At 60.9% G+C, this 115,343-nt stretch carries 96 protein-coding genes (2 of these 96 running past the window's edge); 37 read left to right on the top strand and 59 right to left on the bottom strand.

Annotated features, from left to right (window positions below):
• Window positions 1-264, top strand: partial view of a GGDEF domain-containing protein gene (locus AC097P_RS05025; protein ID WP_479609257.1) — the end only. 819 nt of this gene lie to the left of the window's left edge; the window shows 264 of its 1,083 coding nt (coding positions 820-1,083); its start codon lies beyond the left edge, outside the window; the stop codon is at window positions 262-264.
• A 61-nt stretch (window positions 265-325) separates the two neighbouring features.
• On the opposite strand, the gene AC097P_RS05020 is transcribed toward AC097P_RS05025, so the two are convergent.
• The 5 genes from AC097P_RS05020 to def all read right to left on the bottom strand — a co-directional run bounded on the left by AC097P_RS05020 (window position 326) and on the right by def (window position 4,537).
• On the bottom strand, window positions 326-1,519 hold the full coding sequence (locus AC097P_RS05020) for a phosphoglycerate kinase (RefSeq protein ID WP_479609256.1): 1,194 nt from the start codon (window positions 1,517-1,519) through the stop codon (window positions 326-328).
• A 360-nt stretch (window positions 1,520-1,879) separates the two neighbouring features.
• Entirely contained in the window at window positions 1,880-2,242 is a 363-nt protein-coding gene (locus tag AC097P_RS05015; protein ID WP_479609255.1) for an AzlD domain-containing protein, read from the bottom strand.
• Between the two features lie 3 nt (window positions 2,243-2,245).
• Window positions 2,246-2,995, bottom strand: a complete 750-nt coding sequence (locus AC097P_RS05010; protein WP_479609254.1) for an AzlC family ABC transporter permease — start codon at window positions 2,993-2,995, stop codon at window positions 2,246-2,248.
• A gap of 14 nt (window positions 2,996-3,009) precedes the next feature.
• Window positions 3,010-4,002: a methionyl-tRNA formyltransferase gene (gene fmt / locus AC097P_RS05005; protein WP_479609253.1), complete on the bottom strand. Its 993-nt coding sequence runs from the start codon at window positions 4,000-4,002 to the stop codon at window positions 3,010-3,012.
• A 28-nt stretch (window positions 4,003-4,030) separates the two neighbouring features.
• Window positions 4,031-4,537: a peptide deformylase gene (def, locus tag AC097P_RS05000; protein ID WP_479609252.1), complete on the bottom strand. Its 507-nt coding sequence runs from the start codon at window positions 4,535-4,537 to the stop codon at window positions 4,031-4,033.
• A gap of 191 nt (window positions 4,538-4,728) precedes the next feature.
• Here def and AC097P_RS04995 point away from each other — a divergent pair, with 191 nt between their 5' ends.
• The 3 genes from AC097P_RS04995 to AC097P_RS04985 all read left to right on the top strand — a co-directional run bounded on the left by AC097P_RS04995 (window position 4,729) and on the right by AC097P_RS04985 (window position 7,799).
• The gene (locus AC097P_RS04995; RefSeq protein WP_479609251.1) at window positions 4,729-5,967 is read left to right on the top strand and encodes a LysM peptidoglycan-binding domain-containing protein; all 1,239 of its coding nucleotides are present in this window, start codon (window positions 4,729-4,731) and stop codon (window positions 5,965-5,967) included.
• Between the two features lie 60 nt (window positions 5,968-6,027).
• Window positions 6,028-7,188, top strand: a complete 1,161-nt coding sequence (gene dprA, locus AC097P_RS04990) for a DNA-processing protein DprA (RefSeq protein WP_479609250.1) — start codon at window positions 6,028-6,030, stop codon at window positions 7,186-7,188.
• A 107-nt stretch (window positions 7,189-7,295) separates the two neighbouring features.
• Complete coding sequence (locus AC097P_RS04985; protein ID WP_479609249.1) at window positions 7,296-7,799, top strand: Smg family protein; 504 nt, start codon at window positions 7,296-7,298, stop codon at window positions 7,797-7,799.
• 112 nt (window positions 7,800-7,911) lie between these two features.
• Here the strand turns inward: AC097P_RS04985 and AC097P_RS04980 are convergent, their stop codons facing one another.
• The 5 genes from AC097P_RS04980 to AC097P_RS04960 all read right to left on the bottom strand — a co-directional run bounded on the left by AC097P_RS04980 (window position 7,912) and on the right by AC097P_RS04960 (window position 17,559).
• Window positions 7,912-10,536, bottom strand: coding sequence for a DUF1631 family protein (locus tag AC097P_RS04980; RefSeq protein ID WP_479609248.1), 2,625 nt, complete (start codon window positions 10,534-10,536; stop codon window positions 7,912-7,914).
• A 14-nt stretch (window positions 10,537-10,550) separates the two neighbouring features.
• Window positions 10,551-11,504, bottom strand: coding sequence for a protein translocase subunit SecF (gene secF, locus AC097P_RS04975; protein ID WP_479609247.1), 954 nt, complete (start codon window positions 11,502-11,504; stop codon window positions 10,551-10,553).
• Between the two features lie 14 nt (window positions 11,505-11,518).
• Window positions 11,519-13,378 carry a protein translocase subunit SecD gene (gene secD, locus AC097P_RS04970; protein ID WP_479609246.1) on the bottom strand — a complete coding sequence of 620 codons (1,860 nt, stop codon included), beginning with the start codon at window positions 13,376-13,378 and terminating at the stop codon, window positions 11,519-11,521.
• A 60-nt stretch (window positions 13,379-13,438) separates the two neighbouring features.
• Window positions 13,439-13,771 carry a preprotein translocase subunit YajC gene (yajC, locus tag AC097P_RS04965; RefSeq protein WP_479609245.1) on the bottom strand — a complete coding sequence of 111 codons (333 nt, stop codon included), beginning with the start codon at window positions 13,769-13,771 and terminating at the stop codon, window positions 13,439-13,441.
• Window positions 13,772-13,911: 140 nt separating this feature from the next.
• Window positions 13,912-17,559, bottom strand: coding sequence for an indolepyruvate ferredoxin oxidoreductase family protein (locus tag AC097P_RS04960; RefSeq protein WP_479609244.1), 3,648 nt, complete (start codon window positions 17,557-17,559; stop codon window positions 13,912-13,914).
• Window positions 17,560-17,746: 187 nt separating this feature from the next.
• On the opposite strand from AC097P_RS04960, the gene AC097P_RS04955 reads away from it, so the two are divergent.
• Window positions 17,747-18,223: an Lrp/AsnC family transcriptional regulator gene (locus tag AC097P_RS04955; RefSeq protein ID WP_479609243.1), complete on the top strand. Its 477-nt coding sequence runs from the start codon at window positions 17,747-17,749 to the stop codon at window positions 18,221-18,223.
• A 110-nt stretch (window positions 18,224-18,333) separates the two neighbouring features.
• Here the strand turns inward: AC097P_RS04955 and AC097P_RS04950 are convergent, their stop codons facing one another.
• Together AC097P_RS04950 and mltA are read right to left on the bottom strand one after the other, a co-directional pair.
• A complete protein-coding gene (locus AC097P_RS04950) occupies window positions 18,334-19,284 on the bottom strand; it encodes a chemotaxis protein (protein WP_479609242.1) in 951 nt (316 codons plus the stop codon).
• A gap of 63 nt (window positions 19,285-19,347) precedes the next feature.
• A complete protein-coding gene (gene mltA / locus AC097P_RS04945; protein ID WP_479609241.1) occupies window positions 19,348-20,571 on the bottom strand; it encodes a murein transglycosylase A in 1,224 nt (407 codons plus the stop codon).
• Here mltA and AC097P_RS04940 point away from each other — a divergent pair.
• Window positions 20,504-20,698: a hypothetical protein gene (locus AC097P_RS04940; RefSeq protein WP_479609240.1), complete on the top strand. Its 195-nt coding sequence runs from the start codon at window positions 20,504-20,506 to the stop codon at window positions 20,696-20,698. The genes mltA and AC097P_RS04940 overlap by 68 nt on opposite strands.
• Window positions 20,699-20,760: 62 nt before the next feature.
• Here AC097P_RS04940 and AC097P_RS04935 read toward each other — a convergent pair whose 3' ends face one another.
• The gene (locus AC097P_RS04935; protein WP_479609239.1) at window positions 20,761-21,576 is read right to left on the bottom strand and encodes a carbon-nitrogen hydrolase family protein; all 816 of its coding nucleotides are present in this window, start codon (window positions 21,574-21,576) and stop codon (window positions 20,761-20,763) included.
• Between the two features lie 16 nt (window positions 21,577-21,592).
• The gene (locus AC097P_RS04930) at window positions 21,593-25,786 is read right to left on the bottom strand and encodes a YhdP family protein (RefSeq protein WP_479609238.1); all 4,194 of its coding nucleotides are present in this window, start codon (window positions 25,784-25,786) and stop codon (window positions 21,593-21,595) included.
• 15 nt (window positions 25,787-25,801) lie between these two features.
• Here AC097P_RS04930 and glnE point away from each other — a divergent pair, with 15 nt between their 5' ends.
• Window positions 25,802-28,543: a bifunctional [glutamate--ammonia ligase]-adenylyl-L-tyrosine phosphorylase/[glutamate--ammonia-ligase] adenylyltransferase gene (gene glnE, locus AC097P_RS04925; protein ID WP_479609237.1), complete on the top strand. Its 2,742-nt coding sequence runs from the start codon at window positions 25,802-25,804 to the stop codon at window positions 28,541-28,543.
• 7 nt (window positions 28,544-28,550) lie between these two features.
• Here glnE and AC097P_RS04920 read toward each other — a convergent pair whose 3' ends face one another.
• Window positions 28,551-29,048: an adenylyltransferase/cytidyltransferase family protein gene (locus AC097P_RS04920; protein ID WP_479609236.1), complete on the bottom strand. Its 498-nt coding sequence runs from the start codon at window positions 29,046-29,048 to the stop codon at window positions 28,551-28,553.
• A gap of 71 nt (window positions 29,049-29,119) precedes the next feature.
• Between AC097P_RS04920 and AC097P_RS04915 the strand changes: the two genes are divergently transcribed.
• The 9 genes from AC097P_RS04915 (at window position 29,120) to AC097P_RS04875 (ending at window position 37,627) form a co-directional block, all read left to right on the top strand.
• Complete coding sequence (locus AC097P_RS04915; protein ID WP_479609235.1) at window positions 29,120-30,370, top strand: HD-GYP domain-containing protein; 1,251 nt, start codon at window positions 29,120-29,122, stop codon at window positions 30,368-30,370.
• Window positions 30,371-30,514: 144 nt separating this feature from the next.
• Window positions 30,515-31,807, top strand: coding sequence for an NAD(P)/FAD-dependent oxidoreductase (locus tag AC097P_RS04910; RefSeq protein ID WP_479609234.1), 1,293 nt, complete (start codon window positions 30,515-30,517; stop codon window positions 31,805-31,807).
• A 10-nt stretch (window positions 31,808-31,817) separates the two neighbouring features.
• Window positions 31,818-32,648: a DUF1365 domain-containing protein gene (locus AC097P_RS04905; RefSeq protein WP_479609233.1), complete on the top strand. Its 831-nt coding sequence runs from the start codon at window positions 31,818-31,820 to the stop codon at window positions 32,646-32,648.
• Between the two features lie 19 nt (window positions 32,649-32,667).
• The gene (locus AC097P_RS04900; RefSeq protein WP_479609232.1) at window positions 32,668-33,906 is read left to right on the top strand and encodes a class I SAM-dependent methyltransferase; all 1,239 of its coding nucleotides are present in this window, start codon (window positions 32,668-32,670) and stop codon (window positions 33,904-33,906) included.
• Window positions 33,907-33,914: 8 nt separating this feature from the next.
• A complete protein-coding gene (locus tag AC097P_RS04895; protein ID WP_479609231.1) occupies window positions 33,915-34,499 on the top strand; it encodes a chalcone isomerase family protein in 585 nt (194 codons plus the stop codon).
• Window positions 34,496-35,782: an MFS transporter gene (locus AC097P_RS04890; RefSeq protein ID WP_479609230.1), complete on the top strand. Its 1,287-nt coding sequence runs from the start codon at window positions 34,496-34,498 to the stop codon at window positions 35,780-35,782. The genes AC097P_RS04895 and AC097P_RS04890 overlap by 4 nt, the downstream gene beginning before the upstream one ends.
• Window positions 35,779-36,315, top strand: a complete 537-nt coding sequence (locus AC097P_RS04885) for a DUF3833 domain-containing protein (protein ID WP_479609229.1) — start codon at window positions 35,779-35,781, stop codon at window positions 36,313-36,315. The genes AC097P_RS04890 and AC097P_RS04885 overlap by 4 nt, the downstream gene beginning before the upstream one ends.
• An 83-nt stretch (window positions 36,316-36,398) precedes the next feature.
• Window positions 36,399-37,190, top strand: coding sequence for an SDR family NAD(P)-dependent oxidoreductase (locus tag AC097P_RS04880; RefSeq protein WP_479609228.1), 792 nt, complete (start codon window positions 36,399-36,401; stop codon window positions 37,188-37,190).
• Window positions 37,187-37,627: a nuclear transport factor 2 family protein gene (locus tag AC097P_RS04875; RefSeq protein WP_479609227.1), complete on the top strand. Its 441-nt coding sequence runs from the start codon at window positions 37,187-37,189 to the stop codon at window positions 37,625-37,627. The genes AC097P_RS04880 and AC097P_RS04875 overlap by 4 nt, the downstream gene beginning before the upstream one ends.
• A 49-nt stretch (window positions 37,628-37,676) precedes the next feature.
• Here AC097P_RS04875 and AC097P_RS04870 read toward each other — a convergent pair whose 3' ends face one another.
• Together AC097P_RS04870 and AC097P_RS04865 are read right to left on the bottom strand one after the other, a co-directional pair.
• Window positions 37,677-37,916 (bottom strand): hypothetical protein, encoded by a 240-nt coding sequence (locus AC097P_RS04870; protein WP_479609226.1) that lies wholly within the window; start codon window positions 37,914-37,916, stop codon window positions 37,677-37,679.
• Between the two features lie 169 nt (window positions 37,917-38,085).
• Entirely contained in the window at window positions 38,086-38,700 is a 615-nt protein-coding gene (locus tag AC097P_RS04865; RefSeq protein ID WP_479609225.1) for a glutathione S-transferase C-terminal domain-containing protein, read from the bottom strand.
• 97 nt (window positions 38,701-38,797) lie between these two features.
• Between AC097P_RS04865 and purB the strand changes: the two genes are divergently transcribed.
• Together purB and AC097P_RS04855 are read left to right on the top strand one after the other, a co-directional pair.
• Complete coding sequence (gene purB, locus AC097P_RS04860; protein ID WP_479609224.1) at window positions 38,798-40,177, top strand: adenylosuccinate lyase; 1,380 nt, start codon at window positions 38,798-38,800, stop codon at window positions 40,175-40,177.
• A 79-nt stretch (window positions 40,178-40,256) separates the two neighbouring features.
• Window positions 40,257-40,817, top strand: coding sequence for a YaeQ family protein (locus AC097P_RS04855; protein ID WP_479609223.1), 561 nt, complete (start codon window positions 40,257-40,259; stop codon window positions 40,815-40,817).
• 51 nt (window positions 40,818-40,868) lie between these two features.
• Here the strand turns inward: AC097P_RS04855 and AC097P_RS04850 are convergent, their stop codons facing one another.
• Complete coding sequence (locus AC097P_RS04850) at window positions 40,869-41,279, bottom strand: DUF3717 domain-containing protein (protein ID WP_479609470.1); 411 nt, start codon at window positions 41,277-41,279, stop codon at window positions 40,869-40,871.
• 81 nt (window positions 41,280-41,360) lie between these two features.
• Between AC097P_RS04850 and AC097P_RS04845 the strand changes: the two genes are divergently transcribed.
• A complete protein-coding gene (locus AC097P_RS04845; protein WP_479609222.1) occupies window positions 41,361-41,714 on the top strand; it encodes a phage holin family protein in 354 nt (117 codons plus the stop codon).
• Here the strand turns inward: AC097P_RS04845 and AC097P_RS04840 are convergent.
• Complete coding sequence (locus tag AC097P_RS04840) at window positions 41,682-43,157, bottom strand: M48 family metalloprotease (protein WP_479609469.1); 1,476 nt, start codon at window positions 43,155-43,157, stop codon at window positions 41,682-41,684. The genes AC097P_RS04845 and AC097P_RS04840 overlap by 33 nt on opposite strands.
• A 324-nt stretch (window positions 43,158-43,481) precedes the next feature.
• Between AC097P_RS04840 and moaC the strand changes: the two genes are divergently transcribed.
• A complete protein-coding gene (gene moaC, locus AC097P_RS04835; protein WP_479609221.1) occupies window positions 43,482-43,970 on the top strand; it encodes a cyclic pyranopterin monophosphate synthase MoaC in 489 nt (162 codons plus the stop codon).
• A gap of 42 nt (window positions 43,971-44,012) precedes the next feature.
• Here moaC and AC097P_RS04830 read toward each other — a convergent pair whose 3' ends face one another.
• The 17 genes from AC097P_RS04830 to sucC form a co-directional block, all read right to left on the bottom strand.
• Window positions 44,013-45,575 (bottom strand): spermidine synthase, encoded by a 1,563-nt coding sequence (locus AC097P_RS04830; RefSeq protein WP_479609220.1) that lies wholly within the window; start codon window positions 45,573-45,575, stop codon window positions 44,013-44,015.
• A 1-nt stretch (window position 45,576) separates the two neighbouring features.
• Complete coding sequence (locus tag AC097P_RS04825; protein ID WP_479609219.1) at window positions 45,577-46,209, bottom strand: fused MFS/spermidine synthase; 633 nt, start codon at window positions 46,207-46,209, stop codon at window positions 45,577-45,579.
• Window positions 46,210-46,213: 4 nt separating this feature from the next.
• A complete protein-coding gene (locus tag AC097P_RS04820) occupies window positions 46,214-48,235 on the bottom strand; it encodes a phosphoethanolamine transferase (protein WP_479609218.1) in 2,022 nt (673 codons plus the stop codon).
• Complete coding sequence (locus AC097P_RS04815) at window positions 48,222-49,760, bottom strand: PglL family O-oligosaccharyltransferase (protein ID WP_479609217.1); 1,539 nt, start codon at window positions 49,758-49,760, stop codon at window positions 48,222-48,224. The genes AC097P_RS04820 and AC097P_RS04815 overlap by 14 nt, the downstream gene beginning before the upstream one ends.
• On the bottom strand, window positions 49,738-50,418 hold the full coding sequence (locus AC097P_RS04810) for a pilin (RefSeq protein WP_479609216.1): 681 nt from the start codon (window positions 50,416-50,418) through the stop codon (window positions 49,738-49,740). The genes AC097P_RS04815 and AC097P_RS04810 overlap by 23 nt, the downstream gene beginning before the upstream one ends.
• Window positions 50,415-51,182 carry a TfpX/TfpZ family type IV pilin accessory protein gene (gene tfpZ, locus AC097P_RS04805; protein WP_479609215.1) on the bottom strand — a complete coding sequence of 256 codons (768 nt, stop codon included), beginning with the start codon at window positions 51,180-51,182 and terminating at the stop codon, window positions 50,415-50,417. The genes AC097P_RS04810 and tfpZ overlap by 4 nt, the downstream gene beginning before the upstream one ends.
• Before the next feature lie 97 nt (window positions 51,183-51,279).
• Window positions 51,280-51,855 carry a pilin gene (locus AC097P_RS04800; protein WP_479609214.1) on the bottom strand — a complete coding sequence of 192 codons (576 nt, stop codon included), beginning with the start codon at window positions 51,853-51,855 and terminating at the stop codon, window positions 51,280-51,282.
• A 267-nt stretch (window positions 51,856-52,122) separates the two neighbouring features.
• On the bottom strand, window positions 52,123-52,698 hold the full coding sequence (locus tag AC097P_RS04795; protein WP_479609213.1) for a pilin: 576 nt from the start codon (window positions 52,696-52,698) through the stop codon (window positions 52,123-52,125).
• 177 nt (window positions 52,699-52,875) lie between these two features.
• Window positions 52,876-55,296: a GspE/PulE family protein gene (locus tag AC097P_RS04790; RefSeq protein ID WP_479609212.1), complete on the bottom strand. Its 2,421-nt coding sequence runs from the start codon at window positions 55,294-55,296 to the stop codon at window positions 52,876-52,878.
• Window positions 55,293-56,084, bottom strand: coding sequence for a 3',5'-cyclic-nucleotide phosphodiesterase (locus AC097P_RS04785; protein WP_479609211.1), 792 nt, complete (start codon window positions 56,082-56,084; stop codon window positions 55,293-55,295). Before AC097P_RS04785 ends, AC097P_RS04790 begins: the two co-directional genes overlap by 4 nt.
• Before the next feature lie 10 nt (window positions 56,085-56,094).
• Window positions 56,095-58,344, bottom strand: a complete 2,250-nt coding sequence (locus tag AC097P_RS04780; RefSeq protein ID WP_479609210.1) for a CHASE2 domain-containing protein — start codon at window positions 58,342-58,344, stop codon at window positions 56,095-56,097.
• Window positions 58,345-58,399: 55 nt separating this feature from the next.
• Window positions 58,400-59,068, bottom strand: coding sequence for an FHA domain-containing protein (locus AC097P_RS04775; RefSeq protein WP_479609209.1), 669 nt, complete (start codon window positions 59,066-59,068; stop codon window positions 58,400-58,402).
• A gap of 48 nt (window positions 59,069-59,116) precedes the next feature.
• A complete protein-coding gene (locus tag AC097P_RS04770) occupies window positions 59,117-59,902 on the bottom strand; it encodes a Stp1/IreP family PP2C-type Ser/Thr phosphatase (RefSeq protein WP_479609208.1) in 786 nt (261 codons plus the stop codon).
• 7 nt (window positions 59,903-59,909) lie between these two features.
• The gene (locus AC097P_RS04765; RefSeq protein WP_479609468.1) at window positions 59,910-62,549 is read right to left on the bottom strand and encodes a CHASE2 domain-containing serine/threonine-protein kinase; all 2,640 of its coding nucleotides are present in this window, start codon (window positions 62,547-62,549) and stop codon (window positions 59,910-59,912) included.
• Window positions 62,550-62,792: 243 nt separating this feature from the next.
• Window positions 62,793-63,464: a TerC family protein gene (locus AC097P_RS04760; protein WP_479609207.1), complete on the bottom strand. Its 672-nt coding sequence runs from the start codon at window positions 63,462-63,464 to the stop codon at window positions 62,793-62,795.
• A 122-nt stretch (window positions 63,465-63,586) separates the two neighbouring features.
• On the bottom strand, window positions 63,587-64,480 hold the full coding sequence (gene sucD, locus AC097P_RS04755) for a succinate--CoA ligase subunit alpha (RefSeq protein ID WP_394786016.1): 894 nt from the start codon (window positions 64,478-64,480) through the stop codon (window positions 63,587-63,589).
• A 5-nt stretch (window positions 64,481-64,485) separates the two neighbouring features.
• Window positions 64,486-65,649: an ADP-forming succinate--CoA ligase subunit beta gene (gene sucC / locus AC097P_RS04750; RefSeq protein WP_479609206.1), complete on the bottom strand. Its 1,164-nt coding sequence runs from the start codon at window positions 65,647-65,649 to the stop codon at window positions 64,486-64,488.
• A 183-nt stretch (window positions 65,650-65,832) separates the two neighbouring features.
• On the opposite strand from sucC, the gene argC reads away from it, so the two are divergent.
• Window positions 65,833-66,768 (top strand): N-acetyl-gamma-glutamyl-phosphate reductase, encoded by a 936-nt coding sequence (gene argC, locus AC097P_RS04745; protein ID WP_479609205.1) that lies wholly within the window; start codon window positions 65,833-65,835, stop codon window positions 66,766-66,768.
• Between the two features lie 284 nt (window positions 66,769-67,052).
• Here the strand turns inward: argC and recX are convergent, their stop codons facing one another.
• On the bottom strand, window positions 67,053-67,511 hold the full coding sequence (gene recX, locus AC097P_RS04740) for a recombination regulator RecX (RefSeq protein ID WP_479609204.1): 459 nt from the start codon (window positions 67,509-67,511) through the stop codon (window positions 67,053-67,055).
• 65 nt (window positions 67,512-67,576) lie between these two features.
• On the bottom strand, window positions 67,577-68,680 hold the full coding sequence (gene recA / locus AC097P_RS04735) for a recombinase RecA (RefSeq protein WP_479609203.1): 1,104 nt from the start codon (window positions 68,678-68,680) through the stop codon (window positions 67,577-67,579).
• A gap of 143 nt (window positions 68,681-68,823) precedes the next feature.
• Between recA and AC097P_RS04730 the strand changes: the two genes are divergently transcribed.
• The 3 genes from AC097P_RS04730 (at window position 68,824) to AC097P_RS04720 (ending at window position 71,938) form a co-directional block, all read left to right on the top strand.
• Window positions 68,824-69,309: a MarR family winged helix-turn-helix transcriptional regulator gene (locus AC097P_RS04730; protein ID WP_479609202.1), complete on the top strand. Its 486-nt coding sequence runs from the start codon at window positions 68,824-68,826 to the stop codon at window positions 69,307-69,309.
• Window positions 69,310-69,487: 178 nt separating this feature from the next.
• On the top strand, window positions 69,488-70,162 hold the full coding sequence (locus tag AC097P_RS04725; protein ID WP_209393678.1) for a response regulator: 675 nt from the start codon (window positions 69,488-69,490) through the stop codon (window positions 70,160-70,162).
• A 336-nt stretch (window positions 70,163-70,498) separates the two neighbouring features.
• Window positions 70,499-71,938 carry a sensor histidine kinase N-terminal domain-containing protein gene (locus AC097P_RS04720; protein ID WP_479609201.1) on the top strand — a complete coding sequence of 480 codons (1,440 nt, stop codon included), beginning with the start codon at window positions 70,499-70,501 and terminating at the stop codon, window positions 71,936-71,938.
• On the opposite strand, the gene AC097P_RS04715 is transcribed toward AC097P_RS04720, so the two are convergent.
• The 3 genes from AC097P_RS04715 to AC097P_RS04705 form a co-directional block, all read right to left on the bottom strand.
• The gene (locus tag AC097P_RS04715) at window positions 71,935-72,594 is read right to left on the bottom strand and encodes an SPOR domain-containing protein (RefSeq protein ID WP_479609200.1); all 660 of its coding nucleotides are present in this window, start codon (window positions 72,592-72,594) and stop codon (window positions 71,935-71,937) included. The two genes, AC097P_RS04720 and AC097P_RS04715, sit on opposite strands and share 4 nt — an antisense overlap.
• A gap of 7 nt (window positions 72,595-72,601) precedes the next feature.
• Window positions 72,602-73,486, bottom strand: coding sequence for a biotin--[acetyl-CoA-carboxylase] ligase (locus tag AC097P_RS04710; RefSeq protein WP_479609199.1), 885 nt, complete (start codon window positions 73,484-73,486; stop codon window positions 72,602-72,604).
• A gap of 126 nt (window positions 73,487-73,612) precedes the next feature.
• Entirely contained in the window at window positions 73,613-74,080 is a 468-nt protein-coding gene (locus AC097P_RS04705) for an SET domain-containing protein (protein ID WP_479609467.1), read from the bottom strand.
• Between the two features lie 151 nt (window positions 74,081-74,231).
• Between AC097P_RS04705 and AC097P_RS04700 the strand changes: the two genes are divergently transcribed.
• Window positions 74,232-77,279, top strand: a complete 3,048-nt coding sequence (locus AC097P_RS04700; protein WP_479609198.1) for a DNA topoisomerase III — start codon at window positions 74,232-74,234, stop codon at window positions 77,277-77,279.
• 317 nt (window positions 77,280-77,596) lie between these two features.
• Here the strand turns inward: AC097P_RS04700 and ypfH are convergent, their stop codons facing one another.
• The 5 genes from ypfH to tkt all read right to left on the bottom strand — a co-directional run bounded on the left by ypfH (window position 77,597) and on the right by tkt (window position 83,843).
• Complete coding sequence (gene ypfH / locus AC097P_RS04695) at window positions 77,597-78,283, bottom strand: esterase (RefSeq protein WP_479609197.1); 687 nt, start codon at window positions 78,281-78,283, stop codon at window positions 77,597-77,599.
• Between the two features lie 17 nt (window positions 78,284-78,300).
• On the bottom strand, window positions 78,301-78,699 hold the full coding sequence (locus AC097P_RS04690) for a YchJ family protein (RefSeq protein ID WP_479609196.1): 399 nt from the start codon (window positions 78,697-78,699) through the stop codon (window positions 78,301-78,303).
• Window positions 78,700-78,758: 59 nt separating this feature from the next.
• Window positions 78,759-80,660 carry an O-linked N-acetylglucosamine transferase, SPINDLY family protein gene (locus tag AC097P_RS04685; protein ID WP_479609195.1) on the bottom strand — a complete coding sequence of 634 codons (1,902 nt, stop codon included), beginning with the start codon at window positions 80,658-80,660 and terminating at the stop codon, window positions 78,759-78,761.
• 14 nt (window positions 80,661-80,674) lie between these two features.
• The gene (gap, locus tag AC097P_RS04680) at window positions 80,675-81,673 is read right to left on the bottom strand and encodes a type I glyceraldehyde-3-phosphate dehydrogenase (RefSeq protein WP_479609194.1); all 999 of its coding nucleotides are present in this window, start codon (window positions 81,671-81,673) and stop codon (window positions 80,675-80,677) included.
• A gap of 100 nt (window positions 81,674-81,773) precedes the next feature.
• Complete coding sequence (tkt, locus tag AC097P_RS04675) at window positions 81,774-83,843, bottom strand: transketolase (protein WP_479609193.1); 2,070 nt, start codon at window positions 83,841-83,843, stop codon at window positions 81,774-81,776.
• 192 nt (window positions 83,844-84,035) lie between these two features.
• Here tkt and speD point away from each other — a divergent pair, with 192 nt between their 5' ends.
• Window positions 84,036-84,419 (top strand): adenosylmethionine decarboxylase, encoded by a 384-nt coding sequence (gene speD, locus AC097P_RS04670; RefSeq protein ID WP_479609192.1) that lies wholly within the window; start codon window positions 84,036-84,038, stop codon window positions 84,417-84,419.
• On the opposite strand, the gene AC097P_RS04665 is transcribed toward speD, so the two are convergent.
• The 5 genes from AC097P_RS04665 to AC097P_RS04645 all read right to left on the bottom strand — a co-directional run bounded on the left by AC097P_RS04665 (window position 84,416) and on the right by AC097P_RS04645 (window position 89,107).
• Window positions 84,416-85,156, bottom strand: a complete 741-nt coding sequence (locus tag AC097P_RS04665) for a hypothetical protein (RefSeq protein WP_479609191.1) — start codon at window positions 85,154-85,156, stop codon at window positions 84,416-84,418. The genes speD and AC097P_RS04665 overlap by 4 nt on opposite strands.
• A 73-nt stretch (window positions 85,157-85,229) precedes the next feature.
• A complete protein-coding gene (locus AC097P_RS04660; RefSeq protein ID WP_479609190.1) occupies window positions 85,230-85,994 on the bottom strand; it encodes a ParA family protein in 765 nt (254 codons plus the stop codon).
• Window positions 85,995-86,115: 121 nt separating this feature from the next.
• The gene (locus AC097P_RS04655; RefSeq protein ID WP_479609189.1) at window positions 86,116-86,721 is read right to left on the bottom strand and encodes a hypothetical protein; all 606 of its coding nucleotides are present in this window, start codon (window positions 86,719-86,721) and stop codon (window positions 86,116-86,118) included.
• Between the two features lie 24 nt (window positions 86,722-86,745).
• A complete protein-coding gene (locus AC097P_RS04650) occupies window positions 86,746-88,590 on the bottom strand; it encodes a M48 family metallopeptidase (protein ID WP_479609188.1) in 1,845 nt (614 codons plus the stop codon).
• Between the two features lie 193 nt (window positions 88,591-88,783).
• Window positions 88,784-89,107, bottom strand: a complete 324-nt coding sequence (locus AC097P_RS04645) for a hypothetical protein (RefSeq protein WP_479609187.1) — start codon at window positions 89,105-89,107, stop codon at window positions 88,784-88,786.
• Window positions 89,108-89,323: 216 nt separating this feature from the next.
• Between AC097P_RS04645 and AC097P_RS04640 the strand changes: the two genes are divergently transcribed.
• Window positions 89,324-90,253 carry a LysR family transcriptional regulator gene (locus AC097P_RS04640; protein WP_479609186.1) on the top strand — a complete coding sequence of 310 codons (930 nt, stop codon included), beginning with the start codon at window positions 89,324-89,326 and terminating at the stop codon, window positions 90,251-90,253.
• A gap of 44 nt (window positions 90,254-90,297) precedes the next feature.
• Here AC097P_RS04640 and AC097P_RS04635 read toward each other — a convergent pair whose 3' ends face one another.
• Both AC097P_RS04635 and AC097P_RS04630 read right to left on the bottom strand, forming a co-directional pair.
• Window positions 90,298-91,962, bottom strand: a complete 1,665-nt coding sequence (locus AC097P_RS04635) for an FAD-dependent oxidoreductase (protein ID WP_479609185.1) — start codon at window positions 91,960-91,962, stop codon at window positions 90,298-90,300.
• Between the two features lie 131 nt (window positions 91,963-92,093).
• Window positions 92,094-94,442, bottom strand: coding sequence for a TonB-dependent receptor plug domain-containing protein (locus tag AC097P_RS04630; protein ID WP_479609184.1), 2,349 nt, complete (start codon window positions 94,440-94,442; stop codon window positions 92,094-92,096).
• Between the two features lie 268 nt (window positions 94,443-94,710).
• On the opposite strand from AC097P_RS04630, the gene AC097P_RS04625 reads away from it, so the two are divergent.
• From AC097P_RS04625 to AC097P_RS04615, 3 genes are all read left to right on the top strand, one after another.
• The gene (locus tag AC097P_RS04625) at window positions 94,711-94,914 is read left to right on the top strand and encodes a hypothetical protein (RefSeq protein WP_479609183.1); all 204 of its coding nucleotides are present in this window, start codon (window positions 94,711-94,713) and stop codon (window positions 94,912-94,914) included.
• A 324-nt stretch (window positions 94,915-95,238) separates the two neighbouring features.
• Window positions 95,239-96,150: a diguanylate cyclase gene (locus tag AC097P_RS04620; RefSeq protein ID WP_479609182.1), complete on the top strand. Its 912-nt coding sequence runs from the start codon at window positions 95,239-95,241 to the stop codon at window positions 96,148-96,150.
• Window positions 96,147-100,475, top strand: coding sequence for a response regulator (locus AC097P_RS04615; protein ID WP_479609181.1), 4,329 nt, complete (start codon window positions 96,147-96,149; stop codon window positions 100,473-100,475). Before AC097P_RS04620 ends, AC097P_RS04615 begins: the two co-directional genes overlap by 4 nt.
• Before the next feature lie 19 nt (window positions 100,476-100,494).
• Here the strand turns inward: AC097P_RS04615 and AC097P_RS04610 are convergent, their stop codons facing one another.
• The 4 genes from AC097P_RS04610 to AC097P_RS04595 form a co-directional block, all read right to left on the bottom strand.
• A complete protein-coding gene (locus AC097P_RS04610) occupies window positions 100,495-102,144 on the bottom strand; it encodes a polyamine aminopropyltransferase (RefSeq protein ID WP_479609180.1) in 1,650 nt (549 codons plus the stop codon).
• A complete protein-coding gene (locus AC097P_RS04605; RefSeq protein ID WP_295778186.1) occupies window positions 102,145-102,363 on the bottom strand; it encodes a DUF350 domain-containing protein in 219 nt (72 codons plus the stop codon).
• Window positions 102,364-102,398: 35 nt separating this feature from the next.
• On the bottom strand, window positions 102,399-103,901 hold the full coding sequence (locus AC097P_RS04600) for a DUF4178 domain-containing protein (RefSeq protein WP_479609179.1): 1,503 nt from the start codon (window positions 103,899-103,901) through the stop codon (window positions 102,399-102,401).
• Between the two features lie 367 nt (window positions 103,902-104,268).
• Window positions 104,269-105,315, bottom strand: coding sequence for an SPFH domain-containing protein (locus tag AC097P_RS04595; RefSeq protein WP_479609178.1), 1,047 nt, complete (start codon window positions 105,313-105,315; stop codon window positions 104,269-104,271).
• A 104-nt stretch (window positions 105,316-105,419) separates the two neighbouring features.
• On the opposite strand from AC097P_RS04595, the gene AC097P_RS04590 reads away from it, so the two are divergent.
• The 3 genes from AC097P_RS04590 to AC097P_RS04580 all read left to right on the top strand — a co-directional run bounded on the left by AC097P_RS04590 (window position 105,420) and on the right by AC097P_RS04580 (window position 110,640).
• Window positions 105,420-106,541, top strand: a complete 1,122-nt coding sequence (locus AC097P_RS04590; protein WP_479609177.1) for an NADH:flavin oxidoreductase/NADH oxidase — start codon at window positions 105,420-105,422, stop codon at window positions 106,539-106,541.
• A 206-nt stretch (window positions 106,542-106,747) separates the two neighbouring features.
• Window positions 106,748-107,500: an NF038120 family PEP-CTERM protein gene (locus AC097P_RS04585; protein ID WP_479609176.1), complete on the top strand. Its 753-nt coding sequence runs from the start codon at window positions 106,748-106,750 to the stop codon at window positions 107,498-107,500.
• On the top strand, window positions 107,497-110,640 hold the full coding sequence (locus AC097P_RS04580) for a S8 family serine peptidase (RefSeq protein ID WP_479609175.1): 3,144 nt from the start codon (window positions 107,497-107,499) through the stop codon (window positions 110,638-110,640). Before AC097P_RS04585 ends, AC097P_RS04580 begins: the two co-directional genes overlap by 4 nt.
• Before the next feature lie 130 nt (window positions 110,641-110,770).
• On the opposite strand, the gene AC097P_RS04575 is transcribed toward AC097P_RS04580, so the two are convergent.
• Window positions 110,771-111,208, bottom strand: coding sequence for a hypothetical protein (locus tag AC097P_RS04575; RefSeq protein ID WP_479609174.1), 438 nt, complete (start codon window positions 111,206-111,208; stop codon window positions 110,771-110,773).
• A 98-nt stretch (window positions 111,209-111,306) separates the two neighbouring features.
• Entirely contained in the window at window positions 111,307-112,197 is an 891-nt protein-coding gene (locus tag AC097P_RS04570) for a DMT family transporter (RefSeq protein ID WP_479609173.1), read from the bottom strand.
• A gap of 65 nt (window positions 112,198-112,262) precedes the next feature.
• On the opposite strand from AC097P_RS04570, the gene AC097P_RS04565 reads away from it, so the two are divergent.
• The 4 genes in view from AC097P_RS04565 to AC097P_RS04550 are tightly spaced (at most 30 nt apart) and all read left to right on the top strand, a layout consistent with a single transcriptional unit that may run on beyond the window.
• On the top strand, window positions 112,263-113,219 hold the full coding sequence (locus AC097P_RS04565) for a LysR family transcriptional regulator (protein ID WP_479609172.1): 957 nt from the start codon (window positions 112,263-112,265) through the stop codon (window positions 113,217-113,219).
• Window positions 113,216-114,043, top strand: coding sequence for a nucleotidyltransferase family protein (locus AC097P_RS04560; RefSeq protein WP_479609171.1), 828 nt, complete (start codon window positions 113,216-113,218; stop codon window positions 114,041-114,043). Before AC097P_RS04565 ends, AC097P_RS04560 begins: the two co-directional genes overlap by 4 nt.
• 30 nt (window positions 114,044-114,073) lie before the next feature.
• Entirely contained in the window at window positions 114,074-114,790 is a 717-nt protein-coding gene (locus AC097P_RS04555) for a c-type cytochrome (RefSeq protein WP_479609170.1), read from the top strand.
• A gap of 15 nt (window positions 114,791-114,805) precedes the next feature.
• Window positions 114,806-115,343: the beginning of a c-type cytochrome gene (locus tag AC097P_RS04550; protein ID WP_479609169.1), read on the top strand. It continues 770 nt past the right edge of the window; only the first 538 of its 1,308 coding nucleotides appear in the window; its start codon is at window positions 114,806-114,808; its stop codon lies beyond the right edge, outside the window.

The raw sequence follows: 115,343 nt of genomic DNA, 5'->3' as shown, positions 1-115,343 counted from the left end.
CACGATGCTGCGGTGGCAGCTGTCGAGCGCTTCCGCACCGCAATGGCGGCTTTCGAATTCCCGCAGGCTGGCACGATCACCGCCAGCGTGGGTGTCACCGAGATCGTTACCGGTGACTCACCGGCCGCAGCTTGCGAGCGGGCCGACCAAGCCGTTTACTACGCCAAGCACCATGGACGCAACCAGGTCTGCAGCGAGCCTGACCTGGTGCGCCGCGGTCTGCTCAAGGTCGACCTGAAGGTCGGCGACATCGAGTTGTTTTAAGCCTTTTGGGGCTGTAGCCCTCGCCGGGAGAGCGTAAGCCGCTCACAATTTGATAGCAGCCTTAGGCAGCTGCGCGGCGAGTCAGCACTTCAAACGCCGGCAAAGTCTTGCCCTCCAACACTTCGAGGAAGGCGCCGCCACCGGTGCTGATGTAACCCACCTGCTTCTCGATGCCGTACTTGGCAATAGCCGCCAGCGTGTCGCCACCGCCGGCAATGGAAAAGGCGCTGGACTCGGCAATCGCCTGCGCAATCACCTTGGTACCGTTCTCAAAGGCGGCGAATTCGAACACGCCAACCGGGCCGTTCCAGACGATGGTGCCCGCCTTCTTCAGCTGGCCGGCCAGGGCTTGCGCGGTTTGCGGGCCGATGTCGAGGATCAGGTCGTCGTCTGCCACGTCGGTCGCGGACTTGATGGTGGCCGGTGCATCGGCAGCGAAGGTCTTGGCAGTCACCACATCGGTAGGAATCGGCACCGCGGCGCCGCGCGCCTTCATGGCTTCGATGACGGCCTTGGCCTGGTCCAGCAAGTCTGGTTCGGCCAAGCTCTTGCCGATCTTCAGGCCGGCGGCCAACATGAAGGTGTTGGCGATGCCACCGCCGACGATCAGCTGGTCGACGTTCTCAGCCAGGCTCTTCAAAATGGTCAGCTTGGTCGACACCTTGGAGCCGGCGACGATGGCGACCAGTGGGCGTTTAGGAGCCAGCAGGGCCTTGCTGATGGCATCCATTTCAGCGGCCAGCAGCGGACCGGCGCAGGCAACGGGCGCGAACTGGGCGATGCCGTAGGTTGAGGCCTCAGCACGGTGTGCGGTGCCAAAGGCGTCGTGTACAAAGATGTCACACAGCGCGGCCATTTTCTTGGCCAGGTCTTCGTTGTTCTTCTTCTCACCCTTGTTGACGCGGCAGTTTTCCAGCATCACCAGTTGACCGGGTTTGACATCCACGCCCTCGGTCCAATTGGCCAGCACGGGGATGTCACGCCCCATCAATTCACCCATGCGTTTGGCGACCGGGGCCAAGGAGTCTTCGGGTTTGAATTCGCCTTCGGTGGGGCGGCCCAAGTGGCTGGTCACCATGACGGCGGCACCGGCGTCCAGCGCCATCTGGATGCACGGCACGCTGGCGCGCACGCGGGTGTCTTCAGTGATGTTGCCGGCGTCATCTTGCGGCACGTTCAGGTCGGCACGGATGAAAACGCGTTTGCCAGCCACTTGGCCGCGCGCGCACAGATCGGAGAAACGGATGACGTTCATGGTGGAAGCCTCAAAGGAAGTTGGGAAAACGGTGCAGCGCCGTACCGTGCTGTTGGCGGATTGTAGAAGGCGCGGTGGCGGGCTTTTGAGAGTGCTGCTTTGGGACGCTGTAGCCCGTGGGAGTGGGGAATGCCGGGGGCCTCAGAGGCGCTGCGCTTGCCAAGTCGGCCCCCGGCACTCCCCACTCCCACGGTGGTTACGGTAGTTGCAGTAGGTGCGGTGGTATCGAGAGGCGCACCGAGTGCTACACGCTCGCGGCGCAAGGGGTGTGTGCGGGGCCGACTTGGCAAGCGCAGCGCCTCTGAGGCCCCGCACACACCCCTTGCGCCGCGCCACCAGCCACTACGACTGGAACTGGTTTCACCAACCTAGCCCGATGTGCAACGGCAGGTAAACCGCCATGCCAACCACGATAGTCCCCAACACCACCTGCCCAGCCCCCTTGCGCCAGAAAAAGTAGGCCACACCTGCCATAGCCGCATACAGGCGGGCGTCAAACACCGTGTGGATCAGAATGCCCTGTGTCATCACAATCTCCGGCACGATGACGGCCGACAACGCTGCGATCGGTGCATATTGCAAACCCCGTTGCGCCCAGTGCGGCAAGGTCCACGGCTTGCTGGAAATGAAGAAAAAGGAGCGTGAGATCACACTGACGCCGGCCATCAGCACGATGGTCAGCAGGGTCCAGGGGTCGGTGTCGCCGCTGAAGAATCCGTCCATGGCTCAGTGACCTCCACCAGTTGGTGCTGCATGTTGTTGGTACAAGGCCGTCTTTTCCAGCAGCAGGCAGACCACGACGGATGCCGCAATTGCCGTCAAAATATTGAGCTTCAGCGGCAGCGCAAAGGCCGCTACAGCCGCCGACCCCGCCACCGCGGCCGATATCCACCGTAGCCTCGTCGACGCCAGCGAACACAGCATGCCAAGCAGCGCCAGAATGCCGGCAAAACCCAGCCCCCATTGGGCCGGTATCGCATTGGCCAGCACCACCCCCAAGATGCTGAACGAAGTCCAGCTGATCCAGTTCAGGCCACCGTTGCCGACCAGATAGGCCATCTGGCCCAGGCGCTCGTCTTCTGTGACGCCAGGATGGTGGAAGCGCTTGACGAACAGCACATAGGTCAGGTCGCCAGTCAGGTACCCGGCCAAGAGGCGGTCACGCAGCGGCAAATGCATCACATAGGCCCGCATGTGCACGCTGAACACGACAAAGCGCAGGTTCACACACAGGGCTGTGGCCAGCACCACCCAGATGGGCGCGCCAGCCAAAATCAGCGGAATGGCGGCCAGCTGTGAACTGCCGGCAAATACGATAGCGGCCATCAAGAGCGCCTCGGCCGTGCTCATGCCGGACTTGACCATGGCAACACCAGTCATCAGGCCCCAGGCGGCAATGCCGGTAGCCACGCCCATCATGTCGGCTACGCCCTGGCGGAACTCGGGGTGGTTGAAGCTTTGGCGGCGCAGCAGCATGGTTAAAGGTGTTGCTAAGCGCCTACTACGGGCACGGGTAGCAAGTCAAACCGCATGCCGGCCTGCACGTCAAAGCCGCGCAGAAAGTCTGCCACGGCCAAGCGCTTACCGCCGGGGCGTTGCAGTTCAGTCAGCCTCACTATCGTTTGCATAGCAGCAACTTCAATACCCGCGGGGGCTGCAGCCAGAATGGTTCCGGGTTCTTGGTCTGTGCCGCCATCGGCCTGCAGTGCACCCCAGACCTTGATCACCTCACCATTCAGCATGGCCGTAGCGCCAGGAAAGGGGTTGAAGGCCCGCACCCGCCGGACAATGCACGCGGCGTCCTGGCGCCAGTCGATGGCGGCCTCGTGCTTCTCGATCTTGTGGGCGTAGGTGATGCCGGCCGCTGGCTGCGGCACCGGCTCCAGACGCCCGGCAGCGGCCATGTCCAACGCCATGACGATCAGATCACCCCCCAGGGCCGCCATGCGGTCGTGCAGGGATGCGGTGGTGTCGGTGGGCAGGATGTCCATGCTGTTGACCAGCAACATGTCGCCAGTGTCAAGACCGGCGTCCATTTGCATGATTGTCACTCCGGTTTCGGTGTCGCCGGCTTCAATCGCACGGTGTATGGGTGCTGCGCCGCGCCAACGGGGCAATAAAGAGCCATGGATGTTGAGGCAACCGAGCTTGTTTTGGACAGCCAAATCATCGAGGACCCACTGCGGAAGAATCAGGCCGTAGGCGGCCACCACCATCACGTCCGCTTGCGCATCGGCAATCGCTTGGCGGGCTGCGGCGGCATCCTCAGGGTACTTGCCATCCAACCGCAAGCTGCGCGGTTGGGCGACAGGTATGCCGTGCTCCACGGCGAACTGCTTGACGGCGGAGGCTTGCAGCTTCATGCCGCGGCCAGCGGGCCGATCCGGCTGGCTTAACACCAAGTCGATGGTGTGGCCGCTGGCATGCAGACGCTCCAATGCTACGCGGGCAAACTCCGGCGTGCCTGCAAAGATGACCCTCAATGCGGGCTCCCGCTGGACGGGCAAACCCTCATTTGGCCTCCTCGCGTTGGGCCTTGATCATCTTGGTCTTGATGCGGTTGCGCTTGAGCGGCGACAGATATTCGACAAACACCTTGCCCATCAAATGGTCCATCTCGTGCTGTATGCAGACGGCCAGCAGTTCATCGGCTTCTATGACGCGGACAGTGCCGGTAAGGTCCTGCGCGCGCACATGCACGGCATCGAAGCGCTGCACGCCATCGTAAATGCCGGGCACCGACAGGCAGCCCTCTTCGTTGAGGTGGGTCTCAGGGCTGGTCCACACCAGTTCGGGGTTGATCAAGACCACAGGCTCGTCGCGCTCCTCGGAGATGTCGATAACGATGACGCGCTCATGCACATCGACCTGGGTGGCCGCCAGGCCTATGCCTTTTGCGTCGTACATGGTCTCCAGCATGTTGGCAACCAAGGTCTTGATGCGCTCATCGACGGAGGCCACCGGTTTGGCGATTTTGAGCAGTTTGGGGTCGGGGTAGCAAAGTATTGGCAGCAACATATGATCGGTTGGCGACAGAGCCGCGCGCTTACGCACTGCAGTCTGTCCCGCAAGTTTTCGGGAATGTGGCTATTTTCGCCACTTTTGGGCCTTTGCGCACCGCGAGTTGGCTAAAAACGTTGCCGAATCAAGGGCTTGAGCGCAAAATCGCGCGTAACTTATCAAGTTCTTCTCTGGAAATGCAGCACCTTATGACGACACACCTAAAAGGCGAATCGACCATGGCCATCGCTAAGTTCGCCAAGCTGGCTGCGCTGACCACACTGGCCAGTGCCTTGGTGGGCGCCCCAGGATGGGCGCAAAACTACCCCATCACGGCCGCGCAGAAGGACACCGCCAAGGCCGTCGCCCAAAAAGGCGTGCCTTTGAGCGAACTCGCCGCCAATGCGCCTGAGCGCTACACGATCAAGTCAGGGGACACGCTGTGGGCGATTTCCCGCCTGTACCTGAAGAGCCCCTGGCGCTGGCCAGAGTTGTGGGGCATGAACATCGACCAGATCAAAAATCCGCACCGCATTTATCCGGGCCAGGTTTTGGTCTTGGAACGCAAGAACGGACTGGCCACCCTGCGCCTGGAAGGCGGCGAACAAACCGACCCGCCTACGGTAAAGGTAGAGCCCCGTACACGCTATGAAATGCTGTCCGACCTGGCCCTGCCGACATTGCGGTCCAGCGTCATTGAGGCCTTCTTGGCCGAGCCCATCATCGTTGACGAAGCCGGCCTGCGGTCGGCACCGCGGATCGTGGCCGCTCAGGACAGCCGTGTGCTAATCACCGGCGGTGACCGCGTCTATGCCCGCGGGCCGGAGGGTACACCGCTGCTGGACGACCAGCCCAAGGACCAGTACTTCCGCGTATTCCGCAACGCCACCCCGCTGAAAGACCCGGGCACCGGTGAAATACTGGGCTACGAGGCCCACTATGTCGGCAAGGCCGTGTTGGCCCGCAGTGAAGGCAGTACCGACGCCGAAGACGGCAAGGGCAAAACCACCCAGGCCGTGGTGCCAGCGACCATCGACATCATCACCGCCAAGGAAGAAATGCGCGTTGGCGACCGTTTGATTCCCGAGCCACCGCGCCAGCTGCAGACCTACACGCCCCATGCGCCCCCGGAACAGATGGAAGGCCGTATCGTGTCGGTCTACGGTAACGCAGTGGTCAACGCCGGACAAAACCAGGTGGTTGCCATCAACAAGGGCACGGCGGATGGCATGGACACCGGCACCGTGCTGGCCATACTGAAAGACGGCGCTCGCCTCGTCGACAAGACGGATGGCAACCGCACACCGATGAAGTTGCCCGACGAACGCAACGGCTTGCTGATGGTGTTCCGCACGTTCGAGCGCCTCTCGTACGCACTGATTTTGGAAATCACCGACGGCGTGCGGGTGGGTGACCGCCTGGTCAACCCCCGCAACAGTAACAACTGACCAAACAGCTTGAACAGGCGCGGCACTGGACACGGTGTCCGCCTGGTCTGCAGCCCTGTAATGGAACACGCCGAACTCGCCGCTTGGCTGCGGCTGCAACTGACACCTGGCGTGGGCAATGCCAGTGCGCGCAAGCTGCTGACCGCCTTCGGCTTACCCCAACACATCTTCGATGCGTCCATTTCGGCACTGGAGCAAGTCGTAAGTGCAGGACAAAGCACCGCGTTGAAGCAGACACCCGCCGAATGGTCGGAGTTGCTGGATACCACATGGACCTGGCTGGGTGCCAAGCCGGACGCACACCGGGTGCTCGCCCTGGGTGATGCCGCTTATCCCCAATCGCTGCTGAATATGGAAGATCCACCGCTGTTGCTATACGCGATGGGGTCGCCGGGCGTGTGGGACCGTGGCGGTCTGGCAAGCAGCATGGCGCACAGCCTGGCGGTCGTGGGCAGCCGCAACCCAACGCCGCAGGGCGCAACCAATGCCCGCCAGTTTTCGCAGGCGCTAGCGCAAGCCGGTTTGACGATCGTGTCGGGTCTGGCTTTGGGCGTTGACGGTGCTGCACACGAAGGCGCCCTTGCCGGTGCGCCTGAAGAGCAACTTGCAACCATCGCCGTAGTGGGCACCGGGCTGGACCGGGTCTACCCCCGCCAACACCGGGACCTTGCACACCGCATCGCCCAGCGCGGTGTCATGCTCAGCGAATACCCCTTGGGTACACCACCCCTGTCGGCCAATTTTCCGCGGCGCAACCGCATCATCGCTGGCCTGTCCAGCGGTACGTTGGTTGTGGAGGCGGCGCTGCAGTCGGGTTCGCTGATCACCGCACGACTGGCTTCCGAGCAGGGCAAGGAGGTGTTTGCCATACCCGGCTCGATCCACTCCACACAGGCACGCGGGTGCCACGCGCTGATCAAGCAGGGCGCCAAGCTAGTGGAAAGCGCGCAGGACGTGCTGGAAGAGATGCCGGCCGCAACGCCGCGCCGCGCCGATTCGAACGCAGCGGTAGACAGCTCTGCAGCTATGCACGGCGGGGAGGACGCCACCGACGACCCCTTGCTGGACGCTCTGGGATTCGATCCGATAGGGCTTGACGCGCTGCTGGCCCGCACCGGACTGGACACGCCGCGCCTGCAGGCTCGGCTGATGGAGCTGGAAATCCACGGCCTGGTAGCCCGGCTGCCCGGTGGACTGTTTCAGCGTAGCGCTCTGGCCTGAATCCCTGCACCTAAGCCTCCTGCGGCCCATCGCACCCCTAAACGCGAAAAAGCAGGGAAAGTCCGATCCGCACAGACTGTCGCGATTTTCTGCGCTATATTGGGACCATGTTTGAAGTACTTGTCTTCGTTTATGAAAACTACTACGCAGGTGACAGCTGCCCCGAACCAGCCCACCTGGAGCGCAAGCTCAACGCGGTAGGGTTTGATTCGGAAGAAATTTCGGACGCGCTGAACTGGCTCAACGGCCTTAACACCGCTGCGCGGGGCTCCAACGGGTTCGTTGGCGAGACCCCACAAATGCCAACGCCCGAGCCTTGGCTGCGCGAGCCCTGCTCGACCAGCGTGCGCATCTACCCGGCGGCAGAGCAAATTCACCTGGGTTCCGAATGCCTGGGGTTTATCAGTTTTCTGGAATCCGCCGGCGTGCTGCCCGCGTCTATGCGGGAAGTGGTTATCGAACGGGCCATGGCAGCCCCGGGTGTGCCGGTGGCACTGGATGACCTAAAGATCATCATCCTGATGGTGTACTGGAGTTTTGGGCAGGAACCCGATGCGCTGGTGCTGGATGAGCTATGCGACGACGGGAATGCGTTGCGCGTAGCGCACTAAATTCTGTTGCCCCCACGCTCTGCCGCTGCGCGGGTCGCTGCCCCCTGAGGGGGCTAACTCGCCTTGGGGCAGCCGGGCGGCGAGTTGTTCCCTCTAACCACGCTTTCGGACGTCAAGCCATCAGCCGCTCAGGGTTCGCTTCGATCTTGGACAAGGCGTCGCGCGTGGCGCGTACCGTCAACGTTTCCTCTTCCTGCGGCAACAACAGACCGGCCTGCAGGTAGGCGGCCAGGCGGCCGCCCTGTATCAAATAGCTTTTGCCCGAACTGGACGCAAACAAGTTCAGGTGCTTGCGGTCACTGCGCCATGCAAATTGCACCTGGGTGATCTGGTTGTTGTGGTCCAGCGTGTACCAAGAGCCCAACTGCAGTTCCTGTGCCCAGGCCAGCATGGCAGCGCTGGGCTTGGAGCCACCATTGCCCACAACTTCGATGGCCGATGCATCAATGCCTAGCATCATCTCTATGCTTTCGGCGTCCAGCGGTAAGTCACCCAGCCCGTCCTCCGACACAAAGTCTTCCAGATTGCCCAGCCGGTTGGCCATGGCATCGATCTTGGCCTGGGGAATGGCCTGCGTCTTGGACAGGAAGGCATCGGCCAGCGTGTCGCTGACGGTCTTGATGTGAACATCCTGCTCGGACGGTGCCATGGCCAGCAGCGTCATGCCGGAGCGCAGGCGCAACAGCAAATTCGGCAGGTCCTGGATTACGCGTGCACGGTCTGCGCGGTTGGGCTTGGCACTGGCAGCCCATACCAGATCGGTGGCCGATTTCTTGAGTAGCAGGGTGTCCTTGTGCTGAGGTCCCTTGCGCACAGCGGCCACTGCTAGCACCTCAGCCCAGACCTTGAACAGGTACTCACGAATCTCGTCGCGCACTGGTATGTCCTTGAGCATGTTGCGCATCTCAATCGTGTACTGAATGGCCAGGGTTTCTTTTTGTTCCACCTGCTGCGCCACGCTGACTACCTTCTGTGTGGTGCCTTTTTCGGTCAAGAACTTAGACAGGAATTTCTGGAATTCCTCATAAACCACCTGGTAGACCTTCTTACCGGTCTCCGGGTATTGCTCGATGACCTGGACGATGCGCTTGACTTCAAGCTCCATGGCATTGCCCTGGACCCCTGCCGAATCAAAGCCCATCACCACCGAACCCATGCGGTCGATCAGCAGACGGGCCGGGTGCGACGTGGTGCCCAGAAAGTCGGGGTCTTCCAGCGCCATGCGCAACACGGGCATCTGCAGCCGGGCAAACCAGACCCGGATACCCGGTGGGATACGCTCTTCGGCCAAAATGGCCTGGAACATCAATGCCACGATCTCAATCGTCGCCTTTTCGCCCTTGGTCTCGGCCTTCTTTTTCAGCTCAACCGTTTTTTCCCGCAGGTCATCCGCGACACGGGCCACACCTGCCGGACTGTAATCTTCATATAGTGTGCCGCCCGCCGCATAGCCACCGGCTTGGCCGGGCTGCCTTGGCACCAGGGCCGCAGCCAACGCGGGCGCCGGTGCATGGTGGTGGGCGGTACCGGTAAAGTCGCCGCCAGCTTGGCTGACGAACAGACGCCGGATCTGGCCAATCACCCCCTGGGCTCGGTTGCGGGCCCGCGCCATCGGCGAATTGGCCGTCATCATGCGCGTTTCATCCGCCGCAGAATGCCCCTGACCCATGCTGTTCTGCATGCCGGACGACTGCTTCCAGAATGGGGTGGGGGAAGACGAAGACGACGGGCCAGGACCGGAGGTCGGCTCCACACCTCCCGCACCGTTGTCGGGTGTGCGGGCGCCCCAACCGAGTCGCCCACCAAAAAATCCACCGCCCGATCGCTGCTGCTGTCCAGCGCCATCGGCATCGGGACGGCGACCAGCATGACCCTGGTTGCCGCCCTGCGAGCCCGAGGATTGCCCGGACGGGCCTCCCTGTCCGTAGCCACCACTTTGGGGGTAACCCCCGCCATAGTTGCCGCCCTGCCCAAAATCCCCTTGGCCGCTGTTTCCGCTACCTTCAGCTGGCGCTTGCGGCTTGCCCTGCACAGCAGGGGGTTGTGAACGCGCCGGCTGACGCGCACCCGCTCCGCGGGAAGGACCCTTGACGCGGTCCTTGAGCTCGATCGTGGGCATCACGCCCTTTTTGATCAACAGATCATTGGCACTGGCATAGGCGGCAGTGAGTCGCTCGATCAGCAACTTCTGCACCACTTCATTGACCATGGCCCAAGAGTCGCCGGGCATGCCCGCGTTGGCCCACTGCTCGACCATCAAGAGCACCAGGACTTCCGGCCGCAGCACGTCATTGGTGGCTAATTCTTCGGTGTCTTCCAGGTACTGCATGCGCAGCTTCAGGTCTTCCAGCTGGGAGCTGACCTTCTCCATGACGGCCATGACCATGCGCGACGCCAGGATCTTGTTCTCTACAACCTCGGTGCCCACCAGTTGCAGGCCCATGACCTCGGAGCTGGCGGATTTCTTCTTTCCGGGAGGGTCCAGGCCCTCGCGCCAGACCTTCATCGTACCTTCCAGCCACAAGGGCCTGCAGGTCTTGTAGGCCATCCAGACGTCGCGACGCTCCTGGCTCTCGCGCGCGTTGGACGGAGCATCCATCAGGGTGGTGATCTGCTCAAGCACAGCACCACCAATTTCGGTCATGGCCTGACCGGCTTCGCCCAGAAAACGCTCACGCAACGCCCGGGCGAACTGCTGCCGGGGGGAGAGGTTGGACGAACGGGGTGCGATGGCCATAAATCAGCAAATGCTCAGACCGTAGCGCCCGCATTAGGGTCCGCAGGATCTCCTTCTTTCTTGATCGGAGCCTTGATCAGGTCTTCACGCTGGATGCCCAGCCACATGGCAATAGCGGCGGCAACGAATACCGAGGAATAGATGCCGAACAAGATGCCAATGGTCAGCGCCAGCGCAAAGTAGTGCAGCGTGGCGCCGCCAAACAGGAGCATAGACAGCACCATCAGCTGCGTACAACCGTGCGTGATGATGGTGCGGCTGATGGTCGACGTGATCGCGTTGTCGATGACCTGCTGGGTGTTCATCTTTCGGAAGCGACGGAAATTCTCGCGGATTCGGTCAAAGATCACAACCGACTCGTTGACCGAGTACCCCAGCACGGCAAGTACCGCAGCCAGAACCGGCAGCGAAAACTCCCACTGGAAGAAAGCGAAAAATCCCAGAATGATGATCACATCGTGCAAGTTGGCAATGATGGCTGCCACGGCAAACTTCCACTCAAAGCGGATGGCCAAGTACAGCATGATGCCGGCGATCACGAAGGCCAGCGCCTTGAGGCCATCGGCCGCCAGTTCACCGCCGACTTGCGGCCCCACGAACTCGGTGCGGCGCAATGTCGCGCTGGCATCGGCCGCCTTCAGGGATTCCAGCACCCGTTCGCTTTGCGCCCCCGAAGTACTGCCCTTTTGCACTGGCATACGGATCAGGATATCTTGCGCGGTGCCAAAGTTCTGGACTTGAACGTCCTGGATACCCAGGGCTGCAACCTTGTCGCGAACGGCATTGATGTCCACGGCCTGCGAATAGCTGACTTCCATCAGCGTACCGCCGGTGAATTCCACCGACAAATGCAAACCGCGCGAAAAAAGGAAGAAGACGGCCGCCAAAAAAGTAATCAGCGAGACCAGGTTAAACACCAGCGCATTCCGCATGAACGGAATGTCGCGGCGGATTTTGAAAAATTCCATGCTACCGAATCCCTTTAGTTTGTCGTGACCTGATTGCCGGAATCAGGCCGCCAAACCGTCCCAATGGACACATTTTTTAATTTCTTCTGCCGACCGTACCACAAATTTACCACGCCCCGGGAGAAGAAGACCCCCGAGAACATGCTGGTCAGGATACCCAGGCAGTGCACCACCGCGAAGCCTCGTACCGGGCCGGAGCCAAACGTCAACAGGGCCACGCCCGCGATCAGCGTCGTGACGTTGGAGTCGATGATGGTCGCCCAGGCGCGGTCATAACCGGCGTGGATGGCCGCCTGCGGCGAGGCGCCGCCCCGCAATTCCTCGCGCACCCGCTCGTTAATCAGCACGTTGGCGTCAATCGCCATACCCAACACCAGCGCCATCGCGGCCATACCGGGTAATGTCAACGTAGCCTGCAACATCGACAGCACGGCCACCAGCAGCAACAGGTTGAGGGCCAACGCAACGCTGGAGATCACGCCAAACAGCATGTAATAGATGCACATGAATACAGCCACCGCAGCAAAGCCCCAGGTCACACTGTTGAAGCCTTTGGCGATATTTTCTGCGCCGAGGCTTGGGCCAATCGTGCGCTCTTCAATAATTTCCATGGGAGCGGCTAAGGCGCCCGCACGCAACAGTAACGATAGCGAGTTTGTTTCTTCTGACGTGAAGTTTCCGGTGATTTGGAAGCTGCTGCCAAATTCGCCCTGAATACGCGCCACCGAAATCGCCTCGCCCTTGCCCCGCTCAAACAGAATAATCGCCATCAGCTTGCCAACGTTCTGGCGCGTCAGGTCTCGCATGACGCGTCCACCTACGCTATCGAGATCAATGCTGACGGCAGGTCGCTGGTTCTGGTCAAACGTGGACTTCGCGCCGTTGAGCCTGTCACCCGTAAGGATGACTTGCTTCTTGACGACCACTGGCTTGCCGTCGCGCTCCAGGTATTTCTCGCTGCCAAAAGGCACGATCCCTGTCTGGGCTTCACTGCTTTCATCCACCATGCGCACTTCTAAAGTAGCGGTGCGGCCCAGGATGTCCTTTGCCTTGGCAGTATCTTGCACGCCCGGCAGCTGCACAACAATGCGGTCCAGCCCCTGCTGCTGGATGACTGGCTCGGCAACGCCCAGTTCATTGATACGGTTGTGCAGCGTGGTGATGTTTTGTTTCAGCGCCTGCTCCTGCACCTCACGCGCCGCCACGAGTTGAATACTGGCGACCATCTTCACATCGGTACCTTCCGTGGTCTCAACCGTCGTCAGATCCTTGAACTGGTCCTGGATGATGCGCCGGGCCGTCTCTGCGGTTGCCGTGTCACGGAAACGTATCTCTATGGTTTGCCCGTTACGGCTGATACCTCCATGCCGCACGTTCTTTTCGCGAAATGTGGTGCGAATATCACCTGCCAGGGACTCGGCCCGCTTGGACAGTGCCGCCGGCATGTCAACTTGGAGCATGAAGTGCACGCCGCCCCGCAAATCCAGCCCCAAATACATGGGCGATGCGTGCAACGATGTCAACCATGCCGGGGACCTCGACAACAAATTTAAGGCTACGACGTAAACAGGATCTGAACCCACCGGGTTCAGCGCCTTTTGGATGGCGTCTTTGGCCTTGAGTTGCACATCAGTGCTTGGGAAGCGCGCCCGGATGGACGCGCCCTCCAGAGTCACCACCTCAGCGGCAATGCCAGCCGTCTTCAACGCCTCTTCGATACGGGTCAATACCACCGCATCAAGCTTGGTCGACGCCTTGGCAGCCGACACCTGGACGGCCGGGGACTCACCAAACACATTTGGCAGCGCAAACAGGCCGCCCACCAACAGTGCGATCACAATGATCGCGTATTTCCACACCGGGTAACGGTTCATGATCGCGCGTCAGTCTAGAGAGGTAAATAGTAGATAGAGAAAAGCTTCGAAAGCTAACACTTACTTGATAGAGCCCTTGGGCAGAACCTGGACCACCGCGCTGCGCTGGATCTGGATTTCTACGCCGCTGGCCACTTCCAGCCCCAAGTAGTTGTCGCCAATCTTGCTGATCTTGCCCAACACGCCACCGGCAGTCACCACTTCGTCACCCTTGGCAACCGCCTCGATCATCGCGCGGTGTTCCTTCTGCTTCTTCATCTGGGGGCGGATCATCACAAAGTAAAGGACCACAAACATCAAAACCAGCGGCAGCATGCCCATCAGCGACGACTGCATGTCACCCCCGGCAGCAGCAGCGGGAGCAGTTTGGGCAAAAGCAGAGGAAATAAACACAGGCTAACTCCACAAAACAAGAGACAAGAAAAAGCGGGCTACCCCAAAAGAGGTGGCAACCAAATGTATGGACAACCCTTGATTGTAGTCGGGCGGGGTCAAATGCTGCCTTTTTGGGCCACAACTAATCCCCACACCATTCAAGCGGGCCGGTGAAACCGCTCCAATAACACCGACCACTGCTGACGCGCAGCCGCCAGATGGCGGGCTTTCACGTGGCCATAGCCGCGGATCTGCTCCGGCAGGCGGGCGAAGGCCACCGCCGCGTCCCGGTTATCAGCGCTGAGCTTCGGCAACAGGCCCTGCACCGCATCCTTGTACTCCTGCACCAGCGCGCGCTCGTGACGGCGTTCTTCGGTGTAGCCAAAGATGTCCAGCGGACCACCGCGCAACACCTTCAGCGGCGCCAGCAGACGAAACGCGCTTTGCATCCATTGGCCGTAGCTGCGCTTTTGCAGTTCACCGGCTGCGTTTGTCTTGGCCAACAGCGGCGGTGCCAAGTGGTAATTCAGCTTGAAGTCGCCTTCAAACTGGGCGTTCACCTTGGCCAGGAAGGTTTTATCGGTGTGCAGGCGCGCTACTTCGTACTCGTCCTTGTAGGCCATGACCTTGAACAAATAGCGGGCCACGGCCTGCGTCAGCGGCAGGGCTTCGCGCTTGGCTGCGTCTGACGCGGGCGCAATGGCTGATTCGGCTTTACGCACGGTATCGACAAAGCTGGCATAGCTGGCCGCGTAGGCCGCGTTCTGGTACCCGGTCAAGAACTCGACCCGCTTGGCCACCAGCTCGTCCACCGACTGTGCGGTCCGCGGCGTGAAGGCGATGACCTGACCCGGGTTCAGCAGCTTTTGCACGGCCGGCCAATCCAGCGCGGCCTGACGGCCCCAGGCGAAGGCGGTCTTGTTGTTCTCGATGGCCACGCCATTGAGTTCGATCGCCCGCATCAACGAGGCATGTTCCAGCGGGATCCAGCCCTTTTGCCAGGCGTAGCCCAGCATGATGGGGTTGGTGTAAATGCTGTCGCCCAGGAAATGGGTGGCCATGGCGTCGGCATCAAACGCGCCGACACCTTCTTCGCCCACGGCATTGGCGATCTCCGCCAGGCAGTCCTGCCCGGGGTTGGCCCAGTTGGGGTTGTTGACGAAGGCCGCGGTCGGTGCGCTGTGCGAATTCAGCGCCACGTGGGTGCGGCCCTGGCGCATGCGCATCGTGGTTTCCTTGCCGGCCACGACGATGGGATCACAGCCAATGACCAGATCGGCCGATGCCATGCTGACACGCGTGGTGCGGATGTCGTCTTGCGAGGCAGCGATCAGCACATGGCTCCAGGTGGCACCGCCCTTCTGGGCCAGACCACCGGCGTCCTGCGTGACGATACCCTTGCCTTCCAGATGCGCGGCCACGCCCAGCAGTTGGCCGATGGTGATGACGCCGGTACCACCGACGCCGGCCACGATGATGCCCCAGGCACCGCCGCTGGCGCTGCCATCTGCTGCATGCATGGCAGCGCTCAGTTGGGGAATGCGCGGCACCGGCAAAGTGGCCACATCGGTCGCAACCGCAGACTTGCTCTTGGACTTCTTGCGCAGGCTGCCGCCCTCGACGGTGATGAAGCTGGGGCAGAAGCCCTTGACGCAGCTGATGTCCTTGTTGCAGGTGCTCTGGTTGATCTGGCGCTTGCGACCAAACTCGGTTTCCAGTGGCTCCACACTGACGCAATTGCTCTTGGCACCACAGTCGCCACAGCCTTCACACACCAGCTCGTTGATGACCACGCGCTTGGCCGGGTCGACCATCGTGCCCCGCTTGCGGCGACGGCGTTTTTCGGTGGCGCAGGTCTGGTCGTAGATGATGACGGTTGTGCCCTTGATCTCGCGGAACTCTTTCTGGATGTCGTCCAGCAAGTCGCGGTGGTGCACGGTTACGCCCTGCGCCAACTCGACGCCGTCGTACTTCTCGGGCTCGTCAGTCACGACCACGATCTTGATGGCACCTTCGGCCCGCATGCTCTGCGCAATCTGCACCACGGAATGGCCTTCGGCACGTTCACCGACCTGCTGGCCGCCGGTCATGGCGACCGCGTCGTTGTACAGAATCTTGTAGGTGATGTTGACACCCGCGGCGATGCTCTGGCGCACCGCCAGCAGCCCGCTGTGGAAGTAGGTGCCATCACCCAGGTTGGCGAACATGTGCTGGTCATGGCTGAACGGCTGCTGGCCCACCCATGGCACGCCCTCGCCGCCCATTTGCGTAAAGCCCACGGTGGCGCGGTCCATCCATATCGTCATGAAGTGGCAGCCAATGCCTGCCATGGCGCGCGAGCCTTCCGGCACCTGGGTGCTGGTGTTGTGCGGGCAGCCGGAGCAGAACCAGGGCTGGCGGTCGGTCAGCTTGATGTCGGCCTTGGCGCGGTTCACCTCCAGCACATGCATGGCGCTTTCCTTGGCGCTCAGGATGGCGAGTTGTGCGTCGATGCGGGCGGCAGTGTCGGCGTCCACACCCATCATCTTGATGCGCTTGGCAATGGCGCGCGCGATGATGGCGGGCGACAAATCGGCATTGGCACGCAACAACGTGTTGTCGCTGGGGTTGGGCATGCCCCACTCTCCACCGCTGCCAAAACCGGAGCCATCGGACTCCATCTCGTTGAACTTGCCCAGCACGCGGGGGCGCACGTCGGCGCGCCAGTTGTACAGGCCTTCCTTCAACTGGTATTCGATGACCTGGCGTTTTTCCTCAACGACCAGAATCTCTTGCAGGCCGGTGGCGAATTCGCGGGTCAACTGCGCTTCCAGCGGCCACACCACGCCGACCTTGTGCAGGCGGATGCCGATGCGCCGGCAAGTCGCGTCGTCCAGCCCCAGGTCCAGCAGGGCCTGGCGTGTGTCGTTGTAGGCCTTGCCGCTGGCGATCAGGCCAAAGCGGTCGTTCGGTCCTTCAATGACGTTGTAGTTCAGGCGGTTGGCGCGGATATAGGCCAGCGCGGCGTACCACTTGTAATCAAACAGGCGGGCTTCCTGCTCCAGCGCATGGTCGGGCCAGCGGATGTGCAGGCCGCCGTTGGGAATCACGAAATCGGTAGGAATCTTGATCTGCACACGGTCCGGATCGATCATGGCCGTGGCGCTGGATTCGACAATCTCCTGGATGGTCTTCATGCCGGTCCAGACGCCCGAGAAGCGGCTTAGCGCAAAAGCATGGATGCCCAGGTCCAGAATCTCCTGCACATTGGCGGGGAAAAACACCGGCGTGCCGCAGGCCTTGAAGATGTGGTCGCTCTGGTGCGCGGCGGTGGAGCTTTTGGAAATATGGTCATCACCGGCCACCGCAATCACACCACCCCACTCGGTGGTTCCCGCCATATTGGCGTGTTTGAACACATCAGAGCAACGGTCCACACCCGGGCCCTTGCCGTACCAGATGCCAAACACGCCGTCGTACTTGTTGCTGCCCTTGGGTGCAAAGCCCAGTTGCTGTGTGCCCCACAGCGCGGTGGCGGCCAGCTCTTCGTTGACGCCGGGCTGGAACACCACATGGTGCGCCTTCAGATACTTCTCGGCCTTTACCAGCGACTGGTCATACGTACCCAGTGGCGAACCGCGGTAGCCGCTGATGAAACCGGCTGTGTTCTTGCCGACTGCCAGGTCGCGCACACGCTGCAGCATGGGCAGCTTGACCAGGGCCTGCACACCACTCATGAAGGCATGGCCGTAATCCAGGGAATATTTGTCGTCTAGCGTGACGGTTTCCAGGGCCTTGCGGACGTGTTCGGGTAGCGGTGCGTTCATGGCGGTTTGTCTCCGGGCTGGCGGTGTGGTGGCTGGCGCAAGGGGACTCGCTGGCACAGTTCAAACTGGTCCGCGAGGCCTTCTCTTGTTGGACGATCAGTGTAGGCACATTGGGCTGGTATGTCTTTGCGTTCTGTGCCCAAACAAACCCGGCTTGAGAAAGAATATTGCTGCAAAATGCCAATATATGGAACAACTGGACAAATTTGACCTTGCAATCCTCGGCGCGCTGCAAAACGACGGCCGGCTGAGCAACACTGAACTCGCCGGCCGCGTCGGACTGTCCACCGCGCCGTGCTGGCGCCGCGTGCGGGCGCTGGAGGAAGCTGGCTTTATCAAGGGGTACCGCGCCGAGCTGGACCGTCAGAAATTGGGCCTGGGTGTGCTGGCCTTTGTGCGGCTAGACGCCGAGCGCAATACCGGGGACTCAACCCGCGCGTTGGAAGAAGCGATACAGAAACTGCCGCAGATCGTCAGCTGCCACTACATCAGTGGCTCGGGCACGTTTGAGCTGCAGGTGATTTGCCAGGATCTGGACAGCTTCTCCCGCTTTGCACGCGAGAGCCTGATCAACCTGCCCCATGTGAAGGACCTGCACACCAGCTTCTCGCTGGGCGAGGTCAAAGCCAGCAGCGCGCTGCCGCTGGACCATTTGAAGACCTGATGGAATGGCATTTTGGCCGCCAGCCCTCGTGGATATAGCGTAACCAGCTATGTAATTGATAGCAATTTTCGGCGGCCATCCACCCGCGCGGTGGCGCAGCCTGGTGCTGTCTACCGCGCCAGCACCGTGCGTATGGTGTTGCCCAGCTCTTCAGCCGCAAACTTGGCAATATAGGCGTCGGCACCCACACTCTTCACATGGCCCTCGTTGGCCGAGCCGGTCAATGAGGAATGGATGATGACCGGGATGCCCTTGAAGCGCCCATCCTGCTTGATATTGCGGGTCAGCGTAAAGCCGTCCATGACCGGCATCTCCAGGTCCGTCAGCACCACCGAAACCTTGTCCTGTATGGTCTTGCCCTCGGCCTGGGCATTGGCGGTCATGGTCTCCAGCATGTCCCAGGCTTCCTTGCCGGTCTTGGTCATCACGTAGGGCACGCCCATGGCTTTGAGGCCCTGCTCAATCATCAGGCGGGCTACGGGGGAGTCGTCTGCGGCCAGCAACACGGTGCCGGGCGGCAGCTTGACGGCACCAACCTTGGAACCGTCAACATCTGAACTGTGCTCGTTGGGCATCACGTCGCGCAGGATCTGCTCCACGTCCAACACCTGCGCCAGGCGGGTGTTTTCGGCATTGCCATCCAGCCGCGCAATGCTGGTTACCAGGCCGCCGCCACTGCTCTCGGCCGACAGCACATGCTTCCACTCCAGGCGCACGATCTCGTTGACCTCTTCCACGGCAAAGGCTTGTGTGGTGCGCGCAAATTCGGTGACCAGCAGGATGCCCAGGCCCTTGGTGGGGTTGCAGCCCACCACCTTGGGCAGGTTGATGACGGTGATCATCTGGCCGCGGATATTGGCCACGCCCATAACAGTGGGCGGCATGTTGACCATGGACGTGATCTCGGGCATGACCAGTATCTCGCGCACCTTGAACACGTTGATGCCGAACAGCTCGCGGCGCTCCGTGCCGGGGGCCTGACCTAGACGGAACAGCAGCAACTCGAACATGCTGTTGGAAGCCAGATTGGTCCGCTCATCAATATCCCGCATGGTGCTCATGGCGTGTTCCCCAGTGTTCGGTGGTGGTTAGAGGGCAGAAACGGTCACGTCATCATAGTAGCGTTATCTGGCCGATTTGGGCCACAAAACCCACAACTGCAAAGGCTGGCGCAGGCGCCCCGCGAGTTCGCCCGCCTCGGGGCCCCAGCCAACAAAATAATCGGCCCGCACCGCGCCGGTGATGGCACTGCCGGTGTCCTGCGCCAGCACCAACTTTTGCAGCGTAGTCTGTGGGCCACTAGACGCCAGCCACAGTGGTGTGCCATACGGAATACTGGTCGGGTCTACCGCGATGGAGCGCCCAGGGGTCAATGCCACGCCCTGGGCGCCGCGCGGCCCCTCGCTGGAATCACGTGCGGCAATAGCCTCTTCGCGAAAGAAGACCACGCGCGGGTTGCTCCACAGCAGTTCTTGCTGGCGCTGCGGGTTCTGCATCAGCCAGGCTTTGATGCCGGGCCAGGATGCATCGCGGATCAGGTTTTGGTCCAGCAGCCAGCGGCCCACGCTGCGGTAGGGCTGGTCGTTAGTGCCGGCATAGGCCAGGCGCACCCAGCGCTCGCTGCCGTCGGGCTGCGTGATGCGGATGCGGCCGGAGCCTTGTATCTGCAGCACCAGCGCGTCCACCGGGTCGGCCAGGTAGGCAATAGCCCTGCCCTGCAGTGCGGCCTGGGCCTCGGGCAACGTGTCAATCTCTTGGCGCGTATACCAAGGCTTGCGCTGCGCCAGGCTGGCGGGGGGCTGGTACAGCGGTACCGAGAAAGTGGCGTTGGGCAGGCGGCTGGCCTCCAGTACGGGTTCATAGTAGGCGGTCAGCAAGCCGGTGGCTTCGCCCTGCTGCGTTTCCACGCGCATGGGCTGCAATCGGTTTTGCATCCAAGCGCGTTGCTCGTCGGCGCTGCCAATGCTGAGGCGGCGGATCTCGGGGCACAGCGGGCCAAACGCTCCGCCGGGGCGCTCACAGCTCTTGAGCCAGGCGTTCCAGGCCTCAAACAAGTTGTCGTCGGCAAAGCCGGGCAGGTCGGTCCACGGCACCGGCACCCAGCGGCCCTTGGGCTGGTTCAGCGTGCCGGGCGCTGTCTCCGCCGGCACCGGGCTGCGCGTGGGCTCTGTGCGCGTAGCGGCCGGCGGTGGCCCATACAGCGGCACGCTGCCGCAGGCGACCAGAGTTCCTACAATAGCGGCCAACCACCCGGCGGTTAAAAGTCGCTGCACCATCACCATGACATTGCTATTGTTGGAAGCCCTGGGCGCAGGGTTGTTGTTCGTTGGGATCATCTGGTGGACCATGTTTTCGGGGCGCAAGGGGGGCGAACTGCCGGCCGACACCCGCGACGACCCCGCGCAACAGTCGGGCGCTGGAGACCAGGCCCAGCAGCCTTCAGCCGCCAAGACCCCAAGCAAAATTGACCGCTAGCCCTCGTGGGCTGTGCGTAAGCAGCTATGTTTTTCATAGCATCTTCAGAGCCTGTTGAAGCATTACAGCAGCCGGTGCTGCAACGCCGGTAGCTGGGCGCGGCGCTGCTGCAGTGTGTGCGGGCTCAACTCGGCACACACCACACCTGGGCCATGCGCCCGCTGCGCCAAAATCTCGCCCCACGGGTCCACCAGCATGGACTGGCCCCAGGTGCGCCGGCCGTTGGGGTGTTCGCCGCCCTGGGCGGCAGCGCCCACATAGGCCAGGTTCTCGATGGCGCGGGCGCGCAGCAGCACCTCCCAGTGCGCCTGGCCGGTGGTGTGGGTGAAGGCGCTGGGCACCAAGAGCAGGTCCACACCATCGCGGGCATAGCCCCGGTACAGCTCGGCAAAGCGCAGGTCGTAGCAGACGCTCAGACCCACCTGCCACAGGTGGCCGTCTTTGGATGGCAGCGCAAAGCGGGTCGGCTGCGCCCCCTGGTCCAGCACACGTGATTCGTCATACGACTCGACGCCGTTGTCGAAGCGAAAGAGGTGTATCTTGTCGTAGCGCGCCGCACACTCACCCAGGGGGTTGAAGACCAACGCGCTGTTGTAAACCCGCTCGGGGCTGGACGCTGACAGCGGCAGTGTGCCGCCAACTATCCACAGGCCCAGCGTGCGCGCCGTGTCGGCCAGAAACCGCTGGATGGGGCCGGTGCCAAAGGCCTCCTGTATCGCCAGCTTGTCACTGTCGTGGTGGCCGATCAGGCAAAAATATTCGGGCAGCACGGCCAGCTCTGCGCCTTCACGTGCGGCCTGCTCCAAGAGGGCACCGGCCTGTTGCAGATTCTCGGCCAACACGCCGGTGGACACCATCTGGATGGCGGCTAACTTCATACGGGGACTCCAGACATCAGGGAGCAGCCGGCGCACTGGCGGCCGGCGACGGGGTGTTTTTATGGTCGACCTTGGTGACGCGAGGGTCAAGCCAGGTGCCGTCCACAAGGAGCTCAAAGGTCGCGGCCTCGATCAATGGTTTGCGCAGGATCAGCTGGGCCAGAAAGGTACTCAGGCCAATGACCGGGTTGATCGCGGCATAGGCCAGGGAGGCGCTGCCGGCATTGATCTCGGGCACCACCACGACCTTGAGGTTTTGGGTTTCCTTGGCAATGTCGGCCTTGCCCTCGATGAACACAACGGCGTTGACGCCCTTCATCTTCAGGTTGTTGGTGTGCGCTATGCCCTGGACGATGCTGACATCGCCGCCGAAGGAGTCGAACGCAAACCCGTCGCTGAATACATCGCGGAAATCCAGCGTCAGGCGGCGCGGCAACGACTGCAGGCTCAGCACGCCCAACAGCTTGGCAATGCCGGGGTCGGTTTTGAGGAACTGGCCGCTTTCTACATTGATGTTGAAATTGCCACCCAGGCTGGGGTAGTCCAGTGTGATGGGTGAGCCCAGCCAGGCGACCTGGCCTTCGATAAGACCCTTGCCCCTGTTCACGACGTCCTTCATGCCAAAGCGGGTCAACAGCCTGCCAGAGTCGCTGATGTCCAGTTTGAAGTTCAACGCGGTGCGCCTGCGCTCCTTGATGCTGCGGGCTGCCGCCGGCCCAGGCTGGGCACTGACATTGGTCCAGTTGCCCGAGGCGGTCAGCGTGGCCTCCGGCGTGCTGATGTTGAAACGGTTCAGCCGCCATTCGCGGGGCAGGTCCCGCGCCACCGCAGACGCGCCGGCGCCGACATTGACCGCGTCGATTTCGACCCGGCCCAGCTTCTTGCCACGCAGTTCGAAATCTTCAACCACGATGTCCAGCGCCGGAATACTGGCGGGTTGCTCGTCCAGCGCGTTCTCCACCTCTTGCGCTGTGCTCTGCGCCACCGCCAGCCGGGACAGCCGGGCATACAGGCGACCCGCGTTGGACCCGGACGATTGTCGGTATTCCACATAGCCATTGATCTCGGAAGCGTCCATGTTGGCACGCCACATTAGGCCGTCGCGCCCGCCACCGATCACCACATTGTTGAGCTTGCGCCCACCCACGGTGAGCTCGCGGGCGCGCACGGCCAGGCTGTTGGGCAAATAGCCCATGCTGGCCGGGACACTATTACTGGTGGTGGCCGTCGTGCCGACCGTGGCGCTGGCGACCGCGGTGGCCGACAAGTCTGCACCCGCAGCACGCGACAGAATCTCGGACCAGGCGTCGACATCGACCGTGGCCAGGTTGATGTTGGCCGCCACGCCTTCAGCGGGCAATGGCGCCGATTCATCGGATGCCAGCCCCACGGCCACCGAGCCGCGCAGCACACGGGCGTCGGGCCCGGACACGTCGCGCACGAAGACCACGTTGACCAGCTTGCCAACATCGACCTGCAACTGGTCTTGGGCATGCACAGCACCGTCACTGCCCGCCACTAGCGACGCCCGCACGGCCGAGGTCTCGACGCGCAGCGGCAGCGCGGCGTCTGCCGTTTTGGCGAATGGTGCGGGCAGCGTCAAGGCCATGCCGACCAGATTGCTGTTGATCTGCAGCTCGGGGATGCCACCGCGTATGCCCAGCGTGGCGGTATAAGCCGCCGTGCCATTGGCGTACGGCGCCAGCCGGGCTGCAATGCCCAGTTCACGCGCCTGCCGAAGGCCGTCGGACGAGGCCGTGCCCTGCAGGCGCAGCAGCTGGGGGCCCTGGACTTTTCCCGGCGCCGTACTGGAGCTGTTGATGCCGCCCTCTAAGCGCACATCGCCGCCCAGTGCCTTGGCCTGAGCGCCGGTCAGTGAGAAGCCGGTCTCCGAAAAATTGATGACGCCGCGCGCGCGCGACAGGCGCGGCGTCTCGGGTGTGACCTGCAACTCGTTGCCGCCCAGCGTAATGGCGCCACGTACCGTGGCCTTGTCCACCGCGGCAATCGGAAACGCCAGTTTGAACTTGAAATCGGACGGGCCGCTGGCCGTGGCGCGCTCCAGCGCCTTGCCCATCAGCGTATTCAGCGGCGACGCGTTGACGAAGCTAAGCACATCGCCCAGAGGACCCTGGGCCTCGGCGGTGACCGATACCGTGGCGCCCTGGTACAGGCTGTCCACGACCGCATCCGCCTTGCTGATGTGCAGGCCTGGCACACCCTGCACACCGCTGCTGGCGCCCTTGACCTGCAGCACGGCTCGGTCGATGACGAGTTCGCCCGACAGGTCGGTCAGCGCCGGCCACTGCGGCGTGTCCTTGGGCAGCAGAAAGGATGGCACATAGGCAAACGTGGCTTTGTGGATGTCGGCGGAGATGCGGAAATCGCCCTGCTTTGCCGCCGTGAACGGGAAGTCGTGCAAATTGCCCTTGACCTTGAACTTGACGTTGGAGGCCGTGCCGCTGGTGACGGCTTCGCGTACATAGTCCCGCACCGGCTGGTGGATGCCCAGTGGCAAGTAGCGGTGGACCTTGGTGCCATCGGCACGGCTCAGGTTGCCCTGCAAATCCAGGATGCCAGGGAACCGGCCCGCGCCGTGCGCCGTACCTTGCGCTGCGCTGGCAGCATGTGCAGCGGTGCCAGTGGTGGCTGCCGTCGGTGCTGTTTGCCATTTGAGCTGCAGTTCCCCCTGTGCATCTGCATTGCTGAAGCGCAGCGTCGGGATAGACAGGCTGATGTTGCCGGCGTCCAGCTTCCACTGCACCTCGCCGTCCAGCGCATTGAAAGCTAGCACCGGCTGGTCGAACACACCCGGCAGGTCGAGGGCGCCATTTTTGATCTCCAGCGTAGCGCGGCCACCGCCTTGGTTGAGGTCGAAATCAATGTCCGCGCCCGAGAAACCCGGTCGCGTACCGGTGTCGCCGGACAGGGACGCGATCTCCAACTGCACGACGCGACCCTTTGCGGAAAAACGGGTGGGTTCGCCAATGGGTCCCTGCCAACTGGCCAGCACCTGTTCAACCAGGCCCTTGGGCGCCAACTGCGCCATCTGCCTGCGCAAGGCCTCGTTCAGTGGCAGGCTATCGGCAATCTGTGCCATGGCCGCCAGATCGAGCCGGTCGGCGACCAGTTCGCCGCGCGGTGGCTTGTTTTTGTCGCCGGCGAAAAGCGCCACGCGTACATTGCCACCGGGCCAGCGCAGGCCGTCGTCGGTCTGGAATTGCAGGGCCTGGGTCGAAAACTCAACGCCGCCCTCAAGGGCCTTGGCGCCCAGCCGACCAGTAATGCCGCGCAGGGCCAATGCGTCCAGCTTGGGACCCAGGGTGACCTTGACGCCATCCAGCGCAAGGTCCGCCGTAGCGCCGGTTACCGTGCCACGCGCCACGTCGACCCAGGCGCGCAGCGAACCCTTACCCTGCTCCAAGTCCACCCCCAGGTTGGCATACAGGCGCAGCTGGCCCACATCCACCTGCGTGAAATGGGCGTAGACCTGGCCCTGCCAGTCCTGCCAGTCGCTGGCGCGGCGGGTGAGCAGCGGTTGTTTGAAGACGCCCATCAGGCTCAGCCGCTCGCCCCAATGGGCTGGCGGTGTGGCGTCCAGGCGCATGGCGTGGGTGCGGTGCTGGTTGCGCAGCACCCAATTCACATCGGTCAGGGCCAACGTGGGTACGTTGCGCATTTCGTCGGTCCAGCTCACTTTGCCATGGCGAATGACCAGCTCGGGCTGGGAGAGCACCCAGTCCGCACCGCCACTGTCGGCCCCGTCGCCTTTGGGCAAGGGCAGGCCTGCCACCCAGATACGGCCATCGCTGGAGCGGCGTACATCCAATTCAGGGCTGTCCACCGTCAGCTGCTCGAAACTCAAAGCCAGCAGGGAACGGGCGGACAGCGCGGCCAATACGGACGGCAATTTAAGGGCCTCGCGGCCCTGGCTGTCGAGCAGCCGTACATCGTCCAGCTCCAGTGACGGGATCAATCCATTGGAGCGCGCCACGATGCCACCGATGCGCACCGTAACCCCCAATATGCGAGAGGCCTGTTGCTCCAGCGTTGGGCGAAATTCCGCAATTCGCGGCACAATCACAAAATGCAGCGCACCCCAGACCATGAGCAACGCCACCCACGCTGAAACCACCACCCAAAACGCTGCGCGCACCACGAAGGCACCGACCCTGAGGACGGGTGAGGATTGTGTCTTCAATTCAGTCATCGCAGTCGGAGCACCATGTCAGGAATTATGACCCGCAATGGACTATCCGATCGGGCAGAGGGTTCCCGCTTTACCCAACGGATACGCCGCCGCTACGCCGCGCAAATGGCTCAATTGCCAGACGGTGCACCCGCGCTGCAGACGATGCAGGCACTGTTTGACGGGCTGCAATCCGCCGGCGCGGACACGGGCACAGCATTGCGCACCGTGCGCCAGCTGGTACTGGAGCGACTGATTTTTCTGGATTGCAACGGCGAGACCGACCTGGCCACGGTGACTACGGTGATGACGACGCTGGCCGAATTTGCACTGGACACCGCCTACCGCGCCAGCACCCAGACGCTGGACGCCATGCACGGTGCGCCGCTATCCGCGCAGGGCACGCGGGCTGATCTGTGCATCGTCGGCATGGGCAAGCTGGGTGCGCGCGAACTCAACGTGTCCAGCGACATCGACCTGATCTACATCTATGACCAGGATGGCGAGACCGCTGGCAATGCGGACGGCCGCGGCCGTATTTCCAACCAGGAGTACTTTGGCAAGATGGTGCGCGCCATCTTCGCGCTGGTGGGCGATACAACCGAGCACGGCTTCGTATTTCGCGTCGACCTGGCGTTGCGCCCCAATGGCAACTCGGGGCCACCGGTGGTGTCGCTCGGGGCGCTGGAGGAATACTTCCATGTGCAGGGGCGCGAGTGGGAGCGCTTTGCATGGCTCAAGAGCCGGGTCGTGGCACCCAGCCAGGCTGTTCGCTCCAGTTGCGCCCAGGGCCTGCGGGCGGTGGTGTCGCCCTTTGTATTTAGGCGCTACCTGGACTACAACGTGTTTGACGCCTTGCGCGTGCTGCACCGCCATATCCGTGACCACGCCACCAAACGCAGCGCCGGCAAGCCCGAACGCAGCAACGACGTCAAACTGTCGCGCGGCGGCATTCGCGAGATCGAATTCACGGTGCAGTTGCTGCAGGTGGTGCGTGGCGGCCAGTTCCCCGAGTTGCGTACCCGCCCGACGCTGAGCGCCTTGCAACGGCTGGTAACGGCAGGCCTGATGCCACAAGCCGCTGCCGATGCCTTGGGCCGTGCGTATACCTTTTTGCGCCAGGTCGAACACCGCATCCAGTACCTGGACGATCAGCAGACCCATATCCTGCCCACCAACGATGCCGATCTGGAGTGGATTGCGCAGACGCTGGGTTTTGCCAACAGCTGCGCGTTTTTACATGAACTCAATAACCACCGCGAGGTGGTCGCGCAGGAGTTTGATGCGCTGTTGGGTGGTGCCAACAAAGAGTGCCGCGGCTGCGGGGGTGCAACGGCCCCGACCGGTGGTGGCGATTTCGATGAACTGCTGGCCGAGCTCAGCGGGCAATTCAAGACGCGCATTGCGCATTGGCGCGAACACCCTCGGGTGCTTGCCCTGCGCGAGGAATCACGTGTCCGCCTGTCCCGTCTGGTGTTGCGCACGGCGCAATGGGTGGCCGAAGGCAAGGTGCCCGAAGAGGCCGCCGTGCGTCTGGCCGACTGGATGGAACCCCTGCTGCGCCGGGAAAGTTATCTTGCCCTGCTGCTGGAGCGCCCCAATGTGCATGAACGCCTGCTGCACATGCTGGGCGCGGCACGCTGGCCGGCGCGCTACCTGCTCAAGCATCCCGGCGTTATCGACGAACTGGCTGGCAACGCGATGTTTGAAGAGCGTTTTGACCCACAAGGATTTGAGGCGGAGCTGGACCGGCGGCGCGCATCCTTGCAAGGTACGGGTGAGGACGACGACGAGACCCTGCTCAACCTGCTGCGTCGCGCGCACCACGCCGAGGTGTTTCGCATCCTGGCCCGCGACGTCGAAGGCCGTCTGGGCGTGGAGGAAGTGGCCGATGACCTGAGCGCATTGGCCGACGCCGTGCTGCGCGTCACCACCCGCTGGTGCTGGGACCGCCTGAAGAACAGACACCAGGCCGACTGTCGATTCGGGATTATTGCCTACGGCAAACTTGGCGGCAAGGAGTTGGGTTACGGCAGCGACCTGGACATTGTGTTCGTCTACGACGACGCGGACGAACGCGCTGGCGAGGTCTATGGCGCGCTGGTGCGCAAGCTGATCAACTGGCTGACCGTGAAGACGGGCGAGGGCGACCTGTACGAGATCGACACTGCGTTGCGTCCCAACGGCAACTCGGGCCTGCTGGTCACGAGCTTTACCGCCTATGCCAACTACCAACAGCAACGCGGCAGCAATACCGCATGGACCTGGGAGCACCAGGCCATGACCCGCGCGCGCTGCGTGCTGGGCGATGCCGCGCTCCAAGCCGGCTTTGATTCGGTGCGTGAGGCGGTAATTGGTGCGCAGCGCGACAGCTTGGGCCTGCGCGGCGAGATCGGCAGCATGCGCGCCAAGGTGCGCGCGAGCCACCCGGTGCGGGGTGATCAGTTTGACATCAAGCACAGCCCGGGCGGTATGGTGGATGTGGAGTTCGCCGTGCAGTTTTTGGTGCTGTCGCAGGGTTGCAGGCATCCGGAGTTGCTGGCCAATGTCGGCAATATCGCGCTGTTGCTACGGGCCGAGGCCTGCAGCCTGTTGCCGCCCGGTGTGGGTGCGGGCGCGGCAAAGGCCTACCGCACGTTGCGACAGATACAGCACCGTGCCCGGCTCAACGAAGAGCCCACGCAGGTGGAACAATCCCAGGTGAAAAGTGAGCGCGCAGCCGGCTTGGCCCTGTGGGCGGCCGTATTCGGTGCCGGCGCTGTGGCCGGGCTGGGGTAGGCGCGGTTCAGCGTGCCGACCGGATTCTCTTGACCAGCGCCGTCGTGGAATAGCCGGCTACAAAGGGCAGGGCCAGCGCATGGCCGCCCCAGGACTCCACCAACGCTGTTTCGGGCAGCGTGGCCATGTCGTAGTCGCCGCCCTTGACCAAGATGTCGGGGCGGATCTCACCAACCAGCGCCACTGGCGTGTCTTCGTCAAACCAGGTTACCAGGCTGACCGCCTGCTGGCTGGCCATGACGATGGCACGGTCCGCCTCGGCATTCAGCGGCCGGTCATCACCCTTGCCCAGCCGGCGCACCGAGGCGTCGGTATTCAACGCCACGATCAGGCTGCCGCCCAGCGCACGGGCCTGTGCCAGGTAGACAACATGGCCGCGGTGAATAACGTCAAACACGCCATTGGTGAAGACCCAGGGTTTGGGCAAACGGGCCAGTTGCTGGGCTACGTCTTCGCGCGAACAGATCTTGGCCAGAAAGGCCGGGGCAGTGTCAGGGGCGTGCATAGCGCCATGTTATCAGGCGCCATGCAGGCGGGGTGGGCGCTTAAGAAGTAGGCCACTTATGCCGATCAGGCATGCATAATTCCCTGGTACCCATGCACCTTGTTCCCGTCAGCGTTGAATCCATACGCATCAACCAACCCCTGCCGTTTCCTTTAATGGACAGGAACGGGGTTTTGCTGGCCAAGCGTTCCTTCGTCATCGACTCCAAGGAAGATCTGGCAGAAATTGCGCAACGTGGCGGTGGCCTGTACATCGACGTCGCCGACTCCGAGGCCCACCACCGGGCCTATGTGGGGCGCCTGCACAGCCTGGTACGCACCGGCAAATCGCTGGGCGAGATTGCCGACGCCAAGATCACCGGCGACCTGTTGGACAACCGCCATGCGCAAGAAAATGAGCGTCCGGACTGGCTGGATCTGCAAGTGCAGGCCAGTGCCTTGCTGCGCGACACGCATACGGCCCACTTCATGGAAAAGCTGGAGCGGCTGAACAACCAGCTCAACCGCCACTCGCGCGATAACCCGGACGGCACGCTGTTTGCGCTGATGCAGCTCTCGGCCACCGAGGTCCGTATGTACAGCGCCACTCACGCCATGCTGGTCGTTGTCATGTGCGGCCTGGCGGCGCGCGAGGTGTTGAAGTGGTCCCCAGAGCAGCAAGACTCCCTGTCCAAAGCGTGTCTGACGATGAACCTGAGCATGACCGGGTTGCAGGACCAGTTGACCCGGCAATCGGAGGCGCCGTCGCCGGTGCAGCGCAGGGCGATTGAGGTCCATGCCCAGAAATCGGTCGAGATGTTGACAGAGATGGGCGTGGTCGATGCGCTCTGGCTGGATGCCGTGCGCGACCACCACACCAAGGTCCCGGGCCCCTTGCCATCGCGGGCACCAGGGCAACAGTTGGCCCGGCTGATTCAGCGGGCCGACATGTTCGCCGCCCGGCTGGCACCGCGAACCGGTCGGGTGCCGGTTTCGCCGGCCGCAGCCATGCAGGCCTGCTACTTCGACGAAAACCGCCAGGTCGACGACGCTGGCGCCGCACTGATCAAGGCTGTGGGCATCTACCAGCCCGGCTCTTTTGTTCGGCTGGCAACCGACGAGGTGGCCGTGGTCATCAAGCGCGGCCAGAACACCAGCACGCCGCGGGTGGCCGTGCTGGTCAACCGTAGCGGCATGCCGACGCTGGAGCCCACGATACGTGAGACCAGCACGCGCGATTACCGCATCGTGGCCAGCGTGGCGCACCGCGATGTCAAGGTCCAGATCAACTTGGAGCGCCTGCTCCCACTGACCGCAGCCCCCGCATCCGACCGCCCCTGGTAGCGGTTTCTTGGTGCCTCGCCTGCACCGCGGCGTTCATCCCTGATTTAGTATTTATCCCTACTTTGAAAGTGGATAAAACTTCTTTGGCCGATAAGTTACTATACAGTCATAAAATTACCAATCAGTTCAAATTTAGGTTTATCCATGAAAATCGCCATCGTCGGCTCCGGCATTTCAGCCTTGGGTGTAGCCCATGCGCTGCGCGGACAGGCTGAAATCAGCCTGTTTGAGGCCGGCAGCTACTTTGGCGGACACACAAACACTGTCGACCTGACGTTGGATGGACCCACCGGTGCCACCACATTCGGTGTGGATACGGGATTTCTGGTGTTTAACGAACGCACGTATCCGCGCCTGATCCAGCTGTTTGCCGACCTGCAGGTGCCTACAGCCCGCTCCGACATGTCTTTCTCGGTGCAGGTGCCCGGCGCGAACGGTCAAGCGCCACTGGAGTGGAGCGGCTCGTCGCTGAACACCGTGTTTGCCCAGCGCCGCAACCTCGTCAGCCCGCGCTTTTTGCGCATGCTGCGCGACGTGCTGCGCTTCAACACACTGTGCACCGACATAGCGCTGCGCAATGCCGAGACCGAGCTGATGCAGCCACTGGCCGGCTTTCTGGAACAGCACCGCCTATCCGATGAATTCCGCGACTGGTACTTTTTGCCGATGCTGGGCTGCATCTGGAGCTGCCCTACCGACCAGATGCTGCAGTTCCCGGTCGCCACGATGATCCGCTTCTGCCACAACCACGGCCTGATCCAGGTCAGCAACCGCCCGCAGTGGTGGACCGTGGCCGGCGGCGCGCGGCAATACGTCGAAAAGATCGTGGCGCAGATCCCGGACAAACGCCTCAACACGCCGGTGCACCGCATCACGCGCGACGCAGAGGGTGTCAGCATCCACGCCAACGGCCAGTCCGAGCGCTTTGACAAGGTCGTGCTGGCCTGCCATTCGGACCAGTCACTGGCGCTGCTGGCTGACCCCAGCCCCGCCGAGCAGCAGACGCTGGGCGCCATACGCTACCAAGCCAACCGCGCGGTGCTGCACACCGATGCCTCGGTGCTGCCACGCTCCCGCCGGGCCTGGGCGGCGTGGAATTACCAACGCGCGGCAACCAACGGCCGCGATACAGCACAGGTGTGCCTGCACTACCTGATCAATATGTTGCAGCCGGTGCCGTTCACGCAGCCGGTCGTGGTGTCGCTGAACCCAGTTGCGGAGATAGACCCCGCCCACGTGCACGCCAGCTTTGACTATGCCCACCCGGTGTTCGATGTGGTCGCAATCCGCGCCCAGGGCCAAGTACCTGCGCTGCAGGGCCAGCACAACACCTATTTCTGCGGCGCCTGGACCGGCTACGGTTTCCATGAAGACGGCCTGAAATCGGGTCTGGCCGTGGCAGACCATCTGCACGCCGCGTTGAACCTTACGCTGTAGCGCACCCACCATGCCCGCATCCGCACCAGCCCCCGCAATGCCCCTGGCGATACCCCAGATCGGCTTTGGGCAGGTGCGCCACACACGCCTGGCGCCGGTGCGAAATGCCTTTGTTTACGGAAACTACTTCCTGATGCTGCCGATGCGCAGCCTGCAGACCAACGGCAACAGCAACGACAGCGCGCTGGCCCGCAACCGCTTTGCCCCTCTGAGTTTTTATGACGCCGACCATGGTGATGGCCGTGGCCCGGAGCAAGGCGGTGCGCTGGCCTGGCTGGATGCCCTGCTGGAGGCAGAGGGCATTGGCAGTACGCGCAGCGGCGCCCACCCCGACCCGGCCGATGGTGAGGTCTGGCTGCACTGCTACCCGCGCGTGCTGGGCCACACGTTCAAACCCGTCAGCTTCTGGTATTGCCACCGCAAGGACGGCCGACTGCGCGCCATCGTCGTGGAGGTGAACAACACTTTTGGCGAGCGCCACTGCTACCTGCTGGACAAGCCGCAGTTCGGTGTGGAACTGCGTGCGGCCAAGGTTTTCCACGTGTCGCCGTTTGCGCCCGTGGAGGGCGGTTACCGCTTCCGTTTCATGTTCACGGCGGACCGCAGCCAGACCGTGGCCCGCATCGACTTTGACGACGCCAGCGGCCCGTTGATAGAGACCAGCGTCAGCGGCAAGTTGGAGCCGCTGAACCGCCAAACCGTGCGCCGCGCGCTGTGGTGCTACCCCGCGATGACCGTGGGCGTGGTGCTGCGCATCCACTGGCAAGCCTTCAAGCTGCTGTGCAAAAAAACCCCGTTCTTTGGCAAGCCGCTGCCACCGACCACTTTTACTACCCGCTGACCCCTGACCGAGTCCCACCATGAACAGCATCCACAGCGCAACAGCATCCAGCACATCCACCATCCCCAGGGGCACACCGCCGGCGGCCCGCACCGTGTTGCGCCTGCTGCAAAATCTGCGCCATGGCACGCTGACGCTGCAGTTTCCCGATGGCAGCATGCAGCGCTTTGGCAAGGGTGACGATGCGCCCCACGCCACACTGAACCTGCACAACTGGAAAGTCTGCGCGGCGGCGCTGAAGTCGGGTGACATAGGCTTTGCCGAATCCTTCATCGCTGGCGACTGGAGCACACCGAACCTGGTGGACCTGCTGCGCGTGCTGGTGCAGAACCGCGCCGAGGTCGAAAGCGTCATCTACGGCACCTGGGCCGGGCGCCTGCTGTACCGCGTCAAGCACCTGCTGAACCGCAACACCAAGAGCAACAGCCAGAAGAACATCCACGCCCACTACGACCTGGGCAATACCTTCTACCGCATGTGGCTGGACGAGACGATGAACTACTCCAGTGCACTGTTCAACGGCGACTTCACACAGTCCATGGCGCAGGCCCAAAACGCCAAGGTGCGCCGCGCGCTGGACCAGGCCCGCGTGAAGCCGGTTGACCGGGTGCTGGAAATCGGCTGCGGCTGGGGCGCGCTGGCCGAGATGGGGACTGTGGAATACGGCGCTCACGTCACCGGTGTCACCTTGAGCAGCGAGCAACTCAGCTCCGCCAAGGAGCGCCTGCACCGTGTCGGCAAGACCCAGCAGGCGGACTTGCGGCTGCAGGATTACCGCGACATCACCGATGCGCCGTTTGACGCCATCTGCTCCATCGAAATGGTCGAAGCCGTGGGCCGCGAATACTGGCCTACCTACTTCGACACCGTGTCCCGTCTGCTCAAACCCGGCGGCTACGCCTGTATCCAAAGCATCGTCATAGACGACGCACTGTTCGATCGTTATGTGGGCTCTACCGACTTCATACAACAATACATTTTCCCCGGAGGCTGCCTACCCTGCCCACGCGAATTCCGCCGCCAGGCCCAGGTCGCAGGCCTGGAAGTAGTGGAGGAATTGGCGTTTGGCCACGACTATGCCGAGACGCTGAACCGCTGGCGCGAGGCCTTCATGGTGCAGCGCGCCCAGGTGCTCAAGATCGGCTTTGACACCCGTTTCCTCCACATCTGGGAGTTTTACCTGGCCTATTGCGAAGCGGCGTTTCTGGAAGACAACATCGACGTGGTGCAGTACACATTGCGCAAGCCTGGGGGCTGAACATGCCAATGAACCGCCGCACCGCGATCCTCGCCAGCGCAGCCGGCAGCCTGGGCACGCTGGCGCTTACTCTGCCTGCCCCGGTGGCTGCGCAGGAACCCGCGCCACCCGCAACCAACCCGCCACCCGAGCTGGCAGCGGAGTTGCCCGGCGCGGTGTGGGTCGGCGCTGCGCGCCTGCGGGTCTTTACCTTCAATGTCTACGACGCAGCCCTGTGGGTGGCACCCGGCTTCAGCGCCAGCCGCTATGCGCAGTCGGCGTTTGGCTTGCAGTTGACTTACCTGCGGAGCCTGGAGGGCAACGCGATTGCACAGCGATCGTTGGTGGAGATGCGCCGGGGCGCCACGTTGACACCCGCACAGGAGCAGCGCTGGCTCGCAGCAATGGAGCAGAGCTTCCCAGACGTCAAGGCCGGTGACCGCATCACGGGACTGCACCAACCCGGCGTGGGTGCGCGTTTCTGGTTCAACGGTGGGGCGCGCGGCACGGTGGCCGACCCTGAATTCAGCCGCCTGTTCTTTGGCATCTGGCTGGCAGAGACCACCAGCGAACCCCGTCTGCGCACGGCGCTGCTGGGCAAAGCTGCGCCATGACCACGGCCCACGTGCCCGGCATGGCCTTCACCTGGCGCCAGGGCTGGCGCTATGGCTTGATGGGCCTGCCGCTGGCTTTCGTTGCGCTGCCGCTGTACGTGCTGTTGCCCAACCACTATGCACGCGAATTTGGCGTGCCGCTGGCCACATTGGGCGTGTTACTGCTGGCCGCTCGATTGTTCGACGCCATCATTGATCCGCTGCTGGGGCGCTGGAGTGATGGGCTGTTTGCCCGCTCGCCGGTGGCGGTGTTGCGTTGGGGTGCCGTGGCCGCGGTAGCACTGGGCCTGGGTTTTGCGGCGCTGTTTTTTCCTCCGGTACGGGGGCTGCATCCGCTGCTGGCCTGGGCGGCAGCGGCGTTGGCGCTGACCTATGCCGCCTACAGCGCGCTGAGTGTGCTGCACCAGTCGTGGGGCGCGCGCCTGGGTGGCGATGAGGTGCAGCGCAGCCGCATCGTTGCATGGCGCGAGGGGCTGGGCCTGGTGGGGGTAGTCGTAGCGTCGGTTAGCCCTGTAGCCCTCGGATTACCTAGCACTACCGCTCTTCTTTTTATAGCGTTGGTGCTGGCTTGGTTGGCCTGGGGCCGGGCCGTGGCGCCTGCATTAACGCCCATAGCTTCCGCCGCCGCGCCAGCCGCCCGCCCCAGCATGGCCTTGCCGCTGAGACGCCCCGCGTTCCGGGCGCTGTTGGCGGTGTTTGTCGTCAACGGCATTGCCAGCGCCTTGCCAGCCACGCTACTGCTGTTCTTCGTGCAGGACCGACTGCAGGCACCACCCAGTTGGGAGCCACTGTTTCTGGGCAGCTATTTCGTCTGCGCTGCGTTGGCGATTCCGCTGTGGCTGCAATTGGTGGGACGCATCGGCTTGGCGCGCACCTGGGGCGTGGGCATGCTGCTGGCGATTGCCGTGTTTGTGTTTGCGCTAGGCCTGGGCGCGGGAGATTTTGCCGGTTTTCTGGTGGTGTGCGCGCTGTCCGGCGTGGCGCTGGGCACGGATCTGGCGCTGCCCGCGGCGCTGTTGGCCGGCACGATTGCCGACAACGGCGACCGCGGCCATGCGGAGGGCGCCTACTTTGGCTGGTGGAACTTTGCGACCAAGCTGAACCTGGCACTGGCCGCCGGTGTGGCCCTGCCGGTGCTGGGCGCGCTGGGCTACGTGCCCGGCACGCGCGACCCGCAGGCCTTGCAGGTGCTGAGCATGGCGTACTGCCTGCTGCCCTGCGCGCTCAAACTTCTGGCAGCCACACTGTTGTACACCCTCATCCTTCGGAGAAAACCCCTATGAAAAGACGCTTGATGCTGGCCCTGGCCGGCGCTGGTTCTGCACTGCTGTTGGGCGGTTGCGCCTCCCAGTCCATCGACCACTACGCCAACCAGCAACCCATGCTGGACCTGCAGCAGTACTTCAACGGCACGCTGGACGCCTATGGCGTCTTCACCGACCGCTCGGGTGCTGTCGTCAAGCGCTTCACGGTGCTGATGCAGTGCAGCTGGACCGGCGACGATGGCGTGCTGAACGAAGACTTCAGCTACTCCGACGGTAGCAAGCAGACCCGCATCTGGCGGCTGAAGAAGACCGACAACGGCCGCTTTGTTGGCCGCGCCGATGACGTGGTGGGTGAAGCGGTGGGCGAAAGCCAAGGCAATGCCTTCCACTGGACCTACACAATGAGCCTGCCGGTCGACAAAAGTGTCTATGAAGTCCAGTTCGATGACTGGATGTATTTGGTGACTGACAAGGTCCTGCTGAACAAGGCCACGATGTCCAAATTCGGCGTGCGCCTCGGTGAGGTCACCTTGTCCTTCACCAAGCGCTAGGGCACACATTCTTAAGCCAAACAAGGCTGCAGCCCTCGCGCAGCGTGCGTAACCAGCTATCAAATTCAGAGCAATTTTCAACCATGTCCCTGCTGAACACATTCCTGCCGCCGCTGAACCCGCCCCAGGGGGACTGGGCTGGCAAGACCGTGTGGATTGTCGGCGCGTCCAGCGGCATAGGCCAAGCCACGGCGGCGGCGCTGCACGGGCTGGGGGCGCGTGTCGTGGTGTCGGCACGCAAGGCCGAGGCACTGGCCGCCTTTGTCGACGCCCACCCCGGCAGCCGCGCGCTGGCACTGGACGTGACCCAACGCCAGGCGGTACAAGCGCGGACGGCCCAGCTGCTGGCCCAGGGCCCGCTGGATTGCGTGGTGTATTGCGCCGGCCACTACAACGCCATGCGCGCCGATGCGCTGGACGTGGACGACATGCTGCGCCACAACGCGGTCAACTACATCGGTGCCCTGTACCTGCTGGACGCCGTGCTGCCGGCGCTGCTGGCGCGCGGTATCGGCCACATCAGCCTAGTGGGCAGCGTGGCCGGCTACCGCGGCCTGCCCAATAGCCTGGCCTATGGCCCGACCAAGGCGGCTCTGATCAACCTGGCCGAGACGCTGTACCTGGACCTGCACAGCAAGGGCCTGGGCGTGTCCATCATCAACCCCGGTTTTGTGCAGACGCCACTGACCGCCAGCAACGATTTCACGATGCCGGCGCTGCTGACGCCCGAGCAGGCGGCGCAGGCCATTCTCAAGGGCTGGGCAGGTGGCGCGTTTGAGATCCATTTCCCCAAGCGGTTCACGCTGTGGCTGAAGGCGCTGCGGATTCTGCCCAACCGGCTGTTTTTTCAACTGGTTCGCCGGATCGCACCATGAATGACTCCGCCCCGTCCGCTGTAGCTGCCATCGTTACGTTTTTTGAATCGTTGACACCCGACAGCGTGGGGCAACTGGCCACGCTATATGACGCCAACGCCCGCTTTGTGGACCCGTTCAACGACGTGCAAGAGCTGGCGGCTATCGACGCCATCTTCCGCCACATGTTTGTCGCGCTGGAAGAGCCCCGCTTTGTCGTGACCGGGCAGGTGGTACAGGACAACCAGTGCTTTTTGCTGTGGGATTTTCACTTCCGCTTCAAGCGCTTTGACCGTGGCACCGCGCAGACCATACACGGCACGTCCCACCTGGTGTTTTCAGAGGCCGGCCTGGTGACCTTGCACCGGGATTATTGGGATGCCGCGCAGGAGTTGTACGAAAAACTGCCGTTGGTGGGCAGCCTGATGCGCTGGCTGAAGAAACGCGCCAACACCTGAGCCGGCTCAGGCAAGGGCCGACACCGATGCGCAAAAAGCGGACCGACGCCTAACCTGCGAAAGAACTGGGCTGGAAGGCGCTGGGTTGAAACGCACTGGGCTGGAATTCTGGCGTTCGGCGCGGTTCCCACCAGGAGCGGATGGAGGCAAATATGTTGCGGCAGCCGCCACAGCGGTATTTGCCAGTGGCCTGCATGGCACCACTGGGCCCGCGGTCGATCACCTGCTGGTAACTGGTGGCACCACATTCGTGGCACTTGTACTGGGTCTTGGTCTTAAAGGTCGCCATAGGAGGGCCACTGTATTCCTCCGCACAGACTTTGGGAAGTCCAATAATGTAAAGCGATGTGTATTTCGCCCCCACGCTCCACCGCTGCGCGGGTCGCTGCCCCCCGAGGGGGCTAATTTCCCTTGGGGCGGCCCGGCGGGAAATTGTTCGCCTCGACGAACATGGCTGCTCAGGCGGGAATGGTGTCGGCGAAGCTGGGGCGCTGCATCAGCTTGTCGTGCAGGCGGACCAGGTTGGGGTAGTCGGTGCGCCAGTCGATCTGCGGGAAGCGGAAATCGAGGTAACCGAGTGCGCAGCCAACAGCAATGTCGGCCAGGCTGAAGTGGATGCCGCCGCAAAAGGGCTTGTCGCCCAGACCTTGGCTCATGGCCTTGACAGTGGCGGTGACCTTGGCCAGTTGGCGGTCGATCCAGACCTGGCTGCGTTGGGCCTTGGTGCGGCCGGTCCAGGTGGCTTCGAGCCGCGCCAAAATGGAGGCGTCCATCAGGCCGTCAGCCAGGGCTTCCCAAGTCTTGATCTCGGCGCGCTCACGGCCCACCGGCGGGATCAGCTTGCCGACCGGCGACAGCGTATCCAGGTACTCAACGATGACGCGAGAATCGAACAGGGCTTCAGCCCCCTCCATGATCAGGCAGGGCACCTTTCCCAGCGGGTTGGACTCGGCGATCGTGGTGCTAGCGCTCCAGACGTCCTCGGGCACAAACGCATAGTCCAGTTTCTTCTCGGCCATGACTACGCGCACTTTGCGAACATAAGGGCTAGAGGTGGATCCGAGTAATTTCATGCGTGTTCTACAGTTTCAGGAGTGTTCATTCTATCCATCGGGGGTCGCCAGAGCGGCAGTTAGGGGTGGATGGTGGCGTACAACCTACAATTCGCCCATGACTTTTTCCTCCATTTCCGCACTTTCACCACTAGACGGCCGCTATGCCGCCAAGCTTGCCCAACTGCGCCCGCTGATGAGCGAACAGGGCTATATGCACCGCCGGGTGCAGGTGGAGGTGGCCTGGTTCATCAAACTCAGCGATGCGGGCTTTAGCGAATTCAAGCCGCTGACCCCAGGAGCGCGCACTTACTTGCTGGGCCTGGTCAAGAATTTCTCGGAAACCGACGGCGAGGCCATCAAGGCGATCGAGAAGACCACCAACCACGACGTCAAGGCGGTGGAGTACTGGATCAAGTCCAAGTTCGAGGCGCGGCCCGAGCTGGTCTCCGCGCAGGAATTCGTGCACTTTGCGTGCACCAGTGAGGACATCAACAACACCAGCCACGCGCTGCAGCTCAAGGGCGCACGCGACCTGGTGCTGCTGCCCGCGCTGGACGCCGTGATCGCCAAGCTGCGCGCCATGGCCCACGGCTTTGCCGACGTGCCCATGCTCAGCCGAACCCACGGCCAGACCGCCAGCCCCACCACCGTGGGCAAAGAGGTTGCCAACGTCGTCGTACGCCTGGCCGCCGCGCGCGACAAGATCGCAGCCATCAAGATCATGGCCAAGATGAATGGCGCGGTGGGCAACTACAACGCCCACCTGTCGGCCTGGCCCGATTTCGACTGGGAGGCCTTTAGCCGCAGCGTTATCGAAACCCCCGAGCCGCTGGGACTGGGCCTGACCTTCCAGCCCTACAGCATCCAGATCGAGCCGCACGACTACATGGCCGAGTTGTTTGACGCGGTTGCGCGGGCCGACACCATCCTGATCGACTGGGCGCGCGACGTCTGGGGCTATGTGAGCCTAGGCTACTTCAAGCAAAAGCTCAAGGACGGCGAAGTGGGATCCAGCACGATGCCACATAAGGTCAACCCCATCGACTTCGAGAACGCCGAAGGCAATCTGGGCCTGGCCAATGCGCTGCTTAAGCACCTCAGCGAAAAGCTGCCCATCAGCCGCTGGCAGCGCGACCTGACGGACTCCACCGTGCTGCGCAACATGGGCGTGGCCATCGGTTATGCCGTGCTGGCCTACCAGTCGCTGCTGACCGGGCTGAACAAGCTGGAAATCAACGAAGAGGCCATCGCCGCCGACCTGGACGCGTCGTGGGAAGTGCTGGCCGAGCCCATCCAGACCGTGATGCGCCGCTTTGGTCTGCCCCAGCCGTACGAACAGCTGAAGAAATTCACCCGCGGTGCGGCAATGACCCGCGAGTTGATGCAAGGCTTTATCGCCGGGCTGGCGATTCCCGAAGCGGAAAAAGAGCGGCTATTGGCGATGACGCCCGGCAGCTACACCGGCATGGCTGCCGAACTGGCAAAGCGCGTCTGAGACCAACCCATTAGACCAAAAGCGCCTCCAGCCCCCGTAAAAAGGGCGTGAGGCGCTTTGTTTTTGATAGCAAGCAATCATGGCACTCAAGTCCACCATCTATAAAGCCAATGTGCAGATCGCTGACATTGAACACAGCTACTACGCCGACCACGCGCTGACGCTGGCCCGCCACCCCAGCGAGACCGACGAGCGCATGATGATCCGCCTGGCCGCTCTGGCCTTCAACGCCTACAAGCTGCAAAGCGAATGCAACGGCGACGGCGTGCTCGCCTTTGGGGCGGGCCTGTCCGACGTGGAAGATCCGGACGTGTCGCTGACCGACTTCACCGGCCACAAACGCCTGTGGATCGAGGTGGGCCAGCCCGAGGACAAACCCATCAGCAAGGCCTGCAACAAGGCAGACGCGGTGCTGCTGTACTGCTTTGCCCACTCCGCCGAGATCTGGTGGAAGGGCATTGAGACCAAGCTGACTCGGCTGGACAGGCTGCAGGTCTGGCGCGTGCCCACGCTCGCGTCACAAGCCCTGGCCCAACTGGCCCAGCGCAGCATGCAATTGCAGGCCACAGTACAGGAAGGTGTGCTGACGCTGGGCGACGACAAAACCACGGTGGATATCGAACCCATACGGTGGAAATAGCCGCTAGCCCTCACAGGATGGGCGTAAGCAGCTACTAATTTTGTAGCAATCTCAGAGACGTTCCGAGGCCCGCTCGGCGTACTTGTTGAAGCGCCAGGCCGTGCCCTCGGCCGTGATCCGGTACCAGGTGTCGCGCTTTTCCACCGGGTCCATGCCCGGCCACAGCTGCACTTCTTCGAAGGTGCGGCCGCAACCCTTGCACAGTTCGTCTCCCTGGCTGGTCGAGCAGATGGCGATACACGGCGTATCCGGCGTGCTGTCGTACCAAGCCAACCACGCCGCGTAAGCCGCCGCCGAGCATGCCACCACGTCCACCTCCGAACGGCGCTCGTACACCATGCAGGCATACACCTCCGCCAGCGCACGCGTCGGCGCCGGCAGCGTCACGCCGTCGGGGGATGGCTCGCGGGCGCGCCAGAAGTTAATGGCTGATTCGATGTCGGTGATGTGGATGGGGGGCAAGGCGGCGCAGCTCGGAATGGATCGGGGCAAGGGACGCGCATCATAGCCCGACGGTCGTTGCCGAGTGCTATTCTTGCAACCATGAAACTCATCGCAAAATGGTTGCTCAGCGCAGCCTCTCTGCTGGCCGTGGCCTACCTGTATAGCGGCGTGCAGATCCAAAGCTATTCTTCTGCATTGATCGCAGCCCTGGTCATTGGGCTTTTGAACGCCGTACTGCGGCCCGTCCTGGTGATTTTGACGCTGCCGGTGACCGTGGTGACGCTGGGGTTGTTTCTGTTTGTCATTAACGCGCTGATGTTTTGGGCTGCGGCCAGCCTGCTGGCGGGCTTTAGCGTGAGCGGCTTCGCGGCGGCGCTGATCGGCTCGCTGATCTACACGCTGCTGGGCATCGTCATCGACTCAGCGCTCCAGCGCCTGTTCCCGAACAATTGACTCCACCTGGCGGGTGCGGGTGTCCACGATGGACGCCTCGAAGTGGTCGGTTCCTTCGCCGCCCTTGCGGGCCCATTCCTGCGCAGTCTTGAAGCGGCTCAGCGCGGCCGGGTAGTCCAGCTGGGCAACACTGATCTCCGCCTGGGCGCGAATGGAGCTTAGCGTGCGGCCTTCTGCGGCATACGTGCTGGACAGCAATTGCCAGGCCTGGGCATCGCGCGGGTGGTCGGCCACCCAGGTTTGCAGGTTTTGGGAGGTAGCTGCCAAGCTGTTCACCTGGCGGGTGCTGCCTCCCGCGGGGAGTGCAGCTGTACCCAGCTGCAACTGGGCTTGCGCCATCAGGAACAGTTCGGCGCGGCTGGTGATCGCTTTGGCCGAAGCGCTGTCAGTATTCTGGAGCAGGCGAAGGGCACCAGCCCCATCGGTTTGCGCCAACTTGAGTTCCACGCCCAACAAGCGGGCCAGGCGGGATGCGGCCGCATCCTTGCGCACGCTGTCGGTCAGGCGCGACCACAAGGCCTGGGCGGCCTTGTAGTCTCGCAATTTAGTCGCGGCAAGGGTGGCGCCGTACAGGGTGCCAGCCTGCTGGGCGGAAGACAGCTTGGCCAAGTTGTCGCTCTCCGCATCAATCGACCACGTGCGCAAGGCATCGACGGTGGAATTGGACAATACCCGCGCACGGGCAGCCACCATGGCGTGGTCAGCTTCCTGCACGTTTTTGCGCGCCGTCCGAGGAGCCGGCGCTGCGGAGTCTGGGAGTTCGATACGCGACTGCATATCGGCCATGCGCTCGGTGCTCAGTGGGTGGCTGCGCAGGTAGGGGAAATTGCCCGCGTCGTTCAACCGGGACGATTGTTGCAGCTTAGCGAACATGGAGACAAAGCCCTCGGGCGCAAAACCTGCCTGGGTAGACACGGTAAAGCCCACCCGATCAGCCTCGCGCTCCATGTCACGCGAAAAGTTGAGTTGGGTCTGCGCGCTGACCGCCTGGCTGCCCGCAAGGACTGCATTGGCCGCGTTGGGGCTCTTGCTGGCTGCTAGTACACCCAGAATCATGGCACCGAGCAACCACGGCGCCTGCTGGCTCTGGCGCGTCATCATGCGGGAAATATGGCGCTGCGTGACGTGGCTCAGTTCGTGGGCCAACACAGAAGCCAATTCGTCTCGGCTGGTCACAATGCCCATCAAGCCAAGGTGCAGGCCAAAGTACGCACCGGGCAGCGCAAAGGCATTGACCGAACGGTCCTTGCCCATCAGGATTTCCCAGGCATAGGCTTCGTCCAGTTCGGGCGACAGTTCGCCGCGCTGGCGGGCAGCCGCCAGAAGTGGCTGCCAGATTCCCTGCACGTACTCCATCAACACCGCGTCGTCCAGGTAATCCGGGTCGCGGTAGAGTTCGCGGGCGATACGATCGCCCAGGCGGCGCTCGGCGCTGGGGGTCATGTCGGTGCCATCGCCGAGGTTGGGGAGGCCGGTGGTGGAGGGCGTGGTGGCTACGCTGCTTGTCTGCGCATAAACCGCCGGGACAAACCCGCTTGCTGCAATATAGATAGCAAGCTGTCCAACAACGGCGAGGGCTAGAGGATAATTTTTCTTAAGGTGTTTTTTCAAAATGGGTCCAATGGCATGGTGGCTGCCGCAGAAATTGGCTGTCGTGTCCGTTCGGATATTCAAGGTTAACTTGCGAAAACTCCCTGCTGCGTCAAGGACAGGTAAAGTTCACCCTCTCCCAGTTTGGGCCATCCCCGCTATTTTGAAGACTCCAAAGTGCAGAACCTTACCCATTTTGATGCCCAGGGCCAAGCCCACATGGTCGATGTGGCCGGCAAGCAAGCCACCCACAGGATCGCTAGGGCCAGCGGGCGCATAGAGATGTTGCCCACGACCTTGGCCTTGATCGAATCGGGCAACGCAAAGAAGGGCGATGTGCTGGGCATAGCTCGCATTGCTGGGATCCAGGGTGCCAAGAAGACCAGCGACCTCATCCCTCTGTGCCATCCTATTGCCCTGACCCGTGTGGCGGTGGAGTTCACCATCGCTCAAGCCACGGAAACCCAGTCCGCTCATGTGCAGTGCGATGTCACCGCGGAAACCGTCGGCTCCACCGGCGTGGAAATGGAAGCGCTGACTGCCGTGCAGGTCGCCCTGCTCACCATCTACGACATGTGCAAGGCCGTTGACCGCGGCATGGTCATCACAGAGGTCAAGCTGTTGGAAAAACATGGGGGCAAGTCAGGGAGTTTTGTGGCTGACTGAAGTTGCTTGCCTCGCATAACATACTGCGACGAACACAACCCCTCAATTACGATATCGACCTCGTCGGTACTCCACAAGCATATTGTCGTCCGTAATAATCTCGGGGACTCGCCCTAGTTTCTTGAGGTCGTCCTCAATCATCACAAACGGCGTGCTTGCAAACTTCTGGATTTGAAGCGAGTCAGCCTTGAAAGCAGGTTTACCGTCAATCGTCACATCTCTTAGCTTCTCCCACGTCACGGGTGCGCTGACTGCCTGAAAACAATTCCAGTCTGCTGCATAAATAAAATTCTCATACCGCCTCACCTGCGGAAACACTTGCGTCGCCGTGTAAAACGCATCGACCGAACCCGTGGCGTTGAAAGTCAAAACGCCTTGGGGAGACAAGTGTTGCTGCAATAGTCGCATCATTTCCTGTGATAGCAGCATGCTGCTATTGGAACGCCAATGCCAAGTGGTGTTCATCAAAATGATGTCATAGCGCTCCTGCGAATGGAATTGCAGCCATCGCCTTGCATCATCCGCATGTAATTTAACTCGGGGATCTTGCAGCGCACGCGCTTGGGGAGGAAAGGCTTGTGCCATTTGCATGTAGCCTGGGTTGATTTCAATGACATCTATATCCTTGATACCAGGAAATCCCTCCAGTACCGTCAACCAAGAGCCGATTGACAAACCGATGACAAGCGCTCGCTTTGCGCCGGGCTGCAATATATGCATTGCCATCGGACGCTGAAGCCCGTTGGTGTTGCGCTCTATATCAACATTTACTTTGCCGTCGTACACATTCCCACCATAGACGCCAAAATCCACAAAACGCGACGTCCTTGTCAAAACTACATCTTCCTTTGAAATTGCAATGATCCCATGTCGGTTCTCTAGCACCGCGTGAACTTTTTTTGGTCCGAAACTTGAAAATTCACGGGCAAATGAATTCGGGTCTTGTAAGCTCTGTCGCCCTATCGCCAACAAGACCATGCATGTCATCAACACCCCGACTGCCCAAGCTCGCCCGAACGTCATTTTGTAAAGCCAGATGGAGAAAACAGCAATAACTACCAGCACGCAGCCCAATAAGAAGAAGACCTGTGAGACGGTAAAGATGTCCAGCAAGATATAACCCGTAACAAGGGGGCCAATGGCAGCGCCCATCACATTGAGTAAGTACACCTTTGAAAAGTGTTTGCCTTTTTGCGTCCCACTCCACGCAGAATCCTTCGGAGTTCCTAAATGGTGGGTAATAGGGAAAAGCACAGACAAGCCCGCCGCCGTCACAAACATACCCAACGGCGCGGACAAATCGCTCAAAATAAATTCCCCGGACAGCATATACGCCTGCGGAGCCAAAACGGCTAACACGGCGCAAATGCATAGCGTGACCACACTGTGCCTCTCAATATCGGAGTGATCATTCAACCGGCAGATGCGCTTACCCAATTGTGCGCCAGCAGCAATGCCCAGCAGGTACACCGTCAAAACGAAGCCAAACGCCTGAGGCGTGCTCTGGTTTGCATAACCGTACAACCGTACCCAGGCAATTTCTAGCGATAGGCTACAAAAGCCCGTCCAAAAGCTGATGAATCTTGCGGCTCTAATATTTGTCATATCAAATGCGCCCTAACTGAAATGATTTTTTGCGCCTTTGAATCCAGTAGGCAATGATCGCGCAGCCACAGCAAAGCAAATTGGTAGCAGCAGCGCTGTAGGCGCTTATACGCAGGCCATACTGCATGAATAACACGGCTCCCACCATCCATGTGCCAAATGCTGCGCCAAGCGTATTGAAAAAGTAAAGCATCCCAACCGAGACACCAACATTTTCGCGGGTTTCGTCAAATTCCACTGTGAGAAGTGGAAGTGTGGTTCCCATGATCGAGGTGGGCACCAATAGCAAAATCATGGCCACGGCACAGATGCTCCAATAACTCCAGCCCAACGCATTCAGGCTCGGCAAAAAACCCAGCAGCAAAGGACTACTGACACCAATGATGCTCAGCATTAGCTCCGCTGCCGCGTACCATTGCACCCTTTGTTGCGGGTAATGGTCGGCCAGCCAACCGCCTGCGGCGCCTCCTAAACCAATGCCCAGCATGAATGTGGAGACAATCAGCGTGACCGAATCAATGTCCACCCCGAGGCCGTTGAACAGATAGCGCTGCCAGACCAACTGATACACCAAGGCAGCGCTGCCAGAAGCAAAGAACGTCAAAAGCAGCAAAAGAGAGATGAGTCGATTCATAGTTTCAAAGGGCTTTCGCTAGATGTCGTGGGGCAGATATTCGGCATTGGTCGGCTTGCTTTGCAATCTGAAAGTCGACCCAGAGCATATCGGGTGACACGACCATTTGAGGGTGCGCTAAAACTGGAGCGCTCAGGAAACTCGGGGCGCTACCGGTCTGCATTGCATTTTCCGAGGCTAGGCCCTCCATTAAATCCAGCATAGTTCTGTACACCGCCTGGGTGGTGTAAGGTTGGTTCACATGTGCGGCCAACTGTGGCAATACTGCCGGATATTGGGTACGGTACTCGGCGCTGAGCCACACCAATGCCGGTACTTCATAGGCTCGCGCCATCGTGCGATTGAGCGCGTTTGTCTTGCAGTCCGGCGCTGACAAACCTTGCCCGTGGTCCGAGACATACACAAGCACTGCCGATCGCCCCAATGCCTCCAAGGAACCAATCACTTCCTCAAGCACGAAATCGGTGTAGAGCACGCTGTTGCGATAGGCATTGTGGATTGCTTCTGGGGTACCCGCGTTCGCTTCCTGCAGGACACTCTGTTGTAGAGATGGTTGAAAACGGTCGAATTCCTTTGGGTAACGGTGCGCGAACTGGAAATGACTCCCCATGGTGTGGAGCACTACAAAAACTTTGGAGGACTGCTGCAAGTGCCTGCGCAACACAGGCAGCAATACATCATCATAGGAGCCAGGGCGGGCAAATGTTGAAGGGTTAAAAAATGCCACTCTCTGTGCTTCTTTTGCGTAGATCGCCACTGGGCCGTCGTATTTCCCACCCGAGGTTTGGTTCGAGAGCCAAGCTGTTCGAAAGCCCGACCGCTGAGCGATCTGAATGATGGAAGACGTGGCGTTGGGGTTAGCCTTGCCATCAGGCCAATACAAGGGTTGATCCGTCAGGATACTGGGCACTGCATAGCGGGTAGCGTTTGACTGAGCCACAACATTCGTAAACGGAATCAGACCTTGATCTTTCAAAAGTCTAGTCTGTAACCGAGGGGTAGTTGGTGCGGAGGCAGGACTGAACAATTGCCAATCTTCCCGACTTGACGACTCGCCCAAAACCAACACCACGACCTCCGGCCCCGTTGTGCCGGGCTTGAAGTGCAAAGCCTGCGTACTGCTGCTCATCTTTGCTATGGCAGTTTGCACAACACGCTGCTCAGCAGCATGCTGTTTGTAGGCCCATCCCAATTCGTAGGGGTAAGCCCACGCCAAGTCCGAGGCGGATTGAGATTGTCCGCTCTGGAACAGATCTGAAACACCAGAGCCAGATTCACGCGCGGTCAAAACAAACGCTGGCACCGGCGAAGAGATTGCATTGAAAAAAATTGCCATCGCAAGAGCAGGAGCGCCGAAGACCAAGCGTTGCTTTGTCGACCAACTGCATTGCGGGCGATGCCTTAGCCAAATATAGACTGCATAGAACACGCCATTTAGGGCTACAAACAATGCATAGAAGGCCCACGGCAACGTCAGAAAGAACTCCATCAATTCACGCGGCGTGCTTTCTAGGAAGATCCCTACCAATGAACTAGTGATAGGCGTAATGTTTACAAAGCGAACCGCCAGTGAAACGGGCATCCACCACAGGCAGGAAACCCACAACACCAGCCAGGAACGCGAAAACTTCGAGAACAAGCTGAAATACAAGGCCGTCAAGCACAAGCACTTGCGCAATCGCTCTTCCAAATCAATGTGGTAAGTAGTAGGGTACTGCACCCGTTCCCACGGCAGCATGTTCGGTAGATTCACTATAAGAATCAACGTCAAGAGCACCCACCAACTGACTGACGCATTTGAACCAATAGGCGCAGTCGACCCCGGCCAGAAACGCTTCTTCCAAAAACTCACAAGAATCCTATCTATAGAGATTCGTATTTCAGACGACCAGCCTAGCCACTTAGAAAGGGAATCCAACAGGGTGCTGAATGACCGGGCGATTATGCCCACACGCAGAAATGGCCAAGCGCGACGGAAGTTAGCAGTTGTGCGTTCAATCTTCAGCGACACGTTATGGAGTTTCATGGCGAGATGACGCTCTCGCCCAAGCTACCTGTTCCTGCGGGAAGGCTGCCTTAAACCTTTGCAAGTAGTACAACGCCTCGTCATACTGCCCCAACAGAGTGGCACTCTCGACGATTTTTTCGACCACTCGAGGCTCTGGTGAAAAATGGAGTAGTCGCTTTGCCATGCCGTTGAGCTGCGAAGCATTCTCTGCCGTGAGCGGCGTAGTGGTAAGTTCGGCAAATTGCACCTCTTTTTGAAACAACCAGGAACTGCGCACCTTCTCCAGGGTGTCGTCGCGGTAGGCTATTGCGCGGTCGGCTTGCTGCAGGTACAACTGACTGACGCGCCAGTAGCCCCAAGCCACAAATGTCAAAACTGCTATTAAAACAATAGCGCTATATCCACTTTTTACGGAGGCTAACACATGAAAATCCGCAGCGCTATTTGTGGAACGGGCTTGCGTGGGCCACAAGAGCCACATGCTCAGACCCACACCCATCTGAAACGGGCCGTACCAAAGCGGATACTCCAACATGCTGTGCAGGCCAATGACGGCAAGCACACCCCAGGCCATTTGACGGGTAGGGTCTGTCTCGCGCCAGGGCTTGGCCCGCGCGACACACCATACCACCATAGCGCAAAACGCGGTCGCAAACGGCATGCCCAATTCCACCGCCAGATGCAGCGGCAAGTTGTGTGCATTGTCCAAAATATCGCAGAAGCGCTCCGCAGGGTACAGCGTGATGAAGTGCGCATAGCTTAGCTCGCCCCAGCCCCAACCCAACCACGGTTTTTGGGCGATCAACGTCAGCACGTTAGACCACAAAACCCGACGACTGTTACAGCCCTGCGCGTCGGCCAAACGACCAAACAAACCGCCGCTGGTCACCCCTGTCACCGCCGTCAGCAGCCAGGGCAGCGTCAGCACCGCGATGAAGTAGACGAACAAGGCCTGCGCAGCAAACACCGATTGTCGCCCCTGTCCATGCAGGGCAGGCCGCCCCCACCATGCGGTGAACAGCACAATCAGCAACCACTGAAACAACCCCGTGCGCGAGCTGCTAACCGCATTGCCAACGGCCAGCAGCACCATCACCAGTTGAGCAAACCCGGGTAGACGCCAAACGCGGCTACCGGGCGCCTGCGCACCCAGCTGGGTTTCGAGGGCTATGAGCGCTATCAGGCCAATGCTGGTCAGGGTAGCAAAGTGGTTGCGCTGGCGCAAATTGCCAAAAGCCTCACCGGCATGGGTCAGGCTAACCCATGGACTCAATGTATGAGCCCATCCAAAATATTGCACCAGCCCAAACGCCGCACTAATACTTGCAGCCAGCACCCAAGCTGTAGCAGTCAGTTCGGCAGGGGGGATACGACGCATTAGCAACAGGTTGGCCGTACAAAAAGCAGATATCAGCCATGGCAAGACACCGGGCGCAGGCCCTGATGTGAACGGGTTGAGCCAGGGCAAGACCAGCAGCAGCCCCATGAACCATAGGTGCAGACGACCGTAGTTCAGCGCCCTAGCGGCACTGTGCAGGGGCATATTTTGCGAGCATAGTGCCGACTGCTGGCGGTGTGCCAGTGCTAAGCGTGGTTCCTACTACGCGTGTGGCAGAAGTGCAGGCCCAAACGACGTCTCCCACGATGGGCGGAACTGCTGCTAGCGCTGTTGCCAGGGTTATGGCATTGCCTGCCCCGGCTGCGGTTTGCACATATGGCGATAGCAACAACAAATTTTGAGTCGCACCAACACCCACGCTGTTGGCCCGATAGGTAATAGAGATAACGCCGGTTTGAGCAGCAGCACCAGCACCAGGGCAAGCGGCGGCGGCGGCCACTGCGCCGACACAAACCGAGGTCACGTATTTGCTGTTTGCGCCAGAGCCCCCGGCTTGAATATTCCAGTTGTCAGTTGCTCGCAACAAGTCTGCCGGCGTGTTGATGCTGTCGCCCGCCACAGCCAACTTTGCGCCCGCACCGATCAAAAAGCCTTCGGTTACACGCGTGCGCACTGTGTAGTCTTGATAGGCAGGCAAAGCGACCGCAGCCAAAATACCAATAATGGCAACCACGATCATCATTTCGACCAGGGTAAATCCGTTGTACATTACGCGTTTCATTGCAAACCCCTTGGTTGGAAATTGTCGAATAGTGCCCGTATTCGCATTTACATAATACAGCCTTGGGAGCTGCCCGCTCAATACCCGTCGCCGCGCAGAAAACCCTGAATCTGTCCCTGCTTGTCGAGTATGGCCACCCAGTCTTGTCGACCCATGACAGGCAAATACAGCCACTGGGCCATGTCGGCACCGAGCTCGGTGGCCAGAGCGCGTGCGTTCGCGGCTTGTGAGGGTTGCTTTTGCAAAAACACTGCTAGCGGTTTCGCACGTGATAGCGCCTTTAGCGCCGCAGCACCTTCGTAAAGTAGGTAGAACTCAGGCCGTTCGGCAAAGTCGCGTCCGCCCTGAAGCGACTCAAACAATACCGTCTTCCTCTCCTCAGCATCTTTAGGTTCGCGTAGTGCCACCGTGACCGGTCCCGAAAACCAGCCCGGTTGCAGCGCCGCCGGCAACCCTGCGATGGAAGCTCCGCGCAGATCAGGCGCCGCCACCACTTTGAAACGGTCTACCTCTTGCACCAGAAACAAGGGCCGTGCCTGCCACACGGTCCACAACCCATAGCCCATGGCGGCCAATTGGATCAGCACCACCAGTCCCAGATCGCGCCACAGCTCGCTACGCGGCTTTGCAGGGTTGTACAACACCAGGGTCAACAAAGGCCCGCACACCACATCCACTGAGACAATCAACAAAAACAACTCTCGACCACCCGACAATTCGCGGTAGGGAAACGGGTACCACAGACCAAATACCAGCCCGGCCGCGAACGCTGCGAACACTAGACTACACAGCAAGTGAAGGCTGGCAGCCTTGAGGGCGGCTGAGGCGCGAGGTGGGAGGTTCATACGGCTGAAGGCAATTTCCAGGGGATAGGCGTTCAAAAAATAGAGCGCCAAGGCGCTCTATTGCGATTGCGTCACGATCCGCAGGGTGTGGGCGCTATCAGCGGCATGCTGAAGGCGCAAACTTGGCTGCCAAGGTGCCTGGAGTGATGCCGGTCATGTTCTGCGCATTAGCGGAAGTTTGACTTTGCGAGGCACATCCCCAGTCCAGCACGCCGCCAGCGGGTGGAGTAGCGGCCAAATCTGTACCCAGCTGGACGGCGGCCGATGCGCTGGTTGAAGTACCTGCCACTGTGCGGCGGAAAGGCGCCAAGACCAACGTGCCAGAAGTACCCAGAGTGCTCGCAATAAAGGTGACCGTAATTTCACCTTGCGTCGCGCCAGCGGCTCCATTCATGTTGACCGATGAGACATATTTACTGTTGACGCCGGTGCCCGCCGCTCCACCGTTTTGCGTATTCCAAGTGGTTGCCGTCGTGGTCAGTTCACTCGCAGTCGAACCGTCGGTTCCAACTTGTTGCTTAGCAGACTCGGCAAGGTTCAAACCTTCCGTTACGCGAGCGCGAATGGTGTAGTCCTGATAGGCGGGCAAAGCCACAGCGGCCAAAATACCGATGATTGCGACCACGATCATCAATTCGATCAGGGTAAAACCCTTCTGCAGAGAATGCTTCATATGAAACTCCTTGGTTGATGGAGAAATGCCTATTAATTCAGCAAGCTCCGTGCCAGGCGCTCTAGAGCCTTAATTCTCACGCAGCCTCGGGAATAGTGACAAAAGTAGCACAACGTTGGAGCAAGTTTTGGTGGGATAGCATGCGGCGTGACACTAGCGTCACGCTTCTACTAAAACAGGTCAATCAACTTGAACGCCACAAAGAAAAAAAGAGCGCCGAAGCGCTCTTTTTCAATATTCTCACAACCCGCAAGCTGCGGGGTGTTATTAGCGGCAAGCTGAGGGTGCGTATTTGGCTGCCAAGGAGCCTGGAGTGATGCCGGTCATGTTCTGCGCATTGGCGGAAGCTTGGGTAAGTGAAGCACATCCCCAATCCAGCACGCCACCTGCGGGTGGAGTAGCGGCCAAATCTGTACCCAGTTTGACGGCGGCCGATGCGCTGGTTGAAGTACCTGCCACTGTGCGGCGGAAAGGCGCCAAGACCAAGGTGCCAGAAGTACCCAGAGTGGACGCAATAAAGGTAACAATAATTTCACCTTGCGTCGCGCCAGGGGCTCCAGTCATGTTGACAGATGAGACATATTTACTGTTGACGCCGGTTCCAGCCGCACCACCGTTTTGCGCATTCCAAGTGGTCGCCAACGTGGTCAGGTCGGTCGCAGTCGTACCGTCGGTTCCTACTTGTGACTTAGCAGACTCGGCAAGGCTCAAACCTTCCGTTACGCGAGCGCGGATGGTGTAGTCCTGATAGGCAGGCAAAGCCACAGCAGCCAAAATGCCGATGATCGCGACCACGATCATCAGTTCGATTAGGGTAAAACCCTGTTGCAGAGAACGCTTCATATGAAACTCCTTGGTGAAAAGTTGAACTAACAATAACTGTTTAGCAGCATTCGTGCCAGGGGTTTCAGGTCTTCAAACGGCGGTTAGCTACCGCAATTGCGACAAAAGCGGAGTAAACCATGGGCAATTTTTGGCGCAACATTGTTTGGCATGACACTATTGTCATGTTCTCTATAACTACTTGATACACACCTGCCGAACCATCTTCAAATCCGTCAGGCCCATCATGACCTTTTCCATGCCGTCCATCTTCAGGGTCCGCATGCCGCCCTCGACGGCAGACGCAAAGAGCTCGGCTACCCGGGCGCGTTCCTGGATGAGCTTCTTGACACCGTCGTCGGCCACCAATAGTTCATGCAAGCCGATACGCCCTTTGTACCCGGTCTTGTTGCACTTGTCGCAACCGACGGCCTTGTACAGTTTGACCTTGCCATCTTCCCCATAGGTCTTGAGCCAGCTGTCTTCCAGCTTTTTACGCTCACCTTCCAGATCGGCCTTCCATGCTTTGGAATGGCGCAACTCCTCCGCATACTCAGTCAAGAATAGCTTGAACTCGTCTGCGTTGGGCACGTAGGCGGCCTTGCAATCGCACAGCTTCTTGGCTAGCCGTTGCGCCAGGATGCCGAGCAGCGCATCCGCAAAGTTAAAAGGGTCCATGCCCATGTCCATCAAGCGCGTAATGGATTCAGGCGCCGAGTTGGTGTGCAGCGTAGAGAAAACCAGGTGGCCTGTGAGCGAGGCCTCCACGCCCATGGAAACCGTTTCCTTGTCGCGAGACTCGCCGACCATGATGATGTCGGGGTCGGCCCGCAAGAAAGCCCGCATGATCAGCGCAAAGTCGATACCGGCCTTTTTGTTGATCTGAACCTGGCGAAGGCCCTTTTGGGTAATTTCAACCGGGTCTTCCGCCGTCCAGATTTTGGTGTCTGGGGTATTGAGAAACTTGAGGATAGAGTGCAGGGTGGTCGTCTTGCCCGAACCGGTGGGGCCGCATACGTAGAACAGGCCATAGGGCTTGCTAACCGTCGCCTCGAGCCGCTCCTTGTTGTGGGGGGTAAGGCCCAACTTATCCATGGGGATAGGTTCGCCAGCCGCCAGAATTCGCATGACCACGTCTTCCACGCCGCCAGCGGACGGAATGGTGGCGACCCGCAATTCAATGTCCAGCGGGCCGTACTTCTTGAATTTTATTTTGCCGTCTTGCGGCTTGCGGCGCTCGGAAATATCCAGATCGCACATGATCTTCAGCCGCGTGACCATGGCCGAGCGAAAGTGGGCGGGCACTTCCACATAAGGCACCAGGCTTCCGTCAATGCGAAAGCGGATGCCTGTTTTAAACTTGCCCGGCATGGGCTCTATATGGATGTCAGACACTTTCTGGTTGTAGGCATCGATGATGACTTTGTTGACAAACTTGACCAGTTCGTTATCCGCAGCCGCGGACTCCAGAGAATCATCGTTGGAGCCGTCATCAATAGGCCCGCCATCCATATCGGCCAACAGCTGATCGATGGTACTGGTGTCGGCGACGGCACCAAAGAGTTGGGCGAGCGTCTCCAGAAACTCGGTCTGCGTGGTTACCCGGTAGGAGAATTTCGCAATACGCGGGAATACCTGTGGCACCACGCGTGAGCCGCGCACGGCCTCGGGGTCCATGCACATGATGACCAGCCCTTCCGGTGACTCTTCAAGCGGAATCCAACCCTGCTCTTCAATGAAGTCACGTTTGAGCGAGCCATGCAGCATTTCCGAACGGATACGCCCACTGTTGAACGCCTCGTACTGCACGCCAAAAAACTTTGCGAGTGAGGGACCGATTTGAAGCGGTCTAATCTTGTACTGCGCCATGAGCAGGTGCTCAACGGACTTACCCTCTGATCGCGCATCCGAGATGCACTGGCCCAACTCTTCATCCGTCAGCAGGCCATCGGCCACCAGGGCGTCATACTTGGTGGCCTTTTTTGGCGGAGCGACTGTCGCCCCATTGGCGCGCTGCCGTATGGCAGTGGCCAGCGTTTTACACAGTTCGGAGACGCCGTCGACCTCTAGGTCACCAAAGGGCTCGTCACTCTTGTTGTTGATGACCTGCAATACACCATGCAGGGTCTTGCCTTCCAGAATGGGAGCTACCAGCATTTGCTTGGTGCGGTAGCCCGAGCGTTTGTCGACCACTTTCAGAAAAGTCAGAGCCGGGTGGATCTGTTTGAGGGCCTCGTCGTCGTACACATCCGGCAAGTTCAGCGATGTGCGACTGAATGCCACATACCCTGCGATGCTTTGCGGTGAGATGGGCAGTTTCAGGTCGCTGCTGCTATTGAGTCCAGTCTTGATCTTGGAAACAATAGCACTCTGGTCTTCATTAACCGCGTACAAAGTCAGCCGATCCGCGTTCAACAATTTACAGATATCCTGACTGGCCTCGAGCATGATCTGCTCCAGGTTTTCGGTGTCGTGAATACGGGCAGTAACGTGGTGCAGTTGCCTATAGAACAGGGCTTCGAAGGTCATACCCCGTTTTTGAGACGGCTGCTTCTGCGATTCAAAAAAAGCTTGTTCGGATGCCTTGTCCGATGCGCCCGGCGTCACTACGGCGCTCATATATCAAACTCCTGACCAGCATGCATTCTTCGGATGTCGTGGGTAACGTTGGGGCCAAATGGTTGGGTTTGGTCAAACCGTTGTATCTCGGCCATGATGAGTTCTGTCTCTGCAGGTTTGGTGTGGGTGATATAGATAGGGTAGTTTTTGCCCTTGGCTATGCAATCCAGTTCGTTTGCCAGCACTGTTGGAGACAAATGCAAACTGCGTTTGGCAAGGTCCTTTTCGCGGTTGCTGAATGCAGTTTCTATGACTAGCATGGCAACGTTGAGTTGGTTGACGCGATCCCAAAACGCCTGGTTTCGCTCAGTGTCCCCGGTAAACACCCAGCAACCATGTCCGGATGTGATCGCAAAGCCGGCTGCTGGCACCGTATGCACAGCCGGTAGAACTTCAACATACTTGTCCGATAACTGTATTGTTTGCCCTACCTTGATTTCATGAAAGCTGATAAAGGGTGCCTCTGGCGTTGGGATACGGGAAAAGTCCGGCCAGATGACGTTGTTGAAGATATGAGCCCTGAGGGCTTGAATCGTTCCCGCCAGGGCATGAACTTTTAACGGCGTCTTGCGCTGCGCTGCGATGGCATCAACCATGAGCGGCAGAGCAGCTACGTGGTCCAAGTGGGAGTGTGTCAAGAGCACATGGTCGATGCCACGCATTTCATCCAGCGTCAGATCCCCAACCCCGGTCCCCGCATCGACGAGGATTTCGCCATCAATGAGGAACGATGTAGTCCTACAGTCTTTGGCGATGGCCCCAGAGCATCCTAGTACACGAACTTTCACGGCGCACGCCTCACTTGGTTTCGAAGTTGGTTGCCCCGTCCCATTCAGGATCGAATGGGAGTAGACGCATGGAGGCTACCCGCTCGGAATACATTTGGTAAAGGAATTTTTTGGCGTTCATGCGCATTAAATTGATCATCAGGACATCAGCCTGGTCCCAGTTCTGGGCTCTATACGCCTTGATGAAGGACACCCAGGTTTTAAGTTCTGTTGCCGCAGCATCACTCAACTGCGGGGTCGGTGCCATCGGCCAGAATATGGCAACCGCTTGCTCCTTGCCTTTAACACGGACCCGGTCCAGCTCTTGCCACACAAAGTCAGCAGCCTGTTTACGCGTTGACTCGCTCACAACGATGTCGACGCCGTAAGCTTTGGACAAACCTTCGAGCCGCGAGCCCAAATTCACAGCATCGCCAATTACGGTATAGGCTCGACGGATATTGGAGCCCATGTCTCCTACACACATTGTTCCTGTGTTGAGGCCAATTCCGATGCCGATCTCCGGCAATCCTCGAGCCCGATGGTCCGCATTAATACCACGTACCGCACTGGCCATCTCCATAGCCGACTTCACTGCAAGATTGGCGTGCTCAGGCGTCTCGACCGGTGCGCCCCAAAAAGCCATGACGCAATCGCCCATGTATTTGTCAATGGTGCCCCTATTGGCACGGATCAGGGTGGTCAACTCGCTGAAAACGCCCGTCAACAATTCCTGAAGCTGGGTCGGTTCCATTTGCTCCGACATCTTTGTAAAGCCCCGCATGTCACAAAACATGACCGTCAGCTCTCGGCTGGTGGCCTTCATGCTGTAGCTATCGGGGTCCTTGACCATTTCGTCAACCAGCTCGGGAGGCACATAGGTTCCAAACAGGTGCGCCAACTCACGTTTGGAGCGGCTCTCCACAAAGTAGCCGTAACTCATGTTCAGTGCAAAAGCCGTCAGGGTCATGACCAGCGCAGCCGCCAGTGGCATCACCAAGCCAAAACCCAGATAGAGCCAGGTGTTTATGCCCGTAACGGTCACTAAAACCCCAACGCTGAGAAGCACCGCGCGCGGGGCTGACAACAGCGGCAAACCTACGGCCAGCAGTAAACCTGCAATGGTGAGCACGAATACGTCATAGCCCACCGCATAATCCGGCCTGAGCGTAACCTTATCATCCAACCACCCGGATATCAGGTTCGCGTGCGCCTCCACACCCGGATAAACCTGGCCTACTGGCGTTACCCGCAAGTCCAGCAATCCTGGCGCCGTTGTGCCGACCAGAACGATTTTGTCTTTCAGACTGTCGACCGGTAGCCGACCAGCCAACACATCCGCAGCTGACACATACCGAAACGAGCCGCCTTTTACACCGCCCGGTCCCCGATAGGGCACCAAGGTCCCAATGTGCTTGTCGACCGGTATGGTCAACGAGGACTTTCCTTCCTTTAGCAGAATCCTATCCAAGCCTTGGTAGCTGCGGGCAAGCCACTGCTCGTCGGAGAAGCCTGGCACTACCCTCGGTGACCCGGCCAATCGGCGGAACATCGCAAGCGCTAACGATTCATAGTATTGCCCCTGGTATTCCGCAAGCAGCGGCAATGAGCGCACGACGCCGTCAATGTCTGGCGTGGTGTTGAAATGTCCCGCCACGGGCGCGGCCTTGGCGAGAATATCGATATTGGAGCCATAGCCAGTCCAGGCATAGGCCTCAACATTGCGGCCTTTTAGATCCCCCTTGTCCATCACTGGCGCGGGCAGAGTGCCCACGGTCCGGCCATCGCCATCGCTGCTAAAGTAATAGCCTAAAACGATGGGGCGGGTTTCGAGCAACTTGGCAAACAGTGCGTCGTAATCCAGTTCCGGCTGCAACTGCTTGAGCCGTTCAGAAAACCCCGCCTGGTCTTTTAGTTCATTGCGCGCCAGATCGTTAAGGCGGCTCAGGCCCGAGCTATCGTCTGGCTCGGCAAAGACAATATCGAAGCCAAGTAAGGCTATATGTTGTTGGCTAAAAAGAATGTCGACCAGGCGGCCTAGCTTGTTACGCCCCCACGGGAAGCGGCCCACTTCGGCTAGGCTCTTTTCATCGATGTCCACAACAACGATCCGCTCATCCATCGTCTTGGGCATCGTCGCACGCAGGCGGGTGTCATAAATGACATCGTCCATCCTTTGCATCGTGCCAAACGACATGATCCCGGTGGCGTGGAGCAATACCAATACCAGCGGGATCAGCGTAACCGCAATCCGTTGCCAATGTTTAGCTACCGTTTTCATGCGCATCACCTCGAAAACTGGCGCGCAATGGACTCAGCCAAAATAGCGCAGACCTTCAGGTCTGTACGAATTGCATCTGGGTGCCAGCCAACTCGATCAGATCTCCATTTTTCAACGCGACCGGATCGGCCTTGATAGGTGCGCCATTCAATGTGGGGTTGCCGGCACCCTCCACATGGTGTACGACAAATCCCTGCTGGCGGCGGGTAATAGCGGCAACGGCAACACCGGGCTTGCCAATCGTCGTGACGACTTTAGTCAATGGAACTTCACGTCCTGACGCCGCGCCCGACAAAACTTTGATCGACGCGTTGAAGGCGCCCATGCCCATGGAGTCTCCGCCCGATACATACGCCGCTGGCCGCGGTGGCGCGGGGGGGACTCCTCCTGGAGGCCGGGCCTTAACCACCATGGTCTTATCAAAGTTATCGGCTTCACCATCGCCGACAAACTTGATTTTGTATTTCCCAATTTCAATGCTATCGCCGTTCTGCAGTTGCTGCTTCTTGACGGCTTTGCCATTCAAATAGGTGCCATTGGTGCTGTTGAGATCTTCCAGCACCACGTCACCGCCACTCATCTGAAGCACCGCGTGTTCACCGCTGACAGCCAAGTTGTCGATCACGATATCGTTGTACGGCCTGCGACCCAAGGTTGTCTTGTCCTTGGTGAGCTGTACTTCCTTGATCACGACCTCATCGATCGAAACGATCATTTTCGGCATGATCGACTCCTTTTTCTGTAATTTGTTTCTGGAAAACGCTGCTGCATCTTACTTCCCCAACCATCGTGCGATTAAACCGCGCTTTTCTGGCGCCTCATGCACTTCAATCAACAGTACCGAAATATTGTCTCGGCCGCCGTTTTCATTAGCGTGATCAATCAGCTGGGTCGCCTTTTGCTCAAGTGTCAATTCCGAAGTAACAATTTTACTGATCGCGTCATCGTCGATCATGTCGGACAGCCCGTCCGAACACATCAGGTAGAGATCACCGACCTGCACCTGGTGTTCATTGACCTCCAACAACACGGACTCATCAACACCCAGTGCCCGAGTCACCAAGTTTTTGATGGAAGAGGTAGCAGCCTGCTCGGGGGTTATCAGTCCGGCGTCCATTTGCTCTTGCAACAGCGAATGGTCTTTTGTCACTTGCTCCAGCAGACCGGCCCGTAGGCGGTAGCACCGTGAGTCGCCAATATGCCCCAGTACCAATTTGTCGTCCCGGAACACACCAACAACGAGCGTAGTACCCATTCCGGCGTAGTTCGCGTTGGAATTTGCGGAATTGAAAATGGAGCGGTTGGCGTTGTCAACGCAAATTTCCATCGCACGGCGCACCTCTTTAGCCTTAACGCCGTTTCCCGCTTCGGTAAGCCACCGGCTGAGCTCGGATTTGATGAAAGCAGTCGCCATACCGCTAGCGATCTCGCCGGCGTTGTAGCCACCCATCCCGTCGGCCAAGACCGCTGTGAGGGAAGCCTCGTCGTACGCCACCGAGTCTTCGTTGTTATCGCGCGCCCGGCCGGGGTCTGTCTTTGCACAAAAATGGTAGTTCATGGGGTACTCAATCCGCTTCGCCGGGTTTCTTCACCCGTTGAACGACAGTTTTCTCAAAATCCGCTGCGGATGCGGGTACGGTTGCATTGAAGTCGACTTTACCTTGACCGCTGCCGGATGTGCCCGGCACAGTCGATGTAAAAGCCACGGTTTTCTCGGGGGCTGGCTCTCCAGGCGTGCGAGACATGACTGAAGGAGCGGTTGGTGCTGACCCGGACATCTGATTTATGACGCTACGCAGATCCGCAGCAAACTGGTCGCCTGTCTGGTAGCGCGTCTCAGGCCTCTTGCTCAACGACAGCGCCACCACATCGGCCAAGTTTGGCGGCAATTCCGGTCGAATAATGCGTATATCGGGCGCTTCCTCGTTGGCTATCTTGTACATCAACTCAGACATCGAATCGCCGCGGAATGGTAACACCCCCGCCAACATCTGGAACAACATGACCCCTAGCGAATACAGGTCTGAGCGGCCGTCCACTTTTTTGCCAGCTAATTGCTCCGGCGACATGAAGCTTGGTGTCCCGAGCACGAGACCCGTTTTAGTCTTGCTCGAGTCGGTGATACGAGCGATGCCAAAGTCAGTGACCTTGACGGTATCGCTCTGTACCTCGTACATGATGTTGGCCGGCTTGATGTCGCGGTGCACCACATTTTGCTTGTGTGCGTAAGCCAAAGCCTCCGCGACGCGCGCCACAATGCTCAATACGATAGGCACAGCCAGTAAATGGTCCCCCTTGCAGTGATCCGCCAGATCCTTGCCCTTGAGGAATTCCATCGCGATGTAGGCCAGATCGTGTTCCTCGCCTGCGTCGAAAATGGTCACGATGTTCTGGTGTTGCAGGCGCCCCGCTGTTTCAGCCTCGCGGAAGAAGCGCTCCCGTGCATCCACCAGTTCGTCGCCCGCAAACTCCTGGCTCAACGCCATGGTTTTGATGGCCACCACCCGGCCAATTTTTGGATCTTTGCCCAGGTATACGACGCCCATAGCGCCTTTGCCCAATTCTTTCTCGACTTGGTAGCGGCCCAGCATCGGCTTCTCTACCGCACCACCATCCAGCAACATCGTGCCACCCGGGTGTCCGCCAGCGCCGCCCAGCATAACGGTCTCGGACAGGTTCTTGGCGCGGTTGAGCTTGGCCTTGACATCCTTGTAGTTTTTGTCAAAAGCAGCCATGTGCTCGTAGACAGCCTCGGCTTTGTTGAACTGGCGCTTACGCTCGAAGTCCATGGCCAGGCTGTACAAATTGCCCATCACAGCTTCGTTCATTGGGACGCGGCGGAACCTGTCAAACGCCATGTCCAGCTGACCTTGACCCTGCAAAGCAAGACCCATCATGCGGTTGGTCTCAGCGGACTCTTCGTCTGCCTGGACTTTGCCGGCTTCGGTGACAAGGAAGCGCTTGGTCGTTAGTGCCAAGTGGCCCAGCACCAACAGGGTAGCCGGGTAGACCAACTCCAGCCAAATGGCGGATGTCGACAACAGACCAAACTCCAGGGCAATCAAAACGACGAACAATATCGCCGTAGCAGTCGCGGCCATGCCAGCAGAGAGCCGCGGCAATGCAAAGATCACGTAGGCAGCAATTAGTAGGAACAGGCCAGAGGTTGCCAAGGCACCCCAAGTCGGCTGGACAATGAAGTGCTCATTTAGGATGCTGGATGTGATGTGGGCAATAGTTTCTGCTGGCGTTAGTCCCGGATAGCCTGGCACAGGGAATAGCGTTCCAACACCCACAGCTGTGGCCCCGATTACCACTATCTTGTTTGCATATTTTGACGTCGGGATTTTCTCGCTCAGCACATCGTAAAAAGAATCAACGGCGAAGGCTGGTCGGCCATCGCGACCCTTATAGAACTGCGGAAGCATTAATGCCGACTCGTCAGTTTTAACCCGCAGCTTCCCTATTTGCACGGACTGCCCGGCGTTCATGCGGACGTCACTGGCCGACAAATTCAAGCTTTTGGCGGCAGCCAACAAAGACATTGAAGGGACTGCCTTTCCATAATAATTTACCAATAACGGCTCGCGACGAATGGCTCCATCCACTGGATCCACGTAAGGGTTGAGGTGTCCAACACCCGCCGCCACACTTCCGATGGCAGCGATGGGCTCTTGTGCACGCACTGAAGATATAGAAAATCCGGTGGGATCTTCCAATGCGCTTTTGAGGGCGAAGTCCGGCAAAACTGTGTCAGGCTTGCCCTGCTGATCGCCCAGCGTGAAAAACGACGGGAGTAATACATTCCCTGCGTTTTTTATACTGCGCGCCAGAATGGCATCGGTATCCAGCGCAGTTTCAGCTTCAGCAATCAACGCGGTCAGTTGTTCATTGGTCGCCGACGCATCCGGTGACGAACCCAATGCGGTCTTCATCTTGCGTATGAAGGCCAAGCCTGGGTCCACTTGCGGTTCCGAAAAGAAAACCGTATGAACAATGGTCTTGGCCTTGGCCGCGGCCAGCTTGTCGATCAGCTTGGCATGGATGTCCCGGGACCAGGGCCAGCGGCCCAGGTTGGCAATACTTTGGTCGTCGATGGCAATAACGGCTATGCGGTCAGACGGCTGGCGAGACGTGGTGGTGCTGGCGAAGTCGTAGAAACGCCGTTCGAGCGTGCCAATGAAATCGGTCGCCGCATTGAGCACGATGACCCCGACGACGATCGCTACGCCTGCAAACCAGTCGGCCCGCCAGAACGGACCCGATTTTGAAAAAGAAGATTTCGCCACGTGCCAGCCCTACCCCTCTATGCACTGATGCCGGTCCAAACCACCCAACCACACACACCCCATCTCCTCACGGAGGCAGAGGCCGACATTAGCAGATGCCGTTCGTTCCGACAAGCGACTTATTCCAACAACGTCTTCTTTTTGATAGCGCCATCTTCATTAAGGGTGCCGTTTTCCGAGTTTTTTCCCCAAGCCTATGACCAGGACTGCGCCCAGAGCAGCGCCGACGTAATGCAACCAAGGGTAATCAACTGAGACCGAGCGAAGTGCCGCATCGCTGACGATGGTCTCACCTCCGACCCACCCAATCAAAGCCGCTCCCAATGTGATGATGACGGGGAAGCGTTCCATCAGACGGATCATCAAGGTGCTACCGAAGATCACCATGGGGATACTGATCGCCAGTCCCAGGATCAACAGAACCATGTCACCTTTGGCTGCAGCAGCCACCGCAATCACGTTGTCCAGGCTCATGACCAAATCAGCGATCAGGATCGTGCGCACAGCCGCCATCAGGCTGCCAGTGCCAGACGCGCCGTGTTCGGCGTCTTCCTCATCCATCAACAGCTGGACACCAATCCATAACAACAGCAGGCCACCGACAATCTGCAGAAACGACATGGCCAAAAGCTTGGCCGCCACCACGGTCAGCGCAATGCGCAGTACGACCGCGGCTCCAGACCCGAAGAAGACCGCTTTCCTTTGCTGCTCTGGCGGCAAGGAGCGTGCTGCCAACGCAATAACGACCGCGTTGTCGCCTGACAAAATGATATTGATCCAAACAATCTTGAGCAGACCGATCCAGAAGTCCGCGCTTTGTAGCCATTCCATCTTTGCAACTCCTGTATTTCAAAATGCAAGAAGCGCTCTAAACATGCTGTTCGGAGCGCTTCCCTGGTGTCCTGCTCAGGGCAGCGGTCGTCGTGCAGCCGCAATCCCTGACTGCGGTGTGATTACAACAGTGCCTTGAGCAGCTTCGCCATTTCGGACGGATTACGTGTCACTGTAAAACCACACTCTTCCATCACCGCAAGCTTGGCGTCGGCCGTATCCGCACCGCCAGAAATCAAGGCGCCAGCATGGCCCATGCGCTTGCCGGGAGGCGCAGTCACACCCGCGATAAAGCCCACGATGGGTTTCTTCATGTTCAGCTTGCACCAGCGGGCAGCTTCGGCTTCATCGGGTCCGCCGATTTCGCCGATCATGATGACGGCGTCGGTGTCCGGATCATCATTGAAGGCGCGCATCACGTCGATGTGCTTCAGACCGTTGATGGGGTCACCGCCAATACCAACCGCGCTGGACTGCCCCAGACCGATTTCGGTCAATTGGGCCACCGCTTCATAGGTCAGCGTGCCGGAGCGGCTGACCACACCAATACGACCCTTGCGGTGGATGTGGCCGGGCATGATGCCGATCTTGATTTCGTCAGGGGTGATCAAACCGGGGCAGTTAGGGCCCAACAGCAGGGTCTTCTTGCCGCCGGCCGCTTCCTTGGCTTTCATGCGGTTACGCACTTCCAGCATGTCACGGACGGGGATGCCTTCAGTGATACAGATCGCCAGGTCCAGGTCGGCCTCAACGGCTTCCCAGATGGCGGCCGCGGCGCCAGCCGGTGGCACGTAAATTACCGACACGGTAGCACCGGTTTCCGAAGCCGCTTCCTTGACGGACGCGTAGATGGGGATGTTGAAGATGGACTCGCCAGCCTTCTTGGGGTTCACGCCTGCGACAAAACAGTTCTTGCCGTTCGCGTATTCCTGGCACTTCTCGGTATGGAACTGGCCGGTCTTGCCGGTGATACCCTGGGTAATGACCTTGGTGTCTTTGTTGATGAAGATCGACATGATGATTAACCCTTTACCGCTTTAACAGCTGCCTGCGCAGCCTCTGCCATGGTGTCCACCGAGATGATGGGCAGGCCGCTTTCGGCCAGCATCTTCTTGCCCAAATCTTCGTTTGTGCCCTTCATGCGCACGACCAGCGGCACATTCAGGTTGGTCGCCTTGCAGGCGGTGATCACGCCGGTGGCGATGGTGTCGCATTTCATGATGCCGCCGAAGATGTTGACCAGAATGGCCTTGACCTTGGGGTTCTTCAGCATGATCTTGAAGGCTTCTGTCACCTTTTCGGGGGTGGCACCGCCACCCACGTCCAGGAAGTTGGCCGGCTCAGCGCCAAACAGCTTGATGGTGTCCATGGTCGCCATGGCCAAGCCAGCGCCGTTGACCAGGCAACCGATGTTGCCGTCCAGGCTGATATAGGCCAGGTCGAACTTGGAAGCTTCCACTTCGGCCGGATCTTCTTCGTCCAGATCGCGGTAAGCCACCACTTCGGGGTGGCGGAACAGGGCGTTGGAGTCAAAGTTGAACTTGGCGTCCAAGGCCATCACATTGCCCTTGCTGTCGCGGTTCAACGGATTGATTTCGACCAGCGACGCGTCGGTGTCCATGTAGCACTTGTAGAGCTTCTGGAAAATGTCCACGGCCTGCGCGGTGGAGTCAGCGGGCATTCCGATGGCATCCGAAATCTTCTTGGCCTGCTCGGCACCCAGACCGGTCAGCGGGTCGATGAACTCGGTGATGATCTTCTCGGGTGTGGAATGCGCCACTTCCTCGATGTCCATGCCGCCTTCGCTGGAAGCGATGAACGCCAGCTTTTGCGTGGCGCGGTCGGTCACGATGGACACGTAGTATTCTTTGTTGATGTCAGCGCCGTCTTCGATGTAGAGGCGGCGGACTTTTTGGCCTTCTGGGCCAGTTTGGTGCGTTTTGAGCTGCATGCCGAGGATCTCACCCGCGATGCGCTTGACGTCTTCGATGGTCTTGGCGACCTTGACACCGCCACCCTTGCCACGCCCACCGGCGTGGATTTGCGCCTTGACGACCCAGACAGGTCCTCCGAGCTTTTGGGCAGCTTCCACCGCCTCTTGTACTGTGAAGGCGGGGATGCCGCGGGGCACCGGCACACCGAATTGGCGCAAAATTTCTTTGCCTTGGTATTCGTGGATTTTCATGACGTCTCTTTGGGAGCTGGAGAATTTTCACCAAATTGCAACAATTTTGTTACAAACCTGGCACTGGACACATCAACTCCGAAATGTATCATGTTGCAATGCACCAATCTGATCGCTGCCTGACAGCGCTTTTCTGGTGCGCCACCCGGCTACTCTCCTCAACCCGTTGATCTCCTATTTGATATGAAGCGAATTTTTATTGATGGCGAAGCCGGCACCACCGGCCTGTTGATCCGAGAACGGCTGCAAACCACGCCGGGCGTGGAAGTCATGCGCATAGACCCTGCCTTGCGCAAGGACGCCATAGCCAAACAAGCCTTGATGGAGCAGGCCGATCTGGTCGTGCTGTGCCTGCACGACGAAGCGGCCGTGGAATCGGTCGCCATGGTGGACGCGATTGAGCGGAGAACCGGGCGCCCTGGACCCCGCATGGTTGATGCGTCTACCGCGCACCGCACGGCGCCTGGCTGGGTTTACGGTTTTCCAGAATTGACACCTACCCAGCGCGAAGCCGTGGTCCAGGCACGGCGTGTGGCCAACCCTGGCTGCTACGCCACGGGTGCGATTGCACTGATTCGCCCACTGGTGGATGCGGGCCTGGTGCCTGCCGATTTCCCCGTGTGCCTGCCTTCTATCAGCGGCTATTCCGGCGGCGGCAGGGCCATGATCGAGGCTTACGAAGCTGGCAATGCGCCACCGATGGAGCTGTATGGCCTGGGGTTGAAGCACAAGCACATTCCCGAAATCATGCGCTACACGGGCTTAACCCGCAGACCCTTGTTCGTACCTTCGGTGGGTAACTTCAAGCAGGGCATGCTGGTGCAGTTGCCATTGCACCTGGACACTTTGCCCGGCACGCCTACGGCACAGGATTTGCACGATGCCTTGAAGAAGCATTACGAAGGCAGCGAGTGGGTGACAGTAGAAGCCGCCACGGCCGACCAGAAGTTGGATGCCGTAGCCTTGAACGACAGCAACAAGATGGAACTGCGGGTGTTTGCCAATGATGCGGAGGCCGATGGCTTTGCGCATGCGGTTCTGGTGGCGCGGCTGGATAACCTGGGCAAGGGTGCGTCTGGTGCTGCGGTGCAAAACATCAAGTTGATGTTGGGGCTTTAAAAGAGCTGAGGCTGCTGGCTCCGGCCCGACAGGGCGGCGCGTTTTGCTCCGTGTCCCCCGGCCATGCAAGCATGGCCTCCTCCTTTACCTGCGCAAAACGCGCCGCCCTGTCGGGCCTTCGGGTTTGGGGCGCTCCACGATTTCAGACTTCCTTCGGTGCGCGCACCCGCTTTCGAGCTGATGGCACGGGGTATGGGTTTTGCGCAGGTAAAGGAGGAGCCCGCGTAGCGGGCGGGGGACACGGAGCAAAACCCATACCCCGTGTCATCAGCGGGCGAACGCAGTTAATCCTCGTCCCCGCCGCCGAACACCACGCGCCGAATAGCGTCCCCACCAAAGCCGCGGCTGGTCAAAAAACGCATTTGTTTCCCGCGCTCCGCCGCATCTACCGGCGGTTCACCAAACTTCTTGCGCCAGACTTCACGCGCCCGGTCCACTTCGGTAGCGCGCAGTTTCTCCACCGCATCCAGTACAGCCTCGGGCGCCAAACCCTTGCCCTGCAGCTCCTGACGGATCCGCGCCGTGCCCAACTTGGCAGAACGGCGGTTCAGCACCGACTCCACGACGCGCTGCTCGTTGATAAAACCCTTGGCCTGCAACTCGTCCAACGCCTTCGCCAAGGCGCCTGGCTCTTCCTCGAATGAGGCCAGCTTGCGCTCCAGCTCAGCCCGGGAATACTCCCGGCCGCTGAGCAGCCGCAACGCCCGGCCTTTCAGGGACAAGGGTGGTGTGGTCGTGACCATGCCAACGCTTCCAAAAAAATTCAGCTACAAAATCGCTATTGTTTTTATAGCTGCTTACGCTCTCCCTACGCGGGCTGCTCGGCTTTTTTGCTTGCAGCCTTGGGCTTGGCTTCGGGTTCTGCAGCGGCCACCGGCAACAGGGGGATGCCCAGCGATTCGCGCACCTTGTTTTCGATTTCGATCGACAGCGCCGCGTTTTCACGCAAGAACTCGCGGGCGTTGTCACGGCCCTGGCCGATCTTTTCACCCTTGTAGGCATACCAGGCGCCGGACTTTTCCAGGATGTTGGCGGTCACGCCCATGTCGATGATTTCGCCGTGGCGGCTGATGCCTTCACCGAACAAAATATCGAACTCTGCCGTCTTGAATGGAGGGCTGACCTTGTTCTTGACGACCTTGACCTTGGTCTCGTTGCCGATGGCCTCGTCACCCTTCTTGATGGTGCCGGTACGGCGGATATCCAAGCGCACGGAAGCATAAAACTTCAGCGCATTGCCGCCGGTGGTGGTCTCGGGGCTGCCGAACATCACGCCGATCTTCATGCGGATCTGGTTGATGAAAATGACCATGCAGTTGGTCTTCTTGATGTGGGCGGTCAGCTTGCGCAGGGCCTGGCTCATCAGACGCGCTTGCAGGCCGGGCAGGGAATCGCCCATTTCGCCTTCCAGCTCGGCCTTGGGCGTCAAAGCGGCGACCGAGTCGACGACGATCAGGTCCACCGCGCCGGAGCGGACCAGGCTGTCGACGATTTCCAGTGCCTGTTCACCGGTGTCGGGCTGGCTGATCAGCAGGTCGGGCAGGTTGACGCCCAGCTTCTGCGCGTACTGGATGTCCAGTGCGTGCTCGGCATCCACAAAGGCGCAGGTGCCGCCCTGTTTTTGCATCTCGGCAATCACCTGCAGCGTCAGCGTGGTCTTGCCGCTAGATTCGGGGCCATAGATCTCGACGACACGGCCGCGGGGCAGGCCGCCGACGCCCAGCGCAATGTCCAGCCCCAGCGAACCGGTGGACACCACCTGGATGTCTTCAATCACTTCGCCTTCACCCAGGCGCATGATGGTGCCCTTGCCGAACTGCTTTTCGATTTGAGCCAGGGCAACCTGCAGGGCCTTGGCTTTTTCAGGGTTGGCGCTGTTCATGCTGTTGGGGGTCTTGACGGGTGCATCCATGGGAAATCTCCTTGAAAATCAATGTTGGGGCGCATGTCAGCCGTTGGGATTAATCACAGGCTGGATGCTTGAACAGTAGTTTAACGGCATGGGTTGAAATCCGTAAACAACTTTATTAGTCAGTTTGCATTACTATTAATAGCATGACTGAATGGACCTCCTCTCACCCCGGCAGCGGCTGGCGCCAGGCCCACATGGGCCATTGGCTACGCTTGGCATTGGAGCGCTTTGACGCGCGCGTCCTGGCGCTGATGGCCCACCACCCCGGCGTGCCGCTGGGGTTGGCCAATCTGGTCACGCGCGGGCAGGTAGGGGCGGCGCACATCCACATCACCCGCCACCTGGCCACCGAGGGGTCGCGCCTGACCGAGCTGGCCCGCAGTGCCGGCATGAGCAAGCAGGCCATGGGCACACTGGTAAACCAGTGCGAGGCCTGGGGCATGGTCACCCGCGAACCTGACCCCGTGGATGCACGGGCGCAGCAACTGCGCTTTACCGCCACCGGCCTGGCCTGGCTGGAGGCCTACCGCGCGGCCGTGGAGCAGGCCGAACTGGAATTACGCCAGGCAGTAGGCGACGAAGTAGCCACCGTATTGGCCATTGGCCTGGAAGCCTACAGCGGAGCGTAGCGCCCGCCTGTAAGCGCCAAGCCAAGAGGGCACGCCTAGAATGGAGAAAACACGTCCACACCCGCCTTTGCGCAATGCTGCGACGACTACAACGAGGAGCAACTATGTACCCCCAAGCTCACGCTACCCCCCAAGGGGGCGCATGCCACCCTAGAGGCGGCTCGTCGGGAGGCATGACATGCGGATATTGATTGCCGAAGACGACCAGGTCTTGGCTGATGGCCTGTTGCGGGCTCTGCGCGGTGCCGGCGCGGCAGTCGACCATGTCGCCAGCGGCACCGAAGCCGATGCTGCCTTGATGACCAACACCGAGTTCGACCTGCTGATCCTCGACCTGGGCCTGCCCAAGATGCATGGCTTGGAGGTGCTCAAAAAGCTGCGCGGGCGCGGCTCCTCACTACCGGTTTTGATCCTGACCGCAGCCGACGCCGTGGATGAACGCGTCAAGGGCCTGGACTACGGCGCCGACGACTACATGGCCAAACCCTTCAGCCTGCAGGAACTGGAAGCCCGCGTGCGTGCCCTGGTGCGCCGCGGCGCGGGTGCCACCAGCAGCACCATCAAACACGGCCCGCTGACCTATGACCAGGCCGGGCGCGTGGCCACGATAGACGGCAAGATGGTGGAGCTATCCGCCCGCGAGCTGGGCCTGCTGGAGGTGCTGCTGCAGCGCGCCGGGCGCCTCGTCAGCAAGGACCAGCTGGTGGAACGCCTGTGCGAATGGGGCGAAGAGGTCAGTAACAACGCGATCGAGGTGTATATCCACCGGTTGCGCAAGAAGATCGAGAAAGGCCCGATCCGCATCGCCACCGTGCGCGGCCTGGGTTACTGCCTTGAGAAAATTGCCCCCTGAGATGGCCCCCACGCTCCGCCGCTGCGCGGGTCGCTGCCCCCCGAGGGGGCTAAATCCGCTTGGGGCGGCCCGGCGCGGATTTGCGGCCCACACCTTCCGCCGCTGCGCGGGTCGCTGCCCCCCGAGGGGGCTAAATCCGCTTGGGGCGGCCCGGCGCGGATTTGCGGCCCACACCTTCCGCCGCTGCGCGGGTCGCTGCCCCCCGAAGGGGCTAAATCCGCTTGGGGCGGTCCGGCGTGAGACTCCAATTGCTATTGTATTAGGAGCGGCTTACGCACATCCGACGGGGGCTATCGGCCAATTTTGCTTAAAGCCTCGCTGTCCAGGAAAGGCCGCATGAAGATCTTCCAGCGCGAGCAACGCAGCCTGTTCGGGGAGATCCTGGACTGGATGCTGACGCCGCTGCTGCTGCTGTGGCCGGTCAGCCTGGTACTGACCTGGCTGGTGGCCCAGGGCATTGCCGGCAAGCCTTTTGACCGCGCGCTGGAGTACAACGTCGGCGCGTTGGCCCAGTTGGTCACCGTCAACCCGAACAACAAAGCGCAGTTTGTACTGCCCCTGCCGGCACGCGAACTGCTGCGCGCCGACGACAACGACACCGTGTATTACCAGGTGCTGGGCAGCGCCGGTGAGTACCTCAGCGGCGAGAAGGCCCTGCCCCCGCCGCCGGAGGAAGAAAAACCCATACCGGGTGAAGTCCGCTTACGCAACGACGAGTTCAATGGCGCTGACATCAAGGTCGCCTACACCTGGGTCAAGCTGGACGTGCCTGACAGCAAGCCGGCCCTGGTGCAAGTGGCTGAGACCATGGAGAAGCGCTCGGTGCTGGCCACCGAAATCGTCAAGGGCGTGATGCTGCCGCAGTTTGTGATCTTGCCGCTGGCCGTGCTGCTGGTCTGGCTGGCGCTGGTGCAGGCCATCAAACCGCTGCACCACCTCGAAGAGCGCATCCGCGCGCGCAGCCCCGACGACCTGAGCCCGCTGGATGCCGAGGCCGTTCCGCTGGAGGTGGCGCCACTGGTGTCCTCCGTCAACGATTTGCTGATGCGGCTGAAAGACTCGGTCGCCACACAAAAGCGCTTCTTGGCCGACGCTGCACACCAACTGAAAACACCACTGGCAGGCCTGCGCATGCAGGCCGACCTGGCCCAGCGCGCGGATGCCAGCGCCGAAGACCTGAAGCAATCGCTGCGCCAGATCGGCCGCTCCAGCATCCGCGCCACGCACACCGTCAACCAGTTGCTGGCGCTGGCCCGGGCCGAGAGCAGCGGCACGGCGATGAGCCAGCAACCCTGCAACCTGGTGCGCCTGACGATGGACGTGGTGCGCGACTGTGTGCCGCGCGCGATGGACAAGCTGATCGACGTGGGCTACGAAGGTGCGGAGCCCGACGATGCGGATGTGAACCTGCAGGGCAACCCGACGCTGCTGAAGGAAATGGTGCGCAACCTGATGGACAACGCCATCAACTACACGCCGTCCCATGCCGACAAGCCGGGCGTGATCACCGTGCGCGTGCTCAAGGACCCGTTCAGCAAGGTGCTGGTATTACAGGTAGAGGATTCGGGCCCCGGCATACCCGTGCCAGAGCGCGAGCTGGTGTTCCAACCCTTTTACCGAGTGCTAGGCACCGAGGCCGATGGCTCAGGCCTGGGCCTGTCCATCGTGCTGGAAATTGCCCGCCAGCACCAGGCCACGGTGACGATCGAAGACAGCCGGCCCGGTCAGATACCACCCGGCACCTGCTTTACGGTGCGCTTTGGACAACTAGGCTAGTTGCAGCTGTGGAGCGTGCGGCCGGCCAGGGCGGTTTTGACGTCGGCCAGACGGGTCTTGGTGTCCAGCGTGACGGCCGGCAGCTTGAGCTGGGCTTGTGTACCTTCCTGGCGTTCCTGCACCACCTTGGCAGTGCGGATGCCGCGCAGCGACATCTTGGCCAGCTCCGCCACCGCATCGGCCTGGGTGTCAAAGCCGCCCAGCGACAGGCCCAGTTCCAGGTCCGGGTTATTCAGGTTTTGCGGCACCAGCTTCATCGTTGCCAGTTCGCCGCGCTTCTTGGCCAGTTGCTCGGCATTGGCAAATTTGCCCATGTAGACAATCCAGCGCGCCGACACCGGTACCGATTCCAACTGCCAGCTGCCCGGTGTCAGCGCCGATTCCAGCGCGCGGCGCAGGGTCGCGGCCTGTGCTTCGTCGAACGGCCCGGCCGCCAGGCACTCTTTAGGGCTCAGCTCGGCCTGTGCCTGGGTCTCGGCCCGCTTGGCCTCGGCCGGTGTCAGCACCTGTATGGCCTCGGGGCGGATCTGCTGGGCCAGGCGCTGGGGCTCCTGCTGCTGGGCCGGGGCGAAGCCGTAGGCGCGCAGCAGGCCATTGCTCCACGCAAAATAGACACCGTTGGCCAGGATCAAAAGCAGTACGAGCAGTCGCAGCATGGTGGCGTCAGGAGGGGTTGGCGGGCGGCAGCGGCACGGGGCGCACACTGACTTCCGCGCTGGTGATTTTCTTCAGGCCATTGTCGGTGTGCAGTAGCAAGGCTCCGGCGGCATCCACGCCCCGGGCCATGCCGGTCGTGCCGTCGCTGCAGGCCAACGCACGGCCGTACAGCAGGTCCCGCGCATGGAAGCCTGTGCGCAGCGGGCCGAAACCCTCGGTCTCGAACCGCAGCACCGCCCGCACCAAGGGCGCGGCCACCAGTGCCAATGCGCCGGGCGCATCCACGTCCGGCAACAGCTCGCACAGGGCTGCGGGTGGGGTGCTGAGACCCTGGCCATCGGGCGGCAGGATGTTGATGCCAACGCCGATGACGGCGTACCGCGCCTCGCCCCTAACGTCACCGCCGGGCCGCCCCAAGGAGACGGAGACCCACTCGGGGGGCAGCGCAGTACGCGAAGCGACAAGCGTGGGGGCGACATTGGCGGTTTCGATCAGGATGCCGGCCAGCTTGCGGTCTTGCAGCCACACGTCATTGGGCCACTTCAGCTGCAAGGCGGGGTGCAGGCTTTCCACAACCGACAGCCCCACGGCCAGTGACAGGCCGGACCAGTCCGCAGGCGCCAGCGGCAAACCGAGGGAAAAAGTCAACGACGGTAGGGGCGCATTGATTGCGGTGTCACCACCGCTGGACCAGGTGCGGCCCAGGCGGCCACGCCCCGCACTTTGGCGCTCTGCCACCAGCAGAACCGGCTCCAGCTGGCCCGCGCGGGCTCGGCGCATCAGTTCCGAGTTGGTGGAATCGATCTCAGGAAGGATCTCTACCGAAAAAGTGGGCAACAGTGGCGACACCGCCTCCCAGATGGCTTCAGCCTGCCAACGCACCACCCTCATCTCAGTCGTTCCAACGAACGCTACGGCAGAACCTGCCACTACCAGGAATGCCGTGGAACCGGCTTTGCCGGGCCACAGGCGTTGCCCCCTTGAGGGGGAGGCGGCGGCAGCCGACTCGGGGGTGTTTCATCGCTTGCCGCGTTTGGGGGCCAGCAGCGTGCCGCGGCAGTTGGGCGAGCCACACCAGCAAGGGTGCTCGGCCTTGAGCTTCTTGGTGTAGGGCTCGTCCAGGATCAGGCCGTAGTCGTAGAAAAGTTCTTCACCGGGCGCGATGTCGCGCAACGCCTTGATGAAGACACGGCCATCGACCTCATCGGCCTCGCAGTTGCCGTCACACGAATGGTTGATCCAGCGCGACGAGTTGCCTCCGACCTTGGCGTCAATGACATGCTTCTCGTCAATGTGGAAGTAGAACGTGTGGTTGGGGTCATTCGGGTCATGCGGGTGGCGTGCCTGGGCTTCTTTCCAGGTGATGATTTCGCCCACGTATTCGATGATGGTCTCGCCCTCACCAATGTCCTGGAGTGCGAATACGCCCTTACCGTGCACGCCGGAGCGCCGGGTTTGAATGCGGCGGTTGTCACCTCGGGGCATGGTTTTGCTGCTGCTCACGTTTTGCTCTCTTTTCTGCACGTCTGGACCGGAACCCAAAAAATTTGGTATGGTGAATCGTATGGGCGCGCATGTGTGCGCCTGCGTGTGTGGGCGCGCACCTGCGCGCACGCGAGAACTGGATTGTAGTCAGATGAAAACCCTAGTCATAGCCGAGAAGCCTTCCGTCGCCCAAGACATCGTGCGGGCGCTAACGCCCACCGCCGGCAAGTTCGAAAAACACGACGAATACTTTGAGAGCGACGGCTACGTCGTCTCCAGCGCCGTCGGCCATCTGGTGGAAATCCAGGCGCCAGAAGAATTCGACGTCAAACGTGGCAAGTGGAGCTTTGCCAACCTGCCGGTGATTCCGCCGCACTTTGACCTGAAGCCGGTGGACAAGACCAAGACGCGCCTGAACGCCGTCGTCAAGCTGGCCAAACGCAAGGATGTGGACAAACTCATCAACGCCTGTGACGCGGGCCGCGAGGGTGAGCTGATCTTCCGCCTGATCGAACAATACGCCGGTGGGGCCAAGCCGCTGGGTAAGCCCGTCAGCCGCCTGTGGCTGCAATCCATGACGCCCCAAGCCATACGCGACGGTTTTGGCGCGCTGCGTACCGACAAACAGATGCAACCCCTGGCCGACGCCGCCCGTTGCCGCAGTGAGGCCGACTGGCTGGTCGGCATCAACGGCACGCGCGCCATGACGGCGTTCAATTCGCGCGACGGCGGTTTCTTTTTGACCACGGTGGGCCGGGTGCAGACGCCTACCCTGTCCGTGGTGGTGGAGCGCGAAGAGCAGATCCGCAAGTTCATCAGCCGCGACTACTGGGAAATCCACGCATCCTTCGGCGCCCAGGCGGGTGAGTACGCCGCCAAGTGGTTCAACCCCGCGCACAAGAAAGACGCGGAAGATGCCGAGAAAAAGGCCGACCGTGTCTGGAGCCAGCGCGAGGCGCAGGCTATTGCCGACGCCGTGCGCGGCCAGCAGGCTACCGTCACCGAAGAAAGCAAACCGACGACGCAAGCCAGCCCCCTGCTGTTTGACCTGACCAGTTTGCAGCGCGAGGCCAATGGCAAGTTTGGCTACTCCGCCAAGACCACGCTGTCCATTGCTCAGTCTTTATACGAGCGCCACAAGGCCTTGACCTACCCGCGTACCGATTCGCGCAATCTGCCCGAAGACTACGTGGCTGTGGTCAAAGACACGATGGCCATGCTGGCCGACAGCGGCATGAAACACCTGGCACCGTTTGCGGCCCAGGCCGTCAAGGGTGGTTATGTGAAACCCAGCAAGCGGATTTTTGACAACGCCAAGGTGTCGGATCACTTTGCGATCATCCCCACGCTACAGGCACCGAGTGGCCTGTCTGAAGCCGAGCAGAAGATTTATGACCTGGTGGTGCGCCGCTTCCTGGCCATCTTCTTCCCCAGCGCCGAATACCAGGTCACGACCCGCATAACAACTGTTACCCCCACGCTTGCCGCTGCGCGTGCTGCGCTGCCCCCCGGGGGGGCTAATTTTCCTAGGGGCGGCCCGTCGGAAAATTCCGCCGCCAGCCACAACTTCAAGACCGAAGGCAAGGTGCTGGTCAAGCCGGGCTGGCTGGCCATCTACGGCAAGGAAGCCGCCGACGAAGTGGCCGATGCCAAGGACGGCGACAAGGGCCAGAGCCTGGTGCCGGTGGAGCCCGGCGAGAAGGCCAAGACCGAAACGGTAGACCCCAAGGGCCTCAAAACCCGCCCTCCGGCCCGCTACTCCGAAGCCACGCTGCTGGGCGCCATGGAAGGCGCCGGCAAGACGGTCGAAGACGACGAGCTACGCGAAGCCATGCAGGAAAAGGGCCTGGGCACGCCAGCCACCCGCTCATCCATCATCGAAGGCTTGATCGCCGAAAAATACATGCTGCGCGAAGGTCGCGAGCTGATCCCCACCGCCAAGGCCTTCCAGTTGATGACGCTGTTGCGCGGCCTGGATGTGCAGGAGCTGACCAAGGCCGAGCTGACCGGTGAATGGGAATACAAGCTGGCGCAGATGGAGCAGGGCAAGATGAGCCGCACGGCGTTCATGGCCGAGATCGCGTCCATGACCGAGCGCATGGTCAAGAAGGCCAAGGAGTACGACCGCGACACCATCCCCGGCGACTACGCGACGCTGCACGCACCCTGCCCCAACTGCGGCGGCATTGTCAAGGAAAACTACCGCCGATATACATGCGTCGGCCGGCCGGCCGACGTGGCACCTGCACCGGGTGGCGCAGAAGAAGGCTGCGGCTTCTCGTTCGGCAAATCACCTGCCGGGCGCACCTTTGAGGTGGCCGAGGTGGAGCAATTCCTGCGCGACCGCAAAATCGGCCCGCTGGACGGTTTCCGCTCCAAGGCCGGTTGGCCCTTTGTGGCCGAGATGGTCATCAAGTTCGACGACGAGACCAAGAACTACAAGCTGGAGTTCGATTTCGGCGACGACAAGAAAGGCGAGGAGAGCGGCGAGATCATCGACTTCTCGGGCCAGGAATCCTTGGGCAAATGCCCCAAGTGCGGTGGCTCTGTCTTCGAGCATGGCAAGAATTACGTCTGCGAAAAATCGGTGCCTACGCTGGCCCAATCCACACCCAGCTGCGACTTCAAAACCGGCCAGATCATCCTGCAGCAACCCATCGAGCGCACGCAAATGGTCAAGCTGCTGGAGACCGGCAAGACCGACCTCTTGGACAAGTTTGTGTCGATGCGCACACGCCGTGCCTTCAAGGCCATGCTGGCCTGGGATGCCGAGGCGGGCAAGGTGAATTTCGAGTTTGCACCCAGCAAATTCCCGCCGCGCAAGACGGCGGCCAAGTCCACGGCTGCTACAAAAACAGGAGCTGGTTACGCAAGCGGCGCGGGGGCTGCAGCCAAGAAAGCACCTGCAAAGAAAGCCGCCGCCAAGGCCGTCAAAGAGGCCAAGCCCAAGGCCCCGCGCAAGACCACGGCCGCCAGCGGCAAGCTACCCAGCGCGGAATTGGCTGCTGTGATCGGTAGCGACCCGATCGCACGGCCCGCGGTGGTCAAGGCCTTGTGGGACTACATCAAGGCCAATGGCTTGCAGGATGCAGCCAACAAGCGCGCCATCAACGCCGATGCCAAGCTGTTGCCGGTGTTCGGCAAGCCGCAGGTGACGATGTTTGAACTGGCCGGTATTGTTGGCAAGCACCTGAGCTAGTGGGGTCTACACATGCAAAAGGCGATAGGGATTGCGGTGATGGCGTACCTTGCTGCGCCCCGCAGACGCCGAGCGCATGCAGGGATTGTTCGAGAAGGGCAGTAACGTTGCCAAAGCAGCGGCGTCAGGTGGTGCAGGTGCAACGGACATTCAGGGCCAGGCCCTCAGAGGCGTGGCTGAGCAAGCCCAATCCCAAAGCCTCCGGACCCGGTTGAGCGCTCGCTGGCCTATTGCAACAAGTATTCGCCGCTGCCCTGCAAGCTGTACGCAGTCAACGACGACGTGGTCTTCACTCTCGAGTGGTAGGGGTGCGCCCGTCAGTGGATGGACCGCGACGGCGGCACGTCCTCGCTCGCCTTGGCCCACCACTGGTGCGGAATATGGGTGCTGAGCTTGGTGATCGCCAACTCAACCACATCCGGGTGCAGCGCCTGGCCAACGAAGGGTAAAACCTCGGCCGTGATGTCGCAGCCCATATCGCGCAACAGGTGGGCGGCGACAAAGCTGTGGCTGTAGGGGGTCACAGTGTCGTCTTTCCCATGCAAAAAGTGGATGGTGGTAACGGCAGGCGGCTCGATGGGCAGCGTCGTGAAGCGGCCACCGATGGCGACTACGCGGCTGACCAGCATGGGTTGAGGCTTGCTCAACTCCAGCACCATCTCTGCACCTTGCGACAGACCTACCAGAGCCGTGGCAGCGGCTGCTACGCCACTACGCTCCTGCCATTCCCGCACAGCAGTCTGCAGCGCTGGCAAGGCCTGCGCCACACGGGCAGCGCGGTTCTCTTCTGTGAGGCCGGCCGTGGCAAACCATTCAAAGCCCTGGGGTGTAGCTGCTGGGCTGTCGGCCTGCAAGGACACGATGGTCGCCTGCGGAAAGGTCTCGCACAGACGCTCGCCCAGGGGCAGTAGCGATGCCGCTTCGGCACCAGCGCCATGGAACAGCACAATCAACTGCGCCGCCGCGTCGGCGGGCTCCTGGATCACAAGTGAAAAATCGGGCATGGTAGCGGGGGTGGATTTTAGGGGGTGTCGTCGGGCGTGTGGCCGTCAATGTAATACCAACGCCCTTGTTCGCGCACGAAGCGGCTCAATTCGTGCATGCGCTCGGCGCGGCCATTGACCTTGCAGCGGGCGACGAACTCGACCACACCGGCATCACCGTTGGACTCGGCATGGCGCACCTCCAGCCCCAGCCATTTGATGGGTTGCAACTCCAGATCACCCGGAGCGGTGGACGGGTGCCAAGTGGCCACCAGGTAGTCGATGAGGCCCAGCACGTAGGCGCTGTAGCGTGAGCGCATCAAGGCCTCAGGTGTGGCGGCGTGCACACCGTCTTTCAGGCCCTGGTGCAGAAGACCGCAACAGACAGCCAGATCCAGTCCACTGCCGCAGGGGCAATCTATTTTTTTTATCACCACAGCATCGCCCTCATCGCGTTCAAGTCACTGTGAATGTAACGCCACTAGCAAGGCTGACACTACCGGCTTAACCGCAATAGATGGGTGCCCAGTGCGGTAACCGTATCTACGTCGCTGAACAACGGTGTTCTACGCTCCGCCATGAACCGCTTGACCTGGGCGCGGGTAGTGCCGTCTGACGCCATGCGTTCGACCAGCGCAATAAACTGGTCGGTGGATGTCGCTACCCATTCGCCCATGCCCATCGCGCGCAACGTTGCGCTGGCAAAGCGGCTACGCATGTATTCCCCTTCGAACGCAACGATGGGGGTGGCCCGTTCCACGGCCTGCATGACCGTGTTGAAACCTGAGAACCCGATACTGTCCAGATAGACGTCGGCGCGGTCCAGAAATGCGAAGAAGCCCGCCTGGGGCTGCCAAGGGACGAAAGTCACACAGGCGTCGAAGTCCAGTCCCGCCGTCTGGAATGCGATGCGTAAGCGCTGCTCCAACAGCCGCGTCAATGGCTGCGATTCGTTGCCAAAGAAAACCAGTTTGCAGGGCTGGCAGCGGCGGGCAATCTCTACAAACACGGCATCATGCTGGGGGGCGTATTTGAAGGGTGTTCCGGGGCACAGCAACACCTTGTCACTCGGCTGTATGCCCCAGGCTGCAAAGTCCGGCCTGCTCGGTGCTGTGCCGAACGGCTTGTAACAACAGCCCATGCGCGGCAGTAGCAACAGGGTTTCGCTGTAGTGTTCGGCCGCTCCGGGTGGCTCGAAAGCCTCTGCACCGATGTACCCATCGATCGTTGGCAGGCCAGTGGTCAAGGGATGGCCCCACGATGCCAGTTGCACGCGCGCCAGGCGCAACGCAGACAGACGCACCGTGGTCGAGTCCATCCCGATTTCGGGGTAAATGACAACGTCCAGTCGGGCATCCGACACGGCCTTGGCCCATGCCGTCCACGACCCGAGGCCGTGGTGCAGCGCATGGACTCGCCGCGTAGCCCACTGGGTTTCAGCATCCTGAACGGCACCAGTGTGAAATATCTGCAACTCGAATACGGCAGGGTCCAGGTGTTCAATCCAGCCTCGCAACAATGCATGCCACACCGAGTGGCCGTGCACGTGGGCGGAAACGATGCCCACGCGGCACTTGCCTGGGTGCGCCGCTGCAGTTCCGGGCACGCCTACCTTGGCGCTCCAAGCGGCCATCAACTTGGCGCACAGGTCACCGTAGCGTGTCAGCACCTCCCGGTGGTTAGCCGCGATATAGGCCAGAAAGTATGGCTGCTGCGCCCCCACGGCTAAATAGGCATTCGCAGCGTAGGTGCCCAGCAATTGGGTTTTCATCTTGTCCAGTTCACGTGAAAAGGCATGTGGAGCCTCCCCGTGTTCCGCTTCGTGCTGCGCAATGACCGGCAGCTGGGCCATGGCGTGGCCCCAGCGTGCCTGCACGTAGGCCGGGTTCAAACGGACAGCGGCCTGGTAGGCTTTGCGCGCACCGGCAACATCACCGCACCCGGTCAGCGCGTTGCCAAGCCAATACTGGGCGTCCGCCTGTTTGGGTGCAAAGGCCAGCAGGCGTTGCAGCAGGTCGGCCGCATCCGGCCACTGGCCCTGGTCGATGCGCATCATCGCAAGGTTGAAATACGCTGGCCCCAAATCGGGCTTCAATTGCAAGGCCAGGGACAGGCAGCGGTCTGCCTCAGGCAAGCGGCCAGTGCCCTTCAGCAGGCTTCCCAGGTTGGCATACGCCTCCGCGAGTCCAGGGTTCAGGGCCACCGCGCGGCGGTAGTGCTGCTCTGCCGCCGCGAGGTCGCCGCTTTCACGCAGCTGGTTGCCACGCGCGAACGTGTCCCGGGCCTGCGCCTTGTCTTCAGTCGACGCCTGGCTCGCCATCAGCAGCAGCGTGGCAATGTCGCTGTCAGCCGGTTGCGCCTGCGCCCGACGGCGCCACGAACGCAACCACTTGAACATCAGATCTCAGCCGCTTACTTGGCGACGACGCGAACCATCTCCAAGCACTTGTTCGAGTAGCCCCATTCGTTGTCATACCAGCTGACCAGTTTGACGAATGTCCCGTCCAACGCGATGCTGGCGTCGGCGTCAAACACGCTGGTGCAGGTCTCGCCGCGGAAATCGGTTGCGACAACCTTGTCTTCGGTGTAGCCCAGCACGCCCTTGAGCGCGCCCTGCGACTGGGCCTTCATTTCGGCGCAGATTTCAGCCAGGGTGGCGGGGCTGTTCAGTTCACATGTCAAATCCACCACGGACACATCGCTGGTCGGCACGCGGAAGGACATGCCGGTGAGCTTCTTGTTCAGCTCAGGGATCACAACACCCACGGCCTTGGCAGCGCCAGTGCTGGAGGGGATGATGTTTTCCAGAATACCGCGGCCGCCGCGCCAGTCTTTGTTGCTGGGGCCGTCCACGGTCTTTTGGGTGGCAGTGGCTGCGTGCACCGTAGTCATCAGTCCGCGCTTGATGCCCCACTTGTCATGCACGACTTTGGCCAGAGGTGCCAGGCAGTTGGTGGTGCAAGATGCGTTGGAGATGATGGCCTCGCCCTTGTAAGTGCCATGGTTGACGCCGTAGACGAACATGGGGGTGTCGTCTTTGGAAGGGGCGGAGAAGATGACCTTCTTCGCGCCAGCGGCCAGATGCTTTTCGCCACCGGCCTTGTCCAGGAAGATGCCGGTGGATTCGATGACGATGTCGGCACCGACGTCAGCCCATTTCAGATTGGTCGGGTCTTTTTCCTGGGTCAGGCGAATCTTCTTGCCGTTCACGATCAGGGTATTGCCGTCAACCGCCACGGTGCCCTTGAAGCGACCGTGCACGCTGTCGTACTGCAGCATGTACGCCAGGTACTCAGGCTCCAGCAGGTCATTGATGGCGACCACTTCAATGTCGCTGAAATTTTGAATGGCGGAACGCAACACATTGCGTCCGATGCGGCCGAAGCCGTTGATACCGATCTTGATAGTCATAGTTTGCTCCTGAAAAAAGAACCTAAATCCGCTCGTCGCGACCAACCGTCGGCTCTGCCACCCCACTGCAGAGTGCTTAAACCGGTCGCACCGAACGGTGCTACTTACTCAATACCTGTTGAACCGTATCCGCCACATTCTCAGCCGTGAAGCCAAAGTGCTTGAAAAGTACCGGCGCTGGGGCAGACTCACCGAAAGTATCCAGGCCGACAACAGCGGACACGCCGTATTTCCACCAACCATCGGTAGAACCCATTTCCACCGCAACGCGGGGTAGGCCCGCGGGCAGCACTTCGGACTTGTAGGCGGCGCTTTGGGTGTCGAAGGTGGTGTTGGAGGGCATGGAGACCACGCGCACCGCAATCTTGCGCTCGGCCAAAACCTTTTGTGCGTGCAACGCCAATTGCACTTCGGAACCGGTGGCAATGATGACGGCCTGGGCCTTCTTCTTCAGCCCCACTTCGGTGGGTTCTGCCAATACGTAGGCGCCCTTGCTGATGGCGTCGATGCCGCTGGCATCCGGCGCTGCAGCCGAGTCACCCTTGGGTGCGTAGCTGATGTTCTGGCGGCTCAAGAGCAGCGCAGTGGGTTTGTTCTTGTTTTGCAACGCCACGGTCCAGGCCACGGCGGTTTCAGCCGTATCGCCCGGACGCCACACGTCCAGGTTGGGGATCAGGCGCAGGCTGGCGGCGTGTTCGACGGACTGGTGGGTTGGGCCGTCTTCGCCCAGGCCAATGGAGTCGTGCGTGAACACGTGGATCACGCGCTGCTTCATCAGCGCAGCCATACGGATGGCGTTGCGGCTGTAGTCGCTGAAGGTCAGGAAGGTGCCGCCGTAGGGAATGAAACCACCGTGCAGCGCGACGCCGTTCATGATGGCGGCCATGCCGAATTCGCGCACGCCGTAATTGATGTGGCGGCCACCCTGGCCGGCCTCGTTCTTCACCACGGCGCCCGTCAACGCATCAAAGCGCAGGTTGGGCGTGGACTTGGTGTTGGTCAGGTTGGAGCCGGTCAGGTCGGCAGAGCCGCCCAGCAACTCGGGCAACGCGGCGGTGAAGGCCTCCAGTGCCAGCTGTGACGCCTTGCGCGACGCAACAGTCTCTGCCTTGGTGTGCGCCGCGATCACGGTGTCCACAGCGGTCTGCACAAAATTCTTGGGCAGGTCGCCCTTCATGCGGCGCACCAGCTCTTTGGCCAATGCCGGGAAAGCAGCTTGGTAAGCGGCGAACTTTTCCTTCCACACGGCTTCGGCGGCCTTGCCGGCTTCCTTGGCGTCCCAATCACCGTACACCTCCTTGGGGATGACGAACGGTGCGTGGCTCCAGCCAATGGATTCGCGGGTCAGCTTGATTTCTTCGGCACCCAGCGGCTCGCCGTGGGCTTTGGCGGTGTTGGCGCGGTTGGGGCTGCCCTTGCCGATGTGGGTCTTGCAGATGACCAGCGTGGGGCGGTCGTCAGTCTTTTTGGCCTCAGCAATTGCGGTGGACACTGCGTTGACGTCGTGGCCGTCGATCGGGCCGATCACGTTCCAGCCGTAGGCCACAAAACGCTGGGCCGTGTTGTCGATGAACCAAGGTGCGACCTGGCCGTCGATGGAGATGCCGTTGTCGTCGTACAGCGCGATCAACTTGCCCAGTTTCCAGGCGCCAGCCAGCGCGGCGGCTTCGTGGCTGATGCCTTCCATCAGGCAGCCGTCACCCATGAAGACATAGGTGTGGTGGTCGACCACTGCATGGCCTTCACGGTTGAATTCGCTGGCCAACAACTTCTCTGCGAGTGCCATGCCAACCGCATTGGTCAGGCCCTGGCCCAAGGGACCAGTGGTAGTTTCGACGCCAGGGGTGATGCCCGCTTCGGGGTGCCCGGCGGTCTTACTGTGCAACTGGCGGAAGTTCTTCAACTCACCGATCGGCAGCTTGTAGCCGGTCAGGTGCAAGAGCGCATAGATCAGCATGGAGCCGTGGCCGTTGGACAGCACAAAACGGTCACGGTTCAACCAGTTGGGGTTGCTGGGGTTGTGGCTCAGGTGTTGCCCCCACAGTGCAACCGCCATGTCGGCCATCCCCATGGGCGCGCCGGGGTGGCCGGAGTTGGCGGCTTGGACGGCGTCCATTGCGAGGGCACGGATGGCGTTGGCCATTTGCTGGGTGTTTTGCGTGGGGGCCATGGGCTGGGCGACTCCGGGTTGGGGTGAGAGGACTAGGGGAAACCCGGCATTTTACAGTTGCCCCCACGCTCCACCGCTTCGCGGGTAGCTCTCCCCCCAGAGAGCCAAATCCGCTCGGGGCCGATTTGTTGCTCCATAACCCCCGCTGCTGAGGACTTGGTACATCCAAAATCATCTACAGTCGCCCCATCCATGCAAGGCCTCCACCTCACCGCCGATCTCAGCGATTGCCAATGCGACAGCCTGTGGCTGACCGATGCTGCGCGGCTGCTGGAGCGTTGTGTGCAAGAAGTCGTGCAAGCGGGCCTGCAGGCCGTCAACCAAATGGCCCATACATTCCCCGCCACCGAACAAGGCCCCGGCGGCGTGACGGCCACCGTGCTGCTGGCCGAATCTCACCTGTGCGTGCACACCTGGCCCGAGCAAAAGGGCGTGACGGTGGATGTGTATGTGTGCAATTTTGGTGCCGACCACTCGGCCAAGGCACAGCAGCTGATGGACGCGCTGGTTGCGCTCTTTGCGCCGCAACAAGCGCTGCGCCAGGCGCTGCAGCGGGGAAGCGCAGTGCCCGACTAGTAGTTCAACCGCACGGGCCGCGCAAACCAGGCGAACACGCCAACGGCTAGCAGCAGGCTCGCCACCCACACCAGCGTGCGCCAGCGCTTGCCGCCGGGCTTGATGATCTCGATGCTGTCGATGAACACGGTCTCGCAGGCGCCATTGCCGGTGTCTGTCCGCACGGTGCTGGTGCCGCGTTTGAAGTCCATGCCGTGTTGGTGCGAATATTCAGCCAAATGCCCGCGGAAGTGGATCTGGTCACCCACCCGCACGGTGCGAAGCTTTTTGGCAATATCGGCTTGGTCGGTCAACAGGTGGTTATTGGATATGGCAGCCTGGTCGAAGGCTGCGTAGGCCGCGTCGGACCGCGTGCTGAAGTTACACGTGAATTGCCCGCTGGAAAAACTGATATCGGCATACGACCCATTGCGCGCATTGGTGCCCCACACTACACACAGGTCCACGATGTTGAGGTTGTCGTTCCACTCCCGGTGGAGGTAGTCCCACCAGCTTTTGGCGTCGTGCTTGCTGACAACCAGGCCCACCAGGTCGTACTCAAACAGCGGCTGTATCGTGTAGGTGACCCCATTGCTGGTCGTCTGGTATGCGGCCTGGCGGACCGGTTTTTGCACCGGCTCGTCCTGCAGTGCGGGCACCAGCTCGGCCGGTGGCGGCAGCGCATCGCTGTTCCAAAGCGCCACGCCCAGCAACAGCAAATTGGCGACCAGCAGCCATTTGAGTGTTTGATCACGCATACCGGTTGCTATTATGTTGATAGCTGCCTGGGCATATCCGACGAGGGCTAGCGACCTATTTTTCTTAAGCGTGTCACGCCAAAGCGTCGTGCAGCGCCACAAACTCCTGCGTCAGCGTATGGCTGGGGTCCAGGAAAATCATGGGCATGGATTGCTCGTGCGACTCACGGATGCGCACCGACGAGCGCAGGTAAGGCTGCAGCACCGGGAGGCCCTCGTCGATCAGTTCCTGCACCATGCGCTGGGGCAGGTTGGCGCGGGCCTGGAACTGGTTGACGATGATGCCTTCGACCTCCAGGTCGGCATTGTGGTCGGCCTTGATCTCGGCCACGTTCTCCAGCAGCGTGTACAGCGCGCGGCGCGAGAAATCGTCGCAGTCAAACGGGATCAGGCAACCCTGTGCCGCAATCAGCGCGCAGCGGGTGTAGAAGTTCAGCGCGGGTGGCGTGTCGATATAAATCTGGTCGTAGTCTTCGGCCAACAGTTCCAGCGCATCGCGCAGCTTGTAGATCTTGTGGCGCGATTCCAGCTTGCTGTGCAGCTCATCCAAGAGCGGGCTGGATGGCATCACGTCCAAGCCTTCCCACTGCGTGTTGACGATGTATTCGCTGGCGCCCTTATCGCGTATCGTGAATTTCAAACTCTGCTCAAAGAACTCGGCTACGTTGGGCAAATCATCGGGCATGTCAGCACCCAGCAGGTAACGGGTGGAGTTGCCCTGCGAGTCCAGGTCGATCACTAACGTGCGTTTGCCCTGCCAAGCACTAATAGCCGCCAGGTTGCAGGTGATGGTGGACTTGCCGACGCCCCCTTTTTGGTTGAAAACAACATGCTGCATGAGAGTGCCTTGAGAGAGTGTGTAGGAGAAAGGGGCCAAGCAAGAGGGATGCCCGGGCGCGCAAGTTTAGCGGGCGATCACGACAGATCTGTGGCGCAACCGGTGCACGACCGTCACCTGTTCAGCGCGACACCAACGCCGCGTAGGCCTTACGGGTGGCGGGTGCTACCGATTCCAGCACTTTCTCGTACGGTGTCTGGTGGCGCAGCACCAGCCGAGTCGACGCTACGTTCTTGGATTTACAGAACCAGTGGCAGCTGTGTTGCATCAAAAACAGCTCGGCCAGCAGCGTAAAGGCCTTGTCCTTGGGCGCCACGCTGGCGTCGCTGTTGATGGCCTCGCAGATGCCCTTGGCGTGCACCGCCAGCGCCAGCCGAAAGTCAAAGGTACTGCCTGGCAGCCAGCTGCGCGTGTAGAAAACAGACAGCGGCAGCTTGCTGGCGCGGGTCCGCTCAGCGTCCAGCCGCCCGAAATCGGCCACGAAGCGCTTGAACTGCTCGCACAGCGCCGCCTCGGTGGTGGTCAGCATGCTCCAGATCTGGTGCTGGCGCTCCGATGTGGCCTCGCCCAGCGCGCGCATGTAGCCTTCGGTCAGGGTTTCCATCAGCTTTTCAATCTGGTACTGGCCCAGGTGGCTGCCCAAGAGCACGATGCGTTGGTGTTCGTCGCGGCGTTGGAAGAAATAGGCCACACCGGCCAATGTCAGCAAGAGTAGTAAAAAATCCATGGTTTTGCTTGCTTGCCAGGTTGCTTAGTTCGACCGGCGCATGACTTGGTGGCGCTGCCAGTACTGGCCCACAACCGCATTGAACGCGTCTTTTTGCTTGCCCAGCCCAGGCAGCTTGATCTTCAGCGTCTTGGCGCCCATCACACCTTTTTCGTGCAGCGTCACGGTCAGGCTGTCGCCAAAACTGCTTTCGTTGTACTGCAGCGCTTTGACGCTGTCCCATTCCACCAGCGGCTCGTCGCCAGCGGGGGCGATGCCGCTGTAGTTGACCTCCACCGTGGCACCGTCCTTGAGTTTGAAAACGATGGGCGGGAAGTACTTCAGCACCAGTTCGCGCTCCTGGTCATTGGCGGGCTCATAGCGGTAGGCCAAGGCCTGCTCGTGGTTTTGTGCGAACTGCTGCTCGTAGGCCGACCACAGGCGCTGCTCGATGGCATCCGCAGAGGCAATTTCGTCAGCCCAGGTGGTGGCGGGCGTCTGCAGCACGATAGCGCCATACGCATCCGGCTCCACCGGGTGGCCAACCTGTTGCATGCGCTGGGCCATTGGCGGGTGGCTGTCAAACGGGTGCGGAATGTGGGCCACGCGCATGTCGTCAACGAAATCTATCGATGCGGCATAGGGCCGCAGGCCCTGGGCTACAGCAGTAGCGATGCCCAGCGTGTTATCCAGCTTGTGGTTGCGTTCAAACAGCGCGCGCTCGGTATTGTTGCGGTAGTGGTCGTAGGCGGCGATCTTGACCAGCGACTGCGCAATGGCCTCGGGCGACACCAGCTTGGCGGCCGCGCGATCCGCCTTGAATTCGCGCTCGCGGCTGTTGCGCGACAGCGCGATCTGGAACACCATGCGGTAGAACTGCATGAAGTGGTAGACCACAACCGTGAAGCCACCTTCCTGCATGCCCTGCACATAGTGGTCATACTGCTGCAGCTTGGGTCCCAGCTGGGCACTGGCACGCGTGTCGCCCCCACGGAAGTGGGCCAGCTCATGGCCGAGCACGGCATCGGCCTCTTGCATGCTCAGCACGCGCAGCAGCGGAATGCTGACAAACAGCGAGCGGCCTTTAAGCTCCTTGCCGCCCACCGTCAGCGGCGCCTCGGTCACGAAGAAGTTGGTGTCGATACCGGCCACGATATGGTCGGGCGGCGCAGTCTTCAGGCGTGCGGCCATATGGCGTATGCGCTTCCACAGGCGCGGTGCATCGGACTCGGTGACGCATTCGCCGTCCACGGCATTGTTACGGGGCAAGCGCTGGAAGATTCTCTGAATCAGCAACGCCACGCCCGCCAGCACCAGCAGGCCAACGACGACGATCAGTTTGATGTAGTACTTGTGGGCGAAGAAAGCCGTCACCCAGAACGAGAGCCACACCCCCATTACGCCCTGCAACACCACTTCGGCCGCGCTGGCCAGCGTCATCAGCCGCCAGCCGATGACAAAGCTGGCGTGCTGCCATTCGCGGTTGACAAAAGCCAGGCCGCCGAGGGCACCGATGACCACCAACAACACGGCCCCACCCAGCAGCGTCCACAGCGCGGCGCGCTGCATGGCGTTGAACTGCCATAGCTCCCCATAGCGCTCACACGCATCAGCGCGAAATTCCTGGGCTTCGGGTGCGCGGTTGCTGCAAATCGTAGACAGCGGGTTGCGGGCATAGAAGGCGATGAAGGCCTGCTTATCGTCGCTGGAAGCGTCCTTGTTGGCATACGCCTTCTCCTGAACCGACCGCTGCATGCCTGCGTCGCGGTCATGGTTGGCGTAGCGCACAAAACCGAAGGTCAACGCCGGGATCAGAAACAGCGCCAGCGCGGCATAGAGCAAAACCTTGAGCAGCTCCTGGCGCAGCGCAGCGTCGGATGGTGTAACCATAGTTTGTCCCGCTCCCGTGGGTGTGTGCTGCAGGTCAAACCGCTGAACCGCATGCTTGGTGGGCATTTTAGGGCGCGCCCCAAACAAAAAATCCCGCCTCATGGGCGGGATTGCGTCTGGCACCCGGGTTGACCGGGAGCCAGTCCCGGGGTCAACCCGGTTGGTGCGTGTTAGCGCTTGTTAGTGCAGGCTATTAACCGCGATCGCCCATCGGAGGCAAAGTACCAGCCTTTTGGGCTTGCAGGACGTCGGCCTTCACAGCGGAACGGGTCACGCTGCTGGATACGGCGGACTCACGCACGGTGGAGTCTTCGCCATGGGCGGGTGGGTTGCCGGCTTGCACAGCTGCGGCGTATTCGGACTTGACGAAGCTACGGCTCAGCACGCTGGGAGGCGATTGCTTGAAGAACGAGCTGGTAGCCACATTGTTCAGGCGGCTGGTGTCAGCGGCGAAGCTGGTGCTGGCGCCCAGGGCGGCAACGAGGATCAGGGCGGTGGTGGCGATTGCGTTTTTCATGATGATTTTTCCTTCAAAAGTTGTTAGACATTTCCGGGCAGGTCGGGGGCGGTTAGGCCTTGGCTTGTCCAGCCTCGGTGAGTCGTCTATTTGTGTTTCGGCTCATCGATGGGTTGAACTGTACGCCGATTACGACAATTAAAAACCATCGGGTCAGTAATTCATCATTGCTAAAAGTGAAATAATCAAGGGGTTGAAAACTTACTCATTGCACATATGGACCGGCTTTTATCGATGCGGGTGTTCCAGCGGGTCGTGGATGACGGCGGTTTTGCCGCCGCGGCGCGCTCGCTGGACATGTCGCCGGCCACGGTGACACGGCTGTTTGGCGACCTGGAGCAGCACCTGGGCGCCCGGCTGATGCAGCGCACCACGCGCAAGCTGGCGTTGACTGAAGCCGGCGAGGTCTACCTGCTGCGGGTGCGCAGCATCCTCAACGAGATCGATGACGCCGAATCCGCCGTGGGCACCAGCACCATGGAGCTGCAGGGCACGGTGCATGTGCTGGCCTCGCCGGTGTTGGCCTCGTATTTTCTGGCGCCGCATATTGCCGCATGGCGCCAACGCCACCCCCACGTGGCGCTGGAGATCGCGGTAGACCCGTTCCCGCAGCGGCGGGTGGACGAATTCGACGTGACCTTCATGGCCGTGGACGAGGAATACGACGGCAACGTCGTGGCCCGGCCGCTGTCGAGCACCGAGTGGATTTTGTGCGCCGCGCCCAGCTACCTGCAGCGCAGGGGCGCGCCACGCCAGCCGCAAGATCTGCAGCGCCACGACTACCTGAAGTTTCCGCGCCAGCAGGGTGGCGGCTTCAGCAACCGGCGGCTGCGGCTGCGGCCGGTGGATGGCACTGGCGAACCGGTGGAGGTGGACGTGCCGGTGGCCCTGCAGTCGGTCAGCCTGGATGTGCTGTACCGCGCGGCGCTGGATGGCGCCGGCATCGCTGTGCTGTCGCGCCTGCTGGTGGCGCCGCACCTGACCAGCGGCGCGTTGGTGCAGGTGCTGCCAGACTGGATCTACGGCCGCCTGACGGTATACGCGGCGGTGCCATCCCGCAAGCTGATCCCGGCCCGCACCCGGGCGTTCTTGACCTTCATTGGCGACCTGATGACCGCCCGCACCGTGCACACGCCGGGTGCGTAAGGGGCGGCAAGCCACACGCAGTGGGCGGCTGTGGGGTCCACGGGTCAGACTGCTGAATGCCCCAGCGTGAACGCCTCTTCAAACACCGAATAACCGGCCCAGTCGCTGTGGGCAAAGCGCAGGCGCTCCCACGCGGGTACCGCACGGGCCGGGTAACGGTTCACATTTTGCTTCGATTTTGATAGCTTTTTACGCTCGCTGGTCGAGGGCTGCAGCCCGATTTGCCCATTCATCTGGGGTACCGGAACAGCCATGGCGTGGCCGTAGCGGGTGATGTCCAGCTGCGTGGTCTTGGCGGCCAGATCGGGATGGGCCACCGACAGCTCGGCCAAGATAGTGGCGCGCCAACTGGTCCAGGGCTGGTTCAACAGCAGCTTGCGCCCGGCAGCGGCGCCACCCGCCACATCGCCCAGCGCCCGGTAGTGGGTCAGCACGGTGGGGCCGGGCACGGTTTGCAGGCTTTGGTGCGTGGCATCGACATAACCCAGACCGACGCCGCCCTCGGCTCCGCTGTACAGCACATTGTCCCAGCTGGGTGCGGGCCCGGGTCGGTCGTGCAGCGGACGGTCCAGATGCAAATTGGCCACCAGCCACGGCGCATAGACCACCTGGCGGGCGGCCTGGCGCAGAAACTCGGGCGGATTCTGCACCACGCGCGCCGCCACAAACACGGGCAGCGCCACCACCACCTGCTCGGCCTGCCAGCGCTCCATCGCTTGGGTGGCGGTGTTGAAAGCGTCCACCTCCACACCGTGTTTGGCGCTGGTGATGCGCAGCACCACGCGCCCGGTGTGCAGGCGCGCGCCCAGCGGTGCGGCCATGCGCCGGGTCAGCCAGGCATTGCCCTCGGGCCAGGTCAGCAGGCCTTCGCGCTCCACACCTTCGCTGCCCGGGACGTGGAAGCCGTGGCGGCTGGCAAAGTAGTGGATGCCGGCCCAGGCCGACACGGTGGCAATGCCGGCGCCGTAGTCGTCGCGGCAGCAATAGTCCAGGTACCAACGCAGGTGGCGGTCATGCAGGCCGTGCTGGTCCAGATATGCTGCGAAAGTAATAGCAGCAAGTTCAGACTGCACGGGGGCTAGCCGCCTGTTTTGCACAGGCAGGGTCCAGCGGGCGGCTGTGCGCAGCTGCTCGACTAGTACCGCAAATTTCTGGTACTGAACCAGCGTGTCTTCACCCACGCCATGTTGCGGCAGCAGGCCCTCTTGCCACTGGCCATTGAAGAACAGCCGCTCTTGCGGGCTATGGCACAGGTGGCGCTCGTCGTACTGCCAGCGGCCCGCCACGCGCTTGCGCAGGCCCAGCTCTTCCAGCAGGTCCTGCACCTCGGGCGCGTCGTCGCCGGGTAGCGGCAGGTAGTGCGCACCCAGCGGGCAGGTGATGCCACCCAGTTCGCCACCACGGCTGTTGCCGCCGGCCGTGTCTTCCAGCTCCAGCAACACAAAGTCGTCCATGCCCTGCAGCCGCAGTGCGCGCGCCGCCGCCAGGCCAGCCACACCGCCCCCGGCAATTAGCACGCGGGTCGTGAAGGTTTTTAACGGTGTGGGCCAGGGCTTACCCGAAGCAAGAAGATCCCGCATGCGGTGGCCGCGCTCGGGCTGCGCGCCGGCGAAGCCACCGGTGATGTGGACATGTGGATCTGGGGCTTTGCATCCGGCCGCGGCCCATGCGGTGCCGACGCCAGCGGTCAAAAAGTGGCGTCGCTGCATGCAACGGATGATAGTCCGCTACAACCCCCAGGAGTCTGGGTGGCAGGGCGTTTTGCGCAGGTAAAGGGGGAGCCCGGCACGGGCGGAGGACACGGAGCAAAACGCCCTGCCACCCAGCCTCCGCCAGCCTCCTACAGCTTGATCTCCAGCCGGGCTTGCAAGCTCACAAACGAGGGGTTGATAGTCTGCGTGGTTTCACGCACAGTCTGCCCCAGCGCATTGTTCGACAACAGGCTGCCACCGCTCACATAGTCGCGGCCGGCAAAGTTGCTGGCCGATATGCGCAGCTGGTAGCGCGGGTTGATGGTCCACAGCGCATAGGCGTCGGCCACCAACTTGTTGCTCTGGTAGACGGTCTGGTCATCGCTAAGTCGGGTCGTGAATTGTGGCGTCCAGTTGATGTTGCCGCCGATCTTCAGCGGCAAGCCGGCCAATTGGTAGTCAGCGCCCAGATTGGCGGTGCCGTCGGGTTGCTGGTCCAGCCGGTTGTCAGGGCCGGGGACGCCGTCCACGCTGGATCGGAACAGGCTGAGGTTGGTCCGCACGTCGATCTTGGGCGCGTTGGCAAACATCTCGCTCAAGCGGAACTTGGCTTCCAACTCTATGCCCTGCGTCGTTGCATTGCCGATGTTTTGTTTGCGCGCCACCCAGCGGGGCACATCGGCCCAACTGACAGTCTCCAGCGTAGTCTGGCTGCGCATCAGGTTCTGGATCTGGCGCACAAACACATTGGCGCTGAGCAGACCACCGCCGGGCACATAGTGTTCAAAGGCCAGGTCGATACCCGAAGCCAGCTCGGGCTGCAGGTAGGCATTGCCGGCGCGGTCCGGATGCACCTCGGTATTGGCGCCGCGGTTCAGGTACAGGCCGTTGATGCTGGGCCGCGCGATCAGGTCCTGCAAATTGGGCGAGCGGTAACTGCGCGTCAGGCTCAGGCGGAACTGGTCCTTGGACGCCAGATCAGGCCGCCACACCGTGTGGATCAGCGGCGTGACGACCTGGCTTTCGTTGCTGACATTGGGCGCATCGGCGCTGACGCTGCCCGTGGTGGTGATGCCCTCCCAGCGCACACCGGCATGCGCCGCCCAATGCGGGTTCACCGTCCACTCGTCCTGCACGTACAGCGCAGCCCGTAGGCTGGAGGCGCTGAGGTTGCCGTCGAAATCGCTGAGCGGTGATTCGCCATTGAGCAGCTGCGTGGCGGTCTCGTTGCGTCGGTTGGATTCCAGCTCCAGTCCCGTGACCAGGCTGTGGTCTTCGGCCACGGTGCGCGCGTATTTGAGTTGCGTGCTGAGCGTCGTGTCCTGCTGCTCAGAGTGCTGGTTGGACACCGCCACGGTGCCGCGTGCGCTGCTGAGGTTTTGCCGGGTCGAGTCATTGGTCCATGCGCTTTGTCCGGCATTGGCGCTCAGGCGCAGGCTGGCACCGTCGTCCAGCTTGTGCATCCAGACACCGGCCAGGCGCGCGGTGGCAAAACGGCTGTCGGTGCTACCAGTACTGGTATCAAAGGGCAGGTCGGCGGTCGCGCCGCCCGTCGTGGTCTGCGTGATGCGCGTTGTGCTGCTGCCGCTGTTGCGCGTGGTGGCCAGCATCGGCATCAGTGTGAACGAGTCGCCACTGCTGCCACGCCACTGCAGGCGGACATTGGCGTGTACGCCGTCGCTTACGCCGTTGCTGGACGCAACGTCCGTCTGGCGCACCGTGCTGCCATCGACCAGGTTCTCAGTCAAGGTTTGGTTGACGGCATCATTGGCGCGCGCGTTGTGCGTAGCCGAGACAGAGAAGTTGTAGACCAGATCGCCAAACGTGTCGTTGCGCGTCCACGCCACATTCGGCGCTGCGTTGCCGTTCTCCAGCCCCAGGCCCAGCTTCAGCATATCGACCTGCTTGCTGTACCCACCGCGGGTGATGATGTTGATGGTGCCGGCAATGGCTCGTGCACCGGTCTCTGCGGTGGGGCCACGCAAAATTTCAATGCGTTCAATTTGCTCGGGTGGCAAATCATCCAACGAAAAGCCACGCGGCACGCGTTCGCCGTCGATCAGTATCTGCGTATAGCCATTGCCCAGGCCACGCATGCGCGGCGCGCCACCACGCCCAGGCCGGCCCTGCACGGTGACGCCGGGCAGGCGCTTCAATAGTTCGCCCATCGACGAGTCGCCGTAGAGCTCTATGTCTTCACGGCCGACGATGATCTTTGCGGCGGTGGACAGGCGCCGCGCCTCGGTTTCGTTGGGTCCTTTGATCTCGACAGGTTTGAGTTTGACCGATGGTGCCTGGGCGGGGTCTGCACCGGATGCTGGTTCAGGGGTCGTTGCAGTAGGGCCAGGGTTAGCGGTGCCGGTTGCCGTCTGAGCACTCAAGCCGCCGCTCCATGCCAGTAGCAACAAGGCCGCTATGCCGGCCGATACGCTGTATGGGCGTTTCGCATGGGTAGCGTGGCTTACATTCGGGTGATGTCTGTTCTGGCTGCGGGTCACGGGATCTACTCTTACGATTGGGCTTCAAGCTGCTTGTGTGCTGTGCATTAGAAGGCAAATGCATGGACGCACGGTTACGCGCGGGTAAAGTTGGGTGAAGGCATCGGCTTGAACAAAGGGCCAACCTTTTACACGTACGTGATGCACCGCACAGAGCGGGAGGAACAGCGTATTTAGGATACGACGACGCACGCAGCGCCCAGTCGACCCGACCCCATCTCGTCGGGATTTGCACATGGAGCGTTCCACTCAACCGGGAAGGATAACGATGAAACGCATCATCTGCATAGGTGCACAGTCTGTCTCAGTAACCGAACTGAATGCGCCACCGCAGTTCGTTGAAATGCCGTGTCGCCGCGATGGCGACGAGACACAGTACCGAACTTTCTTCCGCGTTGCGCCGCGTGAGACATCTGCGCTCTCTTGTCAACAGCTGCCGCTGTTTGAGGAAGACATGGCTACGGCAAGCTAAGAGCTTCGTCTAAGGGTTCAATCCCAGCCCAGCTCTTGACAGTTGCGCTGAGCCAAAAAACCTCCATAATCGGCTCGGAGTATCACAACCCGAACTGAATTGAGGTGGCCACGCATGCAACTTTGCTGGAATTTGGCAGTGCCACCACGGCGGCAAACTCGCTGTTCTAGGCACCCGCACTACTCAATGTAGTAGACAACGGTATGTGGGCTTGATGCGGCGCAAAAGCGAATCGATCGCCATGAAGCCACCCGGATCATTGGATCCGAATGGGCGCTGCTTGCTCCGTTTCTGGCCCGATTCCATCCAATCGGCAAGCGCGCCATGACAACCATAGCCAACGCGTCTTTTACGATTTTGGTCATCGATGACGACGCTTCCATGGTTGATTTTCTGTCGTTACTCTTGGGCGACAAAGGCACCGTTGTCGGTGCGCTCAGTGGCGAGACGGGCATCGCAATGGCTCATTCAACCAAGCCTGACCTCATCCTGCTGGATGTTTCGATGGATGGAATGGATGGATTTGAAGTTTGCCGTCGCCTCAAGGCGGAACCGGAGACAAGTGGGATACCAATACTGTTTGTCACGGCGGGCGATGACGAAGACGTAGAAGTCAAGGCACTGCAACTCGGGGCTGTCGACTTTATTGCAAAACCGCTCCGATCCGCCATTGTTCGCGCGCGTGTTGACACCCACTTGGCGCTGAGAAGAAGCGCGATGATGATGGAGGAATTGGCCCACCTCGATGGGCTCACGGCACTGTTTAACCGGCGCTTTTTCGACGGTCGTCTGGAAACAGAAATCGCCCGGCATCGCAGGCAAAGGCAACCCTTGTCCATTGCGCTTATCGATGTGGACCACTTCAAGAAGTACAACGACAACCTGGGACACCAGCGCGGTGATGACTGCCTGCGTGAAGTGGCGAAAGCGTTGTCGGGCTGTACACGCCGACCGGGCGAGATAGTGGCGCGGTACGGTGGCGAGGAGTTTGTGGTCATCATCCCCGACTCGCCCGCTGAGGATGCTCTGAAATATGGCCTATGGCTCTGCCAAAAAGTCGAAGCGCTTCACTTGGCGCATCCCGATTCCGTGACCCAATACGTAACCATCAGCGTAGGAATCGTTTCACAGATTCCAGGTGCCGACGCGAACGCACGCCAGCTTATCGAATTGGCAGACCGGGCGCTCTACACCGCAAAGCAAGCCGGGCGCAATCGTTGCGTGGTAGCCGAGTGATCAATTCCACCGCAGCCAACCAAGTCCGTTGGGGTCAAGGGGCCAGCGCGTTTATCGCCATTGCGCTTGGAGCCATCGGTATTGGCCTATTCACCCTTCAACCATTGGTTACATCACCACTATTGAAGTTGATTCAGAGGATGGGCCTGAACACGCCAATGATGTTTGTGGCATGCGGCGCTGTGCTCGCCTTGTCGCCCCACCAAGTTGGCAACCGGTTATCAAACGCTGCACGCTTGGTCTCGGCATGCGGGCTGGCCTATGCACTGGCGTTGCTCACGCAAAGTTTGCTGGACGTTCCATTGGGACTGGCTTTTGTACGCGGAACCGTCACGCCCACCACAGAGAATCCTTTTCCGGGCCTGCCGGCGCCCAATACCTGCGCTTGCTTCGTCATCGCGTTCCTGAGCCTACTTCTTTTTTGGACCAAGCAACGCAGCTTCCACTCCGCCCGATTTCTTTCGTGGGCTGGCGGCACGATTGTTTTCATTGCCCTCCTAGCCGCGCTCAGCTATGCATTGGAGTTGGGCGCCCTGTACCGTATCGTACGTTTCAACAACATGCTCCCGACAACTGCATTCGGGCTGGGGGCTGTCGGCGCTGGATTGATCTTCCTCCGATACGGTCTCGCACATTCCAAGGACGATTCAGTCACAGCGACTAGCCGCAACATCAGTTCACGTGTGGCCGCCATCCTGTTGTTTGTGGTGACCAGCATCGCCGCGGCCGGATTTGGATTGCTACGGGGCGGCCTGGAACAGGCCGTGCTGGACAACATTGCGCTGTCGGCCACGGCCAACGCAACCTCATTGGAGAACACCCTCAACAGCAGGTTGTGGTTTCCAAAAACTATCGTCACACGCCCATCCGTTGTCGAGACGATGGGTACACTGGCCAAGACGCGCAACGACCCCAAGGCCATTGCATTCCTGGGCAACGTCGGCGCAAGTTTCTTGACAGCGGGTATCGCCCAAGTCCGTTTCTACGGGCCTGACGGCGCCCCGCTTGTAGAGGCCGGCCAGTCGGTAATAGGCGCATCCGTCGTAAAAATCAGACTGAATGTTCCTGGCCAGATCGTCTTTTTGCACTGGAACAATGGCTACGCCATGTCTGTCGAAAACGCGGTTATGGCTGGCGACAAAATGGTCGGCCGGGTCATTGTGGAGGAGAGACTCCCAACCTTCGACAAGCTGATTGCCGAAATCCAAAAGAAAGGCGTATCTGCGGACATTCTGCTGTGTGGCAGAGAGGGCGATACCGCTGTTTGTGCTCCCAGCCTCCTCTATGCCGATGCCAAGCGCATCCCGATGTTCAGCGCGGAGGGCAGACCCAGTTTTCCAATTAGTCGCGCACTGCTAGGCGAGACCGGTACCCTGCGTGTCAAGGACCTACGGCAAGTTCCAGTGCTTGCGGCATATTCACCGGTTGGCACATTCGACCTCGGCATGGTCGTCAAGATCGACGAAGCGACGGTATACACGCCGATGCGTGAGCGTTTTACCGAACTGGCTGCGGTCGTGATCGCAACCATTCTGCTCGGCGTGGGGGCGATCGGCTTGCAGGTCCAGCCTGTGCTGAAGCGGCTGGTCAAAGAGCAAACGCGCAACCGCGTCATTCTTGTCAATTCAAACGATGCATTTATTGCGCTGGACGAAACCGGCGTCGTACAGGATTGGAATGCAAAGGCCGTGGAAATTTTTGGCTGGTCTGAGACAGAGGCTGTGGGCAGGAGTTTGTCCCAACTCATCATTCCCGAGCATCTTCGCTCGGCGCACGAAGAGGGGTTAAGAAGGTTTGCGCTCAGTGGTGTTGGGCCTGTGCTCAATAAGACGATCGAAGTCCAAGCGATCCGCAAAGACCAATCGACCTTCCCGGTTGAGCTTTCGGTAACGGGATACCGGGACGGTGATCGGTACGTGTCCAACGCCTTCGTGCGTGACATCTCCGCACGCAAGGAGGCTGAGCGCAAACTTGCCGAAAGCGAAGAATTCTTGCGCAACGTGACGGATAACATTCCGGCATATGTCGCATATGCGGATGTGTCAGAACGATACCGTTTTGCAAACGCAATCCATATGACAAACCTTGGTGCTAGCGCAGACGCCATAGTTGGTAAAGAGATTCGCAGCGTGGTGGGCGAAGAAATGTACGAACGCATGAGCCCGCACATCCACGCTGCGCTGGCGGGGCAAACGGTGCATTTCGAATTGTCAACCGGTGCCGCCAAAACTGGTGTGTTCACCCATCTCATGTTCGACTTTTCACCGGCATGGGACAGCAACGGAAGTGTCGTCGGCTTTCACATTTTGGCCACCGACATCAGCGCGCGCAAGAATGCGGAGTTGATGCAGGCGGAAAGTGAAAAAAGGGCGGATCTGGCGAACCGTGCCAAGAGCGAATTCCTTGCCAACATGAGCCACGAAATTCGCACGCCCATGAATGCCGTTTTGGGGATCAGCCATCTGCTTGAGACAACGCAACTGACGGTGGACCAACGCAATTACGTGGGCATGATCCAAAAGTCAGGAACACTTCTTTTAAGCATCTTGAATGATGTGCTGGACTTTTCCAAGATTGAGGCAGGCCATCTCGAAGTCGTCGCCTACCCATTTGTTCTGAATGAGACCTTGTCCTCTATTGCAACGCTGATGACAGTGAACGCAGGTGAAAAGCCGATTGAACTGGCGCTGGGAGTTTCAAAGGACGTACCGTCGGAGGTCAACGGAGACCGGTTCCGACTGGAACAAATTTTGGCCAACGTAATCAGCAACGCAATCAAATTTACCGAGGCAGGAGAGGTCGGATTGCTCGTGGAGGTAGCCGATACCTTACCTACCGGCGAAGTGCTTCTGCGCTTCACGGTTCACGACACCGGCATAGGAATGACCGGGGAGCAGGTCGGGAAGGTTTTCAGCGCTTTTGAGCAAGCCGACGCGTCCACGACTCGACGATTTGGAGGCACCGGTCTGGGGCTCACTATTTCCAGGCGACTTGCCCGTCTTATGGGTGGCGATATATCGGTCGTCAGCACGGTAGGGGGAGGTAGCGCCTTTCAACTTGACTTGCCGTTCAGAAGCATTGCACCGGCCGCGCAAAACGCGCTTTACGCAGGCTTCGCACGCCCCCTGCGCATACTCGTGGTTGACGACAATGCGACGAGTCGGACCTATCTCTGCAAGACCATTGAGCGCTGGGGGTGGTCTGCTCTCGGTGCCGAATCTGGTGTGGAAGCAATCCGGCTGGTCGAAGAGAGCGCAAATTCCACGCCGTACGACGCGGTTATTTCCGACTTTGATATGCCGGGCATGGGCGGTACCGAAACCATGGCAGGAATCCGTCGACAAGAGTGGGCCGCAAAGATTCCACTGATACTCATGGTCAATGCGTTCCACCGGAACAAGCTGCCCGATGGTGTTCACGCTATCGCCGACGCAGTCCTGTTGAAACCGGTTACCGGCTCAAGCCTGTTTGATACCTTGCACACGATGCTATCTGCAGAGTGCGGGCGGCAACCGTCCAATCTCACAGTCGTAGCAGCGGCCAAAACCAGTTCTCTGTCGAGTATGGAAATACTGTTGGTGGAAGACAATGAGCTCAACCAGATTGTTGCCAACGGCATCCTGGTTCAGGCCGGAGCCATCGTGACGCTTGCGACAAATGGGGCTATTGCCGTCGATATTCTGAAAGCGCGGCCGAACCACTTTGACATCATCCTCATGGATGTACAGATGCCCGTTATGGATGGTTTCGAGGCGTCCCGGATCATCAAACAGACCATGGGCGTCGCGACCCCGATCGTCGCTATGACGGCTGGGGTCATGGCGGACGAACGGGAGAAGTGCGCAGCCGCAGGCATGGTCGATTTCATCGGCAAGCCCATCGAAGTGGATCGCATGATCGCAACCATCCTTGTCCGAGCCCGCAAGGTGCGCGCCCCCCGCGCTGCGCCGGTGGTAGTCGAAGCCAATCGAACAGGTGAGTTCGAGATTTCTGACTTGCTTGAGCTAGGCGCGAAGGATCCGGCGCAACGCAAGGCCCTTGTCCGCCTGGTATCCGGAGTTATAGAGCGGTCCACAAGCGATCTTGAACGCGCCCAAGACTGCTGGCAAAACGGAGAGCCCGACCAGGCGGCGCGGATGCTGCACACTCTGCGGGGTTCAATCGGAAGCTTAGGTGCAAAGCGTTTTACCTCTTCGGCGCTGGTGCTTGAGAAAGCGATTCGCAGCAAAGAGGGAACGACAACGCTGTGGGAAACCACCACACAGGATTTGCAAAGAACGGTGGAGAAGGCGCGCGAATGGTTGAAGACGACCGAGGTGACGTAGTGACTGCCTTCGGACGCGACTACTGCGCCACGCGCCCCCACTCCTGCTCGTAGGTCGTCACCAATACCTGGTTCGACAACCGGTTTATCTCGGCCGGCACACGCGCCATGTCTTTCGGAAAGTCGAACAACAGCGGCAGGGTATTCAAGCCCAGATAACGCAAGCCCTCGGGCAAGCTGGCCGGCATGTGCCAGGGCCGGTGGCTGGCGATGATGTAGCCCCACTCACCAAAGCTTGGCACGTTGGCGTGGTAAGGCGTAGCGTGCAAACCCACTGATTCAATTGTGGTGGCAACGGTCCAGAAACTCTGGCGCGCCACCAAGGGTGACGTGGTCTGTATCACCGCAAAACCACTGGCCGACAAACGCTGGGACAGCAGCGAATAGAAGCTGTTGGTGTAGAGCTTGCCGATAGAGAAGTTGGTAGGGTCGGGGAAGTCCACGATGATGACATCGAACACTTCCTGCTCGGCCAGCGAGGCCCCCATGCTCCCCTCTGCGCGTGGTTCGCTGCCCCCGGCGGGGGCGCTTACACCTTGGGGCGGCCCGGCGGTGCTCGGCTCATCTTTCCCCTGCAACCACTGGAACGCATCCGTGTTGACGATGCGCAGCTTGGGTGAGCTGAGTGACCCGGCGTTGAGCTTGGCCATGGCCGGGTCCTTGGCGAACAGGCCGGTCATGTTCGGGTCCAGCTCGACCAGGGTCACGCTTTCCACGCTGGGGTATTTGAGGATTTCGCGCACGGCCATGCCGTCGCCACCACCCAGCACGGCCACCTTGCGCGGCGCGCCAAAGGCGGACATGGCGGGGTGGACCAGGGCCTCGTGGTAGCGGTATTCGTCGCGTTCGGCAAACTGCAGGTTGCCGTTCAGGAACAGCTTGTGCCCGGTGCGGCCGTTGGTGACGACGATGCGCTGGTAGGACGATGTGGCGGCCAGCACGATGCGGTCGTGGTAGAACTTGTCTTCGGCCAACGTGGTGATGTGGTCAGCGACCGCAAAGCCTGCGCCCAGTGCCGCGACCGACACCACGCAGGCTGTTGTGTGGGCTGCGAAATGCCGCAGCTCGTGGCGGAACACCCACAACGTCCAGAATGCCACCGCAGCATTCAGCAACCCAAACAACAGGCCGGTGCGTATAAGACCCAGCTGCGGCACCAGCAGCAGCGGGAACGCCACCGACACGGCCAGCGCGCCCAGGTAATCGAACGTCAGCACCTGCGACACCAAATCTTTGAGCGCCACCTCGCGCTTGAGGATGCGCATGACCAGCGGGATCTCCAGCCCCACCAGGATGCCGACCACGCCGACCATGGCATACAGCAAGAAGCGGAAGGCGCCCGGCATGTACGCGTTGGACAAAAACAGCAGGCCGGGCATGCAGCCGCCCGCCAGGGCCACCATCAGCTCGATGCGCAAGAAGTGCGCGGGCAACTGGCGGTCAAAAAAGCGCGACAACCATGAGCCCACGCCCATCGCAAACAGATAGCAGCCGATAACGGTGGAGAACTGCAGGACCGAGTCGCCCAGCAGGTAAGAGGCCAGCGCACCGGCGGCCAGCTCGTACACCAGGCCGCAAGCCGCCACGACAAATACGCTGGCGAGCAGCGTGACTTCCAGGGGTCTGGGTGCGCCCCGTGCGGGCGCCTCTATCGAATCCGACAAATCCAATTAATGAATAGCTGCTGCGATGATCACGCAAATGCCCAGACTCATGGAGGCTACGACCAGCGCCAGAGCCACGTTTTGCTTCTCGACAATCTCGCCCCACAAATCGTAAGGCGTGATCTTGTCGATGATGATGAAGCACAGCCAAAAGATGATCACGCCCATCAGTGCGAACACCAGGGAGCTGAGCACGACGCCCGGTTTTATCATTTCAAAGCCCATGGGACTCTCCTATCAATATATAAAAATGGGATGCGTCACTTGTGACCTCCTCCGCCTGAAGACCCGCCAAACGAACCACCCGAACTGCGCGAGCTGGATGACGAAGAACAGTTCTCTACCTGGGGGTTGCAGCTGGAGCAGGTGCTGAGCAGGGACAGCAGTATCAGCGTGACGACAACGATCACGATGATGGTGCCTATGCCTATGCTCTTCGCGGCGCTGAACGGTGCGACATCGCGCTTGAGCAGGTCTTGCTTGCTTTCCAGCTTGAAGGCCTTGGCCACGACTTCGCTAGCGATCTGGTCTCCGCTGGACCATACCACCTCGGTCGGGGTTTTCTCCATGGAGAGCATGCGTTTGCCGTTGGAGAAATCCTTGTTCTCGGTCTTCTGGCCGCGCTGCACCTGCCAATAGAACTCGCCACAGACGTAATTGGTCTCAGCGGTATAGCTGTACTTCAGCGGGTAGTTCGTGCCCATGTAGGTGGCGCTACGCGCCTCCGAGCTGGACATGGTGGGCGCACCGGTGGTGGGGCGCACCAGGCTCCAACCTTCTTCAGAATCCACCAAAAAACTGAAGCCTCGCTTTTGGTTGTAGAGCAGGTATTCGCTCCAGCCAAAGTGTTCGTCATCGCCCGGCGCCACACCCATGCGGTGCTGGAAACCCACCACCTGCCACAGCACGCCCTGCAGCTGGCCGGTGCTGCCCAGCGGGATCAGCGGCTGCACCGGCTCGTCTTGTATGGCGGACTTGAGCTCGCCACCTAGCCCCGAGCTGAGGTCGATAACGCTGTTGCAACTGCCGCACGTGATGCTCTTGCTGGTGGCCAGCGCAACGGTGACCGGTGCGCCGCAATGCGGGCAATTGAATACACGGGCTTTTTCTTCTTTGGACGATTCGTCCTTCAGCCCCTTGAGCTCCAGATCGTCCAGCAGCACGGCCGTGCCTTGCGACACAGTAGGCGGTGTGCCGGTGTAGTCGATGCTGATGACTTCGCCGGCCGCACTGCGCAGTTCGACCACATCAAAGGGTTGGCCCAGCGGCGGCAGTTTGGGCAGCTCGCCCTGGGCACTGATCAGCACGGCCGATGCATTGCTTGCTACGCTGAAAGGCTTGCCGTTGACGCCCACCTGGTTGCCCACCACATAGCGGTCGGCCGGCGGCATATTGCGCTGCTGGGTGTTGGGCTGGGTGAAGACGTAGGCGCCGTTGTCTTCGGCCAGCCAGCCGGACGTGCCGTCGTCAAACATCGCATTCCACTCGGCCCAGGTGCCATCGGCAGTCTTGTACTGCAGGCGCCCTATCAGCGTGAAATTGCGTTTCTGGTACTTGCCGGTGGCAAACAGTTGCAGCGGGCTGTGGTCGTCAAACAGCTCGGCCATCTTGCCGATGCGGGCCAGCACATCACCATTGCGCACCACCGTGCTCTGGCAGTAGCCGCAGACGGCGTGTGTGGATTGTGCGGAGCGGAACTCTACCGGGGCGCCGCAGCCGGGGCAGGGGGCGGAGTAGCGGCGTTGGGTGGGTTCGGTGGCCATGTTGTGGTTTTGGGGGCCTGTTGGCTAGAGCCGTACTGGGGGGATTTTGCTCTGCGGGGCTTCCTCACCTCCCCCCTCACACCCCCCGCCCTCTCTCGCCCCCACCGGGGCGAAAGAGGGAGCTGAACAGCCATATTTGGCCGCGTATGCAAACAAGGGGGAGTGCACGTGCCGTTTAGCGTTGAAGCCGGTGGCCGCGCCGCACATGACCCCACGCCAATTGGCGCGTGTACGTGCCACCTTCAAAGACAAGGCCAAATATGGCTGTTCAGCTCCCCTTTCCGCCCTGGCGAGGGTGGAAAGGGGCGGGGGGGATAGGGGGTGGTGTGAGGAAGCCCCGCAGGGAATCAAAGCCACGGGCTAACCACTAGGCTAGCTTCTTCAACAACTCCGCCTTCTTGGCGTCAAACTCTTCGGCCGTCAGGATGCCCTTGGCCTTCAGATCCCCCAGCTTCTCCAGCGTGGCGATGATGTCATTGGGGTTGATAGTCGCGGCCGCTTGCACCGCTGCGGCCTGCGCAGCAGCTTGTGGATTGCCTTGCAAACCGGCTTGCAGGTTTTGCGCCAGCACCTGGCCCAGCGCCACACCGGCACCCAGGCCCATGGCATCGCCAGCCACACCGCCACCACCGCCGCCGCCTTCGGCAAATTTGGGAATGGCTTGTGCGGTCTGGTATTGCATGAACTTGCCCATGTCGTTGCCGACCATGCCCATGCCGATCTTCTGGTCCAGGATCTTTTGCAGCTCTTCGGGCAGCGAGACACTTTGCACCGTCATGTTCTCGAGCCTTAGGCCCAACTTGGCCATCTCGGGGTCGAGCGTGGTGCGCAGCGCTTTGGCAAACTCGATCTGGTTGGAGGCCAGATCCAGGAAGGGGATGCCGCTGGCGGCTATGGCGGTGCTGATGTTTTGCAACACCAGGCCGCGCAACTGGCCGTCCAGTTCGGACACCGTGTATTCCTCACGGGTGCCAGAGATTTCGGTGTGGAACAGCTTGGGGTCGGTGACGCGGAAGGCGTAGTTACCAAAGGCGCGGATGCGCACGGCGCCAAAGTCCTTGTCGCGGATCGTGATGGGCTGGGGCGTGCCCCACTTCTGGTCGATCTGTTGGCGTGTGCTGAAGAAGTACACATCGCTCTTGAAGGGGGACTCAAACAGCTTGTCCCAGTTCTTCAAATAGGTCAGTACCGGCAGGGTCTGCGTGGTGAGCTTGTAGGTGCCGGGGCCAAAGACGTCGGCCACTTTGCCTTCATTGACGAAGATGGCCATTTGCGACTCGCGTACGGTAAGCGAGCCGCCGTTCTGGATTTCCATGTCCCGCATAGGAAAGCGCCACGCCAACGTGCCATCGCCCTCTTCGGTCCACTGGATGATGTCTATGAACTGTTTCTTGATGAAATCCATAAGAGCCATGGTGAGGACCTCCTTCTATACGGTTAACACAGAACCGGCCGCAATGATACACAGCAAGTAACCCTATGTGTCGCCCCAAATGTTGTGTGGACTATGCTGACGACATGAGCCTACTCTTCACCCCTTACACCCTACCATCGCCCCGCGGCGGCCTGCCGCTGGCCAACAGAATCGTCGTCGCGCCCATGTGCCAATATGCCGCCGACAACGGCGAAACCACCGACTGGCATTTGGTGCACTGGGCCAATCTGCTCAATAGCGGCGCCGCACTCTTTACTATCGAAGCCACTGCTGTGGTGCCTGAAGGCCGCATCACCCCGGCCTGCCTGGGCCTGTGGGATGACCGCACCGAGGCAGCGCTGGCAGACACCCTGCAACGCGCCCGCAAACTGGCCCCGCCGGTGCCGGTGTGCATACAACTGGCGCACGCCGGGCGCAAGGCATCCAGCGCCTTGCCGTGGAAGGGCGCGCAATTGCTGTCCAGCGCGCAAGGGGGCTGGGAAACCTTTGGTCCATCGGCCCTGCCGCAGCTGGCCACCGAACCTCCGCCTACCGAAATGACACGCGCGCATATGGACCACGTGCGCAACGCCTTTGTCCAGGCGGCGCAGCGGGCCGACCGCTTGGGGATCGAAGCCATAGAACTGCATGGTGCCCACGGCTATCTGATCCATGAGTTTCTATCTCCCATTGCCAATCAGCGGACCGACGAATACGGCGGCAGCTTTGACAACCGCATCCGCTTCCCGCTGGAAATCTTTGCCGCAATGCGCGCTGCCTACACCGGCGTCCTGGGCATACGCATCTCGGCCAGCGACTGGGTCGAGGGTGCTTGGGACGTGACCCAGAGCGCCGAGTTCGCGAAGCGCATCAAGGCGCTGGGCTGCGACTTCATCCACGTGTCGTCCGGTGGCGTGTCGCCCGCGCAAAAGATCGCGCTGGGGGCCGGCTACCAGGTGCCATTTGCACGCGATATTCGCAGTGCCAGCGGCCTGCCCACCATTGCCGTGGGGCTGATCACCGATGCGCACCAGGCCGAGTCCGTGCTGCAGTCCGCAGAGGCAGACTTGGTGGCGCTGGCCCGCGCCTTTTTGTATGAGCCGCGCTGGGGTTGGCATGCAGCCGCGGCACTGGGCGGCGAGGTGACGGCGAGAGAGAACTACTGGCGCAGCCTGCCGCGTGAGGCGCAGGCCGTGTTTGGAAAGGTGTCAGTGGGCGTGCGATAGCGCACAGACGCCGACCTTGGGTTTAAATTGTTACAAGTCAGAAACACTTTATTGCGAATTGCTTACTGGTACTTACCCTCGATTTGACCCCTAAATTGCGGGGCGGTGGTTACTATGCGCCTTCGCCGCTGGAAACCGCCCGTTCGACGACCGTTGGACATGCCATTTCATGCGGCATTTTCTTTTACCAAAGTAAAGGTTTTCCCATGAAACATGTTTTCCGTCGCGTGGTCGCCGTTGCGGCCGTAGCCCTAAGTGCCAGCGCCGCCCAGGCTACGCTGATTGACTTTGAACAGCCGGTCAGCAGCCCGACCGCCCCATTTGCACCTTTTCTGACGCATGGAGATGAGTTCCTGCAAGGCAGCTACCATTTCACTCCGTTTTCCAACGCCGCCAACGCCCAGTTTGGCGATCTGGTGGGCGCCATCATCAATGGCGGCGATTTGTCGATGTGCGCAGGCGTCGTGTGCCCGAGCAACAACCCAACCACGTTTTTTGGCGCGCTCAACGATGGTGTAGTTGCCTTCGATCGCACAGATGGTCAATCTTTCAATGTGAGCAGCTTTGACGCCAGTTTCATCGGAGCCTCCGGTGCAACACTGCCCCCGGTCAGCGGCTTGCTGCGCCTGCAGGGCTTCACAAGTTCTGGCACTTCATTGAGCCAAACCTTCCAGCTGGCCGGCCCTAATTCCTCCGGCGCTTTGGGATTTAGCAGTTACCACACAACAGGCAGCTTCGCCGCCACCCAGTTCGAAAGGGTGTACGCGTTTGGTTTTGCCTGCAGTACCGATGGAACCTGCAACGCTTTCAAGAGCGATAGAGGCCAGTTTGCGCTGGACAACATCAGCGTGAGTGCCGTACCCGAAGCTGAAACCTCTGCCATGTTCCTGCTGGGCCTGCTGTCCGTCGGCGCCGCCGTTCGCCGCCGTCGCCAATCGATGGCACAAGGAAGCGTATGACCCGGACCACTACAACACAACGACTGACACCTTTGGCCACGCTGGCGCTGCTGGCCGGCCTGTCCACCGCGGCCTTTGCGCAAAGCCGCGCCACCTACATCGTGCAACTCGCTGCTGAGCCCGTGGCCAGCTACACCGGCACCGTGCCGGGTTACAGCGCCACCTTGCCTGCACCCGGCACACGCCTGAACAGCCGCTCGGCCGCAGTCCTGGCATACAAAGGCTATCTGGACGCGCAGCAAACCACGGTTGCATCGCTGGTCGCGGGCGCGCCCATCGTCGCGCGCTACTCCACGGTGTACAACGGCTTCGCCGCCCGCCTGACGCCTGCGGAAGTGCAGGCCCTCAAATCCAGCCCGCTGGTGGTTGAGGTATTTGCCGACGAGGCTCGCAAGCTGGAAACCATTTCCACTCCCGCCTTTCTGGGCCTGAGCACGCCCGGCGGCGTGTGGTCGCAGACCGTTGCCGGCAAGCCCCTCAAGGGTGAGGACATCATCATCGGCGTCATCGACGGTGGTATCTGGCCCGAAAGCCCCTCTTATGCTGACCGTGTCAACGGCAGCACACCGGTCTTTGGCACAGGCACGCTGGCCTACGGCCCACCACCAGCAGGATGGAACGGCAGCTGTGTGGGCGGCGAAGGCTTCAACCCGGCCATCCATTGCAACAACAAGCTGATCGGTGCCCAATATTTCAACGCCGGTTTCCTGGCGTCTGGCAGTACCAAGCACTGGACCGAGTTTTACTCCCCGCGTGATTCGGTGGCAGGCGCTACCGGCCATGGCGGGCACGGCTCGCACACATCGTCTACCGCTGGTGGTAACAGCGGCGCGCCGGTGACCCTGGGTGGCAACAACGTGGGCACGGCCTCCGGCATTGCACCGCGCGCGCGCATTGCAGCCTACAAGGTCTGCTACACCTATGTGAACCCCACGGCCGAAGACGGCACAGGCAGCCAAAACTCCTGCTTCAACTCCGACAGCGTGGCGGCCATCGACAAGGCAGTAGCGGATGGCGTGCATGTCATCAACTACTCCATCAGCGGCAACCAGACCAGCGTCAACGATCCGGTAGAGCAGGCCTTCCTGCGCGCCGCCAATGCGGGCGTTTTTATTGCTGCATCGGCCGGCAATAGCGGCCCTGCACAGGCAGTAGCCCACGTCAGCCCCTGGTTGACCACGGTTGCAGCCTCCACGCATGACCGCGCACTGGCGGCCAAGGCAACCTTGGGCAATGGCACGGTCTACACCGGTGCATCCTTCAACGCCGTTGCGCTGCCAGCCAAGCCGGTCATCCGCGCGGAAGACGCCGGCCTGCCCGGTGCCGACCCGACCCAGCTGCGCCTGTGTTTCCTAACCCCTGCCGTGCTGGACCCCGTCAAGGTGACCGGTAAGGTCGTTGTCTGTACCCGCGGTACCAATCCGCGTACCGACAAGAGCGCTGCCGTCAAGGCCGCGGGCGGCCTCGGCATGGTGCTGGCAGACAACGGCGCCGGTCTGGTGGCCGATGTGCACAGCGTACCTACCGTGCACGTCAACGCCGCGGACGGTGCAGCCATCAAGGCGTATGCCCAGGCGGGTGGCGGCACGGTGGCCATTGGCACCTACTACAACGCAGGACAAGCAGCCCCTGTGATGGCCGGCTTCTCGTCACGCGGACCCAATGCCGGGGACTCCAATATGCTCAAGCCCGACCTCACGGCCCCGGGCGTGGACATCATTGCCACGGTAACCCCAGGCCTGACCAATGCGGAGCGCGATGCAGTCGCCAACGGTACGCTGGTGCCGCCATCGGAGTGGTCTTCTTACCAGGGCACCTCCATGTCCAGCCCCCATGTGGCTGGCCTGGGCGCGCTGCTGAAGCAGGCGCACCCCACCTGGTCGCCCGCAGCGATCAAATCGGCGCTGATGACTACCGCGATGTCGACACTGAACGACAACTTGCCGGGTGAACAGAATGGTTTGCTGCCCTGGTCCCAGGGTGCCGGCCATGTGGTGCCCAACAAGGCGCTGGATCCTGGCCTGGTTTATGACAATGGCAAGGTCGAATTCATCCGCTACCAGTGCAATGTCAACAAACCCGCGGTCACACCCGCATCCGACTGCACGACCTACGGCACGCTGGACCAGACCTACAACTTCAACCTGCCCAGCATCACCGTTGGCGCAGTGGTTGGCAACACGGTTGTAACCCGCAAGGTGACCAACGTGGGTTCGGGTACCGCCACCTACACGGCTACGGCATCGGTGCCGGGCTTTGCAGTTGTGGTGACGCCATCAACGCTGACGCTGGCACCGGGCGAGACCAAGAGCTTCACGGTGACACTGACCGGCGCTGGTGTTGCAGACGGTCAATGGGCCTACGGCTCGTTGACCTGGAGCGACGGCGCACACGTGGTCCGCAGCCCGGTCACCGCACGCACCGGCAAAACCATCCAGGCTCCCAGCTCGATTACCGCCACAACGCCGTCGGGCAATCGCCTGATCACGCTGACGACCAACTTCAATGGCCGACCCGGTTACAACAAGGGCGGCATGAAAGCCGTGACCATGGGTTCCCCCGCCAGCCTGGTGCCGGGTGCGCCGTCCGCCGCAACGTTGAAAGCTGCCTGCATTGCTGGCGCCGACACTGCATCCATCAAGGTCTATCCGTTCGCTCTACCTGCCGACACCATCGTGGCGCGCTTTGAGACGCGCGATGCCGACGTGGGTACTGTTGGCGACGACAACGACCTGATCATCGTGTCGCCTTCTGGCGAAGCGGTGTACTCGGGCAATGACGGTTCCAACGAAGCCGTGCAGTGGGTCAACCCCACACCCGGTACCTACAAGGTCTGCGTGGGCGCGTACGGTGGTGCAGCAGCCATGACGCACCGCCTGTCCAGCTGGGTGGTGACCGCGGCCGATGCTTCCAGCAGCCTGAACGTACTGCTGCCAAGCACGGTGTATGCCGGTAGCACAGCTACCGCGGGCTTGTCGTGGTCGGGTCTGGCATCCGGTGGACGCTACGTCGGTGGCGTGCAATTCAAGGACGCCAGTGGAAACGTACAAGCGGCAACCGTGTTGCGTGTGAACACGGACGGCAGTGCGCCCCTGGCCTTTACTGAAAAGACTGTTGCTACCAAGAAGCTGCGCCAGTAAACGCTAAGTGTTGAGCCCCGCGCAGGTGGGGCCATTTGAATCGGGCTGCAGACGCAAGTTTGCAGCCCTTTTTCTATTGTGCGGATGGATTGTGCTGGGGACTATCGACCCTGGTGGTCAGTCGTTGCCGTCAGTCATTACCGTTGGGGCTCTTCTTCAACACGCAGCGTTGGGCCTGGCATACCGCACCCGGGTCGGCAATGTATTGGCAGGTGGAAGCCATGCCAGAGCGGGCTTGGCGGTCGCGTTGCAGCGCCGCTAACTGGTCCGCCAGGCTCTTCAGACTTTCGCCCTTTTCGCCACCTGTTTGCGTGGACCACGCCCGCCAGGCTGCGGGACCGCCGCAGGCCCGGGCGCCTATGCCCACCGTGCGGCACTGGGCGTCTGAGGTGCACGGTGCTTCGCCTAGGGATGCTTCGATTTTTGCCATGACGGCTACTTCGGCTGCCTGCCCGTCCGCCGGTGCACCGGCCTGGTTGGGCCCAGGTGCTGCAGCTGTGCAAGCGGCCATTCCCAGCAACGTGCAAAGAATCAGGGCATAGCGGCAGACTAGGGGTGGGCGGTGCATGGTGGAATCCTTTTCGTACGGGTGTCGGCAAATACTTTGGCACAGTATGCGCCGAGTACATTTCCCGCACAGCCAACCGTGCAAACTTCCCCTCTGGCTCAGCGGCGCCGCGCACTGGTCCATAAGGCTGCCAAAACAATCTGTCCACCCCCCACCCAACCCATCAGCCCCAGGCTTTCGCCCAGCCACAGCACGGCAAACATTGCACCGAAGGCGGGCTCGCTGCTGGTCAGCAAGGCAACGCGACTGGGCGCGCTGTGTTTGAGCGCCCAGTTCTGCGCGAAAAATGCAAACACCGTACAGCCCAGCACCAGGTAGACCGTGGCCTGCCAAAACGCGGCATCGGTAGGAAGCGCCGGCAGACCGCCGGGTATCGCAATGGCCAGTACCAGGCTGCCAAAACCGATGACACCAGCCTGCACCGCCGTCAACGCCAGCGCGGGTGCAGTGCTGCCCTGGGTCAGCTTGCTGGTCTGGCACACGGTGATGGCACGCAGCACGGCGGCGGCCAGCATCAGCGCATCGCCCCAACCCATGGTGCCGACCAGTCCACCGCTGAGCAGTGCCGCACCCAGCAGCGACACAGCGGCAAAGACCCACACCGCGCGCTCGGGCTTGCTGCGCAGCATCCACCACTCGACAAAGGGTGTGAACACGACGCACAGGCTGATCAAAAACGCGGCATTGCTGGCCTGGGTCAACGCCACGCCAAAGGTCTCGCTGATGAAGATGCACAGCATCAGCAGGCCCAGCGGCCATCCGGTGCGCAGGGCGTCCCGCAACTGCGGCCGCTGCAGCCGCAGCAGCGTCGGCAACAGCAACACAAAAGTCAGGATAAAGCGCACCGCCAGAAAACCCAGCACCGGGTAATAGGCCAGCGCGCCTTTGGCAACGCCGTAGCTGGTCCCCCAGACGATGGCCACGGCCAGCAGCATCAGGTCCGACAGGCGCAGCAGGTGCTTGGGTGGAGCAAGGGGCAAGGTGTTCATACCCTCATTGTTTATTTAATCCCCGTTGCTGATAATCTAGTAGTACAGAACAGCACTTGTGCGACATGAGCATCAATAACCCGTTGGATAGCCTGCCAGATATGGCCGTGTTCGCCCGCGTCGTAGACGCCGGCAGCTTCTCGGCCGCCGCGCGCCAATTAGGACTGACACCGTCTGCGGTCAGCCGCCAGGTCGCGCGGCTGGAGGGCGTGCTGCGCGTACGCCTGCTGGAGCGCACCACGCGCAAGCTGCGCCTGACCGAGGCCGGCACCGCCGCATACGACCGCTGCCAGTCGCTATGGACCGCCGCGCGTGAGGTACTGGCGCTGAGCGACACCCACACCGCCGTACCGCGCGGGCTGGTGCGCATCAGTATGGCCAAGGCGGTGGGCCGCCAGCTGATCCACCCGCTGATGCCAGGCTTTCTGCGCGCTTACCCCGAGGTGGATGTGCAATTGGTCATTACCGACCGCACGGTAGATTTGTTTGAAGACGGCATAGACCTGGCGATACGCGCCACCGACAGCCCGCCCCCAGGCCTGGCCGGGCGCCCGCTGATGCAACTGCACCATCTGGTCTGCGCCAGCCCCGTCTACCTGGCCGCGCGCGGCACGCCCGCCCAACCGCGTGACCTGGCGCAGCACAGCTGCCTCTACCTGGGCGAGGACGAACGCGACCGCAATTGGCGTTTTCGCAAGGACGGCGCAGCGACCAGCGTACGTGTCAGCGGCCGCTATGTGGCCAACCACAGCGAGGTGCGGCTAGAGGGCGCGCTGGAAGGTTTCGGCATCGCCAGCCTGCCCGAGTTCGCCGCACGCGCCCACCTGCAGAGCGGCGCACTGGTGCAGGTGCTGCAGGAGTGGGAGCACCAGACCGACTACGCCGGCACCGCATGGCTGCTGTACCCGCCAAACCGCTTTTTGGCGGCCAAGCTGCGGGTGTGGATCGACTACGTGGTGGAGCATTTCGCAAGCAACCCGGCGGGCCCTATTACGGCGTCAGGGCAAAATCAAAACCAATGACTTCGCACAACACCACCTCCGCCATGCTGCTGGCCGCCGGCCGCGGCGAGCGCATGCGCCCGCTGACCGACCATACACCCAAGCCCTTGCTACCCGTGCAGGGCAAGCCCCTGATGCAGTGGCACTTGGAGGCGCTGGCGCGTGGCGGATTTGACCGCGTGGTCGTCAACACGGCCTGGCTGGGTGAGCAGATTGCAGACAAATATCCAAGCGTTTTCAGCCTGGAGCCCTCGTCGGACGTGCGTAAGCAGCTATTAAATCAGGAGCAAACTACACGGTCAGTGTCCATCCACTATTCGCACGAGGGCCGTGATTTTGGCGGCGCGCTGGAGACTACGGGCGGCATCGCGCGCGCCTTGCCACTGCTGTGCCCGGCGCAGGCCAATGGCGTGTTCTGGGTACTGGCCGGCGACGTATTCGCGCCCGACTTTGCATTCCACCAGGCCGATGTGGACCGCTTCATCTCCAGCGGCAAGCTGGCGCACCTGTGGCTGGTGCCCAACCCCGAACACAACCCGAAAGGCGACTTTGGCCTCGTGCCCGCGCCCGGCAATACGCAGGGCGTGGGGCTGGCCCTGAACCTGCCAGCCGACGACCCACAGCCCCGCTACACCTACAGCACCATCGGTCTGTACCGCGCCGCACTGTTTGCGCGGCCCTGGTGCGATATACCTTCGGGCAACCCGCAGGGTGTCAAGGGGGCGCTGGTGCACCTGCTGCGCGCGGGCATGGCGCAGCAGCGCATCACCGCCCAGCTCTACACCGGCCGCTGGACCGATGTCGGCACGCCGCAGCGCCTGGCGCAACTCAACATGCCCGCTTGACCAACCGGCGACCCCCCGATGCCCAAGTTGATGAACACTGCAGTGCGTGCGTTGCTGCTGGCTGCCACGCTGCTGGGGTCTGCGGTGCAGGCGGCCGAACCGGTGCCACCGCCAACCCGTACCGTGCCGGACACTATCGCCCAGCGCGTCATGGCCTGCACCGTCTGCCACGGCAAGGAGGGGCGGGCGACGAATGCCGGCTACTTCCCGCGCATTGCCGGCAAGCCTGCCGCTTACCTGTACAACCAGTTGCGCAACTTCCGCGACGGCCGGCGCACCAACGCCGCGATGACGCACCTGGTCGGTCACCTGTCCGACGCCTACCTGCGCGAAATGGCCGACTACTTCGCCAGCCTGGACCTGCCCTACCCACCACCACAAACCGCCAACGCACCGGCCGCCGTGCTGGCACAAGCCCAAACGCTGGTGCAACACGGTGATGCCCAGCGCAAGCTGCCCGCCTGCACGCAATGCCATGGCAGCGCGATGACTGGCGTGCTGCCTGCCTTCCCCGGCCTGCTGGGGCTGCCACGCGACTACCTCATTAGCCAGCTTGGTGCGTGGCAGACCGACACGCGCCACGCCGCCGCGCCCGACTGCATGGGCCAGATCGCCAAGCGCCTGACCGTGGACGAGGTCAGCGCCATTGCTATCTGGTTGTCGTCACAGCCACTGCCGGCCCAGACGCACGCGGTGGCAGCCGGCACCACACGGCTGCCGGTAGACTGCGGCAGTGGCCTGCAGTAGGAGTGGGTGCCAGCCATGAACGACGACGCCTCCAACGCAACGCCGCCGAAACTGATGCGTATGTGGATCCGCCGCCTGCTGGCATTGCTGTTGATCATGCTGGCAATGGCAGTCCTTGTCGCCTGGCTCAATGTGCGCGGCGAAGCGGCCATCGACGACAGCGCCGCAGCACCCTTCACCGCGACACCCCAACAGATCGCCGATGGTGCCACCATTTCCCGCGCCGGCAACTGCGCCGCCTGCCACACCGCCCGAGGCGGGCCTGACTACGCCGGTGGCCTGGGTATTGCCACACCCTTTGGCACGGTTTACACCAGCAACCTGACGCCCGATGCAGACACCGGCCTGGGCCGCTGGACACCGGCCACGTTCTGGCGCGCCATGCACCACGGGCGCTCGGCCGATGGCCGCTTGCTGTACCCGGTGTTTCCCTACACCAGCTACACCCAGGTCAGCCGTGCCGATAGCGACGCGCTGTTCGCTTATCTGCGCAGCCTGCCGGCCGTGCAGCAAGCCAACCGGCCGCACGCGCTGGCGTTTCCCTACAGCAGCC

It is taken from the genome of Rhodoferax sp. ZS1R8 (assembly GCF_056521325.1).
This window is presented reverse-complemented; position numbering and strand designations above follow the sequence as displayed.

Coding starts and splice junctions, on each gene's coding strand:
- AC097P_RS04600 (WP_479609179.1), bottom strand. CDS start 103,901: ATGGCCACCGAACCCACCCAACGCCGCTACTCCGCCCCCTGCCCCGGC.
- glnE (WP_479609237.1), top strand. CDS start 25,802: ATGTCAGGAATTATGACCCGCAATGGACTATCCGATCGGGCAGAGGGT.
- secD (WP_479609246.1), bottom strand. CDS start 13,378: ATGAACCGTTACCCGGTGTGGAAATACGCGATCATTGTGATCGCACTG.
- AC097P_RS04855 (WP_479609223.1), top strand. CDS start 40,257: ATGGCACTCAAGTCCACCATCTATAAAGCCAATGTGCAGATCGCTGAC.
- AC097P_RS04580 (WP_479609175.1), top strand. CDS start 107,497: ATGACCCGGACCACTACAACACAACGACTGACACCTTTGGCCACGCTG.
- AC097P_RS04915 (WP_479609235.1), top strand. CDS start 29,120: ATGCATAATTCCCTGGTACCCATGCACCTTGTTCCCGTCAGCGTTGAA.
- AC097P_RS04820 (WP_479609218.1), bottom strand. CDS start 48,235: ATGAAACTCCATAACGTGTCGCTGAAGATTGAACGCACAACTGCTAAC.
- AC097P_RS04730 (WP_479609202.1), top strand. CDS start 68,824: ATGACTGAATGGACCTCCTCTCACCCCGGCAGCGGCTGGCGCCAGGCC.
- recA (WP_479609203.1), bottom strand. CDS start 68,680: ATGGATGCACCCGTCAAGACCCCCAACAGCATGAACAGCGCCAACCCT.
- mltA (WP_479609241.1), bottom strand. CDS start 20,571: ATGGTCCACCAGATGATCCCAACGAACAACAACCCTGCGCCCAGGGCT.
- ypfH (WP_479609197.1), bottom strand. CDS start 78,283: ATGCCCGATTTTTCACTTGTGATCCAGGAGCCCGCCGACGCGGCGGCG.
- AC097P_RS04840 (WP_479609469.1), bottom strand. CDS start 43,157: ATGACCCCCAGCGCCGAGCGCCGCCTGGGCGATCGTATCGCCCGCGAA.
- AC097P_RS04685 (WP_479609195.1), bottom strand. CDS start 80,660: ATGTTCAAGTGGTTGCGTTCGTGGCGCCGTCGGGCGCAGGCGCAACCG.
- AC097P_RS04635 (WP_479609185.1), bottom strand. CDS start 91,962: ATGCAGCGACGCCACTTTTTGACCGCTGGCGTCGGCACCGCATGGGCC.
- secF (WP_479609247.1), bottom strand. CDS start 11,504: ATGGAATTTTTCAAAATCCGCCGCGACATTCCGTTCATGCGGAATGCG.
- AC097P_RS04905 (WP_479609233.1), top strand. CDS start 31,818: ATGCCCGCATCCGCACCAGCCCCCGCAATGCCCCTGGCGATACCCCAG.
- AC097P_RS04725 (WP_209393678.1), top strand. CDS start 69,488: ATGCGGATATTGATTGCCGAAGACGACCAGGTCTTGGCTGATGGCCTG.
- AC097P_RS04645 (WP_479609187.1), bottom strand. CDS start 89,107: ATGAAAAACGCAATCGCCACCACCGCCCTGATCCTCGTTGCCGCCCTG.
- AC097P_RS04650 (WP_479609188.1), bottom strand. CDS start 88,590: ATGGTTACACCATCCGACGCTGCGCTGCGCCAGGAGCTGCTCAAGGTT.
- AC097P_RS04890 (WP_479609230.1), top strand. CDS start 34,496: ATGACCACGGCCCACGTGCCCGGCATGGCCTTCACCTGGCGCCAGGGC.
- AC097P_RS04950 (WP_479609242.1), bottom strand. CDS start 19,284: ATGAGCACCATGCGGGATATTGATGAGCGGACCAATCTGGCTTCCAAC.
- AC097P_RS04705 (WP_479609467.1), bottom strand. CDS start 74,080: ATGCCCCGAGGTGACAACCGCCGCATTCAAACCCGGCGCTCCGGCGTG.
- gap (WP_479609194.1), bottom strand. CDS start 81,673: ATGACTATCAAGATCGGTATCAACGGCTTCGGCCGCATCGGACGCAAT.
- tfpZ (WP_479609215.1), bottom strand. CDS start 51,182: ATGAACCTCCCACCTCGCGCCTCAGCCGCCCTCAAGGCTGCCAGCCTT.
- AC097P_RS04875 (WP_479609227.1), top strand. CDS start 37,187: ATGAATGACTCCGCCCCGTCCGCTGTAGCTGCCATCGTTACGTTTTTT.
- AC097P_RS04935 (WP_479609239.1), bottom strand. CDS start 21,576: ATGAAGTTAGCCGCCATCCAGATGGTGTCCACCGGCGTGTTGGCCGAG.
- AC097P_RS04585 (WP_479609176.1), top strand. CDS start 106,748: ATGAAACATGTTTTCCGTCGCGTGGTCGCCGTTGCGGCCGTAGCCCTA.
- AC097P_RS04930 (WP_479609238.1), bottom strand. CDS start 25,786: ATGACTGAATTGAAGACACAATCCTCACCCGTCCTCAGGGTCGGTGCC.
- AC097P_RS04940 (WP_479609240.1), top strand. CDS start 20,504: ATGACATTGCTATTGTTGGAAGCCCTGGGCGCAGGGTTGTTGTTCGTT.
- AC097P_RS05010 (WP_479609254.1), bottom strand. CDS start 2,995: ATGCTGCTGCGCCGCCAAAGCTTCAACCACCCCGAGTTCCGCCAGGGC.
- AC097P_RS04825 (WP_479609219.1), bottom strand. CDS start 46,209: ATGAATCGACTCATCTCTCTTTTGCTGCTTTTGACGTTCTTTGCTTCT.
- AC097P_RS04900 (WP_479609232.1), top strand. CDS start 32,668: ATGAACAGCATCCACAGCGCAACAGCATCCAGCACATCCACCATCCCC.
- AC097P_RS04625 (WP_479609183.1), top strand. CDS start 94,711: ATGAAACGCATCATCTGCATAGGTGCACAGTCTGTCTCAGTAACCGAA.
- AC097P_RS04760 (WP_479609207.1), bottom strand. CDS start 63,464: ATGGAATGGCTACAAAGCGCGGACTTCTGGATCGGTCTGCTCAAGATT.
- argC (WP_479609205.1), top strand. CDS start 65,833: ATGAAGCGAATTTTTATTGATGGCGAAGCCGGCACCACCGGCCTGTTG.
- AC097P_RS04660 (WP_479609190.1), bottom strand. CDS start 85,994: ATGCAGCATGTTGTTTTCAACCAAAAAGGGGGCGTCGGCAAGTCCACC.
- AC097P_RS04955 (WP_479609243.1), top strand. CDS start 17,747: ATGGAACAACTGGACAAATTTGACCTTGCAATCCTCGGCGCGCTGCAA.
- AC097P_RS04910 (WP_479609234.1), top strand. CDS start 30,515: ATGAAAATCGCCATCGTCGGCTCCGGCATTTCAGCCTTGGGTGTAGCC.
- AC097P_RS04605 (WP_295778186.1), bottom strand. CDS start 102,363: ATGGGCTTTGAAATGATAAAACCGGGCGTCGTGCTCAGCTCCCTGGTG.
- recX (WP_479609204.1), bottom strand. CDS start 67,511: ATGGTCACGACCACACCACCCTTGTCCCTGAAAGGCCGGGCGTTGCGG.
- AC097P_RS04980 (WP_479609248.1), bottom strand. CDS start 10,536: ATGGCCATCGCACCCCGTTCGTCCAACCTCTCCCCCCGGCAGCAGTTC.
- AC097P_RS04830 (WP_479609220.1), bottom strand. CDS start 45,575: ATGACAAATATTAGAGCCGCAAGATTCATCAGCTTTTGGACGGGCTTT.
- sucC (WP_479609206.1), bottom strand. CDS start 65,649: ATGAAAATCCACGAATACCAAGGCAAAGAAATTTTGCGCCAATTCGGT.
- AC097P_RS04995 (WP_479609251.1), top strand. CDS start 4,729: ATGACGACACACCTAAAAGGCGAATCGACCATGGCCATCGCTAAGTTC.
- AC097P_RS04880 (WP_479609228.1), top strand. CDS start 36,399: ATGTCCCTGCTGAACACATTCCTGCCGCCGCTGAACCCGCCCCAGGGG.
- AC097P_RS04565 (WP_479609172.1), top strand. CDS start 112,263: ATGAGCATCAATAACCCGTTGGATAGCCTGCCAGATATGGCCGTGTTC.
- AC097P_RS04960 (WP_479609244.1), bottom strand. CDS start 17,559: ATGAACGCACCGCTACCCGAACACGTCCGCAAGGCCCTGGAAACCGTC.
- purB (WP_479609224.1), top strand. CDS start 38,798: ATGACTTTTTCCTCCATTTCCGCACTTTCACCACTAGACGGCCGCTAT.
- AC097P_RS04870 (WP_479609226.1), bottom strand. CDS start 37,916: ATGGCGACCTTTAAGACCAAGACCCAGTACAAGTGCCACGAATGTGGT.
- def (WP_479609252.1), bottom strand. CDS start 4,537: ATGTTGCTGCCAATACTTTGCTACCCCGACCCCAAACTGCTCAAAATC.
- AC097P_RS05020 (WP_479609256.1), bottom strand. CDS start 1,519: ATGAACGTCATCCGTTTCTCCGATCTGTGCGCGCGCGGCCAAGTGGCT.
- AC097P_RS04770 (WP_479609208.1), bottom strand. CDS start 59,902: ATGAACTACCATTTTTGTGCAAAGACAGACCCCGGCCGGGCGCGCGAT.
- AC097P_RS04655 (WP_479609189.1), bottom strand. CDS start 86,721: ATGGATTTTTTACTACTCTTGCTGACATTGGCCGGTGTGGCCTATTTC.
- AC097P_RS04895 (WP_479609231.1), top strand. CDS start 33,915: ATGAACCGCCGCACCGCGATCCTCGCCAGCGCAGCCGGCAGCCTGGGC.
- AC097P_RS04715 (WP_479609200.1), bottom strand. CDS start 72,594: ATGCTGCGACTGCTCGTACTGCTTTTGATCCTGGCCAACGGTGTCTAT.
- tkt (WP_479609193.1), bottom strand. CDS start 83,843: ATGGCCCCCACGCAAAACACCCAGCAAATGGCCAACGCCATCCGTGCC.
- AC097P_RS04780 (WP_479609210.1), bottom strand. CDS start 58,344: ATGAAAACGGTAGCTAAACATTGGCAACGGATTGCGGTTACGCTGATC.
- AC097P_RS04710 (WP_479609199.1), bottom strand. CDS start 73,486: ATGAGGGTGGTGCGTTGGCAGGCTGAAGCCATCTGGGAGGCGGTGTCG.
- AC097P_RS04640 (WP_479609186.1), top strand. CDS start 89,324: ATGGACCGGCTTTTATCGATGCGGGTGTTCCAGCGGGTCGTGGATGAC.
- sucD (WP_394786016.1), bottom strand. CDS start 64,480: ATGTCGATCTTCATCAACAAAGACACCAAGGTCATTACCCAGGGTATC.
- AC097P_RS05015 (WP_479609255.1), bottom strand. CDS start 2,242: ATGGACGGATTCTTCAGCGGCGACACCGACCCCTGGACCCTGCTGACC.
- AC097P_RS04560 (WP_479609171.1), top strand. CDS start 113,216: ATGACTTCGCACAACACCACCTCCGCCATGCTGCTGGCCGCCGGCCGC.
- AC097P_RS04985 (WP_479609249.1), top strand. CDS start 7,296: ATGTTTGAAGTACTTGTCTTCGTTTATGAAAACTACTACGCAGGTGAC.
- AC097P_RS04570 (WP_479609173.1), bottom strand. CDS start 112,197: ATGAACACCTTGCCCCTTGCTCCACCCAAGCACCTGCTGCGCCTGTCG.
- AC097P_RS04800 (WP_479609214.1), bottom strand. CDS start 51,855: ATGAAGCATTCTCTGCAGAAGGGTTTTACCCTGATCGAATTGATGATC.
- AC097P_RS04885 (WP_479609229.1), top strand. CDS start 35,779: ATGAAAAGACGCTTGATGCTGGCCCTGGCCGGCGCTGGTTCTGCACTG.
- AC097P_RS04795 (WP_479609213.1), bottom strand. CDS start 52,698: ATGAAGCGTTCTCTGCAACAGGGTTTTACCCTAATCGAACTGATGATC.
- AC097P_RS04665 (WP_479609191.1), bottom strand. CDS start 85,156: ATGCGTGATCAAACACTCAAATGGCTGCTGGTCGCCAATTTGCTGTTG.
- AC097P_RS04590 (WP_479609177.1), top strand. CDS start 105,420: ATGAGCCTACTCTTCACCCCTTACACCCTACCATCGCCCCGCGGCGGC.
- AC097P_RS04720 (WP_479609201.1), top strand. CDS start 70,499: ATGAAGATCTTCCAGCGCGAGCAACGCAGCCTGTTCGGGGAGATCCTG.
- dprA (WP_479609250.1), top strand. CDS start 6,028: ATGGAACACGCCGAACTCGCCGCTTGGCTGCGGCTGCAACTGACACCT.
- AC097P_RS04920 (WP_479609236.1), bottom strand. CDS start 29,048: ATGCACGCCCCTGACACTGCCCCGGCCTTTCTGGCCAAGATCTGTTCG.
- AC097P_RS04595 (WP_479609178.1), bottom strand. CDS start 105,315: ATGGCTCTTATGGATTTCATCAAGAAACAGTTCATAGACATCATCCAG.
- AC097P_RS04700 (WP_479609198.1), top strand. CDS start 74,232: ATGAAAACCCTAGTCATAGCCGAGAAGCCTTCCGTCGCCCAAGACATC.
- AC097P_RS04555 (WP_479609170.1), top strand. CDS start 114,074: ATGAACACTGCAGTGCGTGCGTTGCTGCTGGCTGCCACGCTGCTGGGG.
- AC097P_RS04815 (WP_479609217.1), bottom strand. CDS start 49,760: ATGCCCCTGCACAGTGCCGCTAGGGCGCTGAACTACGGTCGTCTGCAC.
- AC097P_RS04790 (WP_479609212.1), bottom strand. CDS start 55,296: ATGAGCGCCGTAGTGACGCCGGGCGCATCGGACAAGGCATCCGAACAA.
- AC097P_RS04575 (WP_479609174.1), bottom strand. CDS start 111,208: ATGCACCGCCCACCCCTAGTCTGCCGCTATGCCCTGATTCTTTGCACG.
- speD (WP_479609192.1), top strand. CDS start 84,036: ATGCAAGGCCTCCACCTCACCGCCGATCTCAGCGATTGCCAATGCGAC.
- AC097P_RS04845 (WP_479609222.1), top strand. CDS start 41,361: ATGAAACTCATCGCAAAATGGTTGCTCAGCGCAGCCTCTCTGCTGGCC.
- AC097P_RS04775 (WP_479609209.1), bottom strand. CDS start 59,068: ATGCCGAAAATGATCGTTTCGATCGATGAGGTCGTGATCAAGGAAGTA.
- AC097P_RS04620 (WP_479609182.1), top strand. CDS start 95,239: ATGACAACCATAGCCAACGCGTCTTTTACGATTTTGGTCATCGATGAC.
- AC097P_RS04865 (WP_479609225.1), bottom strand. CDS start 38,700: ATGAAATTACTCGGATCCACCTCTAGCCCTTATGTTCGCAAAGTGCGC.